The organism is Coprococcus sp. TF11-13, assembly GCF_003481085.1.
Classification (GTDB): Bacteria; Bacillota; Clostridia; order Lachnospirales; family Lachnospiraceae; genus Coprococcus; species Coprococcus aceti.
This window is the reverse complement of record NZ_QUKK01000001.1, coordinates 519,042-634,384: the sequence shown is the minus strand read 5'-3', so window position 1 is coordinate 634,384 and position 115,343 is coordinate 519,042. Positions and strand designations below refer to the sequence as shown.

The following is a 115,343-nucleotide window of genomic DNA, read 5'->3' as shown; positions in this document are numbered from 1 at the left end:
TCTGAAGGATTCCTCCCACCTACGGCGGGCCCCTCCTTATGAAAAATAGTGGAGCTGGCGGGAGTCGAACCCGCGTCCAAAAGCTCATTCACTACAGTTTCTTCCATCACAGTCAGTGCTTTAACATTTCCTCAGCCTATCGCCCACTAACATGCTATAGACCTTAGTAGCTTCATGGATTTTCCTACATCGCAAAGCTTAGATGCAGGAGTTTGCCGAAAATCGACGCCATTCCTAAAGGCTCGGCGTTCCTAAAGGATGACGACTGCCCTTAGGCAGCGTATGCTAAATTATCGTTAGCGTTTATTTTTTTCCAGCTTTTAGCGTGGCTCTGGTCCACGGATGGCTTCCATAGCTTCAAAACCCCTGTCGAAACCAGTCAACCCCTGATCATAGATCAGTGATAACCGATCATATATAATATATGCAGCAAATATCACAATGATACCTGCGCCTATATATCTTAATTTATCAGATGCTGTTACTCAGCGTCAGCAGTTGTATCTTCCGCTGCATCTGTCGCCTCTGCTGTATCTTCTGCAGCTTCAGTTGTATCTGCTGTGTCCTCAGCATCTGAGGCTGTGGCAGAAAACAGAGTGTCATAACCGCTGTCCTTCCAAGTCTTATCAACATATTCTGATAAGCTTGAAGCATCAACGTACTTAGGTATCGCCTTATATATCTTCACACCCGCAACACTTCCAACTATAGCAGCGATAACAACAATCGTAACTGTTATAGCTGTTATCTTCTTGATCTTCTGCTTCCTGAGAATCTCCTTGCGGTGCTTTTTCTCATATTTCTTCTTATCTACTTTACTCTGACTCATAACGCCCTTCTCCAGACTATCGTTTATTTGATTCCGATACACACATTATATCTGAACCAGCTTATCTTCTTCAACACCCTGCTAGTATAACACATGCTGTATCATATTTCCAATAATAAGTTTGATTTCACAGAAATTCCACAAACGCTCACGATCAGAAGTCCTTGCTCCTACTCTTGAGATCTCTCTCCATCTCGCGCTTCATATCCTTCTTGGCGATATCCTCACGTTTGTCGTAGAGCTTCTTACCTCTTGCCAGACCTATCTCCATCTTGACAAGTCCATCTCTGATATATACCTTGAGCGGCATAATGGTATAACCCTTCACCTTCTGCTGTCCGATGAGCTTGTTGATCTCGTACCTGTGGAGCAGCAACTTTCTCGTCCTGAGCGGATCTTTATTGAATATATTCCCCCTCTCATATGGGTTGATATTCATTCTGTACACATACACCTCGCCGTGGTCTATTCCGACAAATGCTTCCTTGATACTGCAGTGTCCCTGTCTTATGGACTTTACCTCGGTTCCCACAAGCTCTATTCCGGCCTCAAACTTCTCTTCTATAAAATACTCGTGATATGCCTTTTTGTTATTTGCGATGAGAGTGTTTCCTCTTTCCTTTGACAAATGTATCCTCTCCTTTATATACAATACTGAAATCTATCGACTTCGTCATCTTGTCTGTATTCTTCACCTTTATCTGTATAGGATCACCGATGGCATATTGTTTGCCCGTGTCCTCACCTATCATAGCATAATCTTCCTGAGAAAAATAGTAATAATCGTCGAGCATATCTGCCACGTTCACAAAGCCTTCCACCGTATTCGGCAGTTCCACGAACATTCCCCGGTTTGTAACTCCCGAGACAAATCCGTCATAGACCTCGCCAATGTGAGCTGACATATATTCCACCTTCTTGAGCTTCTCCACATCACGCTCAGCTTCCTCAGCTCTTCTCTCCTTGCGCGAATTGTCATCAGCCACCCTGTCAAGTATCATGCTATAATGTTCTATTCTCCTCGAGTCAAGTCTGCCATGTATATTTTCCTTTATTATACGATGTATCTGCAGATCTGGATATCTCCTTATAGGAGAAGTGAAATGACAGTAATACTTACACGAAAGTCCAAAATGTCCTGTGCACTCCGTTGAATACTTCGCCTGTTTCATGGTCCTCAGCGCCATCCTACTCACAAGATTCTCATAAGGCTCACCCTTTATCCTGTCAAGCAGCTTCTGGAATTCTTTCGGATGTATATTCTCCTTTGATGCCTTAAAGTACATTCCAAAATTACTTATAAGGAGCGCCAGCTGCTCAACCCTGTCTGCATCAGGTGTCTCATGCACTCGATACTCAAATGGTATATCCTGCCAGAAATAATCCTCAGCAATCGTCTCATTTGCAGCAAGCATAAAATCTTCAATGATCTCATTGGATCTGCGTCTCTCATATACACCTATTGATACAACTTTGCCGTCGGAGTCTATCTTGATCTTCGATTCGTCAAAATCAAAATCTATTGAGCCTCGTTTTCTTCTGTTCGCTCTGAGAAGATCCGACACATGAAGCATCATCTCGAACATGGGCACAAGCTCCTCATATTTTCTGGTCTCCCCTGGATCGTGATCCTCGACAATTGCAGACACACTTGTATATGACATTCTACGGTCCACATTGATCACAGTCTCACATATCTTATGTCCTACTATGTGGCCCTTCTGATCTATGTCCATAAGGCAGCTAAGTGCAAGTCTGTCCTGTCCTTCATTCAGCGAGCAGATACCATTTGACAGCTTGTGTGGAAGCATAGGTATTACCCTGTCCACGAGATAACAGCTTGTACCTCTGTTAAGTGCCTCTTTATCCAGAGGGGAATTCTCCTTTACATAGTGGGTCACGTCAGCTATGTGCACACCAAGCTTGTACATTCCGTCCGCCTCATAGAGTGTTATGGCATCGTCCAGGTCTTTTGCATCCTCGCCATCTATCGTCACTGTCTGAAGATGTCGGAGATCCGTTCTGCCTGCCATCTCCGATGCGCTGACAAAATCAGGGATCTGTGAGAGGCTGTCCATGACCTCGTCAGGAAAATCGACTGGAATGTCCAGAGCTCTGACCACAGACAGCACGTCACTCTCCGGATCATTTATATGTCCAAGTATCTCTATAATCTTTCCCTCCGGAGACTTCACTTTGTCTCCATAACTGATGATCTCCGCCACAACCTTATGTCCAGCCATGGCGCCCATGGAATTTGCCTTGGATATAAATATATCTCCATCTATTTTCAGATTGTCAGGTATGACAAATCCAAAGTTCTTATTCTTCTGATAGACTCCGACAACCTTCTTTAGTCCACGCTCAAGTATCTTTATAACCGATGCTTCCTGCTTCATTCCCTTCGGTCTGTCCTCCGCACGTATGAGGACTGTATCACCGTGGAACGCTCCCATGGTATTCTTCTCAGGGACAAAGAAATCCTCCTTCATGCCCTCAACGCGGACAAATCCAAAACCTCTCTGATTGCCGATAAATGTTCCCTTGTATGTTCCTTCTCCGACCTTCTGATATCGTCCTTTTGCCGATCTGATGATCAGTCCCTCCTCTGTGAGGTCATTCAGTATATCGAGAAATGTCTGTCTCTCATCTCCCGGGACCTGAAGGAATGTACACATCTCCTTGAACTTCATAGGCGGATAATCATCATCGCATATAAATTCATATACCGTCTGTTTTCTTCTGTTGTATAACTCCAAATCCTTATTATCCATAACAAACCCTTTCTATATACATTATGCCCGCATCCCTACCGCACAAATACATTGCATAATGAGCAAAAAAATGCTTACATATATCAGTTAATATATGTAAGCATCAGAAATCATTATTAGTTGAAAAGCTTTGAGTCAAGCAGTAATGCAAGTACAAAGAAGAGAACTGTGAGAACTGCTGTTATCTTCTTAAGTATCTCCTGCTTTGAGCTTCCCTTATTCTTGCTCCAGTAGGAATTGTCAAATCCGCCGCCTGCTCCTGATATGGAACTTGTAAGGCTCGCATCCTTTCCTTCCTGTGAAAGAACCACTATTGCTAATACTATACATACTATAACATAAATTACCATTAATATTGTCTTCAGCATCTTAACACCTCCGTTTCCGAAAAAATGGTGTGTGTATAATTTTAACACCAACTTGAAACATAATAACACAACAAAATAATATATTCAATAACTATTTTCTTCGTTTTCTGTAAAACTCCGCAAATACCAGCATTGCGATACCTATTATCGAACAGGCAATACCTACGCCTGCATATTTCACATGGAATTTCATCTCAACAACATTATCACCCTCAACAAGACTTATAGAATACAGGCTGTCTACCACCTTATCCGGCTGTACCTTCTGGCCGTTAACTTTGACTGTCCAACCATCACAGTAAGGAATAGATGTGAATAAACTCTGTCCTTCCTTGGCATTTACAACAAATTCTGCGCTGCCATTTTCTATATCCATCACATCAGGGGTATGTTTCTCAAGCTCCTCTGCTATGCTTTTCAGCAAATCCAGATCAAGAACATAAAACTGCTCTGCTCCATCATCCAGATCTAGCTTCATCTTTGAGTGAAGCACAACCTTGTAGTAATCACGATCCTCATTTACAGGAATATTGAACACTGACGGCGAAAGCCATCTGGCATATCTGGTCCTGTATATTCCATTGACATTCAGCTTTGCGTTAAACAGACTGTTCCATGGGATATTGCCATAAGCGATGTAATTGCCTTCCGGGATCTCCATCTTGTATACACGCTTCTTCGCTTTACTTACAACCGTCTCGTACTTTAAAGGCTTATAGATCTCAACCTTTCTGCCGAGCAGCTCGCTGTAGAGCTCATTTTGATATTCAAACGGATTGCCGTTATATTTTGCCGCTGTATATTTGCCTGAATCATATACAAATGCCATAGGCAGGCTGTATGGGTTCTCGTATACATCGGCTCCATTTGCATTGTCTGCAATATCCTCTACTTTATTCATGCCCTCCAGAGCATAATCAGATACGATGTATCTGACTCCCAGCAGTGAATCAGTTCCAAGCACCGGCATGTTGACAACACTTAGGTTATCGCCTTCGCTCCTGTATCCCGTGTCCACAAGGAAGTTCAACACTGTGCTGTCAGCGGTCGACACATACGATCCTATCGCCCAATACCCATAACCAAACGACTCGTCATAATTTGCTCTGACATTGTTCTTATATTTAAAATTATCATCCGTATCTTTGCCATTATTGTTTTTCTTTTTTTCGAGTGATCTTGTCGCCCTTGATCTGGTCTGGCTGATCCTGTATGTATCGGAATCATATTCTTTCAGATCATTTATAAGGCCTTCCATAGCCGTCTCATACTCAACAAAACTCTCACCGTTGTCGATATGGATATTGTCCATTTGCAACATCACGCTGTATCCTGTCTCAACAGTCAGCACTGCACACAGAATGACCGTAAATATAATTCCTAACACTCTTCCGGCTCCTACGTTTTTCGAAAGCCTGCTTACGAGTGCTATCAAAACGGCTACCCCTACAATTAGCGCAGCGGTCAGCCATACAAGTTTGTTATCCTGGACTCCATGCAGATAGTTTACACCAAGCATAGCCGCACTAAATATCGCACTTGCAATGATAACCCGCCATTTTACAGCATTCAGATCCTCCGAGAGGAAAAATTCAGCGGCAAAGAATAATATGCAGAATATTCCAACATGTGAATATCTGTACCAATATGATCCAACCTCTTTGAACAGAGAAAATGCCATGCACAATGGATTCCAGTAAAACATGAGCAGCATTACCACAAGCGTGACAAATGCCAATATCTTCTGCTTTACATTGTGTTTCTTACCGATGAAGATTCCAATAAATCCTATCAGCGCCAGACATCCGCAGTACAGAGACACGCTTCCCTTCTGACTCTGTGCGCCAAGCGAATATCCGTCTATCACAGATGAAACATCACCGATAAATGACATGTCGAGCAGAGAGCCGAAATCAAGACTTCCTCTTACACTATAACGCATCGCACCTATCGTCGGAAGGAACAACACCCCACTGATCAGAACTCCCGCCAGCATTGAATATATAAACCGTCCAAGTTTTCCGGCAAAATCCTTTATGACAGTCTTCTCAGCCTTAGTATCCCCACTGTACAATCTTGAATATGCAAATTCAAACAAAAACCAGAAACAGGCAAATACACAGTTGATTCCGCCCATATACCAGTTGAACAGAACTGCCAATGCAACTGATACGGAAAGCATAACAGGCCTGCCACCGTTAACCACTCTGTACACGCCCAGCATTATGAGCGGTAACATATAGAAGCCGTCAAGCCACATTATATTACATGCCTGGGCGATTCCATACTGACTCACTGCATAGCTCACCGCCAGAAAAATGATAAGTGCCTGCTTTTTCACAGAACCATCATTCCACTCTTCAAATCTCCTGTTGAGATAAAATGCAAATGTCGCCGCCGCACAGGCAAGCTTTAACGTTATGATCACATGTACGAACAATACAAGCTGGGATTTGTCGAATAACAACAGCAATAAATTGAACGGGCTGGAAAGATAATAACTGAATACTCCTATGCAGGCCCCTCCTATAGATTTGCTGAAAGAATAATCTATATTATTTTTGCCGTCAAATACATCCTTCAGATATGCCAGAAAATCAAGATACTGAAAATCAGCATCCTTGGATGCGAGTGAGTGTACTCCGAACGGCACATACTTTTTTATATAAAACAGAAGCCACAGCAGGCAGAATGTGATAATGCCCGCTGTAAGCATCTGAATAACGAGCTGTTTTCTCTGTTCTTTCTCCATCGTATTCTTCTCCAGATTATTTAGTTTTAATATAATACTACACAATCTGTGAAAATACTATATAGATATAGATTAAAAATTTTTAATGAAAGAATTTCTAACTTTTACATACTGATTTATAACATATATCTACTTCGTATATCGAAACCATGATTCAGCGGTCCACTGCCCGATCCCAGATCCAGCATGGCCGCCAGGGCACCGGATATATATTGTTTGGCCATTCTGACTGAATCACTTACATCATATTCCTTTGCGAGATTTGAAGCGATCGCACTTGAAAGCGTACATCCTGTGCCATGTGTATTCGGATTATCAATACGCTCACCCGAAAACCAGGTGATATTCTCTCCGTCAAAAAGCATATCATTTGCATCATTTATGCTGTGTCCACCCTTTACAAGGACAGCGCAGCCATACTTTCCGTATATACATCTGGCGGCATTCTCCATATCAGCTACGCTCTTCACCGATATACCAGTGAGCGCCTCAGTCTCAGGTATGTTTGGCGTTATGAGCTTTGCAAGTGGGAACAGTTTACCAGTCATGACCTCCACCGCATCATCGCTTATAAGCTTAGCACCACTGGCCGCCACCATCACAGGGTCAAGCACGACATTCTCCGCATTGTATCTGGCAAGTCTGTCAGCTATCACATCAATAAGTTCAGGAACAGATACCATTCCTATCTTGACCGCTTTCGGCCGTATATCGGTAAACACCGCATCTATCTGGGCGCCAAGTACATCAGGGATAACGTTCATGATAGCAGTCACTCCTGTGGTATTCTGAGCCGTGAGGGCTGTGATCGCACTCATACCAAATACGCCATTTGCCTGCATGGTCTTGAGATCCGCCTGCACACCTGCGCCACCTGAGGAATCGCTTCCGGCTATGGTGAGGACAGGCACAAGACGGCTTCTGTCAGAATTTATACTGCACAGCATGTCATCCATACTCTTAAAATAATGATCACAATGTGCTATAAGATCTCCCTGTCTGTCCCTGCTGGATTCGTCATAGAGACCGACCACAACAAATCCTCCGTTCTGTGCTGTCTCCGCCGCATGATATGCGTCCTCGAATACAAATGTATCCGAAGCCGGAGTTCCCATAAACTCAGCTGCCATCTCGTATATCTTTGGAGAAGCTGCCTTGCCAACCCCCACCTCAGAACATGTAAATATCCTGTCAACATACTTCATAAGTCCCGTCCGCACAAGTGCTGCCTCAACATGGCATCTGTCTGTGGATGTTGCAACAGTGACCGGGATATCATATCTCTTTAAGAACCTCAGCAGTTCAGGCACACCTGACTTCGGTTCAACTTTATTTGCATAGAAATCGCGCACTGTCTCATTGATACCGTCTATGATCTTCTCCGCACTGAGCTTCAGGCCATAGTGTTCCTGCATATACTCCGCACCCTTCATCATGGTCATGGTGAAAAGCACCTTCTCAAGATCAGGTTCTGCCTGTATCCCCTGCCCCGCCAGATACATCTCTCCGGCATGATCCCACATAGGCATAGAGTCAAGCAGAACCCCATCCATATCAAATATCGCACCTTTTATATCACTGATAACTATTTTTTTCATATACACCTCTATATCATATATTTAGTCAGTCATCAAGCATATTCTCTACAGAAAACTTGAGCTCCTCTGTGGCCTTCTGTATGTCCTTCTGTCCGAATATAGCACTTATAACTGCCACACCGCATATTCCGGAGCCCGCAAGCTCGGCCACATTATCCTTTGTTATGCCGCCTATGGCAATGACCGGTATGGACACCGCCTCACAAATGGCCTTAAGGGTTTCATGGCTCACATCGTCCGCGTCATCCTTTGAACCTGTTGTAAACACTGCTCCTACACCAAGATAATCTGCGCCGTGCTTTTCCGCTATAATCGCCTGCTCGACAGTCTGTGCAGACACTCCAAGTATCTTGTCAGGGCCGAGTATCTTTCTGACGTCCATGGCCTCCATATCACTCTGTCCCACGTGTACACCGTCAGCATCTATATCTTTTGCTATGCTGACCTCGTCATTGATGACAAATGGAACTCCATATTCCTTACAAAGCTTCTGTATCTCCTTCGCCTCAGCGAGGAAGTCTTCTCTGTCGAGATTCTTCTCCCTGAGCTGTACAAATGTTGCACCGCCGTCAAGTGCCTTCTTTACCTGATCATACAGAGTCTCTTCACCAAGCCAGTGTCTGTCAGTTACTGCGTAGAGCAAGAGCTCTTTCTCACTGCAATTTATCATACTATCCGTCCTTCCTATATGTTTCGATCCCGATCTGATGCAGATCCAGGCAATTATTAGACTTCCGTCAATTATCTGATTTCAAACTTTGCTCCCTGTTCAAGTGTATCCCCGTCCATATTGTATATGGCATCGATTATCCTGTTCCTGTATGTTGAATTACCCTCAAAAGCCTGCAGATGGGAATAACCGATCTCCCCAGCAAGTCCCATGACCATGACAGCCGCTGCAGCAGCCTCAAGCTTGTTGTCCTGATTTGCCACAACATATGCTGTCATCATTCCTGAGAGCTGGCAGCCTGTTCCAGTGATCTTACCCATCTCAGGACGGCCGTTTCTGATTACATAACATTTCTCGCTGTCCGCAACAAGGTCTATCGCGCCTGTTACAGCTATGATAGATCCCGTTTCAGCAGATAGCTTCTTGACAAATGCCACTGCATTATCAAGCGTATCCTCCGTAACCGCATCTGCCACATCGGCATCAACACCCTTTGTGCTGCCGGAACCATATGCCAGAGTTTTGATCTCAGAGATATTTCCCCTTATAACATCAAATCTAATCTCCTTCATAAGTCCAACAGCCGTATCAGTTCTGAGCTTACTTGCTCCTGCTCCAACAGGATCGAGAAGTACAACATGTCCAAGTTCATTTGCCTTCTTCCCTGCCAGGTACATCGATGGAATAGTGTTCTTGTTAAGTGTTCCTATGTTGATATTCAGACCACCACATATACTTGTAATATCCTCCACGTCACCCTCATCATCCGACATGATAGGACTTCCACCGCACGCCAGAATGACATTTGCCACATCATTTACAGTTACATAGTTTGTTATATTGTGTACCAGAGGTACATTCTTTCTCACATTTTCAAGGCACTCTTTTATCATGTTTTTCTGTCTCCTTTATATATACTCTGTTGTTTATCTGCTAATCTTTTTTGACGAAAAGCGGCCATACCATAAGGCACAGCCGCTTTTCTTATGCTGTATGTATCCCTACGCCGGCGCTGATCCAGGTCAGACCTGATCTACTCCTGGGCAGGAGGTACATCAGATGTACAATGCATACACTTTGTTGCTTTGATATCTATCTCACCCATACAGTATGGGCACTTTCTTGTGAGAGGAGCTGCCTCCTCTTTCTTCTTACCAAGATCCATAATCGCATTGATCCCCTTCATGATGACAAATATAACAAATGCCATGATTATGAAGTTGATAACTGCTGAAATAAACGCTCCATACTCGATATACTGTCCTGTATGGAATATCTGAAAATGTCCACCAATCTCTGCTCCACCGATACTGTTGATTATTGGTGTGATGAAACAGTCTGTAAAAGATGTAACCAATGACTGGAACGCTCCACCAATGATAACACCGATTGCAAGACTCATCACATTTCCCTTAAGGGCAAACTCCTTAAACTCTTCCAAAAACTTCTTCATCTGTATTCTCCAAACCCAACGCGGCACCGTAATATAGTTCTCTACATTGCGGTGCCGCATCATTTATTATTCTTCTGTATTACTTTCTTACAATAAGTGACTTGCCTGTCATCTCCTTAGGCTGAGGAAGTCCCATAACCTCAAGAAGTGTAGGTGCGATATCTGCAAGACATCCGCCCTCACGAAGCTCTACATCTTCACCATAGTTGTAAAGGATAAATGGTACAGGGTTAGTTGTATGAGCTGTATGTGGAGCACCGGTCTCATAGTTGATCATCTGCTCTGCGTTACCATGATCAGCACAGATAAAGAGAACACCATCAACCTTATCAATTGCCTCTACAGCAGCGCCAACGCACTTGTCAACTGTCTCTACAGCCTGGATAGCTGCTGGGATAATACCTGTATGACCAACCATATCAGGGTTTGCAAAGTTGATGATGATCACATCATACTCGCCACCAAGGATAGCTGCATTGAGCTTCTCGCTTACCTCTGGAGCACTCATCTCAGGCTGAAGATCATATGTTGCTACAGCAGGTGACTTTACAAGGATTCTGTCCTCATTCTTGTTAGGCTCCTCAACACCGCCGTTAAAGAAGAAGGTTACATGAGCATACTTCTCTGTCTCAGCAAGTCTGAGCTGCTTGAGACCCTTAGCTGCAAGGTACTCACCGAATGTGTTGTCAATCTCTTCCTTCTTGAATGCTACAAGCTTGTTAGGTATTGACTCGTCGTAGTCCTTGAAACATACATATGTGAGTGGCATGCGGCCATTTGCTCTCTCAAATCCATCAAAATCATCACAGCAGAATGCTCTGGTGATCTCGCGGGCTCTGTCTGGTCTGAAGTTAAAGAATATAACTGAATCATTTGGCTTAACAAGTGATACAGGCTTACCATTCTCTGTGATTACTGTAGGAAGAACGAACTCATCATATACTTCCTTGTCATATGACTCCTGCATAGCTGCAACCGGGTCCTCAGCCTGAACGCCCTCACCTGTCACAAGTGACTTGTATGCAAGCTCTACTCTGTCCCATCTGTTATCTCTGTCCATTGCGTAGTAACGGCCTGACATAGATGCAACCTTACCTACACCAATCTCCTTCATCTTTGCGATAAGCTCCTCAAGGTATCCCTTACCTGATGCAGGCGGTGTATCTCTTCCGTCGAAGAATGGATGAACGTATACGTTCTCAAAGTTCTGCTTCTTGCAGAGCTCAAGGATCGCATAGAGGTGTGTATTGTGGCTGTGAACACCACCATCTGAGAGAAGTCCCCAGAGATGAAGATCTGAATTGTTCTTCTTGCAGTTTTCTATTGCAGCAAGCATCTCCTCGTTCTCAAAAAAATCTCCATCAGCGATTGCCTTTGTGATTCTTGTAAGCTCCTGATATATGATACGGCCTGCGCCGATATTCATATGACCTACCTCTGAATTGCCCATCTGACCGTCTGGAAGTCCTACAGGAAGTCCTGAAGCTGCGCCCTGCACAAATGGTGCTGTAGCCATAAGTTTGTCCATAACAGGTGTCTTTGCAAGTGCTACTGCATTACCCTCTGTCTTGTCACTGAGACCATATCCGTCGAGGACCATTAAAACTACTGGTTTCTTACTCATAATTTTTCTCCTTTTTATTTATTCCGGCTAAATGCCTCTTAATCATAATTCACTCATTTGAGATTATACTTATATAATGCCTATTTTTCAAGTTCAAATCCAACTCAAATCACAGGTCAATATCCAGTTCAACCGGGCAGTGATCAGATCCCATGATATCAGTGTGTATCTTGGCATCGACAAGCTTGTCCTTCAAACTCTCAGATGTGAGAAAATAGTCGATACGCCAACCTGCATTCTTCTCCCTTGCCTTGAATCTGTACGACCACCATGAGTAGATATTTTCCTGATCCGGATAAAAATATCTGAATGTGTCGATGAAGCCATCATCTAGAAGCACCGTCATCTTCTCTCTTTCCTCATCAGTAAATCCCGCATTCTTCCTGTTTGTCTTTGGATTTTTCAGATCTATCTCATTGTGAGCCACGTTCATATCGCCGCACACTATAACAGGCTTATTCTCCTCAAGCTTTTTCAGATATGCTCTGAAATCATCCTCCCACTTCATCCGGTAATCAAGCCTTGCAAGCTCGTTCTGTGAATTTGGTGTATATACAGTCACCATGTAGAAGTTCTCATATTCAAGTGTTATGACACGCCCCTCATGGTCGTGTTCATCTATGCCTATACCTTTTGTTTCACTCAAAGGTTTCTCTTTTGTGAAAATAGCCGTACCTGAATATCCCTTCTTATCCGCATAGTTCCAATACTGATAATATCCTGGCATATCAAGTGTGAGCTGTCCCTCCTGCATCTTGGACTCCTGTATACAGAATATGTCTGCATCTATGCTGTTAAAAAAGTCCATGAAGCCTTTACCGGCGCATGCCCTTATTCCATTTACGTTCCATGAGATAAGTTTTTTCATAAATTTATATACCACTTTATCCTTTCATTATTATTCGGGAAAAATCATGTTTTATTTTATCATACAAACACCCATTCTGACTGTCAAATCATTAAAAAAATTCACCAAAATCCTGCTATGGCCACAATGAAAAAGGCAGCGACGATTCGCCGCTGCCTAAGGGTATATATTATTGTTTTTTAGGGGTCAAATTTAATTTTTTACAAATGATACATTTGATATAGAAACTGTATGTGCTCCAAGTGTGTATCCTTCAACATATCCCATTGAGAAGAATAATCCGGCACCTGTATCAACAGTGATACCATCTGTGAAAACTTCTTCCTTAGGTGTAATTGTGAGTGTTATATCTTTAGCCTCACCAGCTGTAAGAACTACATCTTCACCGCCATGCCATGCATATCCGGCTGAAGGAGTCATAACAGCAACCTTCACAACTCTATCAACATCAGAAAACAATGTACATTTAAGCGTATATGACTCGCCCTGCTCAAGAGACAATCCCATCTGCTTAAGCTGGATGTTCCAGTCTGCCTCACCCACGTTTGCAACACTGTATGTGATCTTTCCATCTCCAGTTTCAATTGTGGCATCTCCAGGAGCAGTCACTGCATTTTCCCAACCGGCAAGGCTACCATCCTCACCCATCTCAAATTCTGGGTTTGTGAGAAGATTCTTACCTACAGGCACATCTATCTCTGGAGCCGAAGTCTTTTCAAGGATAATGTTATCAATACATATTCTATGCTGATCTGTAATTGCCGAACCATTTTCTCCGCCTGCGCCAAGTGCAATATTGAAAATACTCTCTTCGTCTGTGTCACAGGCCATCTGGAATGTGTTTGAAACAGTCACATATTTCTGATCAGCCTGAACGTATGCATCAAGCTTTACTGTATCCTGAACATACGGTGTCCAGTCCTCTGCACCTGTACTATCCTTATGTGTACTTCCATCCCTCTGTATCGCATACTGAACAGTTCTCGACACAGAACTCTTTATATCAAATGAAAGCTTGTACCACTGTCCTTTCTCAAGCTTGATATTATTCTGCTTGAGCTGTATCTTCCAGTTCTGGTCACCTGAATTCTTTATTGTGAAGTCAGCAGCATTGTCCTCCTTCTGGCTGTCCACAACAGACTCTGCATCCGCACTGCTGTCTATATACACATCATATCCAGCAAAATCTGCTGAAAAGTTCCCATTGAGAAGAAGTGAATCCTGCATTATCTTCACATTGTCTAACAGAACTTCTCCGCTGTTACCAAAATCAATGCTGATTGAACTGTCAGTCACTTCTTCTCCGGTCTCAAACTTGTAAACATAATTCTTAATTCCTTTATCCAGAGTTACAGCAAACTTTGAATCTCCTGTAGTGATAATTATATTCTTTCCCTCAGTTGCAGTCTCAGCATCAAATTTAAGTACATACTTTGTATTTGGGGCATACGCAAGCTCATCCTGTGATAATACGAAGTTGCCATCTATACTCTCATCCAATGACTTGTATGAAAATTTTCTTCCGTCAGACAGACCTGTCACCTTATACTCAGCACCGCAATTGTTGCTGACTGTCCAATATCCAAGTCTTCCTGTTCCTTCCTGAAATTCTCCATTGTAAACTAGGTTTCCATCAGCGAGGATCGTCTTCTTGTCAACTATCTCAGTCTGATTTGTCTTTACCAGCTTTACATTTGCAATATGTACACCAGCCACGCTTCCCTGATTGCCGAAGTTGAATTCTATTCTTCCCTTGTCATCAGATGAATCAGTCATCGTATACTCATACTCAAATGTCTGTTTCTCTGTTGTCATATCAAATTTTGTATCCTTAAGATATCTTCCCCATGATCTGGTTGGCGCTGAGACATCAATTATGCCTGTTCTCGCCTCATCCGCCCACGCATCAAATGAAAGCTTGTATGTGGCACCTTTTTCTACAGGAATATCAGGCTGTACCAACTGTATGCTGTAATCAACCGTTCCTGCATCAATCGTATTTATGTTGATTGTATTGTTCTCGATGACCGCTGTTCCTTCGCCGCCATTCTGCGCCATAAAAATCCAGTTTTCTGCATCTCCCAGATCCTCGGTCTCACTAAAATCACCATTTATTACATAATTGCCATTTTCATCCGGATCACGAATTATAACTTCACGCTCTGGCTTTGTCACATTTTCGTCATAAGACTCCTTCTGGTATACTCTCACATAATCAACATATAAGCTCTCACTGTTAATATAATCTGCATCTGCATCCGGATTTCCTGGCCAATTGCCGCCAACTGCAAGATTGAGTATTACATAGAATGGCTGATCAAACGGTGCCGGATAAGTAACTGTACCTTTTCCGGCAGTTGTAGAATACCAGTCATTTTCCTCATGCATCTTAACTCCATCTACATACCACGTAATTTTTCCAGGCTCCCAGTCGCATGTAAATACATGATAGCTGTCCGCAAATGACTTTCCATTTGAAAGTGTATATTTTCCCTGTGACTCTGAATGCGGATTGCCATAGTGAATCGTTCCATAGGTTGTATATGTATTGTCTCCAAGAACCTCCATCACATCTATCTCACCACATCTAGGCCACTGTCCATACAGACTCTCATTTGTAGGCATCATCCATGCTGCAGGAAGATAGCCCTTACCTGTAGGAACCTTTGCTCTGAACTGTACTCTGCCATACTTGAAATCCTGCTTATTCTGTGTATTTACTCTTCCTGATGTATATGATATGGAACCATCCTCATTTACTTTTTTCTTTGAGCTTATAATAAGTGTGCCATTCTTGACTTTTATATTATCTTCAGAATCAACATATGACTGAAGCTCATTATTGACCCAGCCAGGCTCATGGAGTTCAACATTCCAAATATCACGGTTGAGCTCTGTTCCGTCAAATTCATCATGCCATAAAAGTTTATACCCCTGCGACTCGTATTTATTTTCTACAGTCACCTTCTTCTTTACAGTCACTTTACATGTTGCTTTCTTTCCTGAACCGTCAGCAGCTTTTGCTGTGATTGTAGCTGTACCTGGTGCTATAGCCTTCACAACGCCTTTTGCTGAAACCGTTGCAATCTTTTTATTGCTCGATGTCCAACTTAACGTCTTGTTGGTTGCCGATGCAGGAGCGACAGTAGCTGTAAGAGTTTTACTGCTTCCCTCTGTGATAGTGAGTGTTGCCGCTGAAAGCTTGATAGAAGTAACTGGCTGTTTTACTGTAATCTTACATCTTGCATATTTGCCACTTCCATCCATAGCCTTCGCAGTTATATATACTCTTCCAACCTTAACTGCTTTTACAACACCTTTCGAGGAAACTGTTGCTATTCTTTTATCTGATGATGACCACTGAATTCTCTTATATGTGGCATTCTTTGGAGCAATTGAAGCTTTTAACGTCCTGCTGGTTCCTTTAAACATGTTCACAGCCTTTGCAGACAATTTAACAGTCTTCGTAGGAACCCCAACATAAACATTAAACCTATACATTACCTTTGGGTTTGCAGCACTCTTCACTGCTACAACCGCTTTTCCTGATTTTACCGCTTTGACAACACCCTTGTTATCTACTGTAACTATCTTCTTATTTGATGATACATATGTTACTTTTTTGCTGATCTTACCTGTAACTACAACTCTAGGTTTCACCCGAAACTTTGTACCCTTTTTTAGTACAAGTTTATTTGTGACAAGATTTGTCACAGTTACAGACTTTACCGCAGCTTTTGATGTTCTAGCACTAACGTCTGATGGACACAGAGTGATCAGCATACAAACTACAAGTATCATAGCCACAAGCTGTTTTAACCTTCTCATAAAATACTCCTCTCCAAAAATAAAATAATAATATTTACGACGTCGCATCTTTATAAAGTATTTTGATAATAACATCTTATACATTTGCCATATATCGTTTTATTGCTTTTTATATAGTTTACATGATATATTATAGAGGAGTTGTAAAGTAAGACTTTTATAAACTTTTGATAACATATAAATTTTTACCCTGACACAATTTACTGGAAAGGATTTATACACATATGAAATACTCAAAGGAAATATTCTACCAGGAATTTATAAGACGCGAAGATTCAACCAATAGAGCGCCCTATAACCCTGAACTTGAATTTTACTCAATAATACAAAATGGAGATATAGAACAGGTTAAAGAATTGTGTAAAGCCTCACCACTTAAGGATAAAAAAGGACTCGGCTTACTATCTGAAAAGCCGGTCAACAACATAAGATATCATTTTGTCATAACAACAGCCCTTGTTGCAAGATACTGTATTGAAGGTGGTCTCGATGTGGCAACTGCTTACAATCTCAGTGATTTTTATATAAAAAAGTCAGATACAATGAAGTCTGTGGAGGATATATCTGAATTACATGCGTTCATGTGCATCGACTATGCAAAAAAAATGCGAAACCTTAAGAAAAATTCCATATGCTCCAAACCGGTCGCAGAGTGCATAGACTACATATACGATCATCTGCATACTAGGATCACTGTTGAACTTCTGGCAAAACGTGTCAATCTCACCCCGTCATACCTGTCAAGGCTGTTCAAAAAAGAGACCGGAGATAATATCGGACATTATATAAAAATGCTAAAACTTGATACTGCAAGGAACATGCTCATATACTCTGATTATAGCCCTGCCCAGATAGCACAGACTCTCGCATTTCCAAGTCAGAGTTATTTTACCGAACAGTTCAGATTACATACTGGTCTAACACCTGCGAACTATAGAAATATAAATTTAAGGCAAACCCCATTTCATAAAAACAATACTTAGTTCCTGAAATATACCACCTTGTTTTTCTAAGCGTAAACAAAAGGGATTACCTTGTGATAAAGCACTTGATAATCCCTTTCAATATTCTATATCAGATTTAATCTAAAACTAATATATTTTGGCCTGTTTAAAATTACTTTCCGGCATTTACAACCTGACCGAAATCAGCCTTGAGTGAAGCACCGCCGATAAGACCACCGTCGATGTCTGGCTTTGCAAGGAGCTCAGCAGCGTTGCCAGCGTTCATAGAACCGCCGTACTGAATTCTTACCGCCTCAGCTGTATCTGTATCGTAGATCTCAGCGATGAGATCACGGATTCCCTTACATACTTCCTGTGCCTGATCTGATGTAGCTGTCTTACCTGTTCCGATAGCCCAGATTGGCTCGTAAGCGATAACCATTGACTTAACCTGATCTGCTGTTACGCCAGCGAGATCTGACTTGATCTGAAGACGGATCCAGTCCATAGTAACACCGAGCTCTCTCTGCTCAAGTGACTCACCACAGCAAAGAATAGGTGTGATACCAGCCTCAAATGCCTTCTTAACCTTCTTGTTGAGAAGAACATCATCCTCCTTAAAGTAATCACGACGCTCTGAATGTCCGATGATAACGTACTTAACACCAGCATCAACAAGCATTGCTGCTGAGATCTCGCCTGTGTAAGCTCCGCTCTCCTCGAAGTACATGTTCTCTGCACCTACAGCTACGTTTGTTCCCTTTGTTGCCTCAACAACTGGTACGATATCGATAGCTGGTACACAGTATACTACATCTACGTCATCATTCTTTACTAAGTCCTTTAACAGGTTAACAAGCTCAACAGCCTCGCTAGGAGTCTTGTTCATCTTCCAGTTACCTGCAATAATCTTCTTTCTTGCCATTGTAATCTACCTCTTATATTTGTATTTTTTGATGAGTACCGGCCTGAACCGGCACCCACCAGTATAATCTTTATATCTCAGCGATATACAAATTACTTGTCGTTTGCTGCTGCTACACCCGGAAGCTCCTTACCCTCAAGGAACTCAAGTGAAGCTCCACCACCTGTTGAGATGTGGCTCATCTTTGAACCGTAACCAAGCTGGTTAACTGCTGCTGCTGAATCTCCACCACCGATGATTGTTGTAGCATCTGTATCAGCAAGTGCTGCTGCAACTGCCTTTGTACCGGCTGCAAGTACAGGGTTCTCGAATACACCCATAGGTCCATTCCAAACAACTGTCTTAGCTGTCTTAACTGCGTCTGAGTAAAGCTCGATAGTCTTAGGTCCGATATCGCAGCCTTCCTTGTCTGCAGGCATCTTGTCAGCGTCAAATACCTCTGTCTTGATACTTGGATCGTCGATAGGGTTAGGGAAATCCTCGATCATAACTGTATCAACTGGAAGAAGAAGCTTCTTGCCAAGGCTCTCTGCCTTTGCCATCATCTCCTTGCAGTAATCGATCTTAGAATCGTCTACAAGTGACTTACCGATCTCATATCCCTTAGCCTTAAGGAATGTGTAAGCCATACCACCACCGATGATAAGTGTATCGCACTTCTCAAGAAGGTTTGAAATAACGTTCAGCTTGTCAGCAACCTTAGCACCACCGAGGATAGCTACAAATGGTCTAACTGGGTTCTCTACTGCATTGCCAAGGAAGTCAATCTCCTTCTGCATTAAGTAACCAACTACTGCTGTGTCAACAAGTCCAGCAACACCAACGTTTGAGCAGTGAGCTCTGTGAGCTGTTCCGAATGCATCATTTACAAATACATCACAGATGCTTGCAAGATCCTTAGAGAAAGCCTCTCCATTCTTTGTCTCCTCAGCTCTGAAACGAGTATTCTCAAGAAGGATTACATCCCCATCCTTCATAGCGTCAACTGCAGCCTTAACTGTATCGTCAACAACCTCAAGGCTTGGTACGAACTTAACCTCCTGTCCAAGGAGCTCTGTAAGTCTCTTAGCAACTGGTGCAAGGGTCTTAGTCTGCTTGTCTTCCTCAGTCTTAACCTTTCCAAGGTGTGAGCAAAGGATAACCTTTCCACCGTCAGCGATAAGCTTCTTGATTGTTGGAAGAGCTGCAACAAGTCTGTTCTCGTCTGTAATCTCTCCGTTCTTTAATGGTACATTGAAGTCGCATCTGCAAAGCACGCGCTTGCCCTTAACATTGATATCATCTACTGATTTCTTGTTTAATGACATTTCTAATTCCTCCTAAATAATGTTATAGAACAGAAAACTATAAGTTGTCCTCTGCCCAGCTACCTACCCGCTCTTATGCGGGAACATAGAAACGCATAATTGCTTCCTACGAAGAAAAAAGGGCCCGGTCCTTGGAGACCGGACCCTCTATTAGGTCTAATAAATACTTTTAAATGAGCTTACATTATAAAAGCTAATTATAGCTTGAAATAACTTATGCTAACTCTGCGAAGTACTTGATTGTTCTAACCATCTGGCTTGTGTATGAGTTCTCATTGTCATACCATGAAACAACCTGAACCTCATATAAATCATCAGCGATCTTTGATACCATTGTCTGAGTTGAATCAAATAATGAACCATATCTCATACCGATAACATCTGATGAAACGATTGGATCTGTGTTGTAACCGAATGACTCTGAAGCAGCAGCCTTCATTGCAGCGTTGATTCCATCAACTGTTACATCAGCACCCTTAACAACTGCTGTAAGGATTGTTGTTGAACCTGTTGGAACTGGAACTCTCTGAGCTGATCCGATAAGCTTGCCATTTAACTCTGGGATAACAAGACCGATAGCCTTAGCAGCACCTGTTGAGTTAGGAACGATATTAGCAGCACCTGCTCTAGCTCTTCTTAAATCGCCCTTTCTGTGTGGTCCGTCAAGTATCATCTGATCGCCTGTGTAAGCGTGGATTGTTGACATGATACCAGACTGGATTGGAGCATAGTCATTAAGAGCCTTAGCCATTGGTGCAAGACAGTTAGTTGTACATGAAGCTGCTGAGATGATCTGATCATCAGCTGTTAATGTATCCTGGTTAACTGAGAATACGATAGTCTTAAGATCATTACCAGCTGGAGCTGAGATAACAACCTTCTTAGCACCTGCATTGATATGAGCCATTGACTTCTCCTTTGAGCAGTAGAAACCAGTACACTCAAGAACTACATCAACACCGATCTTACCCCAAGGAAGGTTGTTTGCATCTGCCTCCTTGTAGATTGTAAGAGTCTTACCATCAACTGTGATTGTGTTAGCCTCATCATCAGCTGAAACTGTGTGAAGGTTCTCACCGATCTTGCCACAGTATCCACCCTGTGCTGTATCGTACTTGAGAAGATCTGCAAGCATTGAAGGCTTTGTTAAATCGTTGATTGCAACAACTTCATAACCCTCTGCACCGAACATCTGTCTGAATGCAAGACGACCAATACGTCCAAAACCGTTAATTGCTACTTTTACTGCCATTTTTTATTCCTCCTAGGTTTTTGAAATATAATAAAAGTATTTATCAATCTGCTACGCGGGAACGTAGCAAATAAATCGTGTTAAATACACAAGCTAATCATACATTCTTTAGGTATAAATTTCAAGCCTTAATCTCATTTTTTTAGTTATCATCTATCCAAAATAGACAAACTTGTTTTAACAAATTATACTAATGGGCTGAGACTATAGAAAAAAAGTTACTACTACAATTTGATAATAATAAGATTACTCAACAGCTTTACTTTATATATTTTTTTCAGTGTTTTATGTTATAATATGAAACGCAATGATTATAAACGGAGGTATACAGAAAATGATCATCTGTGATTCGCATATACATTCGGAGTTCTCAAGCGACTCTTCCGCCCCACTGGACAGCATAATCCAGCAGGCAATACAACTTGGAATTCCAAAGATCTGTCTGACAGACCACCACGATATAGACTTTCCTATCAATCCGGAGGACGGTTTTGACTTCCAGCTTGATTTCGATTCATATTTTGCTGCGCTGGATGAAATCCGGGACAGATACAGAGATAAGATAGACGTGAGAAGCGGCGTGGAGCTCGGTCTCATGAATACCGTTGCTGATAAGGCAAGGGATATTGCAGGCAAATACAAAAACGAACTGGACTTCATCATAGGATCATCGCATCTTGTAAAAGGTCTCGACCCATACTATCCAGCTTACTATGAGGGACGTACAGAGATAGAAGGCATCCGCGATTACTTTGAGTCCATCCTTGAGAACGTGACTCTGATAGACGACTTTGACGTATATGGTCATCTTGACTACGTAGTAAGATACTGCCCATCAGGCGAGAATATCTTTAGGATGGCAGATTATACTGATGTGCTTGAACAGATTTTCAAAATAATCATCCCAAAAGGGAAAGGTATAGAGATCAATACCGGAAGCCTGTACAAGAATATGAGTTACGCACATCCTCACATGGATATCCTGAAACTCTACAAGGATATGGGCGGTGAGATCATCACAGTGGGGTCTGATGCACATAAGCCCGAATATCTGTGCTATGATTTTGAGACATATGCAAGGGATGCCCTCACATCACTCGGCTACAGATACTACTGTACATTCAAGAACAGAAAGCCAGAATTCAATCCGCTGTAAAATAAAATTGCAAAATATCAATTTATATACTTATAAATATAAAAAGATGGAACACATACGCCAGTTCAATGGCTTATATGTTCCATCTTTTTTATACCGTAAATTCAATTTCGGCAGTCACCTGACTGCTCTATTTGTTTCATATCTCATTATGTATTGTTCCCTGTATAGTACGGACTATGTGGTATATCATGAATGTCTGTTTTTCTCATTTTTTCAAGATAATCGCCTCCGGCGCCATCCAGATCACCATACAATTTGTCTGCCATTTCAAACACTCTGCCACCATGGTTTCTATTCTCTCGGTTGAGCAACTTCTCCGGAGTCCGTATCATCCTAATGCCATCCCATATGCATATAACCGAAATTACAGTCAGAAAAATCAATGGTCCTGTGAAACTATTCAATTCAAACTCTCCATTATGTATCATGGAGCATATAGTGATTATCATAAAAACAAAAATCACTGAAAAGATGCCAAACAATATCCATCCACGCACTTTGACGTCTTTGCGCAAAACTTCTCTGCCTGTATCACCCATACGAAATCTCCTTATGTCAGACCATCACTCTTTGTAAAACCCTGTCAACAGATGCTTCCTCCGCCAAGCACATGATCATCTTCATAGAACACTACAGCCTGTCCCTTTGTCACAGCTCTTACCGGCTCGTCAAATACTGCTTCTACCAGATCTTCATCTATCTTTCTGATGGTACACATACTTCCCTTATGATTGTATCTGATCTTCGCCTTGACATGCATTGGCTCCGTGAGATCCTCTATGGACATAAAGTTCAGTCTGTTGCATATCAGCCTTTCTGAAAATACATCTCCGTTCTCTCCTATAACAACCTGATTTGTCTCAGGTATGATGTCCACCACAAATACCGGATGCCCCATCGCAAGTCCAAGTCCTTTTCTCTGTCCTATGGTGTAGTGTATGATTCCCTTATGTCTTCCGATCGCATTGCCATGTATGTCTACAAAATCTCCCGGAACCGCCTTAAGTCCTGCCTCATTCTCAAGATAACCTGCGTAATCTCCATCTGGCACAAAGCATATATCCTGGCTATCCGGCTTGTGAGCCACCATAAGTCCGTGGTCCTCTGCAATTTTTCTGATCTCAGGCTTGCTGTACTCTCCAACCGGCATGAGTGTCCTGGCGAGCTGCTCCTGGGTGAGATTGTAGAGAGCATATGTCTGATCCTTCTCTATTCCCCTGGCCTCCTGGAGAGTATATCTGCCATTTGGAAGCTGTATGATCCTTGCATAGTGTCCCGTAGCAATATAATCGCCCCCGATGGCCATGCATCTCGTAAGCAGAGACTCCCATTTTACATATCTGTTGCATGCAATACATGGATTCGGAGTTCTTCCGCATTTGTATTCGTCCACAAAATAGTCTATTACGTACTTCTTGAATTCTTCCTTGAAATTCATAACGTAATACGGAATATCGAGCTGCGATGCCACACGCCTGGCATCATCCACAGCAGAAAGTCCACAGCATCCGGCATGGGCACTCACCACGTCCCTGTCCTCATCCTGCCATATCTGCATGGTAACTCCTATTACATTGTAGCTCTGCTCCTTGAGCAAAAGTGCGGCAACCGACGAGTCGACTCCGCCTGACATTCCAACACACACTGTCTTCTTATCTGTATCGACCAAATTTTTTCCCTCTTTATACATAGTTATATCTTGTGTAATTTACATGTTTCTCCTGGCAAAATCCTGATACGCAGGTGACATTTTTCTGAGATTTTCCACGATTCTCTTGAGATTATCTACCACCGCATCCGCCTCATCCATGGTGTTCTCATATCCCAGAGTCAGTCTGACCGCACCATGGGATATCTCCTTCGGAAGCCCTATAGCTGTCAGCACATGGGAGGGATCAACAGAACCCGATGTACATGCGGAACCGGCAGAAGCACATATGCCAGCCATATCGAGCATGATGAGGATCGTCTCGCCCTCAACGAACTGGAAGCTGACATTTACATTGTTCGGAAGTCTGTCTTTGTCATGTCCGTTCAGTCTGGAATAAGGAATCTCCGATAAAATTCTGTGTATCATATGATCTCTGATATCTGTCTCCTGCTTCATCCGATCTTCCATTGAGAGCATCGCAAGCTCCGCAGCTTTGCCCATTCCTACAATCCCCGGTACATTCTCTGTTCCGGCACGTCTTCCTCTCTCCTGCTGGCCTCCGTGGATAAAGCTTCCAAGCTTTATTCCGCTCCGTATATACAGAAACCCGATTCCCTTCGGGCCATTAAGCTTATGTCCGCTGCTGCTGAGCATATCTATGTTCATGGCATTTACATCCAGTGGTATCTGTCCATACGCCTGAACCGCATCCGTGTGGAATAGAATGCCATGTTCATGCGCAACAGCTCCTATCCTGCTTATCGGCTCTATGGTTCCTATCTCATTATTTGCAGCCATAACCGAGATGAGGATCGTATCCGGTCTTATCGCCGACTCCAGCCTGTCAGGATCAACCATCCCCTTCTCATCCACATCCAGATATGTCACGTCAAAGCCCCTCTTCTCCAGATACTGACATGTGTTAAGAATGGCATGGTGCTCTATCCTGGTCGTAATTATATGTTTTCCCTTATCCTGAAAGGCTTCCGCTACAGCCTTTAAAGCCCAGTTATCCGATTCCGAACCACCGCCCGTGAAATAGATCTCCTCAGGCTTTGCACCAAGCGAATCAGCAATTATATCCCTCGCCACATTTGTCACATCCTTATTTCTCGATGCAAATGTGTATACGCCTGAAGGATTTCCAAACTTTTCTGTAAAATAAGGCAGCATGGCGTTGAGCACTTCAGGTCTCACCGCCGTCGTCGCTGCATGATCCATATATATCAACTTTCCCATTTCCGCTCTCTTTCCATTACCTTTTCTGTCACCTGTCAATGACAAATGCAAAACTGCATTCATCACACGAAACTATATTACTATATAGTATTCTACCACAATACAAATGCCACGTGCCATGTATATATTATTCTGCTCTCATCATATCTCATTATCTTCGTCTTTTAATCTCTTTGAACACTTTCCATAGGCTTTACTATTTTCTTATAGACCCTGAGAAGAAGAATCGTCGATATGATCACGCTGAAAACCTCTGCTATAGGGAACGCTGCCCACACACCATTCACACTGTTCATTGCTTTTGACAGAAAATATGCCACAGGAAGTATGACAAAAAGCTGTCTCGCCATAGACACTATCATACTGTACACGCCCTTTCCTACAGCCTGAAACATTCCCGAACATGTGACAGAAAATCCCGCAAATATAAATGCTGTGCTCATGATCCTGACCGCTGGTATACCCATCAACAGCATCTCATCTGTGGCATCAAATATTTTAAGTATCTGTCCCGGAAATACCTGCATGATAGCAAGACAGAATACCATAATGGAACAACCGACCATCACACCAAGCTTCATGGTGCGTTTCATTCTATCAGGTTTCTGTGCTCCGTAGTTGTATGAAATTATAGGTATCATTCCGTTGTTCAATCCGAATACAGGCATAAATGCCATACTCTGCACCTTGAAATACGCTCCGAACACTGCAACGGCCAATTTCGAGAATGAGTACAGTATCAGATTCAGGAAATAATTCATCACAGAACCTATTGCAACCATGATAACCGACGGCACACCTACGCTGAGAATCTTACCTATTATCTCACCATGTGGCCTGAATCTTCTGAGTGTTATATGGAGATCCGGATTCTTCTTGATATTGAATACCATAGCCAGAGTTCCAGCTATACACTGTCCACATACAGTTGCGATGGCCGCACCCTTTACTCCCATTCGAGGACATCCATGAAGTCCAAATATCATTATAGGATCAAGTATAAGATTGATGACAGCACCGAGTATCTGGGTTATCATACTGTACATTGTACGTCCCGTGGACTGCAGCAATCTCTCAAATGTCATCTGGAAAGCTATACCGAAAGCACAACAGCAACACACCTCGAGATATTCTGTTCCATATTGGATTACCTGTGCATCTCTCGTCTGACTTTCCATGAATGTCCTTGCAAAGAATAAACCTATTATCAGGAATATCACATATCCTATCGCTTCAAGAAATATTCCCTGTCTCGCCACCTCATTTGCCCTGTCAAACTTCTTCTCTCCCAGCGCCTTGGATATAAACGCATTAAAACCTACTCCAAGTCCAGAGAAAACTCCGATCATCAGATTCTGTATCGGAAATGCTGTGGACACAGCCGTAAGTCCGTCCATGCTGAATCTTGACACAAACACACTGTCCACAACATTGTACATAGCCTGGAACAGCATGGAAATTATCATAGGAAGTGACATTGACATCAGAAGCTTTCCCTCAGACATCACTCCCATCTTATTTTCTCTGCTATCACCTACGAACGCCTTTCCATTAGCAGATATTGTTTTATTATCAGATATTGTTTTATTATCAGATATTATTTTCTCACCAGATTTTTTCCTGTTATCAGGTGATTTTTCATTATTTTCGACGCTGTCTTTCTCTTTCATGTGTACCTCTCCTCTGCATGATCCTGCTGTGCATAATGTACTATACCTGCCATTTGTGCTTATCCTCACACACACTTATCTTCACTTGCACTTATCCTCACATGCGTACTCTCTTTATCTACTATACTCAAACTAATTAATACTACATTATTTTTGTATTATTTACAATACACTTGTATTTCGATTTTCGATCTCTATTTTCTGATTTCTAATTTTCGATTTATCGATTTCTCATCGACTCAATTCACCGACTCGTATATTGGACCCATATATTCACATTTACAATCATCAATTCATTTATAGCTCACTAATAATGCTATTCACTCATCATCGAGCAGAGTATCCCTTGTAATGAAAACGGACACTCAGCAAAGAACAGAACGTTATTTTTTCGCCAGTATATCCTCAACACGACCCTCACGTAGCCGCACACAAATCGTTCCGTACCTGAATTCATCCTGCAACAGCCCTATGCAATTCAAACGATTCTACAATTCAGACCACCATACAGCTCAAAAAATCCCCCTCTTGAACATCAAATCCAAGAGGGGGACTTTATAATTTACGCGAGCAACGAGCCAAAGTCCGTGCTTGCACGAGACCTTGGCGACTGCCGCGATAACTTGAGAAACTCGCGAAGCGTGTTCCTCATAGTTGATAATCTAAAATTATCTATACGACAAACAAGCTGTTAATTACTTATTAGCAAGCTCTGCCTTGATAGCCTCTGTAAGAGCTGGAACGATCTTGTTGAGATCTCCAACTACACCATAGTCAGCTACATCAAAGATAGGAGCATCCTCATCCTTGTTGATAGCAACGATGATGTCTGACTCTTCCATACCAGCTACGTGCTGGATAGCACCTGAAATACCGATTGCGAAGTATACCTGTGGACGAACTGTCTTACCAGTCTGACCAACCTGAAGCTCCTTTGGCTTCCAGCCTGAATCTACAACTGCACGTGAGCATGATACCTGTCCACCAAGTACCTCTGCAAGATCATCAAGGAGCTTGAAGTTCTCTGCTGAACCAACTCCACGACCACCTGAAACAAGGATTTTAGCATCCATGATATCCTTGATATCTGAGATAGCCTTTGAGATCTCAAGAATCTCAACATACTTGTTGTTAGGTACGAATCCTGGATTGTACTCGATAACCTCTGCCTTCTTACCAGCTACCTTGTCAAGCTTCTGCATAACACCTGGACGAACTGTAGCCATCTGTGGACGGTTGTCAGGACATGCGATTGTAGCGATTGTGTTACCACCGAATGCAGGACGTGTCATAAGAAGCTGATTGTGCTTCTGCTCCTGATTTGGAAGTGCAACAAGAGGGAAATCACCGATCTCAAGTAATGTACAGTCTGCTGTAAGACCTGTAGCAACTCTTGCTGAAACTGTTGGACCAAGATCTCTACCGATTGCTGTAGCACCAACTAAAACGATCTCTGGCTTGTACTCATTGATAACTGATGCAAGTGCGTGTGCATATGGCTCAGTTCTGTACTCCTTGAGCTCTGGATCGTCAACAACGATAACTCTATCTGCGCCGTACTCTGCAAGCTCATCTACAAGACCCTTAACGTCTGAACCGATAAGGACTGCAGTTACCTGCTCATCAAGCTTCTCTGCCAGTCTCTTTCCTTCGCCGATAAGCTCGAAAGAAATACCACTTAACTTATTATCTACCTGCTGTGCAAAGACAAATACGCCTTTGTAGTTCTTCATTTCTTCTGCGTTCATTGCGCCCATTTTATTCACCACTTTTCCTTTACTATATTAGATTACATGCTTATCCTTTAACTTGCCAACAATATAGCTAACTGCCTCATCTGGAGAATCAGGAACAACCTTCTCGCCTGCACCCTTTCTTACCTTATCTGAAGCCTTAGCGATCTTTGTAGGTGAGCCCTTAAGACCGATGTTAGAATCATCAACATCAACGAGGTCTGCTCTGCCAAGTGTTGTGATCTCTGCATTAACTGCATCGAAGATTCCACCTGGAGTCATGTATCTTGGCTCATTTAACTCAGAAAGTGCTGTTATAAGGCAAGGCATCTTAGCCTTTAACATATGATATCCGTCATCATACTGACGCTTAACGATAACTGCGTCTCCGTCAACCTTGATCTCCTGTGCATATGAAATTACAGGAATTCCAAGATGCTCAGCGATCTGTGGTCCAACCTGAGCTGTATCTCCATCGATAGCCTGACGACCTGTTATGATCAGATCATAATCAAGCTTTCTGAGAGCTCCAGCGATTGTTGTTGATGTAGCCCATGTATCAGCTCCACCAAGAACACGGTCTGTTACAAGAACACCCTTGTCAGCTCCCATAGCGATTGCTTCCTGAAGAACGTCAGCAGCCTTTGGAAGACCCATTGTAAGAACTGTTACCTCTGCACCATACTGATCCTTTAATCTAAGTGCAGCCTCAAGTCCTGCCTTATCATCAGGGTTCATGATTGTAAGCATTGCTGCTCTGTTTAATGTACCGTCTGGGTTGAACTGTACTCCACCCTTTGTATCAGGTACCTGCTTTATACAAACTATAACCTTCACGTTAAGTACCTCCTATATTACTTTAATAAGTTTGCAGAAATAACCATACGCTGAACCTCTGAAGTTCCCTCGTAGATCTCTGTAATCTTAGCATCACGCATCATACGCTCAACATCGTACTCCTTGATGTAACCGTAACCACCGTGTAACTGAACACACTTTGTAGTAACTTCCATAGCAACCTCGGCTGCGTAAAGCTTAGCCATAGCTGCCTCTACTGAGTAAGAAACCTTAGCACCGCTCTGGTACTCATCCTTCTTTCTTGCTGCCTTGTATACGAGAAGCTTAGCTGCCTCGATCTTTGTTGCAAGGTCTGCAAGAACGAACTGTGTATTCTGGAACTGAGCGATTGATCTACCGAACTGCTTTCTCTCTTTAACATAGTTTACTGTTGTCTCGAGAGCGCCCTCTGCAATACCAAGAGCCTGAGCAGCGATACCGATACGTCCACCATCAAGTGTATGCATAGCGATATTGAATCCCTTACCCTTCTGTCCAAGAAGTGCATCCTTTGGAATACGGCAGTCTGTGAAGATAAGCTCGTATGTTGAAGAACCACAGATACCCATCTTGTTCTCCTTTGTACCGAATGTAAATCCAGGTGTACCCTTCTCTACGATGAATGCAGATATCTCCTTCATCTTTCTGCCACGCTTCTCAACGATACCAGTAACGGCGATAACGATATATACGTCAGCCTCTTTACCGTTTGTGATGAAGCACTTTGATCCGTTAAGTACCCACTCGTCTCCGTCAAGTACAGCCTTTGTCTGCTGTCCCTGAGCATCTGTACCAGCACCTGGCTCAGTAAGACCGAAAGCACCAAGCTTTCTGCCTGAAGCAAGATCAGGAACATACTTCTCCTTCTGAGCTGGTGTACCAAATGTTACGATAGGATCAACACAGAGTGATGTATGTGCTGATACGATAACACCTGTAGTACCACAAACCTTTGAAAGCTCCTCAACGCACATAGCATATGTGAGAATATCACAGCCCTGTCCGCCTAACTCCTTAGAAACAGGGATTCCTAAGAAACCATACTTTGCCATCTTCTCTACAGTCTCTCTAGGAAATCTGTGCTGTTCGTCAATTTCCTGAGCAAGAGGCTTTACTTCATTCTGCGCGAACTCTCTGAATAAATTCTGCGCCATTTCATACTTCTTGTCTAAAGCGAAATCCATTCTAATTATTCCTCCATGAATATATTATATTACTTAGCACTATTACTGAGCATCAACTGGTGTCTTTGTACGATCAGCATTGTATACATAGAATCCTCTGCCGCTCTTAACACCAAGGTTGCCGCCACGTACCATCTTACGAAGTAATGGACATGCACGATACTTGCTGTCACCTGTCTCATTGTACAGAACGTCCATGATTGCAAGACAGATATCAAGGCCTACGAAATCACCTAACTCAAGTGGTCCCATTGGATGGTTAGCACCAAGCTTCATAGCAGCGTCAATACCAGCTATGTCTGATACACCTTCCATCTTGATGAATGCAGCTTCGTTGATCATTGGGATGAGGATTCTGTTTACTACGAATCCAGCAGCCTCGTTAACCTGTACTGGAGTCTTACCGATCTCCTCTGAGATCTTAACGATCTTCTCTACAGTCTCAGCTGGTGTATTAACACCTGCGATAACCTCGATAAGCTTCATTCTGTCAGCTGGATTGAAGAAATGCATACCGATCATAGGACGTGTAAGACCATTTCCAATCTCTGTGATAGAAAGTGATGATGTGTTTGAAGCGAATACACACTCTGGCTTGCAGATCTTGTCAAGCTCAGCAAATGTTGTCTTCTTTACTTCCATGTTCTCGAAAGCAGCCTCAACTATAAGGTCGCAGTCTGCACATAAGTCTTCCTTAAGACCTGGAGTGATGCTGGCAAGAATACCATCAACCTTCTCCTGTGTCATCTTTCCTTTTTCTACGAGTCTTGCATAACCCTTAGCGATCTTGTCCTTACCGCCTTCAGCCCACTCCTGCTTGATATCGCAGAGTGCAACCTCGTATCCGTCAACCTGAGCAAATGCCTTAGCAATGCCCTGACCCATGGTTCCTGCACCAATTACGCCAACCTTCATTTTTATGTCCTCCTAAATCTTTTTTTCCGGTAAACATGAGAAATTCATATACGTTTCGTTTAACATGCTACCATAATACTTATATCACACATTTAGGATGGTTTACCTTTATCAGATCCCCCACCCTGTTGAACACCAGCCATACAAAATTTGCCTACGGCAAATGGCTGGTGCTACATGTCAGTTTTTCACAGAAAAACTGACACATATTCTAAATGTTAATATCAGAACTGTTAATTATTACTTGTTCTGGAAAGGAACAACCTTAAGCTTCTTTTCCTTGTCTTTCTCAAGGAAGTTGCCCATTCCTGCCTTCTGATCCTCTGTCTCGAAACAGTCACCAAAAAGCTTCTCCTCAATAACAATTGCCTGATCCATATCTACCTGTAAGCCATCGTTGATAGCCTTCTTGCAGTTTCTCACTGCAATAGGAGCGTTCGCTGCGATTCCGGCTGCCATCTTCTTAGCTGCTGGAAGGAGCTCCTCAAGTGGATAAACAGCATTCACAAGACCGATTCTGTAAGCCTCGTCAGCCTTGATGTTTCTTGCTGTATAGATAAGCTGCTTAGCCATGCCTGCGCCTACAAGACGCGCAAGTCTCTGTGTTCCACCAAAACCAGGTGTGATACCAAGACCAGCCTCTGGCTGACCGAATATTGCATTCTCTGAGCAGATTCTGATATCACAGCTCATTGAGATCTCGCATCCGCCGCCAAGAGCGAATCCATTCACTGCTGCGATGACTGGGATAGGGAATGTCTCAATGGCTCTGAACACATCGTTACCCTTCTTACCGAAGGCCTCTCCCTCTGCCTTTGTGAGTGTTGACATCTCACCTATATCAGCTCCGGCAACAAATGACTTCTCACCGGCACCTGTAAGAATAAGACATCTTGTTGTATCAAGATCAACTGCCTTGAATGTTGCATCAAGCTCTTCAAGAACTGCACTGTTGAGTGCGTTCAGAGCCTTTGGACGGTTGATTGTGATAATTCCTACATATCCATCCTGTTCGTATGTAACAAACTCCATGATGTATCTCCTTTATTATCTAAAATTAGTCCTCGATCTTAACGACTGTCGAGCAGCCCATTCCACCACCGATACAGAGAGTAGCAAGACCTGTCTTAGCACCCTTTGCCTGCATCTCATGAAGCAGTGTAACAAGAATACGGCATCCTGAAGCTCCTACTGGATGTCCAAGAGCGATTGCACCACCGTTAGGGTTAACCTGCTTGTCAACGTCAAATCCAAGATCCTTAGCAACTGCTACTGACTGTGCAGCGAATGCCTCGTTTGCCTCGATAACATCGAAGTCCTCGATCTTGAGACCAGTCTTAGCCATAACCTTCTTGGTTGAAGCTACAGGTCCGATACCCATGATTGAAGGATCAACTCCGCCAAGTGCTCCAGCTACCCATGTAGCCATAGGCTTAACACCAAGCTCCTTAGCCTTCTCCTCGCTCATAACAACGATAGCTGCAGCACCATCATTGATACCTGAAGCGTTACCAGCTGTAACAAATCCGTTAGGATTGATTGTTCTGAGTCTTGAAAGAGTCTCAACTGTAGTACCAGGTCTTGGTCCCTCATCCTTCTTGAACTCAACCATCTCTTTCTTCTTCTTTACCATAACTGGTACGATCTCAGCGTCAAATGCGCCTGACTCCTGAGCTGCAACTGCCTTCTGCTGGCTCTTAGCTGCAAACTCATCAAGCTCCTCACGTGTAAGACCCCACTGCTCACAGATATTGTCAGCTGTCTTGATCATGTGATAGTCATTGAATGCATCCCACAGAGCATCGTTTACCATTGTATCTACGAGTACACCATTGTTCATTCTGTAACCGAAACGACCCTTCATCATAGCGTAAGGAGCCATAGACATGTTCTCCATACCACCTGCAACTACGATATCAGCGTCTCCTGCCTCGATCATCTGAGCAGCCATGTTGACACAGTTAAGACCTGAACCACAGACAACGTTAACTGTAACAGCAGTTGTCTCGATTGGAAGTCCTGCCTTGATTGAAGCCTGACGTGCAACGTTCTGTCCCTGACCAGCCTGGATAACACATCCCATGTATACGTGGTCTACCTGATCTGCAGGAACTCCTGCTCTGTTGATAGCCTCCTTGATAACGATTGAACCAAGCTCTGCTGCTGGTGTTGTGCTGAGTGATCCACCCATTGTTCCGATAGCTGTACGACATGCGCCTGCTAAAACAATCTTCTTTGCCATTTTCAAATCCTCCATTTTAAAAAATATTAGTGTGACATAAGACTACATATAAAAAAACCTTAAAGGTTCACACAATCTGCCATAATTCTAGCACAAAAGCATGTGCCACGCAACCAAAAATGAACGACTCCGCGAAGGAGCTATTTCCTTTTATTCCTGTTTTTGCCATTTTTAGCATTCTTCTGCCCGGATGATTTTATGTTTTTCTGTGGAACAGCTTTATTATTTTTGCTGTTTTTACCATTTTTGATTGAATTGTTCTTACTTTTATCATTTTTGCCATACGAACGTTGTCCCTGGTGTTCACATTTCCTGTCCATCTTTCTCGGCGCTATCAGACATTTTTTATCAAAACCGATAAGATCCTGTCTGCCGGCCTTTATGAGCGCCTCTTTGACCAGATCATAATTCTCCGGTTTTCTATACATCATAAGAGCCTTCTGCATTGCCTTTTCATGTGGATTATGAGGTACATATACCGGTTTCATGGTTCTAGGATCGACTCCGGTGTAGTACATACATGTGGATATCGTGGACGGCGTAGGATAGAAATCTTGCACCTGTTCAGGCATATAGCCTATATCCCTTACATATTCGGCAAGCTCCACCGCCTCCTTCAGCGTGGATCCGGGATGTGATGACATCAGGTACGGAACAACATACTGCTGCTTTCCAGTCTTTGCATTTACCCTTTTGTATCTATCAATGAATTTCTCATATACACTGTTCTGTGGCTTGCCCATCATCCTGAGAACATTATCCGATACATGCTCCGGCGCAACTCTGAGCTGTCCGCTTATGTGCTTCTCGCAAAGCTCTTTCAGGAATTCATCGCTGCTGTCCGCCATCACATAATCGAATCGTATTCCCGATCTGATAAATACTTTTTTCACACCTGGAACCGCTTCCAGCTTCCGCAGAAGCTCAACATAATCCTTGTGGTCAACCTTCAGATTCCTGCACGGTTCCGGGAACAGACACTGCTTGTTGGTGCATACACCATATTTATCCTGCTTTGCGCATGATTTATGCCTGAAATTCGCAGTCGGCCCTCCGACATCATGTATATAGCCTTTGAAATCAGGATCATGCGTCATGCGCTCCGCTTCCTTTATCAGTGACTCGTGGCTTCTTGTCTGTATGATCCTGCCCTGGTGAAATGTCAGTGCGCAGAAGCTGCATCCTCCGAAGCAGCCCCGGTTGCTCGTCAGGCTGAATTTTATCTCTGATATAGCCGGGATACCGCCCGCCTCCTCATATATCGGATGGTAGTTATTCATATATGGCAGATCATACACATCGTCCATCTCCATCTGGGTGAGCGGATAAGCCGGAGGATTCTGAACAACATATCCTCTGTTTCCGTATCCCTCAACCAGCGTTTTAGCCGAGTATGGATCTGTATTTATATACTGTGTATAAAAGCTTCTTGCATATTCCAGTCTATCCTTTGAAAGACTGTCATAATCCGGCAGTATAATGGAATCCTCGGGCGCACCGGATATATCCTTTGTCCTGTAGCATGTACCCCTGACAAATGTGATATCTTTCACATCTATTCCGCTGTCGAGCGCCTCCGCTATCTCTATCATGCTGTGCTCGCCCATGCCATACGAAAGTATATCGGCGGATGAATCCACCAGAATGGAATGTTTCAATTTATCAGACCAATAATCATAGTGAGCCATACGTCTGAGGCTGGCCTCTATACCTCCGATTATGATTGGAACATCCTTGTATGTTCTCCTTATCAGATTACAGTAAACCGTGGTGGCATAATCAGGTCTGAGTCCCATCTCTCCACCTGGAGAGTACGCATCCTTCTGTCTTCTCTTCTTAGATACGGAATAATGGTTCACCATGGAATCCATATTGCCTCCGCACACCAAAAAGCCCAGTCTTGGTCTGCCAAAAACATCAATGCTCTTGTCATTCTTCCAATCAGGCTGGGCAATCATACACACCTTATATCCATATCTTTCAAGCAATCTGCTTATGATGGCAGGACCAAATGAGGGATGGTCAACATAGGCATCACCTATGACAAACACAAAGTCTGCCTGTGTCCACCCTCTCTTCTTCATGTCCTCCATGCAGATCGGCAAATAATCTCTTTCCATACATTTAATCTTCTTTCTTATCGCTGAGGTTGACAGACATACCAGCGCCGAGAGCCACTGCCTCAAGTGCTTTTTCCGATACATATGCCTCTATCCCTGTGCGCTCTTTGATTATTCTGTCCATTCCGTATATAAGACTTCCTCCTCCGGTAAGCACAATGCCCGATACCGCAATGTCAGCCACCAGCTCCGGCGGTGCAGTCTCAAGAACATTGTGTATTGCTCCAAGAATATGCTCTGTAGTCTCCTCAAATGCATCCACTGTTTCATTCGCAGTTATTGTTACAGCCTTTGGAAGTCCCTTGATAAGATCACGGCCCTTGATCACATACTCAATATCTTCATCACGCTTTACGACTGAGCCAACAGCGATCTTCGCATTCTCCGCTGTCTGATAACCTATAAGCAGGTTGTATTTTCTTCTGGCATACTTGATGAGTGCATTATTATAGTCATCTCCGGCGTATTTTATGGAGCTGCTCTCCACTGCACCACCAAGGGATACGACCGCAATATCCGTGGTTCCACCGCCTATGTCAACCACCATATTACCCTTTGCCTCATAGATATCTACATTTGCTCCTACAGCAGCAGCCAAAGGTTCCTCCATGACATACACATTCTTGGCACCGGTCTTGTACACTGCTTCCTCAACAGCTCTTCTCTGCACCTCGGTAACACCGCTTGGAACACACACGCATATCCTTGGTCTTCCAACTCCCGAACGTTTCTCCATTGCGCTTCTGATAAATGCCTTGAGCATTATCTCCGCTATTGTATAATCAGATATAACTCCCTTATTGAGAGGTCTGACGACCTCTATATTCTCCGGAGTCTTTCCTATCATTTTCTTGGCTTTTGTTCCTATTGCTATTACTTTTTTTGTAGATACTTCATATGCGACAACAGACGGCTGGTTTACAACAATTCCCTTACCTCTTACGCTGATCAATACATTTGACGTTCCTAAATCTACTCCAATATCAGTTGAAAGCATATAAATTCTCCTTTATCACAACAAAATAATACCAGTGCTATAACACAGATATTATAAGCACTGGTATTGTTTTTTTCAACAAAATTCTACAACGGTATATCCGTCACAAAACTTATTTTATCTCTTTTTTAAGAATCTTCTTGTCGATAGGATCTCTGGTCTCAGCAGCCTTCATGGCATCATCCATAGCACCGAGAAGTCTGTCGATATTTCCTGACTCCATCGCCATCAAAGCATTCTTTATAGCTGTATCTGCTCCACTCTCAAGCTTGAAACCCTTCTCATCAGCGTAGCACTCTGCCACATTGATCATTCCGCTCTCATTGATCTGGTCAAAGTATACTCTGTTGTTGAACGATCTTGCCTGAGTCATATTTGCTGCAAGCATATTGCTGAGAGCTGTCTTCTCTCCTGTGAGGATGATCTTAATATCATTCTTCTCAGGTGAACACATATCAACCATCTCTTTGAATCTCTCAGGTGTTATAAGTCCTGCGCTCTCAATGATAAGACATCCGCCCTTGAGCTTGCCAACTGCTCCTGCAAGCTTACCGCTGTTTATAACCTTTGCCTTAACCTTTGCCTTTGCCTCAGACTTGCAGATTCCCATATCATAATAGAACTTTGCAAAATCCTCACCGACCATGGTAAGTCCAAATCCGTGCTGTCCAAGAATAACAACATTCTTAGATCTCTTAGGATCTACCTTGAGAGTCTGGAGAACGTTAACGATCTGTGCACCAGCAGGCTCGACTCCGAGATACTTGTAGAGGTACTTTGCCTCCTTAGGCAGTGATTTACGTCTCGCAGCAACAGCCTCACTTACTGAAGCAGCCATAGTTGCTTCTTCATCTTGTGTGATAACCTGTGCAGCTTCCTCAACCTTGCCTTCCTTCAGAAGCTCTTCCTGCTTCTTGTACTCTTCCTCACGCTTTATAGCCTTTTCAAGTACCTTTGCAGCAGCAGTAGCCTTGCTTCTTATATCCTCGAGCTGTTTCTTGACATCAGCCTCGACCTTGTCTATTGCTGAGAGATCTTTCTTCTTCTTCTCCTCAGCCTCGGCCTTTGCCTGATCAGCAGCCTCTTTTCTTGCAACAATGCGCTCAGCCTGTTTTGTCTTGAGCTCAGCGATCTTGTTCTTTAACTCTTCTTCTTTCTTCTTTGCATCATCGAGAAGCTTCTTAGCATCAGCTTCAGCCTTTGTCTTCATATCTGAGGCTTCCTTCTCAGCCTTCATAGCTGTAGTCTGAACCTTCTCGAGCTCACTTGCCTCTGCCGTAGCATACTTCTCTTCCTCAGCAGCAAGGAACGCCTCATGCTTGGTCTCTCTATCTTTTCCTTCTGCCGTAAGCTTATCTGTCTTTTCCTTGGCAGCAGCTTCCGCATTCTGGATCTCAACCTCTTCTGCGATCTTAGCCTCTTCGACTACCTGCTCTGCTTCCTCGGCAGCAGCCTCTGCCTTTGCCAGAAGATCCTCAGCCTCAACAAGAGACTTCTTAGCTGAATCGAGAGCTTCCTTAGCCTCTGCCTTCGCAGCCTTGAATGAGTCATTCTCCTTCTTTGCAGCGGCAACATCCTCACTGATCTTCTTGTTGTCGTTCTCAGCAGATGTAATCTGATCAGCAGCCTTCTTTATGAACTCCTCGCTGTCTGAAATCTTCTTCTGAACCTCTTCCTTGGCCTTCTTTGCTGCCTCAAGAGCCTTTGCAGCCTCCTCCTCAGCCTTCTCTGCCTTCTTCAGTTCTTCCTTCTGTATTGCAAGCTTTGTGTTTGCATCATTTCTGCTGTTCTTTGCATTCTTAACAGCCTTCTCTGACTCCTCAAGCTTCTTCTGGAGCTCATCAAGAGTCTTCTGTGACTGACTCTCCATCTCAGTGGTATTCTTAAGATTAGCATCAGCCTCTTCCTCAGCCTTCTTAGACTCGCTGAATATTGCACCAGCCTTTGTCTTGTCTGCCTCGGCAGTCTTCATGATCTTGGATGCTCTTGCTTCCTCATCTGTGCGCTTCTTCTTGGCTGACTCTATAGACTTCTTCTTGTCTGCATCTATGTCTGCCAGCTTCTTCTTATCTGCATCCACAGCCTTGTTGTACTCAGCGACACCCTTATCCACATTGGTCTTCTTAGTGTCGGCAAGTGCCTTTATAGCCTTGTCAGCAGCAGCCTGAGCCTCATTGATCATATTGTTCTTATATGTATCAGGATCGCTCTCCTTGAGGATTCTGTCTGACTCTTTCTTAGCAGATTCATTTGTATCTGCTATCTCTTTCTTGAGCTTTGCAATATTTGCATCAAGCTCTTTCTCCTCGCGCTCAAGCAGCTCAGCGTCGTTCTTCTTCTTTGCCTCAGCCTCCTGTGCCATCTTTGCATCATAGTTCTGTTTCTTGGCAGCAAATTCTTCAAGCTGCTTTTCGAGATCCTTCTCTGTCTTCTCGCATTCCTCGATGGTCTTCTTCGAGGTCTCAGCATGCTTCTTTGCCTCTTCAGCGTTCTTTCTGGCATCGTCGATTGCCTGCTGCTTCTTTGCCTCAGCCTCAGCCTTAGCCTTTTCAGCGGCAGCCTTCTTTCTTGCCTCTTCTGCCTCTTTGCGCTTCTTCTCCTCTTCAGCCTTACGCTTAGCCTCTTCCTCGGCCTTCTTCTTAGCTTCTTCCTCAGCCTTCTTCTTGGCTTCCTCCTCAGCTTTCTTCTTGGCCTCCTCTTCAGCCTTCTTCTTGGCTATCTCCTCAGGGCTCTCCTCGTCTATATTGGACAGGTTCTTTATTCCTGCTCCAAGGAAATCGTCATCATCGTCGTCATCATCGTCAAAATCATACAATGACTCTCCAGCCGCAGCCTGCTTGTTTCTATCTGGGAGAATGCTGAACAGATCTCCGTTCGCATCACTGCCTCCCTTAGGTGACTTAACTTTATTCACCTTTGCATTCTTATCAGTTACCCACTCAAGTGTCTCTTCATCCTCAGCATTTTCATCATCATCAGTGAGAACAATATTGCTTCCACCTGTTGACTTAACTGTGCCTTCAGTTCCGGCACCGAACTTAAATCCGCCGCCAAGACCGCCTTCTGTTTTAGGTGTTTTACCAAGACCGCCGCCAAGACCGCCTGATCCAAGGCCTCCCTCTGTCTTAGGTGTACTTCCGAGTCCGCCACCAAGGCCGCCTCCGAGTCCGCCAAGACCACCTTCACCTAATCCGCCGCCAAGGCCGCCTCCGAGACCACCGCCCGACATATCATCAGCGATACCTCCAAGGTTAAGACTGAGCTTAGGTGCAGCTCCCTCTGGTTTTTTATCTTCTTTTTTATCTTCAGGCTTCAGTCCCTCTCCCTCTTTTGGAACGTCTTCCTGTTTTTCATCCTCAGTTGAAGTTTCCGGTTCATCCTCATGAACAATTCCAAGAGCCTCTTCTCTCTTACGGCGTTTCTTAGCCTCGATTCGTTCTAACTCCTCCTTGGACAAAGTTTTGTGTTGGCTTTTAGCAGTCTCAGCATCTTTCTTCTTGCTGCCACTCTTAAGAAGTTCTTCCTCTTCTTCTCTCTTTTTCTTGGCAGCTTCTGCAGCTCTTTCCTTTTCAAGCTGTGCCTTGATCGCCGCAATCATTGCTTCTGTCTGATCTACAGCCAATTCCCTCGCCTCCTTCCGTTTGTTCAAATAAAAAAGCAATACACTATATGTATGATCATGCTACTTTATTTCTTCTTTGATCAGCCCTTCAATCTGAACGGCTTTTTCTTCGGTTGCTCTGGTTCAGCGTCAACCATTTCCTGCTGTGAGGATGCCTGCTCATCCGTCTTCTCCTCGTCGGGAGCTGCCACAGCCTCCTCTTTATCTTCATCATCAAAATTCAATATAGAATTGAACTCCGTGTTGAATTTAATTCCAAGTCTTGCAAGGAGTCTGTCTGTTTCACCGATAAGATCCTCCTCTTTCTTAAGACTTTCCGATATCTTGGCTTCATCAGCCTCTATCTCTGCATTTATATCTTTCTCTGCCGACAGATCATACAGAGCTGCATTCTCTGTGTTGTAGTCAGGGAACAGACTGCTCTTAAACACCGGGAAGCCATTATTCTTTGGCTTTTCCGGTTCTGTCTCCATCGCAATTTTCTCTTCTGACTTATCCTCTGCTTCCATTATGAATTCCTCTTCGACCTCTGATTCAGCTTCAGCCTCAGTTTCTTCGATCTCCAGTTCAGCCTCAGCTTCAAATTCTTCCACCTCTGGTTCGACTTCCACTGGAACTTCTTCCATCTCAGATTCCTCAGATTCCGCATCGATTGTAAATTCTTCTAACTCTGGCTCAGCTTCAGTCTCAAATTCATCTTCAATCTCCGCTTCGGCATCGATCGTGAATTCTTCCTCAACCTCCGGCTCTGCCTCGACTGTGAATTCTTCCTCAGCCTCTGGCTCTGCCTCGATCGTGAATTCTGCGCCAACCTCAAGTTCTTTTTCGAATTCAGGCTCAGAATCTGAATCTACCTCGAATTCTTCTTCGATCTCCGGTTCGATCTCAACTGAGACTTCATCAACTTCCGGTTCATTCTGCTCTACACCCGGCTCAACAGCAGTTTCTTCCACATCATTCTGAGACTCCGCATCTTCCATCAGATCCTCGAGATTCTCATCGTCAACCTCGAACTCCTCAAGAGATTCAAAGGCTTTATCAAAATCAAACGTTTCTGATTCAACCGGTTCATCAGGCAAAGTCTCCGGCTCTGCATCCGCCTCAAATCCATCCTCAAAGTCTCCCTCGAACTCAGAATCAAAGGTCTCCACAACAGTATCGTCTTCAGAATCGCAATCTGACGCACTGTCAGATACGTCATCAAAATCGTCACCATCAACCTCAACCATGACTACTTCCTCCGGCTCTTCTTCGATAACATAATTATCTTCCTCCACCGGTTCGGAATCCTCATACTCATTGTCGTTATCTTTGTTATACACCGCTGCATCCTCAGGAGTCAGCTCTCCGCTTATCTCGGTCATATCCTGTGACTTTCCCTCAGGAGCTTTCTCACTGTCACTGCTCATCGCCTTGAGCTCAGGTTTTGCCTTATTCCCGGCATCATCAGCGGTATCGGAAATAACTTCCTCGAGCAGTTGTTCCTTGTCAAGATTCTCGTTCTTCAGAGATTCCATCTCCTGCTCGACAAGCTCTTCCTCTTTCCTTGACATCAATCCAAATAAACCTCTGGATTTCTTCTTCGGCTCAGAATTCTCTTCTTCCTGACGAGCTTCCTTTTTCTGCTCTTTTTTATCCTTCGATCTAATCCACATCTGCTTGAATTTCATGGAACTCGTCACAGGTGCGTCATCCTCGACCATGATCATGATCTTAGCATCCTTTGGATGCATTCTCAGATCGTCTTCTTCCAATATCTTATTTTCATTTGCTCTTGTATCTGCCTGCTCAGGATCATCATCCGGCATCTCCGTGTCAGGATAACAATAGATCATGGATTCAAGATCCACATCGCCGCCCATGAGCTTGTCCAGCATATACAAATGTGAAGAGTTCTTGTAATGCGCTCTGAATTCAACACAGGCGCTGTCAAACTTCTCCCTGTTTCTTATGTACGCATGAAGCAGAAGCATCTCAAAATCCCACTCTTCATCCGTCTCAACATCATTCGCCGACACCAGTATGCTGTAAAGTTCATTCACGGGCTTCCTGTGTGCCTTGGCTATCATATATTCAAGTCTGTATGTACCTGCATCCTTATTGGCCTGATTAAATGTATATATCTCAAAATAATGCTCTGCAAGCTGTGTAAATCCCATGGATAAATACAGTTTTATCAAAGAATATATTATCTTGTTACCAGCCGGAGCCATGGCATGTGCCTTGACAAGCGCCGCTCTGGCCTCAGGATATCTTTTGTTCTCGTAATACACCTCGCCGCATATTCTAATAAATTGTGGACTAAGTGACTTCGACAGATCCTGATGTTCAAGTATATCGAGAGCGAGACTGTAATCGCCATTGTCTGCAAGTTCCTTTATTTTGTTTACACTTGACATACTGATTCCAGTACTCATAACCCAGCCTCCCACTTTTTATCATCGTATTATTTTATCATAAACGGCTATTCTTTACAACCTTTTGATTGGTCAGCAAAAGGACTATCCCGGCCACTATCCCAGCCGCAAATCCCGCCACATGGGCAACATTATCAATACCTTCTGACATCTTTCCGTTAACCAGTGTCAGAATAAATAATATAAGCATATTAATAAGTGACAGATCCTTCACCCGGCCCTTATTGTAAAATGCTATGACAACCAGCACTCCCAGAAGACCAAATATCGCTCCGGATGCACCAGCCGAGTAAGCATATGTATTATTATAAAAACAATCTATGTATGATGCAAATGACGCAGTAAGACCCGTGGCAATATAAACTATGACATAATTGAATCTGCCTATTATATTCTCAACCCTCGCACCGAGTGCGATCAAAATTACCATATTTCCAACCAGATGTGCTATTCCAAAATGTGTAAACATTGATGTCAGGAATCTGTAATATTGTCCTTTTTCTGATATCGCAAGCACTTCCACAGCCAGTTCCGTAGGTTGATAAACAAAGATACATGCAACGTACACCAGAATATTTAACAACAGTAATATCGGTGTTACAACACCGAAGATTCTTATCAGATTGTGCTGGGATCTGCGGTTATCCACCACCGTTTTTTTATCGATCACATCATAGAGTGAGTCAAAGTCAGTGGGCTGATTCTCAAATATATACAGCTTTCCGTAATCCTCCGTGAACAGCCAGACATTGTCCAGTTCTTCAACTATCTTTTTTGTCATATCATCAAACATTCCGTTTGGAGTGATGAGTATATTGAGAAGATTGACTTTTCTATGCGAATCCGAAGAAACGTCAAGCAATATTTTATTATTGAACTTTTTCAGAGTCTCAGAATCAAGATTATGATTACTGCCTATAACAACAATATATACGGCATCGCTGTCTGCTCTGCCGTATACGTTGTTACTTTCCGGATTGAGTTGTCTGTAACCCTTCTCCTTAAGATTTTTTATTATCTGTACCATGTACTGTTGCATATCGTCTTATAATCCTTATAATCCAAGGAAGAGATTCTCAACTTTCTCAATAACAGAGTCCTTCATGGATCCTCTGCTCTTCTCGTAATTAAGACCGGACTCCATGATCTCAAGAAGCTGCATTCTCATTCCTGTATCAATGTCCTTGATGTACTTCATGAGTACATCCTTGATCTCTATTACATACTCTTTTGTCTTCATCTCTTCAAGCATAGGCTCGTAGTTGAATGTGATAGAGTTCTTCATCTCATCCTGCTTTCTTCCACAGATCACACATTCCTCTGCGCCGCCTTCGTTTACGTGTCCACAGTTACATGTCCACACAAGTCCATCTGACTTGTAGTTTGCTACTGCATCAATTCCCTTTTTAAGCTTGAGTGCCTTAAACTTAACGTCAGACATCTCAATTTCGATAGAATCTGCATCTATCTCGTATACTCCGCTGGCCTTGACATACTTCTTGATGTATACCTTGACGGAGGATATCATCTTTATATACTTATCCGGAAGCTTACACTCCACATAATCCGACTTGAGGAGCTTGAGGTTGGTCTTATCAAATGTAAAATCAACATCCGGCAGTGTTATATTGTCACCATAGATATTGGTGAACTGAAGCTCTGCCTTAAGCGCCTTTATATCGTCGTTATTGTAGTTGTTGAACCACACGGAAATCTTTGTTCCCTTGCCCTCTGATGCAAGTACAACCTTTGATGCCCTTGGCACGAGCAGGTCGTAATAGTTTCTTACATAAATCTCATTTCTGATGAAGCTGCTCTTGTCAAATTCTGACTTGTACTGCTCCTTTATGTTTACCAGAGTTCCACTGGCAACAACAGCAGTCACGTTGTTGGTGTATTCCTCAACACCCGTTCTGAATCCAACTACAGCATTATACTTCGTCTCACGAACCATATCTGTGAAATTATTGATTGTTTCATTGAGGATCTCATCGATCTTCTCCTGATAGATATCTCTTCTGTCCGTGGCAATATCCGCAATAGATGTTCCGAAATCCTTCAAAAAGTTGGAATTAAGTATCGTCTGTGTGAACTTGTATGTTCCATAGTCAACGATATCATATCCCTCAAAGCTTGTTCCCGATGTAATTAATACTTCCTTCATTAGCGCACCTCCCAAATATAAAAAAATTGTATCACAATAATCTTCATTTAACAAATGTTTTTTGTGAATTTTCAATCAAAAAAAGGTGCTTTTTTGTGAATATTATAAAAATTATTATAATTTATTTCTTCACATCACTATTTTTATATGTGACAAATGTAAAATTCACCTCTGACACATCCTCACCCGGTCTCTCATCCGTCACATTCCAGTTGTCCATTTTGTCGAGATCCGAAATAAATGCATCAGCCTCAAATTCTCTGTCTATTTTGGTGATAACCGCCTCATCACAATATGGTATGAGCTCATCGTAGATAGTCTGTCCGCCTATGACAAAAATGTCATCCGTGTTATACTTTGCCAGCTCTGCAAACAGTTCGTCCATCGAGTGGACAACCACCGCATCCTCAACTGTATATTCAGGATTTCTGCTGAGAATTATATTTGACCTTCCCTTGAGCGGTCTTCCACCCGGAAACTCCTCCAGAGTCTTCCTCCCTAGAACAACGACATGCCCCATCGTGGTCTGTCTGAAATTCCTCTGATCCTCCGATATCCTTATCAGTAATCTGCCTTTATTTCCAATAGCCCAATTCTTATCTACTGCTGCAATAAACTTCATATGTCCTCCATCTGTATACTTCCCGTCCCATGCTTCATAGTCTTATATCGCAATAGGAATATCCTTAATCTGTGGTCCCGTCTCATAGTCTTCTATTCTGAAATCATCCAGAGTAAAGTCATAGAAATCCTTAACATCAGGATTCATGTAGAACTTTGGAGCAGGATATGTAGGTCTTGTTATCAGCTCCTTGACTATCGGTATATGTCTGTCATATATGTGAGCATCCGCGATCACATGTACCAGTTCTCCCGGCTTAAATCCCGTGACCTGGGCAAGCATATGTACCAGAACCGCATACTGGACAACATTCCAGTTGTTGGCCGCAAGAACATCCTGGGATCTCTGATTCAATATAGCGTTGAGTCTGTCCCCAGTTACATTGAATGTCATGCTGTACGCACACGGATACAGGTTCATCTCACTCAAGTCCTGGTGAACATATATGTTAGTGAGCATTCTTCTGCTATATGGGTTATTCTTAAGGTCATATATCAGTCTGTCCACCTGATCCATCATACCCTCTTTGTATTTATGCTTTACACCAAGCTGATATCCATATGCTTTTCCTATGGAACCGTCGTCATCCGCCCAACTGTCCCATATATGGCTCTTGAGATCATGAACATTATTTGACTTTTTCTGCCAGATCCAGAGCAGCTCATCAATAGCCGACTTCACATACGTCTTTCTAAGTGTTATCGCAGGGAATTCCTTTGACAGATCATACCTGTTGACAACACCAAAGCGCTTTATGGTGTAGGCATATGTTCCATCTTCCCACTTTGGTCTGACCTTCTCCCCCTCCGTACTATATCCATTATCGATTATATCTTTACACATGTTTATAAAGAGATCATCTGCAAGACTCATTTGGGTAACCTCCGATTGTTTTTTCAGATAATTATATCATACTCTCCATCCCACATGTGATTAATTATTACATCAAATAACACTTTTTATTACATTTTGATTTACAACGGACTATTTTTGTGTACAATGCAAAAAAACATTCAAAGGAGGTGAAACATGAAACCACATTCATCCAATCCACTACCTGCCCTTCTCAGATACTTCAGACAGAAGGCAGGACTCACACAGCAGGATGTCGCAGCCGCGCTCTCTATTTCCAGATCCGGATATGCCAACTACGAGGAAGGGAGAAACATACCAAATATAGAACAGGCCATAAAACTGTCAGAGCTTCTCGACCACGATTTTCTATACGCATACACCCTGTCATCAAGATACATGCAGGGGCATCCAAAGCCATTGCAGATCGTCATGGAGGACAATTCATACATGACCGCCATAGAATCCAACCAGAGCACAGCAGACATGCTGGGCAATTACAGATCTCTAAACGACAGCGACCGCCAACTGATAGACACATTTGTGGCAAATCTAGCATCTAAAAATTCCAGACTGTAAATTCAGTATTATACCCACCAATTACAGTAAATATTATTTTCAAGGAGAAAACAGGAAAATATGAAAAAAAGAAAAGAACGCAACATTGATCCGTCGGTGTACGAAGACGATTCATCCGATCAGGATTTTAACTGTGCAGTGATAGGCGGCGCACTGAAGTCTCTAAGGCGCAGCCACGGAAAAAGGCAGCAGGAAATAGCCGCCATCTTGAAGGTGTCCGTCTCCGCCTACTCGCACTATGAATGCGGAGAGCGAATCCCGGATCTCATAAATCTTATCAGGATATCCAATTTATACAGTATTAATATGAGTCATCTGGTGCTGCTCACCTGCATCGATATAGCAAAGAAAAATAAAATGGACATCAGCGAAGTGTTCCTCGCCTACAGTCACGGCAGGACTCTTCCACCGGAAGCGACAGGAATACTGTCCGACTGTGATCAGCTTGACGACAACGGCAGGGAAAATCTCAGGCTGTTTTTAAAGTCTGCACTGAGCTGCTAGCAGACTCACAATTTCGAAATAATACGGTTCAAATCGTTTATAACTCTCTTCTTATCAGCACTCCACAGAGGCGCAACAAGAATATTCTTAGGCCCATCCCCGGTGAACCTGTGAACAACCATATCAGGAGGAAGCTCTTTAAGACAATCACACAAAATATCTGCGTATTCAGCAAATGTCAGTGCACGGAACACTCCTTCCTCATACATTTTTTCAAGAACAGTTCCCCTGAGGACATGAAGCAGTTGGAGCTTTATACCATTTGCGCCGCTTCGCACTATGTACCTTACCGTATCAATCATATCCTCCTTCGTCTCACCGGGCAGGCCTATTATCATATGAACTATAATGTGAACTCCCAGTTCTCTGAGTCTGTTCATCGTCTCATCATACACACTTATGTCATAACACCTGTTGATGAGCTGTGCTGTCCTGTCATTTGCTGTCTGGAGGCCAAGTTCTATCCACACAGGTTTAACAGCTATTATATCTTTTATCATATCTATGACCTCCGGGCCAAAGCAGTCCGGTCTGGAGGCTATCGATACAGCCGCAATGTCATTCCTTCTTGCAGCCGCCAGAAACTTTTCGCGCAAAACATCGACATCACCGTATGTATTTGTATATGACTGGAAATAAGCTATATATCTGTCGCATTTGCATTTGCCTGATATTCTCTTTTTTGCCAGTTCTATCTGTTCATCTATGCTCATGACTGCATCCTCAGAGAAATCTCCCGAGCCGCTGGCACTGCAAAAAATACAGCCACCTGTCCCGACTTTACCATCACGGTTGGGACAGGTGGTTCCTGCATTCAATGATATCTTATATAATTTCTCTCCAAATGTATCTCTTATATACGCATTTGTTGTATATATATCCATACTGTTACCTTCTATATACGATCCTGTCTATATCTGATGTGTCGCCTTTACAAGAGCAGGAACTATCTGTTTCTTTCTTGATACAACACCGGAAAGATATGCATAGCTATCCTCAAGCTGCACATCAAATGCTTTGCTGCACAGTTCCTGTGCATTCTCTCCCACGCATATGATACCTGAGCCCTCCTGAAGAATATTGGTCATTGCAAACAGGACCACATCACAGCCAGGCTCCATATATCCACCGAGGAATTCACGCATACCGTTTCTTATTCTGTCTATCTCTTTCTCATTGACGGAATTGATCTGTCCAACAGCAACAACCATATCTCCAATGTCGAATTTCTTGAAATCCTGATGAAGTATCTCATCCATGGTCTTGTCCTTGAGGTTGCTTCCCGCGTCGAACATCTCCATGGCAAATTCATATATGTCTATCTCTGCAAGCCTTGCAAGCTCCTTTGCAGCAGCCTCGTCTATGAATGTACACGTCGGAGACTTAAATGCCAGTGTATCGGAAAGTATCGCTGCGCAGAGCAGTCCGGCTATCGGCTTATCTATCTTGACATTCTGCTCTTTGTACATCTGATAGATGATCGTAGCAGTACATCCAAGTGGCTGATTTCTGAAATACACAGGATTCATGGTCTCTATATTCGCGATCCTGTGGTGGTCGATTATCTCGAGTATCTCGGCATTCTCCACGCCGTCAACAGACTGGGTTCTCTCATTGTGATCAACAAGTATGAGCTGTTTCTTTCTCGCATTGATGTAGTTACGCCTTGATACAAGTCCCTTGTAGTTGCCATAGCCGTCCGTAACCGGAAAGTATCTCACTCTGGTCTTTGCCATGGTCGTCTTAAGTGTATCTATATCGTCATCCTCATAGAATGTCATTATACGGTCTCTTATCATGAAGAATCCGATAGGCATGCTCTGTCCGATAAGTCTGGCAACAGCATAGGTGTCAGTCGGTGTTACGACAACCGCACATCCCTTGTTCTTAGCAAATTCCAGGACAACATCAGATATGCTGTTCACAAGACAGACTATGAGCATGCTCGCACCGCAGTTTATGGCCGCAAGCTGAGCCTCAACCCTGTCACTCACTATGACTATGTCATTTTCCTTGACATGTCTCTCGAGAATGTCGACCTGGGCAGCTCCCACGATCACTCTTCCATCCTTAACATATTCGTCGGCGTCACCGTACACAAGCTCGCCATTTATAGTATCTATTATGTGTGAGAACTTTGTACCAGCTATGAACAGGGAATTATCATCCTTCTCAAGCATATATGCCTCAGCGATATCTCCAACAGTTATGATTCCTTTTATCTTGCCGTTATTGACGACCGGAAGTGTCGTGGCGTCGTTATCCTGCATTATCTCAAATGCTCTCTTCATGGTGATGTCTCCCGACACACCATCAACTATTCTGTATGCTATATCCTTCACCTGTACATTTACATTGCTCACAAGTGCCGGCTCCTGCACACCAAAATAATCAAGGACAAACTGTGTCTCTTTATTTATATTTCCAGCTCTCTTTGGAATGTATTTGTTCTCATGCTGATTTTTCAGATGGGCGTACGCAATCGCTGAACATATAGAATCCGTATCCGGATTCTTATGTCCTATGACAAACACCTCATCTGTAGGAACATTATGCATATTTCACCTCTTATTTCTATCAATTATAATGTATTCATTTCTATGCCACGCAAGGAAGATGCCTTGTGACATCCCACATGCTAACAAGCATAAATTGAATGAGGCAAAATGACAACCCCTTTTAACGTTGTTTATCATTTTGCCCCATTTTTATCTGTTTAATCAGAACTTATATCTCGCTTATATCCACGAGTGAAAGCTTTGTGGTATCAGCGGTCTCAAGGCTTGTGAGCAGCGCATCGGCTGTATCAAGGCTTGTAAGACATGTAACACCTGTCTCAACTGCGTGACGTCTGATGATAAATCCATCCTTGCTTCTCTCAACACCCTGTGATGGAGTGTCGATGATCAGATCGATCTCATGGCTCAGTATCAGGTCAAGCAGATTTGGTGATGGCTCCTCAACCTTGTTGATGAGCTTTGCAGGAACACCATTCTCATTGAGAACTCTGCATGTGCTTCTTGTTGAATATATCTCATATCCAAGAGCAGCAAATCTCTTACCGATATTTATAGCATCCATCTTATCTGAGTCCTTGACTGTGAGGATCATCTTCTTGGTCTTTGGAAGATTGATTCCGGCTCCAAGGAATGCCTTGTACAGAGCCTCATTGTAGTTCTTGGATATACCAAGGCACTCTCCTGTTGACTTCATCTCAGGTCCAAGGCTTATCTCAGCGCCTCTGATCTTCTCAAATGAGAATACAGGCTTCTTGATCGCGAAATACTCTGACTCCGGCTGAAGACCAGGTGTGTAACCCATATCCTTGATCTTCTCACCTGTGATAACACGTGTTGCAAGATCTACGATAGGTATTCCTGTTACCTTGCTTATATATGGAACTGTACGGCTTGAACGAGGATTTACCTCTATTACATATACCTCATCATTGTATGCAATAAACTGTATATTTATAAGTCCGATTACGTGCAGGCTGTTTGCAAGCTTCTTGGTGTAATCAGCGATGACTCTCTTTGTCTTTGGTGAGAGTGTCTGTGCAGGATATACTGAGATACTGTCTCCTGAATGTATTCCGGCTCTCTCAACATGCTCCATGATACCAGGGATAAGTATGTCATCTCCGTCACATACAGCATCGACTTCGACCTCTTTACCCATGATGTACTTATCTACAAGTATTGGGTGCTCCTGGGTATGTCTGTTGATGATATCCATGAACTCTATGATATCCTTATCAGAGATCGCGATCTGCATTCCCTGTCCACCGAGAACGTATGAAGGTCTTACAAGTACCGGATAACCCAACTCATTTGCAGCCTCAAGCGCCTGCTCTCTTGTAAATACCGTCTTACCAGCAGGTCTTGGTATACAGCACTTCTCAAGGATCTCATCGAAGAGCTCTCTGTCCTCTGCTGCATCTACATTCTCTGCACTTGTTCCAAGGATTGGTACCCCCATCTCCATGAGTGCCTCTGTGAGCTTGATAGCGGTCTGTCCACCGAACTGTACAACAGCTCCATCCGGATGCTCCAGATTTACTATAGCCTCAACATCCTCCGCTGTAAGAGGCTCAAAGTAAAGCTTGTTTGCTATATCAAAGTCTGTACTGACTGTCTCAGGGTTGTTGTTGACGATGATTGTCTCGTAACCCTTTCTCTCAAATGCCCATGTGCTGTGAACTGAACAGTAATCGAACTCGATACCCTGTCCGATTCTGATCGGGCCTGAACCAAGTACCATTACTTTCTTCTTTGAATTGTCCTCAGCGACCTCGTTCTCCAGAGAATCAAAGCATGAATAGTAATATGGAGTCATGGCATCAAACTCTGCTGCACATGTATCAACCATCTTGAAGTGTGCTGTTACACCGTAGTCGTAACGCATCTGTCTGATCTCTTTCTCTGTCTTGCCTGTGAGTCTCGCGATAACCTTGTCAGGGAACTCAACTCTCTTGATCTCCTTCATTAGCTCCTTGGAGATATCTCCCTTGGACTCGATTATCTTTCTCTCAGCCTTAACAAGGTTGTGGATCTTGTCTATGAACCATCTGTCAATCTTGGTGATGTCATAGATCTGATCGTATGATATTCCACGTCTGATAGCCTCAGCTATGACATAGATACGTCTGTCATCAACATGTCCGAGAAGCTTTATAACCTCTTCGTCTGTCATATCCTTGTATCTGCTTGACCAGAGACTGTCTACATGCTGTTCCAGTGAACGGAGAGCCTTCATAAGTGCACCCTCAAAGTTTGTACAGATACTCATAACCTCACCGGTTGCCTTCATCTGTGTTGTCAGATCATGGTCAGCGGCGATGAATTTATCAAATGGAAGTCTAGGGATCTTGACAACCACGTAATCAAGTGCCGGCTCAAAGCTGGCATATGTCTTCTTTGTAATAGCGTTCTTGATCTCATCCAGGTTGTATCCAAGGGCTATCTTGGCAGATACCTTTGCAATAGGATATCCGGTTGCCTTTGATGCAAGTGCCGATGATCTTGAAACTCTTGGGTTTACCTCGATAACACAATACTCAAATGAATTAGGATTCAGAGCAAACTGAACGTTACATCCACCCTTGATGTTGAGCTCTGAGATAATGTTCAGTGCTGAACTTCTGAGCATCTGGTATTCCTTGTCTCCAAGTGTCTGCGACGGAGCTACAACTATAGAATCTCCTGTGTGAACTCCGACAGGATCAAGGTTCTCCATGTTACATACAGTTATACATGTACCATTTGCATCACGCATAACCTCGTACTCGATCTCCTTCCACCCTGCTATACATCTCTCAACGAGGACCTGCCCAACACGTGAAAGTCTGAGACCGTTCATGAGGATCTCCTTGAACTCTTCCTCATTGTTGGCTATACCACCACCTGAACCTCCAAGTGTATATGCAGGACGAAGAACGACAGGGTATCCTATCTTCTTGACAAAGTTAAGACCGCCCTGAACAGTTGTAACGACCTCTGAAGGTGCTACAGGCTCATGGATCTTCTCCATAGTCTTCTTGAACTCAAGTCTGTCCTCGGCCTTCTTGATGGTCGTTGATGATGTTCCTATGAGAAGCACGTCATGCTCTCTGAGGAAACCTGACTCATCAAGCTCCATGGCGATGTTGAGGGCTGCCTGACCGCCGAGTGTCGGCAGAAGGCTGTCCGGCTTCTCCTTCTCAATGATAGCCTTTACAACATCAACCGTAAGAGGCTCAATATATACCTTATCTGCTATATCCTTGTCCGTCATGATGGTTGCAGGGTTTGAGTTGATGAGGACAACGCACAGTCCCTCTTCCTTAAGAGAACGGCACGCCTGTGTTCCGGCGTAATCAAACTCAGCAGCCTGACCGATGACTATAGGACCTGATCCGATAACTACAACCTTTTTTATATTAGGATTCTTTGGCATTACTTTGACACCTCCATCATATTCATAAATGTATCAAACAGCGAATCTGTATCCAGCGGACCTGCACATGCCTCCGGATGGAACTGAACTGTCTGTGCATTCTTTCCAAGATAGTGAACTCCCTCTACTGTTCCGTCATTTACATTGACGAAGCTGACCTCTGCGATCTTTCTGTCGAGGCTGTCTTCCTTGACCATATATCCGTGATTCTGTGTTGAAATATATACCTTGCCGGTCTTCATATCTCTTACAGGATGGTTTGCACCTCTGTGTCCGTACTTCATCTTCTCTGTATCACCGCCGTTGGCAAGCGCCATGAGCTGATGTCCAAGACATATAGCAAAAATTGGAATATCTGTATCGAAAAGCTTCTTTACCTGAGCTATTGTGACCTTACACTCCTTTGGATCTCCAGGACCATTTGTAAGCATGATTCCGTCCGGAGCGTCTGCGATGATCTCCTCAGCAGGTGTCTCTGCAGGATATACAGTAACCTGACAACCTCTTGCAAGGAGGGACTTGACGATGTTCTTTTTAACACCGAGATCGATGACTGCAACCTTGAATCCGTCACCAGGATAGAATATTTTCTCCTTACATGTAACATCGAGAACAACATGTCCCATCTTCCATGCCTTAATACGCTTCATGCACTCATCAAAATCATAATTCTCATCAGTTGTGATCATACCTCTCATGGTACCATCTTTCCTGAGGATCTTGGTAAGTGTTCTGGTATCTATTCCTTCTATACCAGTTATATTATTCTCAACAAGAAATTCGTTTATGGTCATCTCGCTTCTGAAATTACTAGGAGTCTTGCAGAGCTCTCTAACAATGAATCCTGACTGCCAAGGTCTGCCAGCCTCCATATCCTCTCTGCATACACCGTAGTTGCCTATAAGCGGATATGTCATACATACTGACTGCCCTGCATATGATGGATCTGTAAGAATTTCCAGATAGCCGGTCATCGAAGTATTGAATACTATCTCACTGATTATCTCGTCAGTAGAGCCAATACTTTTACCTTCAAACACGTGTCCGTCTTCAAGTATCAAAAAAGCTTTCATAATCGTATTCCTTTCGTTTTTTCTATTTTTGCTCAAAAAAAAAGAGTGAAAACGGGGAAACGCTTGAGATAACCCACATTTATTGGCCTCTTTTTTTCTTAATTTAATAAATACTACCACATTTGACAAGGCGGTACAATATTTTTTTCGATATATTTTTTATTTTTGTGTTCACGACAAAAATCTTGTTTTTTATTCAATATTTTTATTAATTTTTTCATCTCTGAGCTCAGCAGCCCGTCTGCTGAATTCACATCCACAGAAATTCTGTCTGTATAATCCATATTCCTTTGACAGCTCTATCGAGTGCTTATATCCATTTTTCTTCTTGAAATCACTGAACAAATAATCTATGTCGTATTTCCTGCTCATCTCTGCACCTATCTCGTTCAGCCAGTCCGCATTCTTGTGGGGGCTTATCGACAATGTGGTCGTAAATACGTCATATTCATTTTTCTTCGCATGGATCGCGCTCTTCTCAAGTCTCAGCTTATAGCAGTCATAGCACCTGAGTCCTCTCTCAGGAAGATCCTCCCTGCCCTTAGCCATATCCAGAAACACCTGCGGCTCATGCTCCGCCAGTTCGACATCCACTCCTTCCACATATACTTCATGTACAAATCTGTCAAGCTCACGGAATCTTTTTATGTACTCATCGTAATCCGTTATATTTGGATTGTAAAAATAAGCTGTTATGTCAAAATGCTCCGCAAGAACCGACAGACAATGGCTGGAACATGGCGCACAACAGCAGTGCAGCAACAGTTTTTTTCTGCCGCATTGTGTATTTTCACTATCAAATTCAGCTATCTGTCTCTCCATCATTTGATAATAATTTGCATTTTGCATCATTGTTTCCTCCTTTTTTGTTGATTTTTCACACCACATTTTACAACATTCGATGATCTTTTGCACATTTGTGCATGTTTACTAGTTGACTTTGTTATATCTTTACAATATACTGTAGATAGTTACTAAAGCACGTTATGATCATTTATCAATGGAGGTGTAGATTATGACAGTTCAGCAGGCAATTAAAAAGTACAAGTTAGAGCCGCTCAGCGTCAGCGTTGCCAAGGTCAAAGCCAGGGAGCTCAACGTTGATGAAGTTCTTTACATGAATGTGCAGAAGAACAAATATGCGTATATCGTACGCGATTCACGTGGTATAATGTTGTACTCTGATGAGCGTAATCTTTATACTAAGCTTTATAAGGGTTTAAAGATTACTCCCCTTGAATCATAATATTTTCACACGGAATTTATTAAATATGCACACACATGGAATATGGGAAAAAGCTGTTACTCCACTCCCCTATGGAATCAAGAGCTTTTTCCCATATTTTATATTAATCTGTACTCAGGCCTTTCTTCATTATACATATGACACCGTATCTCATCATCCACATATATTATGATCAGCGACAGGAACATCCACAGGATAGAATAAGGCACACATATCTGCCCCGCAAGATTTAACGGCATATCAGAGTAATCCCACACGTTAAGTCCTAGTCTTATATTCACAACATACCCGGTCAGGAACTCCAGCTCAGATATTATCACAGAGGAAACCAGCATCTGCGCAAGTATCCCCATCTTCGGAAACATCTGGTTCAGTCCGCCGCACAAAAGCGTAGCAAGACCTCCACAAATTATCATGGAATAATGGGAATAATGCCTGGCCGATATCTCCAGGAAATAATATATCATCCCACCCGTCATAAATATAGTAAAGCACTTACACACAAAGACCCTCACAGCGACACCTCCTGTATATATACAGTTTAGTATCAACCGTGAGGGTCAATATTATTTATTCTTTATACTTTCCTCTGAAAAAGTTATTTACATGATCAATAGTTCTGTCTGAGAGCTCAAGCTTCACGAATTCAGCCTTGCCGTTCTTGTTGAGGACGAACACATACACACCATCCTGATTCTGCTTATTGCCGGATGTGAAATCCCTGGTCTTTATTGAGCTGTCCTGCTGAAGTTCATTGTCGAGGTAAATGCATCCCTCTTTCGCAATGAACTTTACATCGGCGTTGCTGAAGCTCATGATCTTTTTTCTGCTCTTCTTTGCAATGATCCTTGCGATGTCTATATCCTCATTCACCATTATATATTCATACTCCGTCTCTCTTCTGGAAACAAAAATACCAAATACAACAGCACCTGCAATCGCAACTAAGAATCCAATACTGCCAAAGCCCTGAACGAACATCGCTGCGCCAAGTCCGGCGATCATCAGCACGATTCCGGCAGCCATACCGCAGGTAACACCCGCAGGTGTCTTCGCCTTAACTATATGTTCTGCATAACCATCATTTAACATACCTTTTTTCTCCTTAAGTTCTTTAAAATTCTAAGCCCTTATATTCTAGCATACATGGGCTGTTTTGTCATCTTATTCCCGCTGGACATCCACCGCATCCGCCACAGCCTGCCGTTCTGACAGCTCCGGCATCATCTCCGGCGTAATTAAATGCCGACTCTATGAGGCACACCGCCTGGGAGCTTATTCCAAGTCCCCCTCCGGTAAACCCAAGCTTCTCCTCCGTTGTCGCCTTGATATTGACCTGATCCTTGTCTATACACAGGCAATTACAGATATTCTCCCTCATCTGATCAATGTACGGCGCCATCTTAGGGCTCTGGGCAATTACGGTCGCATCTATGTTCTCGATGATGTAGAGCTTCTCCTCGAGAAGTCTCTTCACTTCTGACAGGAGCTTCATGCTGTCCGCTCCCTTATACTTCTCATCAGTATCAGGGAAATGCTTTCCAATATCCCCCAACGCCGCAGCACCTAGAAGCGCATCCATTATCGCATGAAGAAGTACATCCGCATCGCTGTGTCCAAGGAGTCCTTTCTCATATGGAATCTCAACTCCTCCGATTATAAGTTTTCGTCCCTCAACTAGTCTGTGGACATCGTATCCCATTCCAACTCTCATGTGATATCCTCCTTATATGAATAAAAAAAAGACGGAATGTCTTCCGTCTCATCAAATAGTAGCGAGAGGGGGATTCGAACCCTCGACACTGCGGGTATGAACCGCATGCTCTAGCCAACTGAGCTATCTCGCCATGTCTTGTAAATGGGACCTATAGGGCTCGAACCTATGACCCTCTGCTTGTAAGGCAGATGCTCTCCCAGCTGAGCTAAGATCCCATATTACTTCGTGTCATCGCTGACACCTTTGTTAGTATACTCAAGTGACCATGTTTTGTCAACAACTTTTTTCACTTTTTTATTTTATTTTTTATCGGCCTCCACCAAACAGGTAAATAATGAGATTCACTATGAACAGAATGATGACAACAGGTATCACGATATACCACACTATCTTAAATCCCAGCCAGATAACTCCAAGCACTATACCTATAACAAGTGCAGCCACAAGAATGAGTATTATCGCTGTCAGCACCTTGCCTATCGGTGAACTGAAATCAAGCTTGCCATAAGCAAAGCTTGTATTGCCCTCGTCGTCCACATTTACATGCCAGCCCTTCTGACTGCTTCCGCTGGCTTTGCGGGTGTTGTAGCTGTCATCATACGAAGAGGATTCTGTATCATAATATCTTCCGCTTGCGCCCTGTCCCTCTGTGTCAATGATCGTCTTGGCGATCAGTCTTGCAGATCCCAGAGATGAACATATCTCCTCCTCTGACTTGCCTGCTTCTTTCTGCTTCTTAAAATAATCCTCATAATAATTTATCGTGTCATAATATGTCTGCGTTGAGACATTTCCATCAAGAGCTTTCTTCAGCTCATCCATAAACTCTCTTTTTCGCATATCGCACCTCCGCGCCATTATGTCAATTCTATTTTTATCACTTCATATTCAGATATACGACGACAACTTTGTAGCCGCCCATATCTTCCACCACATAATTTATAGACCTTATATTGCCATAATTGTACAGAAATGACAAGTCAAATGTTTCGTCATCTGTATATATAGCAGCTTCCAGCACATTACTGCCGCCCATCTGTATCCTTATGCCTTTTTTATACTCATCGAACGAATCATAGGTATAAAACCTCTTTTTATAGAAATTATACGCTGTGTCGGCACACTCTCTATAGAATTGCTTTTCCCATGAGTGAGTCAGTTCCAGTGTGCTGTCATCGACATTCACATAGGTGTGCTTCAGATAGCTGCCCATATCCGGCAGCGAGTCATCCCATGTCAGATCCACATTATACCATTCTCCGCCGAGCTCTATCTGATTCCATGCATGAAGTCCTTCCTCCGTGCTTCCGACTACTATGTCACATTTGACGCCCAGACAGGACATGATTATGAAGAACGCCTCAGCGTAGCCGTCGCACACGCTCTGGTGAAGCACCAGCGCTCCATATGCCGTATATGCATCATCATTATTGTCGGGATATCCATAGACACAGTTTTCCACTATATAATCGTGCACGGCGATCTCCTTGTCAAGGTCGCTCATGCCATCTGAAATGTTGTCATTTATAAAGCTGTCGATCACCTCATATATCTGCTTCGCCCTTATGTTGTCCTCCGGGATATCCGTTCCTTCTATATATTTTCTGACAGCATAATAATTATCCGACAGTTCATAGTTGAGCTGTATTGCCAGATATCTTCCCGTCTCGATTATTATCCTGTACGTATCCACTGAGCCGTATGCCGAATCTATATATTTGTTGATGTTGTGCACATCACTTTTCGCCACATTACTTACATAATACATGCCCGACTCGTCTCCGTCCTCCATATCCTGGACAACGGCCGCCCGGAACTCCACCAGGCCATCAAGCATCTGGCTGCTCTTGATCACATTGAAGAACAACCACCGCACTCCCACCATCATCAGCGAGAGAACAACTACAATACTTATAACTCCAAGAATCTTCTTTTTTGTACCCAAACTTCCTGTCAATCCTCCATCCCTGCTTTGCTGCGGTGATCCGCCTGTATATTTTATCATCTGTACTTTTGCGCCGCAAGCACCAACCACGCATTTCCTGTGGTTATAAATAAACCTTATTTGTGTTGATATGCGCACTTTTATGTTGTAAAATGTACTTTGTTTGAAAACTACCTTATAATTTACTCATTTTTCAACCTAAAACAAAAAATAACAGAAAAGAGGATTTAATATGGCTCAGCTCTGGGGCGGACGCTTCACAAAAGAAACAGACAAATTAGTATATAACTTTAACGCATCTATTTCATTTGATCAGAAATTCTACAGACAGGATATCCGCGGAAGTATCGCGCATGTAACCATGCTCGCTTCATCCGGTATTCTCACTGACGAGGAAAGAGATCAGATCATAGCTGGACTTAAGGGCATACTGAACGATGTGGAGAACGGTTCTCTGCAGATCACTTCAGAATACGAAGATATACACAGCTTTGTCGAGGCAAATCTCATCGACAGGATCGGCGATGTGGGCAAAAAGCTCCACACCGGACGAAGCAGGAACGACCAGGTCGCATTGGACATGAAGCTCTATGTAAGAGACGAGATCATCGAGCTCAAGGAGCTTATTTACAAGCTTCTGACTACTCTTCACGGACTTATGAATGAGCACATCGACACATACATGCCTGGATTTACTCACCTCCAGAAGGCACAGCCAATAACTCTGGCACATCACTTTGGAGCATACATGGAGATGTTCAAGCGTGACTACGACAGAATGAACGATATATATGACAGAATGAACTACTGTCCTCTCGGATCAGGTGCCCTCGCAGGAACCACATATCCGCTCGACAGAGAGCTCACCGCTTCTCTGCTGGACTTCTACGGTCCGACTCTCAACAGCATGGATTCAGTTGCCGACAGGGATTACTGCATAGAGCTTTTATCCGCCATGTCTACCATCATGATGCATCTCTCACGTTTCTCCGAGGAGATCATCATCTGGAACTCAAATGAATATCAGTTTGTTGAGCTCGATGATTCATACAGCACAGGAAGCTCTATCATGCCACAGAAGAAGAACCCGGATATAGCCGAGCTCGTAAGAGGTAAGACAGGCAGGGTTTACGGTGCTCTCACCTCCCTTCTCACAACCATGAAGGGAATCCCTCTCGCATACAACAAGGACATGCAGGAGGATAAGGAGCTCACATTTGACGCGATAGACACTGTAAAGGGATGTCTCGCACTGTTCACAGGCATGATAGCCACCATGACAGTCAACAAGCCTAGAATGGAAGCATCAGCCAAGAACGGATTCACCAACGCAACAGATGCCGCAGATTACCTTGTAAATCACGGTGTACCTTTCCGTGATGCACACGGCATCGTCGGCCAGCTCGTTCTGAAGTGCATAGAGGAGAACATCTCCCTCGACCAGCTTAGTCTCGACGAGTACAAGGCCATCTGTCCTGTATTTGAAGATGACATATATACAGCCATCAGCATGGAAGAATGTGTTCAGAAGCGTAACACAATCGGTGCTCCGGGACACGCTGCAATGCAGAAGGTGATCGATGCAAACGACAAGTTCTTAGCATGGGCTGAGCAGGATTTAACCAAGCACACCAAGGAGTGATTTTTATGAACAATACAACAAAAGCCAAATACGATATGGCAGAAAAGATGCTCAAGGTCGATATCTCTCTTGAGGAGGTTGCTCTTATGACCGAACTTCCAATGGAAACACTGAAAAAGATACAGCACGACATAGAAAAAGATGGCCTTGTGACCAGACACGATGTAAAGGATGTTGATCTCGGTACAAGTTATCTCATCTGATATCTGATCATCTTCTATCACTATATGCATGTATTGCACAATAAATATCCCCGCTGTTTTTACAATAACAGCGGGGATATTTATATTGTGTATCACTATTACTTGTCCTCAAGATACCTTCTAAGACTTTTTATCGCATTCTTCTCGAGGCGGCTGACCTGTGCCTGGGATATGCATATCTCCTCCGCCACCTCCGTCTGGGTCTTTCCCTCAAAAAATCTCAGCCTCACTATATTCTTCTCCCTATCGCACAGCCTGTCCATAGCCTCTCTGAGATCAAGGTTTTCAACCCACATCTCCTCCTTATTCTTTCTGTCTCTTATCTGATCCATGATGTACAAGGTGTCTCCACCCTCCTGATACACCGGCTCATACAGGGACAGCGGTGCCGATATGGCATCAAGCGACATGACTATATCTTCCTTCGGTATACTTATCTCCTCCGCTATCTCCTCTATCGTCGGCTCCTTATCCTTTGTCTTCTGGAGATTTTCCTTGGCATATATCGCCTTGTAGGCTATATCACGCAATGACCTTGATACTCTTATAGCATTGTTATCTCTGAGATACCTTCTGCACTCACCTATGATCATAGGCACAGCGTACGTACTGAATTTGACATTGAGACTTCTGTCAAAATTATCCAACGCCTTGATAAGCCCTATACAGCCAACCTGGAACAGATCATCCGGATTCTCATTTGAACTGCCAAATCTCTGGATCACGCTGAGCACAAGGCGGAGATTCCCCTCTATAAACTCCTCCCGGGCAGAGCTGTCTCCCTGCTCCATCCTGTCAAACAGCATGTTCTTCTCATCCTCTGTAAGATATGGTAATTTCGATGTATTTACACCACATATAACCACTCTGTTCAGCGCCATATCATGTCCCTCCACGTGTTATCTGTCTAACACTAGGATTGTCAGATACATGCCAATTTATTCATATTTGCACCACTTTTACTGATATATATGCACGCAAAAAGACCATGAAAACCAATTTGTGCCCTAAGTCACTCATCATCTTCATGGTCTCTTATCTTCGTATATCTAGTTCTTTCTGAACTCCTCAAGTTCAAGTCCCTCATTGTGCTGGAGAACCTGATCGATGACCCACTCATTTGCAAACAGGAGAAGCGGATTACCCTTCATGTCCTTAACCTTCTTGACATCGCTCACACGCTTGAGCTTTGTCACGTCTATGGTAGGATCCTTCACCCATCTGATATAGTTATATGGTATCGGCTCAAGTCTTATCTCACAGCCGTACTCGTTCTCAAGTCTGTACTTAAGTACATCAAACTGAAGCACACCTACAACTCCGACTATGATCTCCGAAAGTCCCGCAGTGTACTCCTGGAATATCTGTATAGCACCCTCCTGGGCAATCTGAGTTACACCCTTGACAAACTGCTTACGCTTCATGCTGTTGAGCTGAACGACCCTGCAGAAGTGCTCCGGTGCAAATGTAGGGATACCCTCATACTCAAACTTCTTTCCGCCTGTTGTGAGCGTATCTCCGATGGAGAACAGATCAGGATCAAATACTCCTATAACGTCACCGGCATAAGCCTCATCGACGATCTTTCTGTCCTGAGCCATAAGCTGCTGTGGCTGGGAAAGCTTGATCTTTCTCTTGCTGGCAGCATGATATACCTCCATGCCTGCCTCAAACTTACCAGAGCAGATTCTCATAAATGCGATTCTGTCTCTGTGAGCCTTGTTCATATTTGCCTGGATCTTGAACACAAAAGCTGAGAACGGCTCTGTTACAGGATCTATGATTCCCTCTGATGAATTACGTCCGATAGGAGGTGTCGTCATCTTAAGGAAATAGTTCAGGAACTGCTCGATACCAAATGTATTCAGCGCAGAACCGAAAAATACAGGGGAGAGCTCTCCGGCTCTGACCTTCTCTATATCCATCTCCTCTGTGGCACCATCTATAAGCTCTATCTCCTCATTGAACTGGTCAAAGAGGTATGGGCCGACAAGCTCCTTGAGAGCCTCATCGTCTATATGATAATCTGTTTCCTCCGCCTTCTTGGCTCCACCTGTCGATATAGCCTGGAACGTGGACACTATCTTGGTCTTTCTGTCATATACACCCTTGAACTCTTTTCCTGAACCTATAGGCCAGTTGACAGGGCATGTCTTGATACCGAGAACAGTCTCTATATCATCGAGAAGCTCAAATGTATCCCTTGCATCTCTGTCCATCTTATTTATAAATGTGAATATAGGTATATGTCTCATGACACATACCTTGAAGAGCTTTATAGTCTGAGCCTCAACACCCTTGGATGCATCGATCACCATGACCGCAGAATCCGCAGCCATAAGTGTACGGTAGGTATCCTCCGAGAAATCCTGATGTCCAGGTGTGTCAAGTATGTTTATGCAATATCCGTCATAATTGAACTGCAGAACAGACGAGGTTACCGAGATACCTCTCTCCTTCTCTATATCCATCCAGTCCGACACTGCATATTTGGAATTTGCCTTTCCCTTTACAGATCCCGCTGTGTTTATTGCGCCGCCAAAGAGCAGAAACTTCTCTGTGAGTGTAGTCTTACCTGCATCAGGATGTGAAATTATGGCAAATGTCCTTCTTCTGTTGATCTCTTCTCTTAACTTGTCATCCATTATCTTTTCCTCATATACAATTTATTGATTCTTATTCTTCAAAATGTCCCTGTTCTTCTGAGCCCAGAGCATAAGCGACTGTATATTCACAGACATCTTCTCCAGCTCCTCAAGGACAGCGTCAAAAGCTGCAACCTCGGTCTCGTCGACTATTCCATCAGCGGTGATCTCTATAAGCTGCTCAGATATATCCTCCATCTTCTTGGAGGATCCGAGGAACTGAAGTATGAGCCTGTCAAGGCTGTCCGCATTTATCGGCTTCACCGTCTCTTTTCCTATAGGGCAGTCGCCTGAACAATAGCTGTTACAGAGCTCGGGTATGTCATACGCCTTTGACATGGAAAGTACCTCCTCAGGGTACGGAACTACTGTGCCAAGCTCTATTCTTGAAAGCCTTGTCCTGTCTATATTGAGCACCTCTGCACTCTTCTCCCTGCTTGTAAGGTTATCGTTCACCTTAGACGCATTATATCTTGCGACATAATATTTATTGTTAAGCGCCTTTGTAGCTTTTTTACTCATTTTTTTCTCCTTATGTAGTTCTTCCTAATACACCTAATTAAACATAATAACACACAATATCAGCCGAATCAATCATCTTAATATCCGGTGAAAAAGTTCCATCAGAAGCTGCGCAAAATGCAGCTATAAAGTCTATATTCATATCTCCCTCTGCATGCGCAGGATCCGCTATTTCATCCATATGCATACGGCCGTCACACTCAGCCCTGCATACGGCATAATTGCCCAGCCAGATATTCTTCTTCTCCATATGTGCATTGTCCATGACCATTTGCTGTTCCTCATCCTTCATAAGTATGCCTGTTCCGGTCATCTTGCTGTACGCCTCGCGCCTTGTCCACACACATGTGCTGTATATTTCCGGGTGTGCACACGACATCACACATTTTTTATCCTCATCCGAATACAGGCGGTTAACTATGCTGTCCGGTATCCTTCTGACTCTCTCAACGTCTATACCACAAGGCTCACTGCCTATCGCAGCCGCCACACAACCCTCGGTATGGCTTATCGAAAACTGAATGTCCTTTATAAACGGCTTTCCCGCCTTATTCTTCTCATACGTGACCAGCCGTTCATCAATTCCGGCACATTCCCTGAGAGCATGTGCAAGCAGGATTCCCGCTGCAAGACTGGCATTCCTGTCATCCCGCCTCCTGAGACGTTTCACCTTACACCTTCTGTATTCCGATACTGCATCCAGACATCTGCCATATATCCCATCGTCAGCAAATGCCCCCGTATCCATTATATATGCTCTGTATCCGTTAAAAGATTTATTCAAATCCAATTCCATCTCTTTCTACAAAATACGCCATGGTCATAACAACAATACAGCCCCTTAATACTCGCATATTAAAGGGCTGTATAAACTAACCTATATTGTGACAAAATCAGGGAAGCTCTTCATATCCTTGTTCACCTCATCAATATGAAGTCCCTTGTAATCATATACTGCATTGTAAGCCATCTGCATCTCCATCGCACACTGCATCATGGATACCGGAACACCGACAAATATATCATCGATCGAGATCTCTATCTCACCCGGATTGAGCGTTATTGAATCCTCCTTCTCATTGTAAGGTGGAGCCATCAGTATAGCTTTGACTGCCTTGCTGAAATACGGCATCACATTTGGAACCGATATATATTTCTTTGCAAGAAGCTTCTCCTTATATCCGTCAGCAAGAACACACAGAGGCTGTTCCTCTGATATATCATCCACAAACGCCCTGGCAGCCTCCTCCATGATGGATGTTCTCCTGTCGTTGATCGGAGATCCGTACATAACGTTGAGATCCTGCTCCGTGAGCTTCTTATCAGCAAATGCCACTGTGAACATCTTCTCAGGACCATATGCTCCGACACCAGAAAACAGCTCTCTGTATATCTTCTCCATCTCATCCTTGACAGGAACAACTCTTCCACTGTCTATATTGGACTCGTTGTCCAGCATGAGCTTGATGATCCCTGTCTCCATCTCTTTTATCCTTCTGGATGTGACATAATCAGTCGGAAGGAATTCATGTCTCTTGGCTTTCTTGAGTATATTGCCAACAGCCTTATCACCGTTATTCGCAAGATCCTCGATGGAATTCTTCAGATCCTCTCCAAACTGTGAATATATCTCGTCAAGTCTCTCTGCCCTCTGCTGAAGCCATCTAAGTGTATCTCCAAACAGATCCTGTGCATCGAGTTCATCTATAAGCTTTGTTCTCTCCGCAGCAAGTGCTTCCTTGATGCATGCATCGAAATAACCATTCTCAGTCTCCCTCTTCGCTGAAGGGAAAGTGAAGAATCTCTTCGCAACAATTGTCTTGATGGAATCAATGATTCTGGTATATTCACCCGACGGTGTATAATCCTTCATCATCTTCTCAAGCTTTCTGACTTCAGCCATCATACCCTTTGTGGAATCTGTTACACCGGCACTCGGTGCACCTATGACATCTATTGCGCCATATGGGCCAAACTCATTCATATATTTGGATATCACATCATCAAGTGAACTCCAAAGCTTGTTCTTCATCGACTTTATGATAACCGGAAGTTCCTTCTCAAAGTTCTCCATCTTCCTGGCAAAGCCCTCTCGAAGACCGTCCGTATTCTTCTTTATCATCTTATATGTAGGCTTGGTGATCTGGCCGTACTGTATGAGACCGTTCACGGCAAGTTTGATATCCTCACCCTGCTCCTCCTGCAAGAATACAGTGAGCTCTGCGAGTACATTCTTGATATCCTCCTCGGCATTGCCCTCCTTGAACGGAGATCTGAACAATCCCTTATATGCCTGGGAAAACAGATCATTCTCACACATATTCTCTATCTCTTTGATAGGAATATGGTAGTCAGCCTCGCTTACTACCTTGTAATAGCAGTTTGACTTCTTGATATTCTCATCACTGTGCTCCATCTTCCAGTTCGTGATGGAATATCCCTCATTCTCAAAAAATACATCCCTGAGAAGCTTCCTGTCGTTCTCCACGTCATTGTTGCCAATGAACTTGTTGCTGGCTAGCCTGTAGAGGAAGCTTGCTGTATCCCTTGTGATGTATCCCTCAGGTATGTAGCCCTGTTCGTCCTTTCTACCTGATACAAGCATGCAGGCATCAAAGAGATTCTCCCTGATGACCATCTTGTTTTTCTTACTGATAAATGTATAGTTGTCATCCTTCTCGGAGAGCTTCATATAATAATCAACTTCCTTGAGGGTCGCACATCCATTTGCATTGAGTCTCGCCACAAGCTCTGTATCTTCATATACAGCCTTATGGCCGAACAGTACATCCGGTGTGAGCAGGCAACCGCCAATCCTCAGATTGTTCCACTTCTTCGCCTTGCCATACGCACGTATGTTATATGCGACATCTGAAAGGATTCCACTTCCGGTTCCTCCGGCGATTCCGGATACGATCAGAACATCGACTGTTCCCTCCGTCGTCTTGTCGTATACATCCTGAAGCTTGTCAAAAAGGAGCATTCTGACATCCGTATATGCATTCGAGAACATCAGACGTCCAATCTGTCTGTTCCCCTTTGCTCCGTCTCTTCCTATCGTGATAGCCGGGAATTCAGGATCCATCCAGTTTGCAAGATTCTCATGGATCGGATTCTTCTGGATTCCATTCTCCAGAACATTCTCAATATCCGGTCTGTATATACTGATAACCTCAAGGGCATTGAAACCGACACCCTCCTTGCTATCATCTATGGTAGCCTCCATCTCTGCTATATCTGAATCTATCATGAGGAAATTAATGTTATCCTCGGGTGTGATGTTATCCATCAGCATACCCTTAAGCGCGCAAACGGTCCTGCCTCCAAGTCCCCCAAGACCTATTACGAGCAGATTCTTGTTGAATCTGTTCTCATGACTTATACGTCCAAAAACACGTATGTCTTTTAATTTGCTAAACTCCTCTTTTTGAGTATCAATAAGTATCATAGATTATGCCTCTCCTTAATATGCACGTACACTTCTTCCCCCATAGTGAATTTTCTGTACCTGAAAACTCACATTTTCAATTTATCACTATTCTTATTGATTTTCAACAAAAAGCGTTAATTTATTTGGCATTTTTTCTAAATTTTGACATATTTAAGCATTAAACACTTTCTACTTATCTGTCAATTTTACCCTGTCTCCCACGATCTCAAAACAACCGAAGCTTTTGAGAAAGCTTGAAAACTTACTGTATCCATATTTCTTTATGCTGAAGCCGGGTATAATATTCTTAAGTTCTGTATTCAGCAGTCCCATATTGTACATAGTGTCAGAATTCTCCGTGAGAAGTCTCACTATGCGCAGCTTGACAGCACTCTTAGGATCGATATGGTTCTTGATGGACACAAATTTCTGCCTGCCGCTGTCTATATCCAGATCGTCAAACTCCTCACTGAGGAATGTTGACAGCTTGGAATATCCATAATTTCTCACGTCAAAGTCAGGATATTTGTTCACAAGGCGGCTTCCGATCTCACCCATATGAGTCTTCTTATCCTTGTCATCGTTCTCATCTATTATATTGTAAACCGTCTTCTTTATGTCCCTTATGCTTGTGATATATGACTCGTCCACAGCCGCAGCCTCAAGCATGGCATTCTTCGATGCCGGCTTGTTGAGATCCTCTGTCACCAGTGAATCAAGGATCTTGAAGCTTGTACACGCACTCACGAACGCTTTCGGAGTCTTGCGTTCTCCCATTCCGATGACCTGCTTGCCAGCCTCCCTGAGTCTTGATGCAAGCCTAGTGAAATCGCTGTCGCTTGTCACCAGACAGAATCCATCTATATTGCTCGTATAGAGAAGATCCATCGCATCTATTATCATGGCCGAATCCGTTGAATTCTTTCCCGCCGTGTATGAAAACTGCTGTACAGGCTGTATAGAATATGACAGCAGACAATCCTTGTCCCAGCCATTGTTATTCTTTGACCAATCCCCATATATCTTCCGCACCGTTATTGAGCCGAGCCTTGACAGCTCATCAAATATACTCTCAATATATTTTGCCGATACATTCTCTGAATCGATAAGTATCGCATACTTGTTAGAAATCTCACTTGATATTTCTTCCATATAAAAGTCCCTTTCATTTATCAGTTCTCTTTGCCGGTCTCAACCCCAAACTTGCCCGGTCCATCCTGAAAATACTCACGGGTAAGCTTCACAACTGTACCTGACAGCATGAATACTGCGATCAGGTTAGGTATGATCATAAGTCCGTTGAAGGTGTCCGCTATATCCCAGAGAAGTCCGAGATCCATGGTCGCACCGATGATTGCGACAAATGCATACACAACCATGAACGGCTTGATAAGCTTACTTCCAAACAGGAATCCGACACATCTTGAACCGTAAAGCCCCCATCCGAGTATGGTTGAGAACGCGAAACAGCACAAAGCCACCGCTGTGAATATCGATATCCAGTTGCCGTAGGTTGCAACAAAGCCGTTGATCGTGAGATCGGCTCCTGCAGCCTGTCCGTAGGCTACCTCAGTTCCACTGCACAGTATTACTAGTGCCGTAAGCGTACATATAACTATAGTATCGATAAATACCTCGAATATTCCCCAGAGTCCCTGCTGCACCGGATGCTTTACATCAGAACATGCATGGGCTATGGATCCTGTACCAAGACCTGCCTCATTGGAGAAAATACCTCTCGATACACCCTTTCTCATGCTGAGGAACAGACTTCCAACTATTCCACCGGTCACGGACTTCGGATTGAATGCACCTTCAAATATAGAAGCGAACACTCCCGGCACACTCTTGATATTGATTATTACAAGAATTATAGCCATGATGATATACATAGCAGCCATGAATGGCACCAGCTTCTCTGTCACGCTTCCTATTCTCTTGATTCCTCCTATAAGTATGAGACCAACAAGAATAGCTATTATGATTCCTATCACAAGATTGATTGTAAATGTATTGCTCTTGTCAGCCAGATTATAATTAAAAAGTGCTGAATCTATAGCTGTTGTGATGGTATTGACCTGTGTTGCATTTCCTGTTCCGAACACTGTGAGTATACCGAGGACTGAATATGCTATAGCCAGGAAGTAAGCATTCTTGCCTAGGCCATTCTTGATGTAATACATTGGTCCGCCGACCCAGTCACCATTCACATCCTTCTCACGGTAGAACACTGCAAGTACGACCTCTGCAAACTTTGTTCCCATTCCGAGAAGTGCTGAGATCCACATCCAGAATACCGCACCAGGACCGCCTATGGCGATGGCTCCAGCAACACCGGCTATATTTCCCGTTCCAACCGTTCCCGCCAACGCCGTACACATGGCCTGAAAAGGACTGATGGCACCATCTGAAGTCTCCTTCTTGTTGAATATCCTTCCAAACGTATGCTTGAACGCGTATCCAAACTTTGTAAACTGAACCCCCCTGTTTCTTATGAGAAGCCACAGTCCCACGCCCACGATACATATCATGGATGGCACTCCCCATATAAAATTGTTCACCGATGAATTCACATCGGCAATGATCTTAAGTAATTTCTCCATATCTGTACTTCTCTTTTCCTATTACTTTTTTGCATATCATATATGATTTTACAATATAAACTGCACATTGTGCAAGAAAAAACGCGTATATATCCCGTATAGTCCCGCCAACAATCACAATACCTATCCGCTTTTCAGACAAATTTTGCACACAAAATAACGGAGACGATTATTTATACCGCCTCCGCAATCATATATTATTTTAAGGTACTTTTATTTCATACTGCCACTATCTTTACTCTCTGTTCTTCAGCACCTCAGCCGGCACTATCTTGTTCAGCCTGCCAACAAGAACTCTGTTGATTATGAAATACAGGACAAGTATTCCGCCGTAAAGCACAGCCCAGAGCCATGGGGCAAATGTCAGCTTGACGCCGCAGTTTACATTTGACACCAGAGAAGGATACACTGCACTCATTATAAGCTTTGCAAGTGGCAGGCATATGGCTGCTCCGATTGCGATTATGGAGAAATTGCCATCCAGATATAGCTTTCTGATCTCCTTCGTCCTGAAACCAAACACCTTTATCAATGAAATCGAGAATGCTGATCTGTCAATCATAACCTTCATCATCAAATACATTACCACTACGAATATAAGTGTCGAGATAATAACTATCATAATAACCATACTTCTCATCTGATCTGCAAATATTCCAGCAGCCGACTCTATATCGGCCTTTGTTGTGGTTGCGTAAAGTCTTGCAGGATCAACCTCCAGATCCTTGTCTGAAAATACTACATTGTACTCATCACTTCCAGCTCCGAACAGCTCCCTTGCATCATCTATAGTCATGAAAACATAAAATGCCGGAGTATATTGTGTCACGCTGTCCACTGTAAAACCATAATCTATATCATTCTCCTCGTCGTGGAGCACGATTTCGTCACCCACACCATAACCATATTTCTCAGCAAATGATGATGATATGGCAACCCTGTTCTTGCCATTCTTAAGGTCAACATCAAAATACTTAGTATTCTTTGAAAGTCCAAGAACTGTCACATCCCAGTTGTAACCATATACCTCTTTCTTCAAAGTCTTAGCATACGCTGCCTCACCGCCCTCAGGGGGATTCTCTGTAGGATACTTATATGTATACATATATTCATAGTGGGTATCCTCCACATTCTGCTTCTTGACCTTTGAACAGAAAGTTGCAGTGTTAAGACTTAACATCAGGCATATGAGGGCTATAAACATTCCAATCACAACGGTCAACCCTGTTCTCATCTCTCTGAGCATCTGTCTGACTCTGAATCTTCCGACAAATCCCATGTCTCCGAGATCGACATTGCTGCCCTTCGGCTGCTTGATCTCATTCTTTATAAGTGAAAGAGCTGTCTGTGAGAGCTTCTTTCTGATAACGAAGTAGTTCACAACTATCGCTGCCAGTGGCGGCATCACGATACCATACACTATAAGAATCGGCGGGATCTTCACATCCATAGCAGGAATTGAATAATACGCATATGCATCTGCCATCTGCACAGGGATTCCCACATTGCTTATTCCTATAAGAAAACCGATTATACCAGCAACTGTTGTGACTATGACTGGAAGTGTCAGATAGTGCATCATAAGATCTCTTCTCTTGACACCCATGGCATAGAGCGCACCTATGACGCTGCTCTCCTTCTCTATTCCATGTACAACGAATACCGATATGACATATGTGAACAGGAGCATGAGAAGCACTCCGAAGAAATATCCCGCCTGTACATTGATCTGTTGGTCATCAGCGGCTCCGCCTGTTCTCGGATTATCATCACTTGTCACAAATGATGTAATATTTGCAAGATCTGTGTCGTAATCCTTGAGGAATGAATCAGTCTCCTTCTTGAGTTCTGCCATTCCATCTGCAAGCTCATCAGAGCCATCCTTTGCATCCATAGTTCCATCTGTGTATTCTTTTATGCCGTCCTTGAATACCTTTATGCTGTCAATATCGCTCATGGCACTCTTGACACTCATAGCCACGATTCCACCCTGACTGTCGGCAATCTTAGTCATCTCGTCATTGTAATTATCCTCTGTGAGCTCTGTATCCAAACCATACGCTGAGAGAGATGATGACGCCTGTTCAAGGTATGCGTCAAACAGCTTCTGTGCCGCATTGTTGAGCTCCCTGTTGTTATCAGTGAGTTCTCCAAGTCCATCTGCAAGTTCATTTGCGCCTGACTTAAGATCCTTTATGCCATCCTTGAAGTCATTTATGGCTGCACCTGTTCTATCCCAATACTCCTGGAAATACTCATCATCTATGCTGTCTGTGTCGACCTTGATGTCTTCAAGGGCATCCTTCACGTCATCACAGGTGGTCTTACCCTTGAGTCTGAACGCATAAAGATATGTCTCTGTCTTGACACTCTTGCCTGTTGCATGAAGTTTATCATATGCCCCCTCTGTAACGAATACTGTTCCAAACGCCTTGCTGTCTACAACTGTATCTGACATTTCTTTGAAAAGAGCATTGTAATCAGGTGATGTTCCTATTCCTGTCACCTTGAAATCATTTCCGGCTATCTGTATTGTATCTCCGACAGAAATATCATTTACCTGACTGAATCTCTTCTCAACAACTATCTCATCATCAGTCTCCGCAAGACTTCCCTCATCACATTCAACAAGGTCTATATTCTCCCTATTGGCAAATACCCTGAGAGTCTTGCCATCCATAACATCGTAATCCTCATAAAACATCCGCTCAACATCTGCGCCCGCATCGTTCAAAGTTTCTATCTCGTCATCACTCAGAGGGACAAATACGGTAAACTGCCCAGCCTCTATCTTATTTGCATTGTCATGCTCAGCACCGCCATCGATAATCGAGAAGCCCGCACCGATGAGAGAAATTATTACATACATTCCCATAATTATAAGAAATGCAAGTGCTATGTATCTGAACACATTCTCCTTCAGATCCCTCAGAACCCTTTTTCTAAGTACCTTTTGCATATTACAAGTCCTCCAATTCTGCCGCTGGAACTCTCACTTCGTTCTCATACTCTTTGCTTATAAGACCATCCTTTATGAATATGACCTTGTGCACCATGTTCTTGATGGAATTGTTGTGGGTTACTATCAGCATGGTTGTCCCATACTTCACATTTATCTCTTCGAGAAGAACAAGTATATCTCTGGATGTTTTTGAATCAAGTGCACCCGTAGGTTCATCACAGAGGAGAAGCTTTGGATTCTTCACAAGTGCTCTCGCTATGGCGCATCTCTGCTGCTGTCCACCTGAGAGCTGTGAAGGGAACTTGTTCTGATGCTCCGTAAGTCCCAGTGTCTCGATCAAGTCATCCATAGGAAGCGGATTATCTGTCAGATACTCACACACCTGTATGTTCTCCCTCACAGTGAGGTTTGGAACAAGGTTATAAAACTGAAATATAAATCCCAGATTATCACGTCTGTAGTCCGAAAGCTGGTCGTTGGTCATACCAAATATCTCTGTTCCGTCAACCTTTATCGAACCTGAATCCATGGTGTCAAGACCACCTATACAGTTCAGAAGTGTTGACTTGCCTGAACCTGACGTTCCCTGTATAACACACATCTGTCCTTTTTCAACACCCGTGTTTATACCCTTGAGTACCTGAACATAACTTCCACCCTCTCCGTAGCTCTTCTTTACTCCTGATACTTCCAAATACATAATTTTTCCTCCTTTATGATATCCTCGTTGTTCTAATTTTCATTTACTTTATTTTTTATAGCAATCCATTACACTTTAGTAGCTATTCAAATGTTCATTTGCATACATAACGCTGTTATGGTTTAAGCCTTTTTTTAGGTCTTCCCAGTAATTCGGAAGACCTGTAATAAGACATAATGGGAATTTGATTCCCCTGTACCACATTTTTCATTTTACTGTTTTCAATTTTCTATTCCGGTCAAATCTTATTCTGAATCCTGCCACGGCTTAACCAGGCCATACCAGCCTGAGATCAGATATTTCATACCTGTCTCAACGAACTTCAAGGCATCCTTCTCATTGTCAATATGTGTCACCATAAATACGAACATGTCGATCTGGGAATGTGACATCCAGTGAACAACATTTCTCTCAACCATCGGTGTTCCGTAAGCCTTACACATTGCCTCACATATAAATGTATTATGTGCATCCATCTGATCAACCACGTTGTCTGGCATGCTCTCCATGCTGGAACCCTGTGACTTCGTAAGCACGAGAAGTACTTCATCTCTATGTTTATACAGCTCATGCACAATATTTCTGGCCGACTCAAAATCACTGCCCTCATTGTGGTCTGATGCCATGCCGTTGTTCATCTCATCAACTTCAAATGAAAAATGTTCAGTCAATGCAGCATTGAGGCTGTCCAGCATGTGTCCAACAACATTACAGAACAGATCATCCTTGTCCTTGAAAAAGAAATACAGTGCTCCGGTTGTTACTCCTGCCTTTTGACATATGTTTCTGAGTGAAGCACCCATAAAGCCTTTGTCCATGAATTCTTTCTTGGCACACTTTAGAAGCTCTTTCCTCGTCTCGCTGTCATGTTGTATTTTCTTTGCCATAATCCTCACCCATTTAATTATAATATAAAATAACATAACAGTGTTACGTTTAATAACACCGTTATGTTAAAACATACCGATCATTTTGTCAACTATTTTATTTATTATACATATCGCTATAAATCCTGTCTATAGTCTCATCACGGCTCTGCTTTATTTCTTTCAATATCCTGTCCGCCAGAGAATTGATGGTCTGCATCTCTTCGGTGTAGCTGTCATCAATGAGACTAACCACATATGACATGGACGGTGACTCACTCATCTCCATCATCAGGAATATCCAGCCGTTTCTGTTGAGTATTTCGGTCAGCTCATCTTTGAAATACTCACACATATTCTCAAGTGTGGGATTTATCATATCAAATGGTGCAATCTCATTCAAAGTCTTGTCCTGATATCTGCTCAGAAATTCTTCAACTCTGTGCTCCAGATGATGGAACTTTACAGTCTCATCTCTTCCCTTGACAACATTTATGACGATCTCCCAGGTGTGAGGATGTACCTCCCCAAGTACTCCATTTTTATATATTCCATGTCTGGCATTGAGGTAGAATTTGAATTTGTATTGTCTGAATCTCATCTGTTCATCTCCTCCCCGTAGAATACTTTTCTCGGATCATCGCCGTCTGTGACAGCTCTGAGTTCTGTTCTAATCTCGGCCCCCGCTTCATTTGCTGAGGTTCTTTTCCAGCTTTCAAGCATCTTATCACGTATCTGTTCAGCCGTTGACATATCTGTCATATACATAAGCACAACAAAATTGCCCTTTGACATTTCTGCGGTCACATGATTAGATCCCATGCAGCCCTTTATGAAATCCATTATCCCGAATATCTCATCTCTTGAAAAATAACGATCTCCCATCTGAACACTTATGAACAAGAAAGTGATCGGATAAAGCTCCGGATCTGTCGATTTTGAGAGCAGAGAGTCCACAACCTCCATATCGTAATATCTACCTGATTTTTTATCTGCAGGCTCAATATCCTTCTGCCTTAACTCTTCCCCATAGCTTTCTGTAAGTCTCTCATATTCATCGAATTTCTCATTTCTCGCTGTAAGTTCATCTTCTAATCTTTGAACCTTTCTGCCCATATGTCCTATCCTGCCGGCATATTCTATAACCATGCCGCCAAGGACAAGGAAGGCTGCTATCACAGCTATTACGATATAGAATTCAAAATCTTTCACTCCGTATGACGAAAGAACATATGACCTGTCAGCATATATCCCGACAACGTAACCAGATCCGGCAACAGAAGCCGTACTGACTATTCCCCTTTGTTCGCTCATATATTCGTCCAGACCTGATGCAGTCATGTTAGACAGTTCCGCCGTAGTTGCCGCATCCTTGATAAACATGATATCATCCTCTTCTATAAGGAACGCCCATTCCGAACCGGATACATCAACTACTTCATTGATGACTGACTCCATATCTTTCTCACTCAAACCTTCCAGTCTCTCAGCCAGAATAGATACCGTCTGCAGCTGGTCGTCCTTATACGCTGAAAAGATGTTGTCTCTATTGGTTTTCATGTGATAACCATAGTATATGGTTTCCAGAGCTATCATGAACAGAACAACAGCAAAAGCTGCCACAACTCGTCCTCTATATGTCTTATTCTTTTCAGCTTTCCTGCTCATGACATTTTCTCCTTCCTGTCACCTTGTACACCAATCTTCCAAGCCAGCGGAAGTCATGCTTTATGATGCTCCATGCCGTCTGTCTCTCCTCGCTGAAATTCTGCATCTTCCAGCTTCCCTTAGACTTCATGGAGTTGATTATTCCTGCAAATCTGAACCAGAACACGACAAAGTTGTACAGAGGAAGCAGGAATACAAGATACCATTTTCTCATGTAATATCTTCTGAGCTGTTTAAACGGACTCAGAAAAAGACTTATACATATATATAGCAGTGTTGTGGTAAACACATACAAAAGATACATGATTATGACTGAATCTATGATGAGCGCAAACGGATAATCCTGGAATATTCCAAGGCATATCAGCGCAAAGTACCATATCATACGCGGGAATGCAAATGTGTGATCAAACATAACCAGTCTCACAATGAAGTCAGAGAAAAATCCTCGCACAGCGTTCATCCTGTTCTTCATGAACATGTGGACAACCTCTATCTCGCCCCTCTGCCATCTCTGTCTCTGTATATATAGTCTGTTCATATCTTCTATTGGATCAACATAAAATATAGCTTCACTGCACAGAGCTACCTTATCTCCGAGCACATCCCTTATCTGAAACGTTACATGGGTGTCCTCGCACACAGTATCCGTATTGTACATATTGGTTTTCATGATGGTTGATCGTCTGAATGCTGAGAAAGCACCTGATAAAGTAAATATATTATTGAACTCCGACTGGAAATTCCTGCCAGCAAGGAACGCCTGACAGTATTCAAAGAACTCCAGCTTTCTAAGCAGTCTGAGTCCAAATCTGTCGGTATCATCGACCATTTCGGGGTTGGTCATGATCGTTCCGGTCATGCAGTCGATGTCAGGATTCCTCTCGAATTTGGTCACCATGTTCCTGATGGCATCCCTCTGGAGCACACCGTCACTGTCTATGTGTATGATGTATTTGCCGTAGCTGTTGAAAAGCCCCAGGTTGAGAGCCTTAGACTTGCCCTGTTTTGAATTTACCCAGTTCATTGTCAGATCTGGGAATTCCTCCTGACATTTGCAGAATACATCAAAGCTCCGGTCCGTACTCATATTATTTACAACAAGTATATATATCTTGCTGTTAGGATAACTTGACGCATCTATGGAGCTTATACATCTGTGAAGGCTATGTTCCTGATTATACACAGGTATGATAAGTGTTATCTCCGGAGAAAAGTTGATCGCCTTCTCCTTCCTCGACACCAGTTTCTTCTTTATCAGTATGAAAAAATTGCCAATAGTAGGTATAATCTCCATGACGATCGGTATGATGACCCATGCCGCCCAGAAAAGTATGGAGCTATGAAAGATCTGTGTTATCAGTGTCATATCTGAAACCTCCTACCTTCTGTCTGATGATCTGAGCCTTTGTAAATACAAAGAAATACAAAAGCACAGTACATGCATAGAACACCAGACGTCCTATTATGCTGTGGGCAACGAAGTACGAACCTCCGCCGAACACATGGACAATGAGACATATGGTGAATATCCTGAGTACATTTGCCGCAAATATCAGAGCCGGTCCAACTATACTGAGCACCACCTTCTCGTATGTATGGTACATGGGGAAGAACCACAGAAGTGAAAGGAATGCCAGCATCTCCACTATTCCTGAACACTCGTAGTCTATATACATGGACAGGTTGGCGTCACCGGTCGCTATGAACACTATATTCTTGTTGAAGTATCCCTCATATATACCGGTCATGTCTCCGAACATGCCAGCAACAGCGGACACGCTCTTCTGAAGAGGTGCAAGAACGACAGGCTCCACCTTGATGAGCATGAACACAAAAAGTCCTATGCTTCCGGTTATAAAATACCAGAAATCCAGTTTTCCACGTTTCAGCACGGTCAATATATATATCCAAAGTGCCAATACTATAACAAAAACTATATTCATCATCGGTGTGCACCTCCTCTCATTTATATTCACATCCTGCTATAACATTCAGCCGGTTAGATTCTCTTTCTTCTATATACTATTACTCCGCCTACGGCCATGAGCAGGGCTATGGCAGCACCGGCCCAAGGGCCTGTAGGTGTTCCGGTTATGGTAACTCCCTCTGCACCTATATTCGGGTTGGACACAGTGATGGTTGCACCCTGATCCAGCTTTATGCCAAGGTAATCGGCTAACTTGTCAAGTGAGATGGAGAACTCTATCTCATCACCCTTGCCTGTCTCAGTATGTACAGGATCATATACCGTAAATGCCACATCGCCATCCACATCATTGTAATAGCCTGCAAATACTCCGAAATTCCTGTATATTCCGGCTCCAAAGCCGTTGGTCTGTCCACCCCAGTTTATGGATCCGTTGGAATTTACAGGGAGTATATTAAGTACACATGATTTTCCATCCACTGTGATATTCCACAACTGGAACTGCATCTGGGATGTATACAGATCGTTCATGGAGAAGTGTACATACAGTCTTCCATTCTCCACTGCAAGTTGTCCCTTGTGGGTCGAGTAACCATTGTTACTGTTGTATGTTATATCCGCTGACGGATACTGACTCCACTCACCATAATATCCATCGATCACAAGTCCTGATGTGACAGGCCCTGTTATCTCTTCTGTAGTTCCAGTTTCTGTTGTGGCATTCTCCGTTGCCTTCTCTGATGTGCTGACCTCAGTGGTTGTCTGTTCTGTAGTGCTCTCTGTTACCTGTTCTGTAGCCTCCGTGGTATCCTCTGTAACTTCCTCGGTAGTAGTCTCCTCTGTACTGTTATCCGCAGACTCCGTGGTTGCCTCACTTCCAGCCTCTGTAGTCGTCTCAGATGATGAACTGTCACCTGCTATATCAAGCTCAGCCGTATTGTCATTCCAGCCTATTGTTATATTCCGTACATCCGTTCCATATGTGCTAACTGGCACCTTTGCACTCCAGGACATATCCGCATATCCCCAGCCAGATGACGATGCGCCGGTATTTGTCGTATAACCAGTAGCGCCGTCGATTGCCTGATACCATGCATTTAACACGTTAAACGATGAACCATCGCCATTGTTGCCTGTGTTAATAACCAACTTGGATAATGCCCCCGGAGCTGTCTGTCCATTCACAGATATATCAAATATTTGCTGAATGTAATTAGTCCACGAACCACTGTATTCCAGATAGATGTACTCGCCATCCGTTGTCACTTCCATGCTGCCGCCATTTCCATCGGAGAGTGTCTGTGCCTGACTCCCGAATATGGAAACACCCGAAAAGATGATCACCATGCATATCGCAGTTATAATTCCTGTAAGTCTCTTCATTTTAGTTCTTCTGTTCTTCATATAATCACGCCTTCTCTTGTAGTAAAATCTATTGTAAGTTGTTTGCTCCTGTCATACTCTCAAGTCTCAGTATGTCGTCAAATATCTTCTGATAATTCCTGTTACTCGTATCCATATTCATAGTAGGCAGCAACAGTCTGTCTGACACCTGATACACGCAGAGCGGATTCTCGGATATATCAAGCTGATAAAGCTCCATTCCATTCTTCTCAAGTCTTTGTCTGAGTTCTTCATAGAAATAATCGCCAATCGTCTCGAGCGTATTCTCGCACCCCTGAAACTCAGGAAGCTCATTCAGATACTTGCCTCTGTACTGATCTATGAACGCCGAAACTATCGCCTCCAGCTTGAAGAAAGGTATATCCTCACTCTGGTCCTTCATTCCTATATATGTGACGATCGTAAATGAATGCCCGTGCATCTTCTCCCTGTCACCGTTGAAGCTGTGCCTGGCATTGAAGTAGGATCTGTATATATAATAATTAAACAACCAGCCACCTCCCTGCTCTCTATGTCAGATTACGACACAATAAACCTATTCTTATCACCTCTAGATTATAGATACCTAATTGTGATATATCAATGATGAAAAATCGCCAAAATTATGGCTAATTTATGAATATTTTGTAACTTTGTGTATAATCAGAAGTTTTCAACCGTTTGCGCTGTTCATATTTCTTTGTTCGTTTGATCGTTATTGACTGAATAATCACAAAATCGGTCAAACAGTCATAATGTGAATGGCCGCACAAAAAAAGATCCCATCCATATGAATGAGATCTTTTTTGACCATTATTACTTTTTTTAATTGTATTTCTTTAATTGATATAGCCCGCGGAGTCGTTGCACAGAAGTCGCCTTTTACACCTCAAGCAGTTTCTGAACACTTACAAGCTTTACACAGAGAACAAATATCTCTGTTGCCTGCTGCATCTCCTCCGGTGTAGGGAATGAAGGTGCGATCCTGATGTTGCTGTCCTTTGGATCGTTGTGGTATGGGAATGTTGCTCCTGCACCTGTGAGAATAACTCCAGCCTCCTTGCACTTTGCAACTATCTCCTTTGCACAGCCCTCCATGGCGTCAAATGATATGAAATATCCGCCGAGAGGCTTGATCCATGAACCAATTCCAAGTCCATCAAGCTCCTCCTCAAGGACTTTGAGAGTTGCCTCAAACTTTGGTCTCATGAAATCTGCATGCTTCTTCATATGTTCCTTGAGTCCGTCAAGGTTCTTGAAGTATCTTGCATGTCTGAGCTGATTTACCTTATCGTTTCCTATGGTCTGTATTGTGTAATGCTTCTTGGCATCCTCAAGATTTGCATGTGATGTAGCCATAGCTGAAACTCCTGAACCAGGGAAGCTTACCTTTGATGTTGAAGCAAACTCAAATACCATATCAGGATTGCCTGCCTTCTCACACTCCCCGATGATATCAAGTATCTCTACCTGATTGTCCTCGTACAGATGATGGATGACATAGGCATTGTCCCAGAAGATCCTGAAGTCCTTAGCCGCAGGCTTGAGATTTGCAAATCTTCTTACTGTCTCATCGCTGTAGCAGATTCCCTGTGGGTTTGAGTACTTTGGCACGCACCATATACCCTTTACTGTTGGATCTGAATTTACAAGTTCTTCAACCATATCCATATCTGGACCTGTCTCTGACATAGGTATGTTGATCATCTCTATTCCAAAATGCTCTGTGATAGCAAAATGTCTATCATATCCTGGAACAGGGCAGAGGAACTTCACCTTGTCAAGCTTGCACCAAGGTGTCTCTCCCATTATTCCATGTGTATATGCTCTTGATACAGTGTCAAACATAAGAGTAAGACTTGCGTTACCACCGATGAAGATATGATCCTCAGTGGTTCCCATCATCTCAGCCATAAGTCTCTTGACCTCTGGGATTCCATCAAGGCACCCATAGTTTCTGCAGTCTATGCCACACTCTGACTTCATATCAGAATCACTGTTGATAACATCCATAAGACCAACAGATACTCCAAGCTGGGTTGGTGATGGCTTTCCTCTTGACATATCAAGGTTCAGGCCAAGAGCCTTCTTCTCCTCATATGCCGCAAGCAGCTGCTCTCTAAGTTCCATTAACTCTTCTTTTGATAATTCACTGTACGCTTTCATAAAAGTCTCCCTTGCTACCTAACAATGTTATAGTTATATGTCCGGGTTGCACGTCAAAACGTTCTATATTAAATAGACGATTCTAACGTTCAACCCTTGTATCATATAATTTATTTCTCCGGTTGTCTAGACCTTAATCGCATAAGTTTGTAGTATTTCGCAAATTTTGGTTGAAAAATCTAAGTTCAAATACTAAATCCGACTATATTTTCGTCAAAATTATATATTTAACTTTTTATTTTCAAGTTGACCGACATTGAAAGATGCTGCAGTGTTCTTTTGGTAGTGGACTTAACTATATGACTCTGGCGGTTATTTGGATGGTATCATGGATGCTATCTCAGCGGCAAGCTGCGATTTTGGCATGGTCTGAAGTGTTATTCTGCCAGGGCCTGTTACCACTGTATTGAAGAATCCCTCTCCTCCAAATAACATATTCATGGCACCACCCTTTACTGTCTCTGCGTTCAAGGAACATGTTGCATCCATCATTGCAAGATAACCTGTGTCAATAACCATCTGCTGTCCCGGTGCAAGCATGTAATCCACAACAGAACCATCGATTTCAAGGAACACTATTCCCTGACCTGTAATCCTCTGCATAATAAATCCCTCACCTCCAAAAAAACCGCCTGCAACTTTTTTTTGGAAAGCTATCTCCAGATTCACCCCCGGTGTCGATGCAAGGTATGCTGACTTCTGACAAATGATCTCCTTGCCAGGTCCTATCTCAACCGCCATGATATTTCCCACAAAGCTTGAACCGAATGCTATCAGTCCAGGTCCCCCCTGAGCCGTATATGTATTTCGGAACATCGATTCACCGGATATGGCCCTAGTGAACATCTTGCCTACTCCGCCACCTGATGTCTGCATCTGCATATTCGGAGACATCCATACCATTGCACCTTTTTCGCAGTTTATAGATTCCCCTGCCTCCAGAATGATTTCTACCACAGGCATCATGCCGCCTTTGATCTCGTATCTCATATAATCTTACCTCCCTGTATTCTTCATATTTAAATATGAGTTTCATTTTTTTAATTGGTACAAATGTATTATATAGTAAATACTATTCATATAACAATGTTTATTTATAAATCATGAATAAAAGCCTGTTTTTATTAGGCATATCACTTTTTCCCGCTTTTGGAACGAGTTTTTTCATATATTAATTGCTTTTTTTGAAACACAATGGTATATTTATTCAGATAAAATATGAAAGGAAGATGTAAAAATGAAACTCAAAAACTTATTAGCAATTTCAATGTCAGCAGTTCTGGCTATGACAGCTCTTACTGCTTGTGGAAGCAAGGATGATTCTTCGGAGGCAGCTTCAGAGAGTGCTTCATCATCAAAGAAGACTGCAAAGGTCATAGAGATTGACCTTACAGACGAGCAGTATGCTTTCGGTGTTGATAAGGATCAGCCTGAGCTCTTAACACAGGTCAACGATTTCATCAAGTCAATGAACGAGGATGGATCATTTGAGGAGATCTGCAATCACTATTTCGGTGACGGCGAGCCAGTTGCCGTTGAGTCGGCAACACTCGATGCAAACAAGGATCAGCTTGTAGTTGCAACAAATGCTGCATTCGAGCCATTTGAGTATACAAAGGGTGAGAACTACTATGGTGTCGATATGGAGATAGCTAAGGCTCTCGCAGACAAGCTTGGCAAGGAGCTCGTTATCCAGAACATGGATTTCGATGCTGTATGTCTCTCAGTTGGTCAGCACAAGTGTGATATCGCTATGGCAGGTCTTACTATAAAGCCAGACCGTGAGGAGTATGTAAGCTTCTCAGATTCATACTACAAGGCTTCTCAGAAGCTTATCGTTACATCAGACAATACAGAGTTTGATGAGTGCAAGACAGCTGATGATGTCAACAAGATCCTTCAGGCTAAGGGTTCAGACATGAAGATTGGTTTCCAGACAGGTACTACCGGACAGTTCTACTGCGAGGGTGACGCAGACTGGGGATTCACAAAGCTTGCTATGACTTCAACAGGCTACAAGAACGGTTCTCTTGCAGTTCAGGATCTTTTAAATGGTAACCTCAACTATGTTATCATCGATGCTGCTCCTGCAGCCAGCATCACTGCTGCTCTTAACGCAATGCAGTAAATTTTAATTCGGATTTAGTAATTTTAGTATTAACGCCAATTATGTTTGAAAGGATATTTCATGGGAGACATTTCTACAAAAATACAAAAGTTCATAGAAATATTCATCGACAACAACGGGTATGTTAAGGTAGTCGAGGGTCTGAAGAATACTGTGATAATAGCCATTGCCGGTCTTATCATCGGTATAATAATCGGTACCCTCATAGCTACCGTCAGGGTAATTCCAAAGTACAAGCGTCTGCCTAGAGTTCTGGATGCAATCTGCAGTGTATATGTAGGTTTCTTCCGTGGAACACCTATGGTTGTACAGCTTCTTCTCTTCTACTATGTTCTTCTTCCTATAGTGGGAGGACACATGACAGGAGTTCAGGTGGCTATGCTTGTATTCGGACTCAACAGCGGTGCCTACATCTCAGAGATCATGCGTGGTGGTATACTCTCCGTTGATCCAGGTCAGATGGAAGGTGGACGTGCCATGGGACTCAGTTTTTCAACTACCATGCTCAAAATCGTTATACCTCAGGCAGTCAAGAATATTCTGCCAACCCTTGGAAATGAATTTATTTCTTTAATAAAGGAGACTTCAGTTGTAAGTTTTGTCGGAGCAACTGATCTCTACGTTGCATTCAACTACATCGGAAGTAACAGCTACGAATTCATGGTCCCTTATCTGGTCATGGCACTTATCTACATCGTGATGGTGCTTCTCATCAGCCTGGGAATCAAATTAATGGAAAGGAGCCTGAGAAAGAGTGATAGACGTCATTAATCTTGAAAAAAGCTTCGGTGATAACAAGGTCTTAAACGGCATCAATATCACCATAGACAAAGGCGATATAATGGTTGTTATCGGCCCTTCAGGTTCTGGTAAAAGTACATTTCTTCGCTGTTTGAACTGTATGGAAGATCCTACCGGCGGCCAGATTATATTCAACGGTGTTGATATAGCAGACCCTAAGGTTGATATCAACATACACCGCCGTCATATGGGTATGGTTTTCCAGCATTTCAACCTGTATAACAACAAGACTGTTATACAGAATATCATGCTTGCACCTGTCTATGTCAGATGTCAGGATCTGAAAAAGGCAAAGCGGCATAATCTTCTGCTTCCTGTCACCAATCTCTTCCGCAAGGAAAAGCAGACAAAGCAGGAAATCACAACAACAAAATCAGAGATAATTGCCGAGGCACATGCAAAGGCTGAGGAACTCCTGAAAAGGATCGGTCTGGAGGACAAGGCGGATGTATATCCATCTACTCTCTCAGGCGGTCAGAAGCAGCGTGTTGCCATCGTCCGTGCTCTTGCCATGAATCCTGATGTCATTCTGTTTGATGAGCCAACCTCCGCTCTTGACCCTGAGATGGTCGGTGAGGTTCTTGATCTCATGAAGGCTCTTGCAGATGAAGGCATGACAATGATTATTGTTACCCATGAGATGGGATTTGCCAGGGAGGTTGCCAATAAGGTCGTATTTATTGACGACGGACAGATTCTTGAATCCGGTACACCGGAGGAATTCTTCGGCAACCCTAAGAATCCTAGACTTAAGGATTTTCTTTCAAAGGTGTTATAAGACATTTTATCTGTGTTTTTTAAGACAGATTGTAATATCGCAGTTTATCCGGCATGTATGGCATTTCATACTTGCCGGTTTTTTTAGACCGTTATCTGCTGTTCCCTGTTTCTTTTTAATATAATTCTCTTTAATTTAATTCTTGATCCATTTCATATTTAAGTTCATTTTTTCAATTTATTTCCTTATTAGCTATGTACTTTTGGGCTCTTATACTTTATAATAACAATAATTTGGGCATTTTTATAAAAGAAAATAAACGATGTCCGGCAATGTTTAAAATCACATTAAAATACTTCTTTATTTTGTGTGATTTCATGTAGTTTTCAGTGCTCTCGCTCTGAACAAGAATCATTTTACAATAAGGAGAAAGATATGCCAAAAAGAGAAGACATTAACAAAGTTCTGATAATAGGATCTGGTCCAATCATCATCGGTCAGGCATGTGAGTTCGACTACTCAGGTACTCAGGCGTGCAAGGCCCTTAAGAAGCTTGGTTACGAGATCGTATTGGTCAATTCCAACCCTGCTACCATCATGACAGATCCTGAGACAGCTGATGTCACATACATCGAACCACTCAATGTCAAGAGACTTGAGCAGATAATTGCAAAAGAGAGACCTGACGCTCTTCTTCCAAATCTCGGAGGACAGTCAGGACTTAACCTTTGTGCTGAACTTGCAAAAGAAGGCATCTTAGACAAATACAATGTCAAGGTCATCGGTGTTCAGGTAGATGCCATTGAGCGCGGTGAGGACAGAATCGAATTCAAGAAATCCATGAACGCAATCGGAATAGAAATGGCAAGAAGCGAAGTTGCCTACTCTGTAGATGAGGCTCTCGCCATCGCAGATCAGCTCGGATACCCTGTTGTTCTTCGTCCTGCATACACCATGGGTGGTGCCGGCGGCGGACTCGTATACAACAAGGAGGAACTCAAGACTGTCTGTGCAAGAGGTCTCCAGGCCAGCCTTGTAGGTCAGGTTCTCGTTGAGGAGTCAATTCTCGGATGGGAGGAGCTTGAGCTTGAAGTTGTACGTGACTGTGAAGGCAATATGATCACTGTATGTTTCATCGAGAACATCGATCCTCTCGGCGTTCACACAGGTGATTCATTCTGCTCCGCCCCTATGCTCACAATCTCTGAGGACGTTCAGAAGAGACTCCAGGAGCAGGCATACAAGATCGTTGACTCTGTTGAGGTCATCGGTGGAACAAATGTACAGTTCGCACACGACCCTGTATCTGACAGAATCATCGTAATCGAGATTAACCCTAGAACATCCCGTTCTTCTGCTCTGGCATCAAAGGCTACAGGATTCCCTATTGCCCTTGTGTCAGCCATGCTGGCAACAGGACTTACCCTCAAGGATATCGAGTGCGGTAAGTACGGCACACTGGACAAATACGTTCCTGACGGTGACTACGTGGTTATCAAGTTTGCACGCTGGGCATTCGAGAAGTTCAAGGGTGTCGAGGACAAGCTTGGAACACAGATGCGTGCCGTAGGTGAGGTCATGAGTATCGGTAAGACCTACAAGGAGGCTTTCCAGAAGGCTATCCGAAGCCTTGAGACAGGAAGATACGGTCTCGGCTACGCCAAGGACTACAATACAAAGAGCAAGGATGAACTATTGCGCATGCTTGCACATCCATCAAGCGACAGACATTTCATCATGTACGAGGCGCTCAGAAAGGGTGCTACAGTAGATGAGATTTTCGATATAACAAAGGTTAAGCACTACTTCGCCCAGCAGATGAAGGAACTCGTTGAGGAAGAGGAAGCACTCGCAGCACATAAGGGCACTCTCCCATCTGACGAGGCACTCACCACTGCAAAGAAAGACGGTTTCTCAGACAGATACCTCAGCCAGATTCTTGAGATTCCTGAGGAGGACATCAGAAATAAGAGAATCGAGCTCGGAGTTACTGAGGCATGGGAAGGCGTACATGTAAGCGGAACAAAGGACAGCGCTTACTACTACTCCACATACAATGCACCTGACAGCAATCCGATAAATGAGGACAAGCCAAAGGTTATGATTCTCGGCGGCGGCCCTAACAGAATCGGTCAGGGTATCGAGTTTGACTACTGCTGCGTACATGCATCACTGGCACTTAAGAAGCTCGGATTTGAGACTATCATAGTAAACTGTAATCCAGAGACTGTTTCAACTGACTATGATACATCAGATAAGCTCTACTTTGAGCCACTTACACTTGAGGATGTTCTCAGCATTTACAACAAGGAAAAGCCTGTGGGCGTCATCGCACAGTTCGGCGGTCAGACACCTCTTAACCTTGCTTCTGACCTTGAGAAGAACGGCGTAAAGATCCTCGGTACATCTCCTGCTGTCATCGATCTTGCAGAGGACAGAGATCTCTTCCGTGAGATGATGGATAAGCTTGAGATACCTATGCCAGAATCTGGTATGGCTACTACTGTTGACGAGGCACTTAAGATCGCTCACAAGATTGGCTATCCAGTCATGGTCCGTCCATCATACGTTCTCGGTGGACGTGGTATGGAGGTAGTATACGATGACGAGAGCCTTGACGGATATATGAGAGCTGCCGTTGGTGTCACACCTGACAGGCCTATACTTATAGATAGATTCCTGAATCACGCCCTTGAGTGTGAGGCAGATGCCATAAGCGACGGAACTCACGCATTTGTTCCTGCCGTTATGGAGCACATCGAGCTTGCCGGAATTCACTCAGGTGATTCAGCCTGCATCATTCCTTCAGTACACATCACTGCTGAGAATGTTGCTACTATCAAGGAATATACAAAGAAGATCGCTGAGGAAATGCATGTCGTAGGTCTTATGAACATGCAGTACGCTATTGAGAAAGGCAAGGTATATGTTCTCGAGGCAAATCCTAGAGCATCCCGTACAGTACCTCTCGTATCAAAGGTATGTAACGTGCGCATGGTTCCTATCGCTACTGATATCATCACATCAGAGCTCACAGGAAGACCATCTCCTGTTCCAGCTCTCAAGGAGCAGCACATACCATATTACGGAGTTAAGGAGGCTGTATTCCCATTCAACATGTTCCCAGAGGTTGACCCGATCTTAGGACCTGAGATGAGATCTACAGGTGAGGTTCTCGGACTTTCAACCTACTACGGAGAGGCATTCTACAAGGCTCAGGAGGCTACACAGACTCTCCTTCCTACAAGCGGAACTGTCCTGATCTCTGTAAACAGAAAGGACAAGGATGAGGTTATCGAAATCGCTCAGCTTTTCGAAAAAGCTGGTTTCAAGATCCTTGCTACAAGCGGAACATATGCCATAATTACGGCTGCCGGAGTTAAAGCTGAGAAAGTCAAAAAACTCCAGGAGGGCAGACCAAATATCAATGACCTTATAACAAATGGCTCTATAGACCTGATAATCAATTCTCCAAGCGGTAAGGAAAGTGCCCACGATGACAGTTACCTCAGAAAGGCTGCCATCAAGGCAAAGATTCCTTATGTGACTACAATTGCAGGCGCAAGAGCAACCGCAAAGGGTATCCTGTACGTTCAGGCGCATGGCGACAGCGATGTGAAGTCACTGCAGGAGCTTCACAGTGAGATAAAGGCCGCTGAGTAATATCGGGCGCGGGCGGCTTTGCCGCTCAGGTGGCCCTGCTGATTGATGGCAGATGCTGCTTCTTGGCGGCATGGCTGTTTATTTAGCTTGCTGTTTGCCGATTCGTGGATTAGCAAGCTTGCTCAGCATTCAAAAGTGCATAAATTTTTCGCTAGAATGATAAAAACCGGGAAAAAGATACAATTTCTAATAATTTTGTATCTTTTTCCTGGTTTTCTTTTGATTTGCGAAAATATTATGCGCTTTTTATTGATTGTCTTTCTCGTCAAACTGCACTTCTCGATTAGTTTTAAACTATAAATCTGCTACACTCCACGAACTGAGAGTCTTCAATATGATTTCCAGCGTATCTTCCCTCGCCTTCTGACATTCCTGCGGGAATTTCTTCTCTCTAGGCAGTGCGCCATTGTTCACCGGGAAATATCCCAGATTGTGACTGCCTGTCTCCGAATTTATATGCCTGTAACCGTGCGTAAAGTTCTCACGCTTAAGTCTCTCCATAAGCAGCTCCGAGTCATGCTTTGACGGCACAGATTCATCGTGGGTCGATGTGAGGAAAAGAATGTCACCGCATATCTTTTCAACCGGGATCTCATTCTCTATCGTTCCATTTTTCTCCCACTCTTCAAAGAAGTACAGCACGCGCATATGATGTTCCTTTATGCATCTTTTCAGGAAATTGGAAAACATATGTGCATTTGACACATACGGAAAGTCTTTTCCACGATAGGAAACCATCGCCTTGCAAGGATCAAGATCAGCCTTGCCGCTGCCCTGCATGATATGTCCAAATGTTGATGCTGCTATAACCAGACTTATATCCGGCACGACCGAAGCAGCAAGCAGCGCCATTCCCGCGCCCTTGGAATTGCCATATATACCGAACCTTCTGTATTTTCCTGATCCGTACTCCTTCATGCGGTCAATAGCAGTCTGGAACATCTCCAGAGGGATCGCCCTCATGGTATCCGGAAGTCCCGGTGCACCATAATATGTCATGGCAAGAACAGAGTATCCCTTCTTTGCAAATAGCCCGGCATACTTCTCAGGAAGTTCCAGTCCTTTTAGTCCCTGGATGACGATAAGCAGTCTGTCATCCTCACTTCCTGTGTCATACAAGATCCCCTCAAATCCATCCTTCAGATATGTATATTTTGATTTCTTCATAAAGCCCCTTCTCCTATTGGACTATAGTCTATTTTTAACGTCCTTGTATCCGTGTGACATGGAAATTACAGCATTCATCATCCTGACCAATGGTCTTGGTACGATGAAGCTGGCCTTTTTTATTCCTGTATCCATTCCTTAAGTGCGGCTGAGAGTCTTCTGTCTATATCCTTTCTCGTCGCCTCGCACTCATTTGGATAATCCTTTGCAGCCTTGAATATAAACTTCATGACAAATTTCAGTCCAACCGGAAGCGCCATACGAAGCATCGATTCCGGCAGAACAAAATGAGTTCCGTGCTCATACACAAGCGGCACATACTCACATGTATGCGGGCGCTCCTTCAGTCGCTGATCCATTCTGCGGATGTATTTGCCCGCCTCCCAGAATGAGTCGTCATCTGCGCCAATAAGAAACAGCTTTCCCTTTATATTCTCAACCTTGATCATTTCCTCTTCTGTGTGTTCCCTGACTTTTTCCGAATCAATAAACAGACAGGTACTGCGCTCAATGTCGCCGGAGCCCTTTGTCTCCTCCTCGATTTTCTGCCAGTACACAGGATGCTCATACACAAATGGCATATAAGCAAGAGGCTCGCCTCTCCACGAAAGAGTCGATGCACCCGGTATCGGCCATTCCTTACATCCGTCTTTGTTACCCTGTTCAAATCCCTGCCATACAAAGTCACTTGCCGTAAGTCCAAATGTCAATGTGATATCAGGAAAATACGACGCCGCAACCAGGGAATCCATGCCAGCCGTACTCATTCCCATGATTCCTATTTTCCGGTTTCCATAACTTTTCAGCCATGCAATAGCCGTCTCTATTCTCTCAAGCGGGTTATTTACATGGCTGTAATTCTTCTTTCCGGGAGATATGCAGAGTGCGTTCACACCATTTTTGTGCAGCCACTTTGCTCCGCACTTCGCCATAAAATCATTCGGATCGTCTCCAAACAGTCCTATGAATGCACAGTCAGCCCCATTTGGATTCTCGTAATATGTTCCATAGAATCCGTCCTTCCCGATCTCAAAAAACTGTTTTTTCACAACTTTTCCCTCCATTTTCCTGTATGCTCCAGACCGCCCTCGCTGCCTGATAACACAATGACAACTTTATCTCTTCTGTCACCAACCGGATATAAGACACAATCCGTCTTGTGCAGTGTTTCTTTTATAGTCTCAGAACCTATCATTTGTTACATCCCCCTGATCCAATTCTCTTAACAACCACAATGTTAGTCGTTGCTAACTTTATTGTCAACTGTTATTGCTTTATAAATCAAAAAAACTCCCGCAAATAAAAAAGCACCCGCAAACACATCTTCTAAGACCTGATGATGTGTTTGCGGATGCCATTTGCATCGTATTATTCTTCTATATATTTTCTCAAATACAGACCCTCTTGCATGACTAATTTTTGTATCAAATCTAACTGATCAGAGTGCGCCCATTGGCGCCAGGTCACATGAACTCAGCATAAAGCTATTTGATAAGCCACCATTCTCGGTTTGGCATAATACGAATATCACCAGGAAATCGCTCTAAGATTGTGCCGTCCCGTAAAGAACGCACCAGCGTCTCCTCCCGGTAATCCGGGTCTTCATACCAAATATTGAAGTAAAGCTTATCTCCTTCACGAAAGTTGAAAGTTTCCCTATCATCTATCACAAAGCTCACTTTCTCGGGCCAGATGATCTCAAATGTCCCATCATTTGACTGCCGTGTCAGCGATAACGGAGAGGTATAAAGAATGAGATTATAGCAATCTCCCACAGTAGATAAAGACAGCCTTGCCACTTCCTGCGTTTTCTCTTGCTGATGCAAGAATCGAAGAATATGTATCATGCTTTCTGAAAAATTCACTACCAGCAGCACAACATAGCCGTCATCATATACGGGATAGCCAAGATATTGACCGTCCACAGGCGGCACAGGCTCATAAACCGTACCGTCTGGATAGTGGATAAGATACAGGCGGTTGCTCCGCACATAATGGCCTTGCCGGAATAGTTCTTCTGCCTCATAAAGATCTCCGTGAATATAGTCTGTTGCCCAGTACCATTCATCGGTTTCTCCCCGAACCAACTCCATATTGGTCATGCCATGTATGTCTATAATTCTCATTAACACGCCTCCATTCCCTCAAATTTTGATGGTCAATTTATTTCTGCAATTTCCATTTTGCCATAATCTCACTTATTTATGCCCCTTGGTGCCAGATCCCATGAACACCTCTATATTCCGCTTGATTAGCGAACATATGTTTGTTATAATATTTTTGGTGCTACCCTATTCGGTAGGCGGTTAGCCTTCACCACAGGAGTTTAATAGCCTGTGTTTACATAGATAAATCCATTTTCGGAAATCTATCATGGAGGGTTTGTGCTTATGCTTACAACGGAACTGTTTATAGCCATCATCAGCTTATGCATTACTTGCTTTGCTCTTGGTTATGCCGTTGGCTCTAAGAGCAATGATAAGACACAAAAATAACCGCCCAGTCCTGACAAAACTTTAGCGGTTACTTTTGTATCCAATAATATCAGGCTAACCGTCTATCGGTAGCACCTTTTGATATTATATTAGCATCCAGCCTCACTCATGTCAAACATATATTCGACGGTCAGACACCTTATATAATTGATATATCCAATTTCATTCATTTGTTTTGAAATTTTTTACCGCCATTGCAATCATTGCCACACTATATATCAATACAATTATCAACATAAATCGTGAAATCATAAAACCAACAGTGAATTGTATCGGAATACAAATCAGCGGTATTAGTATAATCGAAAATATGATTGAAAATATTGGATGTTTCCTCTTGATATTGAAATATAGCGCAAGTATTGCCATAGCAATGCCACTCAAGAACATAATTCCCAATACTATAAGTAAAAATGTTATTGTATTTCCCATAATAAACTCCTCCATTAAATATTACAATACAGAGTTTCCCTATCATCTATCGCAAAACTTACTTTCTAGGACCAGCTCCATATTGGTCATTTCTACTGTAAGCAAAAAAGCAGCCAGACAAAATTTAGCCTGACTGCTGATAGGTGCTCCCCCAATTATTACATATAAATATTTACTTCTATTGAACCTTACAGTTCCTTGTGACGTGCAAAATAATCCTTTGTCTCTGCCACAACCACACTGCTGAGTGCAAGCAATGCTATGATATTCGGAATCGCCATGAGTCCGTTGAATATATCTGCGATAGTCCATACAGCCTTAACTGTCATGTATGGTCCGATAAATACACAAAGTATGTATAACCAACGATAGATCTGAACTGAAACCTTACTGCCGTTTGTGAGGTACTCAAGACACCTCTCACCATAGTAATCCCAACCAAGGATAGTTGTGAATGCGAAGAATACAAGGCAGATCATAAGGATGAATGCTGCAACCTGACCTGGCATAAAGAAAAGTCCCTTCTGGAATGCATCAGTTGTGACTGCGATTCCCTCAAGGCTGCCATCCTGCCAGCTTCCCATCATAACGATTGAAAGACCTGTCATTGTACATACGATGATAGTATCAATAAATGTACCTGTCATTGTTACAAGACCCTGACGAACAGGCTCCTTTGTCTGGGCTGCTGCTGCTGCGATAGGTGCAGAACCAAGACCAGCCTCATTAGAGAAGATACCACGTGCAACACCCTTCTGCATGGCAATTGCAAGACTTGCTGTAACACCACCTGCAAATGACATAGGCTTAAATGCGCACTTGACTATTGTTGCAAATGCAGCTGGAACTTTATTTATATTAACTATGATTAGAACCAGACACACCACAATGTAGAGAACTGCCATGAATGGCACTATAACCTGAGAAACCTTTGATATTCTCTGGATTCCACCGATTACGACAAGTCCTACAAGAATTGCAAGTATAAATGCTGTGACGACGATGGCTATTGAGTAATCATTACCCAGGATTGATATTGTATTTGCCTTGTCAGGATCAAAGAAAGCCTGAACTGCAGAAGCAATACCATTTACCTGTGTAAATGTACCGATACCCATAAGACCTACGCATGCTCCGAAGAATGCAAATATCTTTGCAAGCCACCTCCACTTGTGACCCATACCGCTCTCAATGTAATAGAAAGGTCCTCCGAGAACGTGTCCATCCTCGTCAATCTTTCTGTACTTTACAGCAAGCAATCCCTCTGAATACTTTGTTGCCATTCCAAAAAGCGCTGCGATCCACATCCAGAAAAGTGCTCCGGGACCACCGGCAAGGATACCTATAGCTGTTGCTACTCCTACGATGTTACCTGTACCGATAGTTGCTGAAAGTGCTGTACATAACGCGCCAAAGCTCGTCACCTCTCCTGTACCGTCTTCCTCATTCTTAATCATGAATCTCAGTGCCTTTGGCAGATGAACTATCTGAAGGAACTTAAGTCTGATCGTCAGATAGATTCCGCAGACGATGATGAGTATTATGAGTGGCAATCCCCAGACAATATCATCAACTTTGCCTAAAAAGTTTGTGAATGCGTCCATGTTTCTCCTCCTGTTTTTTATTTATAATTCACAAGTGTAAATTATAGCATAAAATTTCTTAAATAAAAACGAAAAAACACGCATTTTCAAGATTTTTCTTGTTTTTTTGCGTGTTTTTTTGAATATTTATTTATTATATTACGAAATCTCGTCCATCTATATTCTTTACCGTCTCTTTGCCAGATGTGGTTTGTCATTACTTCTTATAAGCATCCACACAAGCGAACTGACAAGAAGAAGTATTGGATAAAACAGATTTGGAATTATCTGGAATGCTGATATCTCATGTCCCAGCTCCGACACCGCTGATATTGCAACCAGCATCTGGGCACCGTAAGGAATGATTCCCTGGAATATGCATGAAAATGTATCAAGCAGTGACGCAGATCTCTTCGGTGATATACCATAATCCTCTGCCATCTCCTTTGCTATCGGATTTGCCATGACTATCGCGACCGTATTGTTGGCTGTGGCTATGTCCATGGCTCCAACCAGGAGCCCGATTCCGAGCTGACCTCCCTTGTCACCCTTGAACACCTTCTTTATAGCCGAAAGCAGCGCCTCAAATCCGCCATACTCTCTGATGAGTGAACACATGGCAGCCACAAGTACAGCTACCATACTCGTCTCGAACATTCCCGCTGCACCGCTTCCCATATTCGTCAGGAGATCCACTGCTGCCGTCTGCCCTGTGGCAAGCATGATGATGGAGCCTGACACGATTCCAACTATCAGGACTACAAACACATTAAATCCCACTATTCCTCCTATGAGTACCAGAACATAAGGAATGATCTGTATCATATTGTAATCATGGTGCACTACTCCGCCTATCTCAGTATTGAATGACTTAACCAAGATTACTATGAGCGTCACAATCGCCGCAGGAAATGCTATCCAGAAGTTTGCCCTGAACTTATCTTTCATGGCACACCCCTGACCATTACATGCTGCTATGGTCGTATCCGATATGAACGACAGGTTATCTCCGAACATCGCACCGCCCATGATGGACGCCACACAGAGCGGCAGATTAAATCCTGACGCATCGGCAACCGCAACTCCTATAGGCGTCAGAAGTGTTATTGTTCCAACAGACGTTCCCATAGCTGTTGATACAAAGCATGCTACAACGAACAGAACCGCCACGGAGAATCTCGCCGGAATGATACTCAGCATAAAGTATGCCACACTCTCGGCACTGCTCCGCCCCACGACTCCCACAAATATTCCCGCCGTCAGGAATATGAGCAGCATGGTTATAATATTTTTGTCCGTAAGTCCATTTGCCATGATCTGAAGCTTCTCATCAAAGCTTACCTTTCTGTTCTGCAGACATGCCACAAATATCGCCACCATGAAGGCGACCACTATCGGAATATTGTAAAATCCCATCGGAATCTTCAGCACGTACTCAAACAAAATTCCAAGTCCCAGATACAGGACAAGAAAGACGTATATAGGTATCAGTGCCGCACCATTTGACTTCTTCATAATTTTCCCTCTTCTTTCATTATTTTACCTAAATCTGATATCTTTTAATTGAACCTTTCTTCTGCCACGGTATACAAGATACAACGCGTGGACTCCCTCCGGGAAATCCACTCTGTTCTCGCACCATCTCCACTCTGTCTCTGAGATATCTTCAGATACAGGTATATCTATTCTTCCAATACTCTCACCGTCTTCTGTCACGCATATGTCAAAGTATCCTTCTACATTTTCTGCCAGGTCGTTTGCATCCTTGATCTGCTCCTGATTCTCACATCTCTCGTCTACCCTGACAGGTCCCTCGTACACCACCTTATTCGCATCCGTCTCATATCTGACATTCACGCCAAATGTACTGCTGTCCTCAAGCGCAAAATACTTATACCCTATGAGTGTTCCATCCTCTATCTCCGCAATAAATCTATCCTCACCCTTGTTCGTCACATTAGGGAATTCTGTCGTGTATATACTGTTGGAGCCGTGTGGCATATGTCCATTTGTCAGGTTGCATGCTATCACCGCCGGATACGTGCCATTTGCCACAAGCGGGCCATCGTTCAGACCGCAGCTCGTAACCTCCACCTGGTCTATGTGTCCATCCGCAGCTATATATATCTTCTCGGCACAGGCCTGTCTGCTGTAGTCCGACTTGTGTGTGAGTCTGTGATAGAACACGTACCACTGACCATCTATGCACTCTATACTTCCGTGCGTGGTTCCGGTCATATTCAGCTTGTTCTCTAAACTTCTTCCCTTATATCCCACATCGCCATTTGACACTATAGTGCCGCCAAATGTAAATCCGTGATCCGGATAATCGCTCACAGCATAGCACAGCTCATGGTTCTGCCATGACGAATAAACAAAGTAATATTTGTCTCCCACCTTTCTCATGGATGAACCCTCGAAAAATGGATGCTCCTCAAATGATGTTCCCTTCACGGCGTAAGGTATGATGTGCCTCGGTTCTTCCTTAACCGTCAGCATATCGTCCTCAAGCACCACCATGATCGGTCCCATGATGCTGTCCTTGTAGCCAAGTATCTCCTCCTTTGTTCTTCCAAACATAGATACCTCATCATCCAGCCTGCCATTTGTCAGAAAATCAGGCTCTTCCTCGTATCCGTACCGGGTTCCGTAGAATATCCTGATGGTTCCGTCATCATTCATGGCTGCCGGATCAAAGCAAATGTACTTCTTCATAACAGTACCGTCCTTGTACTGCACATGACCAAGATATTCGTATTTGCCCGCCGGTGTATCACACACAGCTACACTGATCGGACCTGTATATCCGCCGTAACCGTAGTCACCGCCCATACAGTAATACAGATAATATCTGCCGTCATTTCCCCTCACGACATCTGGCGCGTACATATACTTCAGCTCCGGGTATGCCGGATCCTGGCTCGCCCTGTATGTAATACCCTCGCATCGCCAGCTTGTCAGATCTTTTACCGGCGCGGAGTACACCACATAATCCTGCATACAGAACGTGTAACCGCCCTCCTTATCGTGAGATCCATAATGATAAACCCTGTCGCCCCATACATGCGGCTCGCCGTCAGGTATGTACTCATTCAACGGTAAAAAAGGGTTGTAAACCTGCCTGTTCATATATCTTCTCCTTCTTGTATCAATTTTTTCTGTTTCACTAAAACAATAAATACCCAACATGATCCGCGTCATCTACAGACATGTTGGGTTTTCATATTTACAAGTATATTTAATAAAACTTTTTTAGTCAACCAGCACTTATAAAAAAGGCTGCATCTGCTCACAGAGTTTCTTCTCAAGCTCTATGAGTCTCTTCGTCTTATCCTTCGCCCTGTCATCCGCCGCCTTATATTCGTTTAGATATTTATTCAGCGACTTCACACCCATATTGCAGCCATCCGTCATAAGCTCCGCTATGGTATTGTCCGACTCATTCACTATGAGTTTCACATTTGTCTTGATCCATGACATGCTCTTTGCTATAGGATTGGGATCCTTGCCATCATCGTGGTACTCATCCAGCAGCTTCTGTATCTCCTGCTTTATTGCATCGTGTTCCTCTTTACATTCTATAAGTATCTTTTTCATCTTCGCCGCGCGCACATATCCGAGCACCTCATCAATAGACGAAACACCCATCTTGATCCCGGCATCACATTCCCTGAGCAGCTTTATTGTGTCTGGTGATATCATCTCATATACCTCCTTAGCCTGTATATGAGTATGTTACCCGGTGTTTGAAAATTATATACTCTGCTAAACAATCCTTTTTGGAGAGTTTCTTCATATCTTGCAGATCAAAAAAATTATTCCTATCCAGACTAACATTGAACAAACCTCCACAACACAATTGACACCCCACCAGATAATCTTTATACTGTTATTACAAACGTAGTATTAAAGGAGTATAATCTATGAAACACATTCCCCAGATTTCCGAAGCTGAATATGAAGTTATGAAGGTTATATGGAAATATGCCCCTATAAGCACAAATGACATTACTGACAAACTGTTGCAGACCACTTCATGGAATCCTAGGACTATCCAGACTCTCATCAAAAGACTTTCTGATAAGTCTGCCATCTCCTATGAGAAAAAGGGCCGCATGTTCGTCTACTCCCCTGTCATCAGTCAGGAGGAATATCGAAAACATGAAAGCTCATCTTTTCTAAAGAAGTTTTTCAATGGACACATATCCGACATGGTTTCTGCGTTTGTGGATAGTGATGAGCTTAGTGCTGATGATATAAAGGAACTTCAAGACATATTAAATGTAAAAGGCACCGGGAGGAAATAAGGCTTGACTGAATTTTTCACACATTTTTTTATAAGCAATATATCCATAAGCTTCTCTCTGCTGCTACTGATATTTGTTCGATTTATGTTCAGAAAACAGCTAACATGTAACGGCAGATACAACACCATATATATTGTGCTGGTTCTTCTCGTATTTCCATTTATCCCTGTAAATAATTCATTTATATTCCAAGCCATAGGTTTCATACGATCATTATTTCACAGGGGTACTTCTGCCGCAAATACAGTTACTCCTGTGCCTATCAATACCAGCCCTTCATCAAATGGGAACTGGATGAACGACTTTGCTATATCTGTAAACAGTACATCTACAATATATCCAAAGCTCCTTTTTATTATCTGGCTTGCCGGAGTTTGCATATTTTCCATCCGTTTAATAGTGTCAGGCATATCACTATACAAGCTGAAAAAATCTGCTGTTCCAGTCACCGACGATACTGTCATATTGAATATATATTCGGAATGCCTTGAGCTCTGCAATGTGCGCAGATACAAACCGAAATTATATTCCTCCTCTGCTTTATCTGGAGCGGTCATTGTAGGTGTATTCCGCCCTGTTATATATATTCCACGGCAAATCAACGACTGCATATCCGATTACACAATAACCGACCTGAAACATATTTTGTTACATGAACTACAACATTTTAAACGCAGAGACAATGCCGTGAATATGTTTATCTGCATATTCTGCATACTGTATTGGTTCAATCCTGTTGTTATATACACATTACATACAGCAAGACATGACAGAGAAAAAGCATGTGACAATGATGTATTGCAGAGCCTCGGTCAAAACTATGCCGCGAAGTATGGGCAGACCATCCTCCGTGCGGCTGCAAGTAGATTCAGTAGTTCATCATCGCTATCATTCAAGAGCAAAAGCAAGAAAAAATTACTTAAAACAAGACTTCAGCTTATTGTTAATTTCAAACCTGTCACCAAGAGAGAAAAACGAAAATGTATATATGCATTTTTCATTATCATATTGCTGATGACTGTATGTGCGCCATTATCTGTATATGCTCTGGATGATACACAATACAAGAATTTTGCCCCAGTGAATCTGGAATCCTTGGATCTATCCAGCTACTTTTGGGGCTACAACGGCTGTTTTGTGCTGTACGACAAAGGAAATGATAAATGGTTTATCTATAACCAGGACAGAGCCCTATGCCGCACTTCACCGGATTCTACATATAAAATATATGACGCAGTGATGGCTCTTGAACATGGCATCATAACTTCCGACAACTCATTTATGCGCTGGGATGGGAGCACTTACCCTTTTGATGCCTGGAACACAGATCAGACACTTCGATCTGCCATGACCGGATCTGTAAACTGGTATTTTGACAATCTGGATGCAGCTATGGACCACACAGATGTGAAAAATTTTCTCAGTCTTATTGAATATGGAAATCAGAATATCAATTCAGTTCAGAACTGTTACTGGCTGGAATCCTCTCTGACTATATCCCCGGTAGAGCAGGTAGAACTGCTATGTCACCTGAAAAATAATGATTGGAAGCTGTCTAAGACAAATGTGGATACAGTCATAGAGTCCATGTTTATTGCAAACTCAGATGGAAAAAGTCTGTATGGCAAGACAGGTACCGGCAGAGTTAATGATGTAAATATAAACGGCTGGTTCGTCGGATTCATTACATCTAATGATAATGATTACTTTTTCGCCACGAATATATCACTTTCAGAAAATGACAATCAGTTTTTATCAGCGGACGGACTTTCCGCATCGAAGATCTCTCTGTCAATACTGCGTGATCTCGGAATATATGCATATGGATATCAGTCAGAATAAACTGGTATGTCACATTCCATCTTCTCTATATGATTTGACATATATTTGAAAGTACCATCATCTTCCGGTTTTACTGTAAGTGTATTTCTAAATGCAATGTCAGATCCCTTGTCAGCCCACACCGCATCAACAATAAGCGAAACCGTTCCATCATCGTTGTAGGAATAGTCCACAACCTCTCCAAATGGTGGATACTGTTTTCCAAGGATGACATGATATCTGTACGAATCTTTTTCTGAATTGTAATCACAATTATCCCTCAACTCCGTCACAGTGACAGGGAACATTGACAACATAACAGACTCATATTTGTCTGCATCTATCCATCCACCATCAGGTTTTAGATTTTCACCAGTGTACAGTCTGTATATATCATCAAACATACATGGCACAAGTATATCTGATGCATTTGACTCATCCCAATCGATAACAAGCATATTGTAATTCACATAACTAAGCCCATACACATATTTTCTTGTCAGTTCCCTGCATTCATCCGTCAACGGACTGACTCTGAAATACTCCTTCAGCCCACCATGAGCTATTATATTTGAGTATGTATATATAAAGTAGCCTTTTTTTGTGAGTTTCATATCTCTTAAATCCCGTATGCCAGTCGCTATAAACTTCCAGTCATGATTCTCGAATTTTGCTGTGTTGAAAATCATCTGTATCCGGCTGTCATCATACACAAATGTCATCTCCGTCACGCTTGCATCCCTGTTTACCCTATATACGCAAATGTAATCACGCCCTCCACCATCTGTATAATTTCTATAAAAAGACTGAAATAACTGATAATTATACATATTGGTATCATCAGCAAAACATATCAGTCCACTGCTTCCTAAGATATCTACTGCACCATATATTAAATCACTATTATCCGAAATATCTTCATCCTCATACAACTTTCTTATGGCATCTGACTGCAATATTCCTATTATATCTACTTTAACATTCTCCATTTCGTCATCGGATAACAGACTATCATCAATAACATTTCCATTCTGATTTATTGTGATGGTCTTATCTCCGTAGTGCTCCTGCCACTCTTTATCAGAAAGCCTGTCTCTGTACCAATATATCCCCTCTTTGCCCATCGTCAGAACATCATTTGACACATACTCAAATCCATCATTTTCTTTCTCCTTTATCGTAACTTTATGTGTAAATAATCTTCCACTCTCATCCTTCTCCGAAACAGCATTTACTATGAGGGTTATTGTTCCGTCAGCATTATACTCAGCATCCACTACCTCTGGAAATGGAACCAATGGTGTCACACTGTGATCAAACATCCCCCTCGTTCTGTACTGATACATTTGTCTGGACACATCATACACATTGACATGCTGAAGTACGTCTGTAGACACAGGCAAATACTCCTGAAACACCTTCTCGTATAACTTCCCTTCTATCATATATGTAACCCCCTCGTCCGAATAGGGACTGGACATACCATATTTCATTTTGTAAAGTGCTTCATAGATATCATAATAATTTATTTTGTTCATATCTGATTCATCCCAGTTTGTGGTAAATAAATTATTCGAATCATATCCAATCGTCTTGATATACTTTCTGTTAAGTACCCTTAACTTCTCATCCAGAGGCTCAACTCGTAATGCCGTATACGCAGAATCTCCGTCATATCCTCCCATCCTGTACCTCTCAAAAAATAGATATCCGTCTGTGTATTTCCATGTATAGGCCTTATAGTTTTCTTCATTTTTCTCAACAAAACAGTTATTCTCCCACACATAGAATCGCCTGGTTATCATAACATTGTTACCGCCTGATTTAAAATCAAACCTTACAAAGGACTTATCATACATGACCTGCAGTATTGTACATCCTGCATCTCTGTTTTCAGCCACCTCTGATAAAAACATCTCCGCATTCTCTGCATTTGCCATATTGATCTGATTCTCCACATCCACAGCTATGTACCCCTTACTTCCCATCGATTCTATTACGGTCCTAGTCTGATTCAGTTTTTCTTCCTCGGTCTTGCGTTTCATATCCTGACAGGATGAATATATATCATCCAAATCTGCAATAAACTGATTTTCATCAGATATACTAAAATCAATAACTGTCCGCTCTGCGTCCGTCACTGCTTTTTTATTGGAACAACTGCATAACAATATGGCTATGCCAACCAAAAGCAGCATACAATATAACTTCTTGCATATATTACATATGTAGTATTTCGAGATAAAAAAATATAAGCTCATCATATTAAAACTCCTTTATAATAAATATTACGTTTGTAATATTTATTATAAAGGAGTTTATTGCTGTGTCAATACTAATTACTTATAACTTCGCCCTGCGATTAAGTAACTCCTGGCGGCACAATCGGTCATGCCGTTGTGGTTATCTGCTATCCTGCGCCTGAACTGATTTATGACATAAGGATTCTCAACGACAAGATCGCCAAGCACCATAAGTCCTCCTGTGATCGCACCGCATGTCAAACCACATTTCATTGCAAAATCAATACATTTTGCTGCAAAGAATATATGGATAAAGAAAACATCACAAGAAATGCACTCGCCAGAGCTATTAACAATATGCTTTGTTTTTAAAATGCAATCCCGGTGATATAATAAGATACAAAAATTGACATAATCAAAGCCTTCCCCATAAAATTATAGAGAACAAAAGCCCTGCACTATATTCTGCAAGGTTTCTGTTCTCTATGTTTTTTACTATATTCTCACTCTTAAAAATCAACCAGCATTTCTGCAATTTCCTCATCATCAAGATCTGGATTTTCTTCAATTAAATCCATTACTTTGATAACGAATGATTCTGAAACCCCAAGGAAATCACTTGTAGATTCGATTTTGTCTCTGGATATTTTTCGAATCAGAAATACTTGGTTTTTCATTTCACCAAGTTCTATATTTTCTCTGTCTCTCATCTGCAATGTCATGTATTCTCTCCTCCATTTTTCACTGTTTTTTACATTCTGAACTTCATTGTCCAACGATCGTGCAAGCTCACCTCTTGGAGCTTGACCGCCAATGTATTTCAGCAAGTTTTTCAGATCATCACTCACATCATCAGCTATTCCATTAGTGTTGAGAACAATAACTGTGGTATCATCCCCAAACTCCAATCCAGCGACTTCTCTGCATATCCTTGTGAATGTGTAGATATGCCTTCCAAAACCAAACTCATCATAATCACAGATAAATATAATAAAACTCTTCTTAAGCTTATTGTATGAACTGCCTTTTTCGATAATGTTCAAATCAATCATCGCCTGATAATATCTGATTCTTTTGGGAAGATTTTTCTTGTTTGTAGCCTGCATTTCTATATTATATACTGTGTTCATATCATCTTCAACATATACATCCAGTCGAACTCCTTTTGAGCTGTACGTCTTCTCAATTACCTTTTCAACATCTGTGTATTCAATTTTTCTGATTTTGATTCCCAATATACATTCAAGCAGTGCCTTACACTGTTTCTCGTTCCTCATTACAGCGCCGAATATAAAGTTGTCCTTAATCGTGAGTTTATCAAACTCTTTTTCTTTTATCTTTATTATTTTGTCCTCCATATGTAATATTTTGCCTCTCCAAGCACAATCACATATAGATATTTATTATTATATGAATAATTCTATAAAAATCAATCTAACAATAATAAAAATAAAACTTATCCTATAACAAAATAAAAGTTAGCCTATATAAAGAATGGGCATCTCTCCCCAATGCACTGCGCATTCATATCACTATACTCACATTGCCTATGCTCATACTGTAACGCCATACCATAATGGCTGTTCACATACTCTATTCCATTCTTGAATGCTATCATCGCATCCCGTTTGCAGCATCTCGGACCATTTATAGTTCCCAGCTCCCCTATGGCTGCTGATGTATACTGCATGTGAGCTCCCCATGTGCCATCAGCGGATAGTGGTCCAGTGCCGTCAATTATGGCAAGTGCCGCACCTATGGATGTTATAGCACCGCAAATTCCCCATAAGCCACACATAGCCCCCGGCATGCGCAGTCCCTCGGACATGAGTTTATCCAGAGCAACATCAATGTCTATGTTTCCACCTGCATTTTTATATGCCACCAGCAGACTTGCACCGTCAAGTATATGGTGCTCCGGGCCATGCATACTCACATAGTCTTTGGCAGCAATATTTCTAAATATAGTGACAGGATTTGTTCCCTGTTCCCGTTTTATATCCCTTATGATGTATTCAGCTTTTTCTCTTATTGTCATCATATATTTCACCTCAACTGAAAGTTCTCCATTAAAATATCTTATCTTTATTCCAATGGCGCGTCTCCTCCAATTTGTTTCTTCAACTTCAATATATTATTTTCGATTTCTTTTATCACTTTCTTAAATGCCTCATCATCACAGCCAGTCGGATCTTCCAGTCCCCAGTTGTCATCAAATGGTCTTCCGATAAACGGACATCCGACATGACATCCCATAGAGATCACAATATCCGGTTCAGGTATATCGCTGATCAGCTTGCTATACTGTCCGTTTTCTTCCATATCTATCCCATATAATTCCTTCATGATCCGAACTGCATCCTGATTGATCTGTGGCTTCGTCTCCGTTCCCGCCGAATAGCTTTCAAATACATCATATGCCAGATATTTCCCGAGAGCCTCGGCAATCTGACTCCTACAAGAATTGTGAACACAGATAAATGCAACCCTCTTTTTTCTCATAAAAGCTTCCTCCAACTCTACGTTCAACCTTCATTACTTTCTACCAGTTCATCTATCAGCTCTATAGCCTCCCTGATCATGCCATCACAGTGCACTTTCTTGATTCCACCCTTTTGTGCATTTGCCTTTAACAGATCGACACAATCGGTCATGCCATTGTGGTTATCTGCTATCCTGCGCCTGAACTGATTTATCACGTATGGATTTTCAACGCCCAGAGCGCCAAGTACCATAAGTCCTCCTGTGATCGCACCGCATGTCAAGCCGCACTTCATGCCACCACCGAAATTAGCACTGAGCTTTGCCGCCATATCTCCTGTTATTCCGAGCTCGTCCGCGTAAGCCCGCAGGATGGTCTGCGCACAGTTATTGACCATCGGTGTCTCGTTTCTTATCTCCATAGCTTTTTCTACGTGTTTGTTCATTATGACTTCCTCCAATCCATATACAAATAATCATTTGTTAACCATCAAAATTCCTTTTTATGTATCCCTTTGAGGAATTTCCCCATTACAACTCTATATAAAAAATGGCGGGGAGTCTCCCCGCCTAATTAGGTTGGACCTGGGTCTTACGACCAGCCCAGACAATGTGACATGTCACATTTATATCGTATGTTGATGATAACATAATTATGTTATTCATTCAATAAAAAGTGCAATTATTTTCAATAATAGTTATATCCTCACTCACTGATAATCTTCCTGCTGCACAGATACGTTATAAGGAAATATCCGCCATATATAATTACCACGATGGCAGCCGTGATTCCGATAGCACCTGCTATATCATACGCTCCCATAGTGTCAAGGATCTTCGTGCTGACCATCATTCCAAATACCGAATGGACTATGGCGAGAGCAAGTGGGAATACGAAGAATAGTCCCATCTGCGAGAAAAGGGCCTTGTTGATCATGTGCTGATCCACGCCAAGCTTTCTGAGCATCTTATATCTCTCTATGTTGTCTGTGCTCTCTGAGAGCTCTTTGAGTGCAAGGATGGCTGCTCCAGATATAAGGAATATAAGTCCGATATACATACCTATAAATGATGCTATCGCTCCGACTCCCACGCTGGCTGCTTTCACGTTGTCCTTGGTATTTACTGTGATAAGTCCGCCAAGTTCATCCTTCTTTGATACATTCCTTATGATCGTATCACTATCCTGTATGACATCCCTGTCCTGATCGGCATACTTTCCGATAAAATACTCTTTCGCGAACTGTGCACCTTCAATGGCTGAATCCGGCACGATAAACACACCTGTGTTGAGGGGCTGAGTGGCAAGCTCTATATCACCATCTATACAATACGAGATAACCGGTTTAAGCTTGTTGCCATATACCTCTATCTCTTTTCCCTCCTGAAGTCTCTCATCACGGATCTTAACGAATATTCTATAATTTGCCAGGATTGCATACTCGTCATCGGCAAGCTGGATCTCCGCTTTGTCATAAATCTTTGCCACCTTGTTGTAGTCAGACTGTGATATGATCTCCTCCGTTCCCTCAAATCTAGACAAAGCGTTTACATCTATTCCAAGAGAATCAATCAGAGCCTCATCTCCCAGATAGTTTCTGATTGTAAGTGTAGGACATGTATATGTGTGTACGTCAACGTAATCTGAGAAGTATGATCCAAGATCCACATTATTTTCACTATATACATCTTCTATGCTCTTTCCATCAGTCACCTCAAGTTTCTTCAAAAGATCATTTGTCTCGCTGTCATTACCCATCTCGTCTTCGTCATAATAGATTGAATCACTGCTCTGGGTTTTCGATATACTCACATCCGCTCTTGCGTACTTTGCAATGCCCTCATTTAAGGAATTCTTCACTGCAAGCGCTGATGAAAGCACACATATTGTCACAAAAAGCATCAGACAGATGACTGATATTGAAAGTACATTTGTATTTACACGGCTGCTCATCTGTCTGACGACAAATGTATTGAGTCCCTTATAGTACACATTCTTCATGGATGACACGATCCTGAAGAGCATTCCGGACACTGACCAGAAGAAAAGCACCGTTGCAACGCATCCGACCACGATCCACTTGTAGAGATCATTCATGTACATGTCATTTATATCGGTAATTACCGCATGATAAGCATATCCAAGTGATACAGCTGATATCAGGAACACGATAACTGATACCCACGGATTCTTGATCTTGACATTCTCAGATTTTCTTCCATTCTGGAAAAGGTCAATGAGCTTACATTTGCTGATGATAAATGTGTTGAAGATTATAACCACCACATATATGATTGCAAAATACAGACAGGTCTTGGCAAATGCGCTGCCCGAGAACACAAAGCTATATGATGACATATCTGCATCGAACATGTTTGCAACGAGTACACTTGTGAGCTGTGAGATCCCTATTCCGGCAAGAAGTCCTACCACAAGTGATACAAGTCCGATGATTAGTGTCTCGATGAAAAGCATTGTGGACACCTTGCGTTTTCCCATTCCAAGGATGAGGTACAGACCAAATTCTTTGTTATGCCTCTTCATCAGAAAACGGCTTGCATATATGATGAGAAATCCGAGCACAAATGCGATGAACACACTGACACCCGCAATCATCTTGCTCATGAGCTGCACGACCTGTCTTGTGTCAGCCGATATCTGGAGCATGGCGGTCTGCGTCTCTATGGCATTGAACACATAGAAGATTGCAACACCGAGTACCAGAGTGAAGAAATATATGGCATAGTCCTTTATACTCTTCTTCATATTTGATACGGAAAGCTTAAAGAGCGTCATTCAGATCACCTCCAAGCAGTGTCACGACATCTATGATCTTATTGAAAAATTCTTTTCTAGTATCTCCTCCTCTTCTGAGCTCGTGGAACACCTTTCCATCCTTGATGAAAAGTATCCTGCCTGCATAGCTGGCTGTAAATGAATCATGTGTTACCATGAGTATCGTTGTCATGAGATCCTCATTTAGATGCTTAAGTCTCTCCAGAAGCAGCTTTGCCGACTTGGAATCGAGTGCTCCCGTAGGCTCATCTGCAAGCACAAGCTTTGGGTCAGTGATGATGGCTCTTGCAGATGCGACTCTCTGCTTCTGACCGCCCGACATCTGGTACGGATACTTCTTCAGAACACTCTCGATCTCAAGCTCCTTTGCAACAGCCCTGACCTTCGCATCTATCTGCTTTGCAGGAACATTCTGTATGGAAAGTGCCAGTGCGACATTCTCATACGCTGTGAGTGTGTCAAGAAGGTTGAAATCCTGAAATATAAATCCAAGCTCCTCTCTTCTGAACTCGTTAAGCTTGTTGCCCTTAAGTGTTGTGATATCCTTGCCGCCCACATAGATGTGTCCGCTGCTAACCTTATCTATAGTTGAAACGCAGTTGAGCAGTGTCGTCTTACCGCTTCCAGATGCACCCATGATAGCTACGAACTCTCCTGCCTCCACATCGAATGATATTCCATCTATGGCCTTTGTCATATTGGATTTGTTTCCATAATATTTCTCAATGTTGTCAATCTTTAATATTGTTTCCATTGAATTTCCCATTGGATTTTCCATTGAAATGCCTCCTCAAATGTTTGTTTATTACTGCTCTCACCATTGAACATATTTGCAGTTTACACATTTTGAAAGCAATTGTCCTTTTTCCATTATTACCTAACATTACAATTCTGTAACCTTGGGGAAGTTCACCAGCTCTGGTATCCCACTATCGCAAAACGCAATTTTTTATCATCCAATCTTGTATATATCATTATGTCCAAATACTATACTCACATCTGTGTATTCGTCCACCTTTGACGTTATATTCAGCTTATGACCCAGCTGCCTGCACAGATTGTCTATTATATAAAGGCCCATACCTGTGGATTTCGCATGTTTCCGACCATTTTCCCCTGTAAATGATTTCCTGCACACAAGTGGAATATCAGACTGTGGTATACCTATTCCATTGTCCTTTATGTGCAGAGCCTTGCCGTCACCCACCGCTTCAGCCCAGATCTCTATAGTCTTTTCCTGTCCCCGGTCTATATACTTGATGCTGTTGCTCACGATCTGATTTACCATAAACTCAAGCCACTTTGAATCCGTCACAACACATTCATCCACATCATGAACATTCAGCGATATGTCGCCATCAAGCAGCATATCCTTGTTCTTCAAAGCCACTCTTCCGATGACACTCTTAAGATTTGTCTCAGCAAATCTGTAATCCGCCGCAGCATGCTCCGCCCTCACATAGTAGAGTACCTGATCCGCATACGCATCGAGCCTTGCAACCTGTTCCTCGTATTTTCTCGGGATCACATCCCTGTTGTTGTGGCACATGAGCACCAGACTGGCTATCGGAAGCTTGATCTCGTGAACCCAGATCTCTATAAAGTCCTTGAAATCCTCCACGCTGTCCCTGTACTTTCTCACATTCTCAGTCATGGACTTGTTGATGTCGTACATAGCTGAATACACCAGCTTGCCCTCGTAGAAGTCAGGCTCGTCCAAAGTGTTAAGTATAAGATACTTCTGATCCAGTTCATCCAGATGTCCAATCAGACTATTGTAGAACTTATATTTTCTCAGATAATCGAAAGCGATAACCGAGACGACAAATATCACAGCCACGATAACGAACATAATCCTCATCTGTAACTGTGAGTGAAATGCCATCATGAGCAGATATGTGAATATCACAAATCCCGCATATCCCGCAATTATTCCAAGTTTATCCTTTATATACAAGCCAAATTTCATTTTACAAAATTACTCCAATCTTTTGTCGCTGTAAATGATATATAACCCCACTTACCCGTCATACAAGTCGGTATCCCTGCTTCTTCCTGGTCTCTATGGCATCATCATATCCAAGATCTGCCAGTTTTCCTCTGAGCCTGCTGATGTTCACCGTAAGTGCATTGTCATTTACAAACTCGTCATTGTCCCATAGGTCTGTCATGATCTCATCCCTCGACACTATCTTTTCCCTGTTGGCAAGCAGCAGCTGGAATATGATCATCTCATTCTTGGTGAGAACCATCTCCAGATCACCTTTGCTGATTGTCCCCTTGCTGAAGTTGACCTCGGCATCCCTGTATGCTGCCGTGTTCTGGCTGCCCTCCATGCGCTTAAGCACCGCCGCTATCCTGAGCAGGAGTATCGTCGGATTGTACGGCTTGGTGATATAGTCATCCGCACCATAGCTCATGGATATGACCTCATCCATCTCGGAAGTCCTGCTTGTAACCATGATGATCGGCACATCAGATTCCTTTCGTATCTCCTTCACAAGGTTTCTGCCGTTTATCCCCGGAATATTGATATCCATGAGCACCAGATTTGGCGCAGCCTTAAGTATATCGTCTTTTGTGTGTTCAAAGCTTGTGAGACTCAGTGCCTCATAGCCTTCCCCCTCAAGTATCTGCACAAGCTCCTCGCAGATACTCTCGTCATCTTCAACAACAAATATCTTTTTCATCTTTATTTCTCCATTTTCTATTTCCCCATTTTAAGTGGCATGTCCACAAGCATCCTCGCTCTGTTGTAGACATTTAACTTTGAACCACTGGAATCCACATCACAGCTCACTATCATGCCCTGCGGCAGCTTCTTCTGAAGAGAAGGATAAAGTCCTCTTCCGCAGGTGTGATTCGGCATGCAGCCAAATGGCTGGACAGCCAGAACCTTACGGCAGTCGTGGAGGATATGTCCTGTTATCTCCGCGCCGATGAGCCAGCCGTCACCGGTCTTATACCCCCAGCTCACATACCCGTCCGCCTCACGTTTCATCGTGAAAAAATCCTCCATTGTGTAGAAACCGTATTTTCTAAGCGCATCTATCATAGATTTCTGGATACTTCCAAAGAACTTAAGTCCCACCTTATACAGCAGTGATTCAAATGTCATATCTTCTGTGAGGTGTGAATCCATATAATACATGGCATACCATGAAAGACCGTTAGTGTGGCTCTCACATCCATTATTCTCAAGGAACTTTATCATATCCCAGTTTCCAAGATGGCAGTATTTTATATATAGTTCTCCAACGATTCCCACACGCTGCTTTCTCTTGTCACTAAGCTTTATCTTTGCAAAGCTTCTGGCAATCCTCTCAAAGTTTCTTTTCATATGTCCTATCGTTAAGTGTCTGCCCTGCTTTAAATCCTCAGATAGTGTTCTGACCCATTTCTCCCACAGTCGCTGTGCCTGCCCACACTTCACCTCATTTGGCCTTGTCTGGTTGAGCAGCAGCATGAGAATGTCCCCATAGAAAAGACCGAACAGTGCCCGCCATACCATATACGGATGCAGTTTCATCTGACAGTCCTTCTCAAGCCCCTTGACATTTAACGAAAGTATCTTTGTCTGATTAAATCCGGCATTTATCACAGCCTGTCTTAGCACATGAAGATAATTTGCTCCTCTGCAGGCATCCCCCGCCGTCGGCATGAGCAGCCGCACCTTGCTCACATCATATTTCCCGGACTGTAATGCATCTATCATCTGTCCAGCATTTAACACTATCGGATAACACATGTCATTATTCACATACCTTAATCCCACATCTGTGATGCCATCCTCATTTTCCAGTATGACCGGATGATAATCCTTTGAATAAAACGCATACTTGATAAGCGGAAAATGCGCATCCAGCATGGCGGGTATCAGCAATATATACTTTTCGTTCCATGAATCTTCGTTGATCTTATACATATAATTTCCTCTGCTCAGTATTGAACTCCTCAATATAGAGCAGTATAACACAAAGATTCCCGAAACAATCTTATTAATTCTTGAACTATAAAAAGCACCAATGCTTTGTGGGCATTGGTGCCTATCTTCTCTGTATTCTTTTTACACTACCTCATTATCTTTTACCAGCTCCATGCTTAAATCCTCTTTCAAATTCTCTCCCAGCCTGAATACTGGCAGGTAATCAATTGCCATTTGAACCTGAAACTCATTTAATTCAATTTCTACATTATGAATCCGTCCGCTTTGAGGAAGGCGCACATGTATGACAGCATAATGTCTGTATTCTTCTGAAGAATATATGCCATCTTCATACTTTTTTAAACGAACTACTTTCCTTGATATTCCTTCCACCAGCCGATAATCTATAGCATACACCTTCTTTTCTGTATATGCATGTATATGCGTCGTTCCAAACGCGAGTCCATTCTTTTTATAAACAACGAATCTGGCATTAACATATGACTTTTCTAATGCATCATAATCAATATCTCTCTTTAACCATTTTCTGACTGGTGCACCAATATACAAGGAAAAATTAAAATAAAACAGTATACCAAATAATAATATTCCTGTAATTCCGAGGAAAAGTTTCTGCATCATCAAACAGACCGATCCAAACATAAGAAACGCCATAAAAAGCATCCAGATAACATACTCTCTTCTTCGGAATCTTAATAATAGATCTTTTTTCATATCTGGATACATGGCTTTCTCAAATGGATATTTGTTTTTATATGTAATATAGTTATGCTGCCACTCAGCAGTTTTGAAATAATTACCACTGATTATATCTTCATTTTTATCTACAGAACTTCTATCTGCACTTTTTTCTTTGTGATAAGCATATATAAAATATGCTATCATTGCCGGGCATACCGTACATGCACATATTTTTCCTGGCATGTCCCCTCGTACAAAAAAGAAGAAAAGTCCTATCACAACAATAACCAATATATATACCACCAATAATAATGGTGTCATCTCCGGAACTTTACGCTGATTATCTTTCATATCTATTGATCTCCCCTAATTCCTCATACATCTTTATTCTGTTCCTTAAAGCAGTGATTCATCGCCCATTCGAAATGCTACTCAAATCTTCGTGGTACAAAAACTTGCATTTGAAAGCTCTCTTGGATGTGCAAGTGTCAGGTACGTGTGATCTCCGTCTTATTATACATTATAAATCTATACGTCACAGCTTATATTGCATAAAGTTGCCATTATGAGTAAATCCATAAGCTGTATATAATTTCACTCCCATATCAGATGCCGTGATCTGAACCGCACCACAGCCATAATTCTTTGCCTCTTCGACAACTCTGTGCAGTAGTTCTTTTGCAATACCCTTACGCCTGTATGCTGGATTTGTGAACATGCTGGACAGGAGTCCCATCTTCCCACTTGGGCATCCAAAGTATGGCGGTTTTTCTACAAATGACATTCCACTTGTACCTATGATTTTCCCTCCATCTTCAGCAATCCATGATACAAATGTGCCATCCTTCATGTGACGCATATAATAATCACGAAGTGCCGGTCTTAGATCAATATCCTCCTTGGCACCTTCTTCCCGCAGCTGATTTATTCTCATTTCGATGAATATATCCAGATCTTTTTCTTTCAATTTTCTATATTTTATCCCCATCCCATATCTCCTTTATAATTTTAATATTTATCTTTAACCCTTTTTGAAATACATGTTTTTCATTTATTCCTTTTCATCCATAAATGTAATCAGGAAATCAGATTTGCAGATATCTCTCATTACAAGAATTATATCAATGCTACTTCCCAAATCACAATACAAAATACGACTATCTTTCCTGTAATACTTTGCATACTTATCTATAGCGCCAGCAATTTTAGCATCAACCAGCTTTTGAGTCATCCCCCAGTTACCTTTTTCATACAGTTCCTGCCAGCAGTTCCGATATAACCCATAACAACAATAATCCCATTCACACATACAGGAATTACAATGCTGCTTTAGCAGACTGTACAGTTTCTTTCTGGAAAAACGCTTGAACTGATAGTCTACATCGAACGTCTTGCTATATTGATCTTTTGCGTAATTTAAAATCTTATATCTTTCCTGTCGTTTCATCAGCTCACCAGCCCCCTAATATCACATTTATCTATAATGTCAGCAAATTCATAACCAGCTTGACCATTATATCCTTTTCCTCTGGATTTGACTCTGCGATCATGAGCGTGATTGCTACAAGCGCACCATCACTGATTCGTTTTTCCCCATCCGTATACAGATTTACAGCTCTGAGCACATCTGCCTCCTCGACATCCAATGTGCATGCCAGCATTTTTGTCTGGATATCAACGGTTTTCTGCAGAGCCGCAAGACGCTTTTCATTGATTGCGTATCCCTGAAAAATATACTGTTTCAGA

99 protein-coding genes, 2 tRNA genes and 1 other RNA gene (1 of these 102 only partly in view) are annotated in these 115,343 nt (G+C 42.9%); 13 read left to right on the top strand and 89 right to left on the bottom strand.

The features are described from left to right. Window positions 1-46 precede the first annotated feature (46 nt). The 13 genes from ssrA to DXD11_RS02715 all read right to left on the bottom strand — a co-directional run bounded on the left by ssrA (window position 47) and on the right by DXD11_RS02715 (window position 16,764). Window positions 47-387: a transfer-messenger RNA gene (gene ssrA / locus DXD11_RS02775) on the bottom strand. 94 nt (window positions 388-481) lie between these two features. Continuing rightward, a complete protein-coding gene (locus DXD11_RS02770; RefSeq protein WP_117548918.1) occupies window positions 482-829 on the bottom strand; it encodes a hypothetical protein in 348 nt (115 codons plus the stop codon). A 154-nt stretch (window positions 830-983) separates the two neighbouring features. Then, entirely contained in the window at window positions 984-1,457 is a 474-nt protein-coding gene (gene smpB / locus DXD11_RS02765; RefSeq protein WP_022216414.1) for an SsrA-binding protein SmpB, read from the bottom strand. Further along, window positions 1,420-3,603, bottom strand: coding sequence for a ribonuclease R (gene rnr / locus DXD11_RS02760; RefSeq protein ID WP_117548916.1), 2,184 nt, complete (start codon window positions 3,601-3,603; stop codon window positions 1,420-1,422). Before rnr ends, smpB begins: the two co-directional genes overlap by 38 nt. Before the next feature lie 116 nt (window positions 3,604-3,719). Next, window positions 3,720-3,971, bottom strand: a complete 252-nt coding sequence (gene secG / locus DXD11_RS02755; RefSeq protein WP_015534991.1) for a preprotein translocase subunit SecG — start codon at window positions 3,969-3,971, stop codon at window positions 3,720-3,722. A 91-nt stretch (window positions 3,972-4,062) separates the two neighbouring features. Continuing rightward, window positions 4,063-6,723 carry a YfhO family protein gene (locus DXD11_RS02750; RefSeq protein WP_118757729.1) on the bottom strand — a complete coding sequence of 887 codons (2,661 nt, stop codon included), beginning with the start codon at window positions 6,721-6,723 and terminating at the stop codon, window positions 4,063-4,065. 116 nt (window positions 6,724-6,839) lie between these two features. After that, window positions 6,840-8,321, bottom strand: coding sequence for a bifunctional hydroxymethylpyrimidine kinase/phosphomethylpyrimidine kinase (gene thiD / locus DXD11_RS14750; RefSeq protein ID WP_118757728.1), 1,482 nt, complete (start codon window positions 8,319-8,321; stop codon window positions 6,840-6,842). 25 nt (window positions 8,322-8,346) lie between these two features. Beyond that, the gene (gene thiE / locus DXD11_RS02740; RefSeq protein WP_330426600.1) at window positions 8,347-8,991 is read right to left on the bottom strand and encodes a thiamine phosphate synthase; all 645 of its coding nucleotides are present in this window, start codon (window positions 8,989-8,991) and stop codon (window positions 8,347-8,349) included. Between the two features lie 71 nt (window positions 8,992-9,062). Then, entirely contained in the window at window positions 9,063-9,884 is an 822-nt protein-coding gene (thiM, locus tag DXD11_RS02735) for a hydroxyethylthiazole kinase (protein ID WP_055272919.1), read from the bottom strand. A gap of 140 nt (window positions 9,885-10,024) precedes the next feature. Further along, the gene (gene mscL, locus DXD11_RS02730) at window positions 10,025-10,444 is read right to left on the bottom strand and encodes a large conductance mechanosensitive channel protein MscL (RefSeq protein ID WP_015534993.1); all 420 of its coding nucleotides are present in this window, start codon (window positions 10,442-10,444) and stop codon (window positions 10,025-10,027) included. A 79-nt stretch (window positions 10,445-10,523) separates the two neighbouring features. After that, window positions 10,524-12,068, bottom strand: a complete 1,545-nt coding sequence (gpmI, locus tag DXD11_RS02725; protein WP_015534994.1) for a 2,3-bisphosphoglycerate-independent phosphoglycerate mutase — start codon at window positions 12,066-12,068, stop codon at window positions 10,524-10,526. Between the two features lie 109 nt (window positions 12,069-12,177). Beyond that, a complete protein-coding gene (locus DXD11_RS02720) occupies window positions 12,178-12,936 on the bottom strand; it encodes an exodeoxyribonuclease III (protein ID WP_055144946.1) in 759 nt (252 codons plus the stop codon). A gap of 192 nt (window positions 12,937-13,128) precedes the next feature. After that, entirely contained in the window at window positions 13,129-16,764 is a 3,636-nt protein-coding gene (locus tag DXD11_RS02715; RefSeq protein ID WP_158579417.1) for a carbohydrate binding domain-containing protein, read from the bottom strand. Between the two features lie 224 nt (window positions 16,765-16,988). On the opposite strand from DXD11_RS02715, the gene DXD11_RS02710 reads away from it, so the two are divergent. Next, entirely contained in the window at window positions 16,989-17,747 is a 759-nt protein-coding gene (locus DXD11_RS02710) for a helix-turn-helix domain-containing protein (RefSeq protein ID WP_022216405.1), read from the top strand. A gap of 133 nt (window positions 17,748-17,880) precedes the next feature. On the opposite strand, the gene tpiA is transcribed toward DXD11_RS02710, so the two are convergent. From tpiA to gap, 3 genes are all read right to left on the bottom strand, one after another. Further along, entirely contained in the window at window positions 17,881-18,633 is a 753-nt protein-coding gene (gene tpiA / locus DXD11_RS02705; RefSeq protein ID WP_004852916.1) for a triose-phosphate isomerase, read from the bottom strand. A gap of 92 nt (window positions 18,634-18,725) precedes the next feature. Next, window positions 18,726-19,940: a phosphoglycerate kinase gene (locus DXD11_RS02700; RefSeq protein WP_022216404.1), complete on the bottom strand. Its 1,215-nt coding sequence runs from the start codon at window positions 19,938-19,940 to the stop codon at window positions 18,726-18,728. 214 nt (window positions 19,941-20,154) lie between these two features. Further along, on the bottom strand, window positions 20,155-21,192 hold the full coding sequence (gene gap, locus DXD11_RS02695) for a type I glyceraldehyde-3-phosphate dehydrogenase (RefSeq protein WP_004852921.1): 1,038 nt from the start codon (window positions 21,190-21,192) through the stop codon (window positions 20,155-20,157). 334 nt (window positions 21,193-21,526) lie between these two features. On the opposite strand from gap, the gene DXD11_RS02690 reads away from it, so the two are divergent. Next, window positions 21,527-22,348 carry a histidinol-phosphatase HisJ family protein gene (locus DXD11_RS02690; protein ID WP_243104949.1) on the top strand — a complete coding sequence of 274 codons (822 nt, stop codon included), beginning with the start codon at window positions 21,527-21,529 and terminating at the stop codon, window positions 22,346-22,348. A gap of 149 nt (window positions 22,349-22,497) precedes the next feature. Here the strand turns inward: DXD11_RS02690 and DXD11_RS14145 are convergent, their stop codons facing one another. From DXD11_RS14145 to thyA, 18 genes are all read right to left on the bottom strand, one after another. Then, the gene (locus DXD11_RS14145; RefSeq protein WP_147360966.1) at window positions 22,498-22,683 is read right to left on the bottom strand and encodes a hypothetical protein; all 186 of its coding nucleotides are present in this window, start codon (window positions 22,681-22,683) and stop codon (window positions 22,498-22,500) included. A 251-nt stretch (window positions 22,684-22,934) separates the two neighbouring features. Beyond that, window positions 22,935-24,041 (bottom strand): tRNA 2-thiouridine(34) synthase MnmA, encoded by a 1,107-nt coding sequence (gene mnmA / locus DXD11_RS02680; protein ID WP_118757724.1) that lies wholly within the window; start codon window positions 24,039-24,041, stop codon window positions 22,935-22,937. Window positions 24,042-24,059: 18 nt separating this feature from the next. Then, complete coding sequence (gene nifS, locus DXD11_RS02675) at window positions 24,060-25,241, bottom strand: cysteine desulfurase NifS (protein ID WP_118757723.1); 1,182 nt, start codon at window positions 25,239-25,241, stop codon at window positions 24,060-24,062. A gap of 164 nt (window positions 25,242-25,405) precedes the next feature. Then, the gene (locus DXD11_RS02670; protein WP_118757722.1) at window positions 25,406-26,911 is read right to left on the bottom strand and encodes an MATE family efflux transporter; all 1,506 of its coding nucleotides are present in this window, start codon (window positions 26,909-26,911) and stop codon (window positions 25,406-25,408) included. A 695-nt stretch (window positions 26,912-27,606) separates the two neighbouring features. Continuing rightward, a complete protein-coding gene (locus DXD11_RS02665; protein WP_015535002.1) occupies window positions 27,607-28,668 on the bottom strand; it encodes an electron transfer flavoprotein subunit alpha/FixB family protein in 1,062 nt (353 codons plus the stop codon). Window positions 28,669-28,695: 27 nt separating this feature from the next. Next, window positions 28,696-29,481: an electron transfer flavoprotein subunit beta/FixA family protein gene (locus tag DXD11_RS02660; RefSeq protein WP_118757721.1), complete on the bottom strand. Its 786-nt coding sequence runs from the start codon at window positions 29,479-29,481 to the stop codon at window positions 28,696-28,698. A gap of 17 nt (window positions 29,482-29,498) precedes the next feature. Further along, complete coding sequence (locus DXD11_RS02655) at window positions 29,499-30,665, bottom strand: acyl-CoA dehydrogenase (RefSeq protein WP_004852934.1); 1,167 nt, start codon at window positions 30,663-30,665, stop codon at window positions 29,499-29,501. Window positions 30,666-30,707: 42 nt separating this feature from the next. Then, window positions 30,708-31,580, bottom strand: a complete 873-nt coding sequence (locus DXD11_RS02650) for a 3-hydroxyacyl-CoA dehydrogenase family protein (protein ID WP_055279931.1) — start codon at window positions 31,578-31,580, stop codon at window positions 30,708-30,710. A 240-nt stretch (window positions 31,581-31,820) separates the two neighbouring features. Further along, window positions 31,821-32,612 carry an enoyl-CoA hydratase-related protein gene (locus tag DXD11_RS02645; protein ID WP_004852940.1) on the bottom strand — a complete coding sequence of 264 codons (792 nt, stop codon included), beginning with the start codon at window positions 32,610-32,612 and terminating at the stop codon, window positions 31,821-31,823. A gap of 25 nt (window positions 32,613-32,637) precedes the next feature. Next, window positions 32,638-33,822, bottom strand: coding sequence for an acetyl-CoA C-acetyltransferase (locus tag DXD11_RS02640; protein ID WP_055279930.1), 1,185 nt, complete (start codon window positions 33,820-33,822; stop codon window positions 32,638-32,640). A 140-nt stretch (window positions 33,823-33,962) separates the two neighbouring features. Beyond that, window positions 33,963-35,942, bottom strand: a complete 1,980-nt coding sequence (locus tag DXD11_RS02635) for a YgiQ family radical SAM protein (protein WP_118757720.1) — start codon at window positions 35,940-35,942, stop codon at window positions 33,963-33,965. A 4-nt stretch (window positions 35,943-35,946) separates the two neighbouring features. Beyond that, window positions 35,947-36,939 carry a rod shape-determining protein gene (locus DXD11_RS02630; RefSeq protein ID WP_117548903.1) on the bottom strand — a complete coding sequence of 331 codons (993 nt, stop codon included), beginning with the start codon at window positions 36,937-36,939 and terminating at the stop codon, window positions 35,947-35,949. A 112-nt stretch (window positions 36,940-37,051) separates the two neighbouring features. Then, window positions 37,052-40,561, bottom strand: coding sequence for a hypothetical protein (locus DXD11_RS02625; RefSeq protein WP_242992600.1), 3,510 nt, complete (start codon window positions 40,559-40,561; stop codon window positions 37,052-37,054). A gap of 80 nt (window positions 40,562-40,641) precedes the next feature. After that, window positions 40,642-42,978, bottom strand: coding sequence for a tetratricopeptide repeat protein (locus DXD11_RS02620; protein ID WP_117548902.1), 2,337 nt, complete (start codon window positions 42,976-42,978; stop codon window positions 40,642-40,644). 37 nt (window positions 42,979-43,015) lie between these two features. Then, the gene (locus tag DXD11_RS02615) at window positions 43,016-44,017 is read right to left on the bottom strand and encodes a rhomboid family intramembrane serine protease (RefSeq protein WP_118016563.1); all 1,002 of its coding nucleotides are present in this window, start codon (window positions 44,015-44,017) and stop codon (window positions 43,016-43,018) included. Between the two features lie 15 nt (window positions 44,018-44,032). Next, on the bottom strand, window positions 44,033-45,142 hold the full coding sequence (locus DXD11_RS02610) for a heavy metal-binding domain-containing protein (RefSeq protein WP_117548900.1): 1,110 nt from the start codon (window positions 45,140-45,142) through the stop codon (window positions 44,033-44,035). A gap of 121 nt (window positions 45,143-45,263) precedes the next feature. Beyond that, complete coding sequence (locus DXD11_RS02605) at window positions 45,264-45,764, bottom strand: dihydrofolate reductase (RefSeq protein ID WP_117548899.1); 501 nt, start codon at window positions 45,762-45,764, stop codon at window positions 45,264-45,266. Window positions 45,765-45,806: 42 nt separating this feature from the next. Continuing rightward, a complete protein-coding gene (gene thyA / locus DXD11_RS02600) occupies window positions 45,807-46,637 on the bottom strand; it encodes a thymidylate synthase (RefSeq protein ID WP_118016565.1) in 831 nt (276 codons plus the stop codon). A 156-nt stretch (window positions 46,638-46,793) separates the two neighbouring features. On the opposite strand from thyA, the gene DXD11_RS02595 reads away from it, so the two are divergent. Together DXD11_RS02595 and DXD11_RS02590 are read left to right on the top strand one after the other, a co-directional pair. Next, window positions 46,794-47,195, top strand: coding sequence for a helix-turn-helix domain-containing protein (locus DXD11_RS02595; RefSeq protein WP_117548897.1), 402 nt, complete (start codon window positions 46,794-46,796; stop codon window positions 47,193-47,195). A gap of 60 nt (window positions 47,196-47,255) precedes the next feature. Continuing rightward, window positions 47,256-47,699 carry a helix-turn-helix domain-containing protein gene (locus tag DXD11_RS02590; RefSeq protein WP_117548896.1) on the top strand — a complete coding sequence of 148 codons (444 nt, stop codon included), beginning with the start codon at window positions 47,256-47,258 and terminating at the stop codon, window positions 47,697-47,699. A 5-nt stretch (window positions 47,700-47,704) separates the two neighbouring features. Here DXD11_RS02590 and DXD11_RS02585 read toward each other — a convergent pair whose 3' ends face one another. The 5 genes from DXD11_RS02585 to DXD11_RS02565 all read right to left on the bottom strand — a co-directional run bounded on the left by DXD11_RS02585 (window position 47,705) and on the right by DXD11_RS02565 (window position 55,558). Continuing rightward, a complete protein-coding gene (locus tag DXD11_RS02585) occupies window positions 47,705-48,583 on the bottom strand; it encodes a TIGR01212 family radical SAM protein (protein ID WP_118757719.1) in 879 nt (292 codons plus the stop codon). Window positions 48,584-48,610: 27 nt separating this feature from the next. After that, the gene (locus DXD11_RS02580; RefSeq protein ID WP_118757718.1) at window positions 48,611-50,257 is read right to left on the bottom strand and encodes a putative manganese-dependent inorganic diphosphatase; all 1,647 of its coding nucleotides are present in this window, start codon (window positions 50,255-50,257) and stop codon (window positions 48,611-48,613) included. Window positions 50,258-50,426: 169 nt separating this feature from the next. Further along, a complete protein-coding gene (carB, locus tag DXD11_RS02575) occupies window positions 50,427-53,633 on the bottom strand; it encodes a carbamoyl-phosphate synthase large subunit (protein ID WP_117548893.1) in 3,207 nt (1,068 codons plus the stop codon). Continuing rightward, the gene (locus DXD11_RS02570; RefSeq protein ID WP_022216387.1) at window positions 53,633-54,706 is read right to left on the bottom strand and encodes a carbamoyl phosphate synthase small subunit; all 1,074 of its coding nucleotides are present in this window, start codon (window positions 54,704-54,706) and stop codon (window positions 53,633-53,635) included. The genes carB (DXD11_RS02575) and DXD11_RS02570 overlap by 1 nt, the downstream gene beginning before the upstream one ends. A 192-nt stretch (window positions 54,707-54,898) precedes the next feature. Next, the gene (locus DXD11_RS02565) at window positions 54,899-55,558 is read right to left on the bottom strand and encodes an epoxyqueuosine reductase QueH (RefSeq protein WP_082418038.1); all 660 of its coding nucleotides are present in this window, start codon (window positions 55,556-55,558) and stop codon (window positions 54,899-54,901) included. A 163-nt stretch (window positions 55,559-55,721) separates the two neighbouring features. Between DXD11_RS02565 and DXD11_RS02560 the strand changes: the two genes are divergently transcribed. Further along, entirely contained in the window at window positions 55,722-55,952 is a 231-nt protein-coding gene (locus tag DXD11_RS02560) for a hypothetical protein (RefSeq protein WP_118757717.1), read from the top strand. Between the two features lie 98 nt (window positions 55,953-56,050). Here DXD11_RS02560 and DXD11_RS02555 read toward each other — a convergent pair whose 3' ends face one another. The 7 genes from DXD11_RS02555 to DXD11_RS02525 all read right to left on the bottom strand — a co-directional run bounded on the left by DXD11_RS02555 (window position 56,051) and on the right by DXD11_RS02525 (window position 59,614). Continuing rightward, window positions 56,051-56,467 carry a putative ABC transporter permease gene (locus tag DXD11_RS02555; protein ID WP_022216384.1) on the bottom strand — a complete coding sequence of 139 codons (417 nt, stop codon included), beginning with the start codon at window positions 56,465-56,467 and terminating at the stop codon, window positions 56,051-56,053. A 55-nt stretch (window positions 56,468-56,522) separates the two neighbouring features. After that, on the bottom strand, window positions 56,523-57,044 hold the full coding sequence (locus DXD11_RS02550; RefSeq protein WP_117874186.1) for a DUF6106 family protein: 522 nt from the start codon (window positions 57,042-57,044) through the stop codon (window positions 56,523-56,525). Window positions 57,045-57,111: 67 nt separating this feature from the next. Continuing rightward, on the bottom strand, window positions 57,112-57,666 hold the full coding sequence (gene ispF, locus DXD11_RS02545) for a 2-C-methyl-D-erythritol 2,4-cyclodiphosphate synthase (RefSeq protein WP_118757716.1): 555 nt from the start codon (window positions 57,664-57,666) through the stop codon (window positions 57,112-57,114). A 59-nt stretch (window positions 57,667-57,725) separates the two neighbouring features. Continuing rightward, window positions 57,726-57,799, bottom strand: a tRNA-Met gene (locus DXD11_RS02540). 12 nt (window positions 57,800-57,811) lie between these two features. Further along, window positions 57,812-57,884, bottom strand: a tRNA-Val gene (locus DXD11_RS02535). A 91-nt stretch (window positions 57,885-57,975) separates the two neighbouring features. Continuing rightward, window positions 57,976-58,509 carry a DUF1700 domain-containing protein gene (locus DXD11_RS02530; protein ID WP_117548890.1) on the bottom strand — a complete coding sequence of 178 codons (534 nt, stop codon included), beginning with the start codon at window positions 58,507-58,509 and terminating at the stop codon, window positions 57,976-57,978. A gap of 37 nt (window positions 58,510-58,546) precedes the next feature. Continuing rightward, complete coding sequence (locus DXD11_RS02525; RefSeq protein ID WP_242859624.1) at window positions 58,547-59,614, bottom strand: transglutaminase domain-containing protein; 1,068 nt, start codon at window positions 59,612-59,614, stop codon at window positions 58,547-58,549. A 232-nt stretch (window positions 59,615-59,846) separates the two neighbouring features. On the opposite strand from DXD11_RS02525, the gene argH reads away from it, so the two are divergent. After that, window positions 59,847-61,256 carry an argininosuccinate lyase gene (argH, locus tag DXD11_RS02520; protein WP_117548889.1) on the top strand — a complete coding sequence of 470 codons (1,410 nt, stop codon included), beginning with the start codon at window positions 59,847-59,849 and terminating at the stop codon, window positions 61,254-61,256. A gap of 5 nt (window positions 61,257-61,261) precedes the next feature. Further along, window positions 61,262-61,459, top strand: a complete 198-nt coding sequence (locus DXD11_RS02515) for a hypothetical protein (protein ID WP_022216378.1) — start codon at window positions 61,262-61,264, stop codon at window positions 61,457-61,459. A gap of 98 nt (window positions 61,460-61,557) precedes the next feature. Here the strand turns inward: DXD11_RS02515 and sigG are convergent, their stop codons facing one another. The 18 genes from sigG to DXD11_RS02425 all read right to left on the bottom strand — a co-directional run bounded on the left by sigG (window position 61,558) and on the right by DXD11_RS02425 (window position 83,324). Then, on the bottom strand, window positions 61,558-62,340 hold the full coding sequence (sigG, locus tag DXD11_RS02510) for an RNA polymerase sporulation sigma factor SigG (protein WP_022216377.1): 783 nt from the start codon (window positions 62,338-62,340) through the stop codon (window positions 61,558-61,560). A 168-nt stretch (window positions 62,341-62,508) separates the two neighbouring features. Further along, complete coding sequence (locus DXD11_RS02505) at window positions 62,509-64,104, bottom strand: peptide chain release factor 3 (RefSeq protein WP_055222719.1); 1,596 nt, start codon at window positions 64,102-64,104, stop codon at window positions 62,509-62,511. Window positions 64,105-64,125: 21 nt separating this feature from the next. After that, window positions 64,126-64,626 (bottom strand): helix-turn-helix transcriptional regulator, encoded by a 501-nt coding sequence (locus tag DXD11_RS02500; protein WP_015535018.1) that lies wholly within the window; start codon window positions 64,624-64,626, stop codon window positions 64,126-64,128. A 37-nt stretch (window positions 64,627-64,663) separates the two neighbouring features. Continuing rightward, window positions 64,664-65,410: a 4'-phosphopantetheinyl transferase family protein gene (locus DXD11_RS02495; protein WP_158564562.1), complete on the bottom strand. Its 747-nt coding sequence runs from the start codon at window positions 65,408-65,410 to the stop codon at window positions 64,664-64,666. A 93-nt stretch (window positions 65,411-65,503) separates the two neighbouring features. Beyond that, the gene (locus DXD11_RS02490) at window positions 65,504-68,074 is read right to left on the bottom strand and encodes a tubulin-like doman-containing protein (protein ID WP_118016571.1); all 2,571 of its coding nucleotides are present in this window, start codon (window positions 68,072-68,074) and stop codon (window positions 65,504-65,506) included. 171 nt (window positions 68,075-68,245) lie between these two features. Then, window positions 68,246-69,208 carry an NYN domain-containing protein gene (locus DXD11_RS02485; protein ID WP_022216373.1) on the bottom strand — a complete coding sequence of 321 codons (963 nt, stop codon included), beginning with the start codon at window positions 69,206-69,208 and terminating at the stop codon, window positions 68,246-68,248. Between the two features lie 20 nt (window positions 69,209-69,228). Further along, on the bottom strand, window positions 69,229-70,659 hold the full coding sequence (locus tag DXD11_RS02480) for an alanine/glycine:cation symporter family protein (RefSeq protein WP_055279926.1): 1,431 nt from the start codon (window positions 70,657-70,659) through the stop codon (window positions 69,229-69,231). 235 nt (window positions 70,660-70,894) lie between these two features. Next, on the bottom strand, window positions 70,895-73,618 hold the full coding sequence (locus DXD11_RS02475; protein ID WP_118757715.1) for an FtsX-like permease family protein: 2,724 nt from the start codon (window positions 73,616-73,618) through the stop codon (window positions 70,895-70,897). Between the two features lies 1 nt (window position 73,619). After that, entirely contained in the window at window positions 73,620-74,321 is a 702-nt protein-coding gene (locus DXD11_RS02470) for an ABC transporter ATP-binding protein (protein WP_118757714.1), read from the bottom strand. A 245-nt stretch (window positions 74,322-74,566) separates the two neighbouring features. Next, window positions 74,567-75,208, bottom strand: coding sequence for a TetR/AcrR family transcriptional regulator (locus DXD11_RS02465; RefSeq protein ID WP_158564563.1), 642 nt, complete (start codon window positions 75,206-75,208; stop codon window positions 74,567-74,569). A 97-nt stretch (window positions 75,209-75,305) separates the two neighbouring features. Continuing rightward, window positions 75,306-75,788 (bottom strand): 6-carboxytetrahydropterin synthase, encoded by a 483-nt coding sequence (locus DXD11_RS02460; RefSeq protein WP_118016575.1) that lies wholly within the window; start codon window positions 75,786-75,788, stop codon window positions 75,306-75,308. After that, entirely contained in the window at window positions 75,785-76,855 is a 1,071-nt protein-coding gene (locus tag DXD11_RS02455; protein WP_118016576.1) for a hypothetical protein, read from the bottom strand. The genes DXD11_RS02460 and DXD11_RS02455 overlap by 4 nt, the downstream gene beginning before the upstream one ends. Further along, entirely contained in the window at window positions 76,839-78,224 is a 1,386-nt protein-coding gene (locus DXD11_RS02450; protein ID WP_117548871.1) for a TIGR03111 family XrtG-associated glycosyltransferase, read from the bottom strand. The genes DXD11_RS02455 and DXD11_RS02450 overlap by 17 nt, the downstream gene beginning before the upstream one ends. Then, window positions 78,196-78,804, bottom strand: a complete 609-nt coding sequence (gene xrtG / locus DXD11_RS02445; RefSeq protein WP_117548870.1) for an exosortase family protein XrtG — start codon at window positions 78,802-78,804, stop codon at window positions 78,196-78,198. The genes DXD11_RS02450 and xrtG overlap by 29 nt, the downstream gene beginning before the upstream one ends. Before the next feature lie 53 nt (window positions 78,805-78,857). Next, complete coding sequence (locus tag DXD11_RS02440; RefSeq protein WP_118016577.1) at window positions 78,858-80,189, bottom strand: Firmicu-CTERM sorting domain-containing protein; 1,332 nt, start codon at window positions 80,187-80,189, stop codon at window positions 78,858-78,860. A 28-nt stretch (window positions 80,190-80,217) separates the two neighbouring features. Further along, window positions 80,218-80,679, bottom strand: a complete 462-nt coding sequence (locus tag DXD11_RS02435; protein ID WP_117548868.1) for a 6-carboxytetrahydropterin synthase — start codon at window positions 80,677-80,679, stop codon at window positions 80,218-80,220. 371 nt (window positions 80,680-81,050) lie between these two features. Then, on the bottom strand, window positions 81,051-82,334 hold the full coding sequence (locus tag DXD11_RS02430; RefSeq protein WP_117548867.1) for an aminotransferase class I/II-fold pyridoxal phosphate-dependent enzyme: 1,284 nt from the start codon (window positions 82,332-82,334) through the stop codon (window positions 81,051-81,053). Between the two features lie 312 nt (window positions 82,335-82,646). Further along, window positions 82,647-83,324 carry a TIGR00266 family protein gene (locus tag DXD11_RS02425; RefSeq protein WP_117548866.1) on the bottom strand — a complete coding sequence of 226 codons (678 nt, stop codon included), beginning with the start codon at window positions 83,322-83,324 and terminating at the stop codon, window positions 82,647-82,649. A gap of 247 nt (window positions 83,325-83,571) precedes the next feature. On the opposite strand from DXD11_RS02425, the gene DXD11_RS02420 reads away from it, so the two are divergent. The 4 genes from DXD11_RS02420 (at window position 83,572) to carB (DXD11_RS02405) (ending at window position 89,644) form a co-directional block, all read left to right on the top strand. Continuing rightward, window positions 83,572-84,462 (top strand): transporter substrate-binding domain-containing protein, encoded by an 891-nt coding sequence (locus DXD11_RS02420; protein WP_117548865.1) that lies wholly within the window; start codon window positions 83,572-83,574, stop codon window positions 84,460-84,462. Between the two features lie 60 nt (window positions 84,463-84,522). After that, complete coding sequence (locus DXD11_RS02415) at window positions 84,523-85,233, top strand: amino acid ABC transporter permease (RefSeq protein ID WP_004853031.1); 711 nt, start codon at window positions 84,523-84,525, stop codon at window positions 85,231-85,233. Then, window positions 85,217-86,041 carry an amino acid ABC transporter ATP-binding protein gene (locus DXD11_RS02410; protein WP_004853032.1) on the top strand — a complete coding sequence of 275 codons (825 nt, stop codon included), beginning with the start codon at window positions 85,217-85,219 and terminating at the stop codon, window positions 86,039-86,041. The genes DXD11_RS02415 and DXD11_RS02410 overlap by 17 nt, the downstream gene beginning before the upstream one ends. Window positions 86,042-86,416: 375 nt before the next feature. Beyond that, window positions 86,417-89,644 (top strand): carbamoyl-phosphate synthase large subunit, encoded by a 3,228-nt coding sequence (gene carB / locus DXD11_RS02405; protein WP_118757713.1) that lies wholly within the window; start codon window positions 86,417-86,419, stop codon window positions 89,642-89,644. A gap of 294 nt (window positions 89,645-89,938) precedes the next feature. On the opposite strand, the gene DXD11_RS02395 is transcribed toward carB (DXD11_RS02405), so the two are convergent. The 10 genes from DXD11_RS02395 to DXD11_RS02360 all read right to left on the bottom strand — a co-directional run bounded on the left by DXD11_RS02395 (window position 89,939) and on the right by DXD11_RS02360 (window position 99,023). Further along, window positions 89,939-90,811, bottom strand: a complete 873-nt coding sequence (locus DXD11_RS02395; RefSeq protein ID WP_118757711.1) for an acyl-CoA thioester hydrolase/BAAT C-terminal domain-containing protein — start codon at window positions 90,809-90,811, stop codon at window positions 89,939-89,941. Between the two features lie 119 nt (window positions 90,812-90,930). Next, entirely contained in the window at window positions 90,931-91,860 is a 930-nt protein-coding gene (locus tag DXD11_RS02390; protein ID WP_330426598.1) for an acyl-CoA thioester hydrolase/BAAT C-terminal domain-containing protein, read from the bottom strand. Next, on the bottom strand, window positions 91,857-92,006 hold the full coding sequence (locus tag DXD11_RS14295) for a hypothetical protein (protein ID WP_165852746.1): 150 nt from the start codon (window positions 92,004-92,006) through the stop codon (window positions 91,857-91,859). Before DXD11_RS14295 ends, DXD11_RS02390 begins: the two co-directional genes overlap by 4 nt. 289 nt (window positions 92,007-92,295) lie before the next feature. Beyond that, window positions 92,296-92,937 (bottom strand): hypothetical protein, encoded by a 642-nt coding sequence (locus tag DXD11_RS02385; RefSeq protein ID WP_118757709.1) that lies wholly within the window; start codon window positions 92,935-92,937, stop codon window positions 92,296-92,298. A 531-nt stretch (window positions 92,938-93,468) separates the two neighbouring features. Beyond that, window positions 93,469-93,738 carry a hypothetical protein gene (locus DXD11_RS02380; RefSeq protein WP_117548860.1) on the bottom strand — a complete coding sequence of 90 codons (270 nt, stop codon included), beginning with the start codon at window positions 93,736-93,738 and terminating at the stop codon, window positions 93,469-93,471. Window positions 93,739-93,780: 42 nt separating this feature from the next. Continuing rightward, window positions 93,781-93,996 (bottom strand): 50S ribosomal protein L27, encoded by a 216-nt coding sequence (locus tag DXD11_RS14960; protein WP_442872048.1) that lies wholly within the window; start codon window positions 93,994-93,996, stop codon window positions 93,781-93,783. Next, window positions 93,927-95,342, bottom strand: coding sequence for an alanine/glycine:cation symporter family protein (locus DXD11_RS02375; protein ID WP_118757708.1), 1,416 nt, complete (start codon window positions 95,340-95,342; stop codon window positions 93,927-93,929). The genes DXD11_RS14960 and DXD11_RS02375 overlap by 70 nt, the downstream gene beginning before the upstream one ends. 165 nt (window positions 95,343-95,507) lie before the next feature. Next, window positions 95,508-96,836 carry a Na+/H+ antiporter NhaC family protein gene (locus DXD11_RS02370; RefSeq protein WP_118757707.1) on the bottom strand — a complete coding sequence of 443 codons (1,329 nt, stop codon included), beginning with the start codon at window positions 96,834-96,836 and terminating at the stop codon, window positions 95,508-95,510. A gap of 24 nt (window positions 96,837-96,860) precedes the next feature. After that, a complete protein-coding gene (locus tag DXD11_RS02365) occupies window positions 96,861-98,450 on the bottom strand; it encodes a family 43 glycosylhydrolase (RefSeq protein WP_118757706.1) in 1,590 nt (529 codons plus the stop codon). A 138-nt stretch (window positions 98,451-98,588) separates the two neighbouring features. Continuing rightward, window positions 98,589-99,023, bottom strand: a complete 435-nt coding sequence (locus DXD11_RS02360) for a hypothetical protein (RefSeq protein WP_118757705.1) — start codon at window positions 99,021-99,023, stop codon at window positions 98,589-98,591. A 221-nt stretch (window positions 99,024-99,244) separates the two neighbouring features. Here DXD11_RS02360 and DXD11_RS02355 point away from each other — a divergent pair, with 221 nt between their 5' ends. Beyond that, window positions 99,245-99,628: a BlaI/MecI/CopY family transcriptional regulator gene (locus DXD11_RS02355; protein ID WP_022216347.1), complete on the top strand. Its 384-nt coding sequence runs from the start codon at window positions 99,245-99,247 to the stop codon at window positions 99,626-99,628. A gap of 84 nt (window positions 99,629-99,712) precedes the next feature. Continuing rightward, window positions 99,713-101,470, top strand: a complete 1,758-nt coding sequence (locus DXD11_RS02350) for a BlaR1 family beta-lactam sensor/signal transducer (RefSeq protein ID WP_243105805.1) — start codon at window positions 99,713-99,715, stop codon at window positions 101,468-101,470. Here the strand turns inward: DXD11_RS02350 and DXD11_RS02345 are convergent. From DXD11_RS02345 to rhuM, 15 genes are all read right to left on the bottom strand, one after another. Continuing rightward, on the bottom strand, window positions 101,458-103,647 hold the full coding sequence (locus tag DXD11_RS02345; protein WP_147360965.1) for a DUF6070 family protein: 2,190 nt from the start codon (window positions 103,645-103,647) through the stop codon (window positions 101,458-101,460). The two genes, DXD11_RS02350 and DXD11_RS02345, sit on opposite strands and share 13 nt — an antisense overlap. 141 nt (window positions 103,648-103,788) lie before the next feature. Beyond that, window positions 103,789-103,923 carry a hypothetical protein gene (locus tag DXD11_RS14670; RefSeq protein ID WP_279220440.1) on the bottom strand — a complete coding sequence of 45 codons (135 nt, stop codon included), beginning with the start codon at window positions 103,921-103,923 and terminating at the stop codon, window positions 103,789-103,791. A gap of 278 nt (window positions 103,924-104,201) precedes the next feature. Further along, window positions 104,202-105,050, bottom strand: coding sequence for an Rpn family recombination-promoting nuclease/putative transposase (locus tag DXD11_RS02340; RefSeq protein ID WP_118757702.1), 849 nt, complete (start codon window positions 105,048-105,050; stop codon window positions 104,202-104,204). 125 nt (window positions 105,051-105,175) lie between these two features. Further along, window positions 105,176-105,733: a DUF5714 domain-containing protein gene (locus DXD11_RS02335; protein ID WP_243105797.1), complete on the bottom strand. Its 558-nt coding sequence runs from the start codon at window positions 105,731-105,733 to the stop codon at window positions 105,176-105,178. Window positions 105,734-105,777: 44 nt separating this feature from the next. After that, the gene (locus DXD11_RS02330; RefSeq protein WP_118757700.1) at window positions 105,778-106,194 is read right to left on the bottom strand and encodes an arsenate reductase ArsC; all 417 of its coding nucleotides are present in this window, start codon (window positions 106,192-106,194) and stop codon (window positions 105,778-105,780) included. A gap of 23 nt (window positions 106,195-106,217) precedes the next feature. Continuing rightward, window positions 106,218-106,619 carry a C-GCAxxG-C-C family protein gene (locus DXD11_RS02325; RefSeq protein WP_118757699.1) on the bottom strand — a complete coding sequence of 134 codons (402 nt, stop codon included), beginning with the start codon at window positions 106,617-106,619 and terminating at the stop codon, window positions 106,218-106,220. 260 nt (window positions 106,620-106,879) lie between these two features. After that, window positions 106,880-108,970, bottom strand: a complete 2,091-nt coding sequence (locus tag DXD11_RS02320; RefSeq protein WP_118757698.1) for an FtsX-like permease family protein — start codon at window positions 108,968-108,970, stop codon at window positions 106,880-106,882. Continuing rightward, window positions 108,957-109,724 carry an ABC transporter ATP-binding protein gene (locus DXD11_RS02315; RefSeq protein ID WP_055144940.1) on the bottom strand — a complete coding sequence of 256 codons (768 nt, stop codon included), beginning with the start codon at window positions 109,722-109,724 and terminating at the stop codon, window positions 108,957-108,959. Before DXD11_RS02315 ends, DXD11_RS02320 begins: the two co-directional genes overlap by 14 nt. Before the next feature lie 198 nt (window positions 109,725-109,922). Further along, a complete protein-coding gene (locus tag DXD11_RS02310; RefSeq protein ID WP_118757697.1) occupies window positions 109,923-110,939 on the bottom strand; it encodes a sensor histidine kinase in 1,017 nt (338 codons plus the stop codon). Window positions 110,940-110,997: 58 nt separating this feature from the next. Then, on the bottom strand, window positions 110,998-111,660 hold the full coding sequence (locus tag DXD11_RS02305) for a response regulator transcription factor (RefSeq protein ID WP_118757696.1): 663 nt from the start codon (window positions 111,658-111,660) through the stop codon (window positions 110,998-111,000). A gap of 17 nt (window positions 111,661-111,677) precedes the next feature. Continuing rightward, entirely contained in the window at window positions 111,678-112,895 is a 1,218-nt protein-coding gene (locus DXD11_RS02300; RefSeq protein ID WP_118757695.1) for a 2-hydroxyacyl-CoA dehydratase, read from the bottom strand. Between the two features lie 141 nt (window positions 112,896-113,036). Further along, the gene (locus DXD11_RS02295; RefSeq protein WP_118757694.1) at window positions 113,037-113,948 is read right to left on the bottom strand and encodes a hypothetical protein; all 912 of its coding nucleotides are present in this window, start codon (window positions 113,946-113,948) and stop codon (window positions 113,037-113,039) included. Window positions 113,949-114,132: 184 nt separating this feature from the next. Beyond that, entirely contained in the window at window positions 114,133-114,585 is a 453-nt protein-coding gene (locus DXD11_RS02290) for a GNAT family N-acetyltransferase (protein WP_118757693.1), read from the bottom strand. A 63-nt stretch (window positions 114,586-114,648) separates the two neighbouring features. Then, window positions 114,649-115,044: a hypothetical protein gene (locus DXD11_RS02285; RefSeq protein ID WP_118757692.1), complete on the bottom strand. Its 396-nt coding sequence runs from the start codon at window positions 115,042-115,044 to the stop codon at window positions 114,649-114,651. Window positions 115,045-115,075: 31 nt separating this feature from the next. Further along, window positions 115,076-115,343 carry the 3' portion of a RhuM family protein gene (rhuM, locus tag DXD11_RS02280; RefSeq protein ID WP_330426597.1) on the bottom strand. The gene runs 230 nt beyond the window's last position, so 268 of the gene's 498 nt are visible here — the last part of the coding sequence; the start codon falls outside the window, past its right edge — the gene reads right to left on this strand; it ends in the stop codon at window positions 115,076-115,078.

Excerpts from the sequence above, each read along its gene's own strand:
- DXD11_RS02770 (WP_117548918.1), bottom strand. The coding sequence starts at position 829 with ATGAGTCAGAGTAAAGTAGATAAGAAGAAATATGAGAAAAAGCACCGC.
- rnr (WP_117548916.1), bottom strand. The coding sequence starts at position 3,603 with ATGGATAATAAGGATTTGGAGTTATACAACAGAAGAAAACAGACGGTA.
- secG (WP_015534991.1), bottom strand. The coding sequence starts at position 3,971 with ATGCTGAAGACAATATTAATGGTAATTTATGTTATAGTATGTATAGTA.
- DXD11_RS02750 (WP_118757729.1), bottom strand. The coding sequence starts at position 6,723 with ATGGAGAAAGAACAGAGAAAACAGCTCGTTATTCAGATGCTTACAGCG.
- thiD (WP_118757728.1), bottom strand. The coding sequence starts at position 8,321 with ATGAAAAAAATAGTTATCAGTGATATAAAAGGTGCGATATTTGATATG.
- thiE (WP_330426600.1), bottom strand. The coding sequence starts at position 8,991 with ATGATAAATTGCAGTGAGAAAGAGCTCTTGCTCTACGCAGTAACTGAC.
- thiM (WP_055272919.1), bottom strand. The coding sequence starts at position 9,884 with ATGATAAAAGAGTGCCTTGAAAATGTGAGAAAGAATGTACCTCTGGTA.
- mscL (WP_015534993.1), bottom strand. The coding sequence starts at position 10,444 with ATGAAGAAGTTTTTGGAAGAGTTTAAGGAGTTTGCCCTTAAGGGAAAT.
- gpmI (WP_015534994.1), bottom strand. The coding sequence starts at position 12,068 with ATGAGTAAGAAACCAGTAGTTTTAATGGTCCTCGACGGATATGGTCTC.
- DXD11_RS02720 (WP_055144946.1), bottom strand. The coding sequence starts at position 12,936 with ATGAAAAAACTTATCTCATGGAACGTAAATGGAATAAGGGCATGCGCC.
- DXD11_RS02715 (WP_158579417.1), bottom strand. The coding sequence starts at position 16,764 with ATGAGAAGGTTAAAACAGCTTGTGGCTATGATACTTGTAGTTTGTATG.
- DXD11_RS02710 (WP_022216405.1), top strand. The coding sequence starts at position 16,989 with ATGAAATACTCAAAGGAAATATTCTACCAGGAATTTATAAGACGCGAA.
- tpiA (WP_004852916.1), bottom strand. The coding sequence starts at position 18,633 with ATGGCAAGAAAGAAGATTATTGCAGGTAACTGGAAGATGAACAAGACT.
- DXD11_RS02700 (WP_022216404.1), bottom strand. The coding sequence starts at position 19,940 with ATGTCATTAAACAAGAAATCAGTAGATGATATCAATGTTAAGGGCAAG.
- gap (WP_004852921.1), bottom strand. The coding sequence starts at position 21,192 with ATGGCAGTAAAAGTAGCAATTAACGGTTTTGGACGTATTGGTCGTCTT.
- DXD11_RS02690 (WP_243104949.1), top strand. The coding sequence starts at position 21,527 with ATGATCATCTGTGATTCGCATATACATTCGGAGTTCTCAAGCGACTCT.
- DXD11_RS14145 (WP_147360966.1), bottom strand. The coding sequence starts at position 22,683 with ATGATACGGACTCCGGAGAAGTTGCTCAACCGAGAGAATAGAAACCAT.
- mnmA (WP_118757724.1), bottom strand. The coding sequence starts at position 24,041 with ATGTATAAAGAGGGAAAAAATTTGGTCGATACAGATAAGAAGACAGTG.
- nifS (WP_118757723.1), bottom strand. The coding sequence starts at position 25,241 with ATGGGAAAGTTGATATATATGGATCATGCAGCGACGACGGCGGTGAGA.
- DXD11_RS02670 (WP_118757722.1), bottom strand. The coding sequence starts at position 26,911 with ATGAAAGAGAAAGACAGCGTCGAAAATAATGAAAAATCACCTGATAAC.
- DXD11_RS02665 (WP_015535002.1), bottom strand. The coding sequence starts at position 28,668 with ATGGGCGCAATGAACGCAGAAGAAATGAAGAACTACAAAGGCGTATTT.
- DXD11_RS02655 (WP_004852934.1), bottom strand. The coding sequence starts at position 30,665 with ATGGATTTCGCTTTAGACAAGAAGTATGAAATGGCGCAGAATTTATTC.
- DXD11_RS02650 (WP_055279931.1), bottom strand. The coding sequence starts at position 31,580 with ATGAAGGTTGGCGTAATTGGTGCAGGAACCATGGGTCAGGGCATTGCT.
- DXD11_RS02645 (WP_004852940.1), bottom strand. The coding sequence starts at position 32,612 with ATGGAGTTTGTTACATACGAACAGGATGGATATGTAGGAATTATCACA.
- DXD11_RS02640 (WP_055279930.1), bottom strand. The coding sequence starts at position 33,822 with ATGGCAAAGAAGATTGTTTTAGCAGGCGCATGTCGTACAGCTATCGGA.
- DXD11_RS02635 (WP_118757720.1), bottom strand. The coding sequence starts at position 35,942 with ATGGAAAGAGATTATTTGCCGATCTGCATGGAGGACATGAAGAAGAGA.
- DXD11_RS02630 (WP_117548903.1), bottom strand. The coding sequence starts at position 36,939 with ATGCTTTCAACTGATATTGGAGTAGATTTAGGAACGTCAAATGTATTG.
- DXD11_RS02620 (WP_117548902.1), bottom strand. The coding sequence starts at position 42,978 with ATGAGTACTGGAATCAGTATGTCAAGTGTAAACAAAATAAAGGAACTT.
- DXD11_RS02615 (WP_118016563.1), bottom strand. The coding sequence starts at position 44,017 with ATGCAACAGTACATGGTACAGATAATAAAAAATCTTAAGGAGAAGGGT.
- DXD11_RS02610 (WP_117548900.1), bottom strand. The coding sequence starts at position 45,142 with ATGAAGGAAGTATTAATTACATCGGGAACAAGCTTTGAGGGATATGAT.
- DXD11_RS02605 (WP_117548899.1), bottom strand. The coding sequence starts at position 45,764 with ATGAAGTTTATTGCAGCAGTAGATAAGAATTGGGCTATTGGAAATAAA.
- thyA (WP_118016565.1), bottom strand. The coding sequence starts at position 46,637 with ATGAGTCTTGCAGATGATCTCTTTATAAACATGTGTAAAGATATAATC.
- DXD11_RS02595 (WP_117548897.1), top strand. The coding sequence starts at position 46,794 with ATGAAACCACATTCATCCAATCCACTACCTGCCCTTCTCAGATACTTC.
- DXD11_RS02590 (WP_117548896.1), top strand. The coding sequence starts at position 47,256 with ATGAAAAAAAGAAAAGAACGCAACATTGATCCGTCGGTGTACGAAGAC.
- DXD11_RS02585 (WP_118757719.1), bottom strand. The coding sequence starts at position 48,583 with ATGGATATATATACAACAAATGCGTATATAAGAGATACATTTGGAGAG.
- DXD11_RS02580 (WP_118757718.1), bottom strand. The coding sequence starts at position 50,257 with ATGCATAATGTTCCTACAGATGAGGTGTTTGTCATAGGACATAAGAAT.
- carB (WP_117548893.1), bottom strand. The coding sequence starts at position 53,633 with ATGCCAAAGAATCCTAATATAAAAAAGGTTGTAGTTATCGGATCAGGT.
- DXD11_RS02570 (WP_022216387.1), bottom strand. The coding sequence starts at position 54,706 with ATGAAAGCTTTTTTGATACTTGAAGACGGACACGTGTTTGAAGGTAAA.
- DXD11_RS02565 (WP_082418038.1), bottom strand. The coding sequence starts at position 55,558 with ATGATGCAAAATGCAAATTATTATCAAATGATGGAGAGACAGATAGCT.
- DXD11_RS02560 (WP_118757717.1), top strand. The coding sequence starts at position 55,722 with ATGACAGTTCAGCAGGCAATTAAAAAGTACAAGTTAGAGCCGCTCAGC.
- DXD11_RS02550 (WP_117874186.1), bottom strand. The coding sequence starts at position 57,044 with ATGTTAAATGATGGTTATGCAGAACATATAGTTAAGGCGAAGACACCT.
- ispF (WP_118757716.1), bottom strand. The coding sequence starts at position 57,666 with ATGAGAGTTGGAATGGGATACGATGTCCACAGACTAGTTGAGGGACGA.
- DXD11_RS02530 (WP_117548890.1), bottom strand. The coding sequence starts at position 58,509 with ATGCGAAAAAGAGAGTTTATGGATGAGCTGAAGAAAGCTCTTGATGGA.
- argH (WP_117548889.1), top strand. The coding sequence starts at position 59,847 with ATGGCTCAGCTCTGGGGCGGACGCTTCACAAAAGAAACAGACAAATTA.
- DXD11_RS02515 (WP_022216378.1), top strand. The coding sequence starts at position 61,262 with ATGAACAATACAACAAAAGCCAAATACGATATGGCAGAAAAGATGCTC.
- sigG (WP_022216377.1), bottom strand. The coding sequence starts at position 62,340 with ATGGCGCTGAACAGAGTGGTTATATGTGGTGTAAATACATCGAAATTA.
- DXD11_RS02505 (WP_055222719.1), bottom strand. The coding sequence starts at position 64,104 with ATGGATGACAAGTTAAGAGAAGAGATCAACAGAAGAAGGACATTTGCC.
- DXD11_RS02500 (WP_015535018.1), bottom strand. The coding sequence starts at position 64,626 with ATGAGTAAAAAAGCTACAAAGGCGCTTAACAATAAATATTATGTCGCA.
- DXD11_RS02490 (WP_118016571.1), bottom strand. The coding sequence starts at position 68,074 with ATGATACTTATTGATACTCAAAAAGAGGAGTTTAGCAAATTAAAAGAC.
- DXD11_RS02485 (WP_022216373.1), bottom strand. The coding sequence starts at position 69,208 with ATGGAAGAAATATCAAGTGAGATTTCTAACAAGTATGCGATACTTATC.
- DXD11_RS02480 (WP_055279926.1), bottom strand. The coding sequence starts at position 70,659 with ATGGAGAAATTACTTAAGATCATTGCCGATGTGAATTCATCGGTGAAC.
- DXD11_RS02475 (WP_118757715.1), bottom strand. The coding sequence starts at position 73,618 with ATGCAAAAGGTACTTAGAAAAAGGGTTCTGAGGGATCTGAAGGAGAAT.
- DXD11_RS02470 (WP_118757714.1), bottom strand. The coding sequence starts at position 74,321 with ATGTATTTGGAAGTATCAGGAGTAAAGAAGAGCTACGGAGAGGGTGGA.
- DXD11_RS02465 (WP_158564563.1), bottom strand. The coding sequence starts at position 75,208 with ATGGCAAAGAAAATACAACATGACAGCGAGACGAGGAAAGAGCTTCTA.
- DXD11_RS02460 (WP_118016575.1), bottom strand. The coding sequence starts at position 75,788 with ATGAGATTCAGACAATACAAATTCAAATTCTACCTCAATGCCAGACAT.
- DXD11_RS02455 (WP_118016576.1), bottom strand. The coding sequence starts at position 76,855 with ATGAGCAGGAAAGCTGAAAAGAATAAGACATATAGAGGACGAGTTGTG.
- DXD11_RS02450 (WP_117548871.1), bottom strand. The coding sequence starts at position 78,224 with ATGACACTGATAACACAGATCTTTCATAGCTCCATACTTTTCTGGGCG.
- xrtG (WP_117548870.1), bottom strand. The coding sequence starts at position 78,804 with ATGATGAATATAGTTTTTGTTATAGTATTGGCACTTTGGATATATATA.
- DXD11_RS02440 (WP_118016577.1), bottom strand. The coding sequence starts at position 80,189 with ATGAAGAACAGAAGAACTAAAATGAAGAGACTTACAGGAATTATAACT.
- DXD11_RS02430 (WP_117548867.1), bottom strand. The coding sequence starts at position 82,334 with ATGAAAGCGTACAGTGAATTATCAAAAGAAGAGTTAATGGAACTTAGA.
- DXD11_RS02425 (WP_117548866.1), bottom strand. The coding sequence starts at position 83,324 with ATGAGATACGAGATCAAAGGCGGCATGATGCCTGTGGTAGAAATCATT.
- DXD11_RS02420 (WP_117548865.1), top strand. The coding sequence starts at position 83,572 with ATGAAACTCAAAAACTTATTAGCAATTTCAATGTCAGCAGTTCTGGCT.
- DXD11_RS02415 (WP_004853031.1), top strand. The coding sequence starts at position 84,523 with ATGGGAGACATTTCTACAAAAATACAAAAGTTCATAGAAATATTCATC.
- carB (WP_118757713.1), top strand. The coding sequence starts at position 86,417 with ATGCCAAAAAGAGAAGACATTAACAAAGTTCTGATAATAGGATCTGGT.
- DXD11_RS02395 (WP_118757711.1), bottom strand. The coding sequence starts at position 90,811 with ATGAAGAAATCAAAATATACATATCTGAAGGATGGATTTGAGGGGATC.
- DXD11_RS14295 (WP_165852746.1), bottom strand. The coding sequence starts at position 92,006 with ATGATAGGTTCTGAGACTATAAAAGAAACACTGCACAAGACGGATTGT.
- DXD11_RS02385 (WP_118757709.1), bottom strand. The coding sequence starts at position 92,937 with ATGAGAATTATAGACATACATGGCATGACCAATATGGAGTTGGTTCGG.
- DXD11_RS02380 (WP_117548860.1), bottom strand. The coding sequence starts at position 93,738 with ATGGGAAATACAATAACATTTTTACTTATAGTATTGGGAATTATGTTC.
- DXD11_RS02375 (WP_118757708.1), bottom strand. The coding sequence starts at position 95,342 with ATGGACGCATTCACAAACTTTTTAGGCAAAGTTGATGATATTGTCTGG.
- DXD11_RS02370 (WP_118757707.1), bottom strand. The coding sequence starts at position 96,836 with ATGAAGAAGTCAAATGGTGCGGCACTGATACCTATATACGTCTTTCTT.
- DXD11_RS02365 (WP_118757706.1), bottom strand. The coding sequence starts at position 98,450 with ATGAACAGGCAGGTTTACAACCCTTTTTTACCGTTGAATGAGTACATA.
- DXD11_RS02360 (WP_118757705.1), bottom strand. The coding sequence starts at position 99,023 with ATGATATCACCAGACACAATAAAGCTGCTCAGGGAATGTGATGCCGGG.
- DXD11_RS02355 (WP_022216347.1), top strand. The coding sequence starts at position 99,245 with ATGAAACACATTCCCCAGATTTCCGAAGCTGAATATGAAGTTATGAAG.
- DXD11_RS02350 (WP_243105805.1), top strand. The coding sequence starts at position 99,713 with ATGTTCAGAAAACAGCTAACATGTAACGGCAGATACAACACCATATAT.
- DXD11_RS02345 (WP_147360965.1), bottom strand. The coding sequence starts at position 103,647 with ATGCTGCTTTTGGTTGGCATAGCCATATTGTTATGCAGTTGTTCCAAT.
- DXD11_RS14670 (WP_279220440.1), bottom strand. The coding sequence starts at position 103,923 with ATGGTGCTTGGCGATCTTGTCGTTGAGAATCCTTATGTCATAAATCAG.
- DXD11_RS02340 (WP_118757702.1), bottom strand. The coding sequence starts at position 105,050 with ATGGAGGACAAAATAATAAAGATAAAAGAAAAAGAGTTTGATAAACTC.
- DXD11_RS02335 (WP_243105797.1), bottom strand. The coding sequence starts at position 105,733 with ATGATGACAATAAGAGAAAAAGCTGAATACATCATAAGGGATATAAAA.
- DXD11_RS02330 (WP_118757700.1), bottom strand. The coding sequence starts at position 106,194 with ATGAGAAAAAAGAGGGTTGCATTTATCTGTGTTCACAATTCTTGTAGG.
- DXD11_RS02325 (WP_118757699.1), bottom strand. The coding sequence starts at position 106,619 with ATGAACAAACACGTAGAAAAAGCTATGGAGATAAGAAACGAGACACCG.
- DXD11_RS02320 (WP_118757698.1), bottom strand. The coding sequence starts at position 108,970 with ATGACGCTCTTTAAGCTTTCCGTATCAAATATGAAGAAGAGTATAAAG.
- DXD11_RS02315 (WP_055144940.1), bottom strand. The coding sequence starts at position 109,724 with ATGGAAACAATATTAAAGATTGACAACATTGAGAAATATTATGGAAAC.
- DXD11_RS02310 (WP_118757697.1), bottom strand. The coding sequence starts at position 110,939 with ATGAAATTTGGCTTGTATATAAAGGATAAACTTGGAATAATTGCGGGA.
- DXD11_RS02305 (WP_118757696.1), bottom strand. The coding sequence starts at position 111,660 with ATGAAAAAGATATTTGTTGTTGAAGATGACGAGAGTATCTGCGAGGAG.
- DXD11_RS02300 (WP_118757695.1), bottom strand. The coding sequence starts at position 112,895 with ATGTATAAGATCAACGAAGATTCATGGAACGAAAAGTATATATTGCTG.
- DXD11_RS02295 (WP_118757694.1), bottom strand. The coding sequence starts at position 113,948 with ATGAAAGATAATCAGCGTAAAGTTCCGGAGATGACACCATTATTATTG.
- DXD11_RS02290 (WP_118757693.1), bottom strand. The coding sequence starts at position 114,585 with ATGGGGATAAAATATAGAAAATTGAAAGAAAAAGATCTGGATATATTC.
- DXD11_RS02285 (WP_118757692.1), bottom strand. The coding sequence starts at position 115,044 with ATGAAACGACAGGAAAGATATAAGATTTTAAATTACGCAAAAGATCAA.